Annotated in this window: 96 protein-coding genes, 1 pseudogene and 1 riboswitch (2 of these 98 running past the window's edge); of the genes and pseudogenes, 67 read left to right on the plus strand and 30 right to left on the minus strand. The window is 70.7% G+C overall.

Translation table 11 applies throughout. The annotated features are described in order from the left end of the window. From ACFYWX_RS10660 to ACFYWX_RS10690, 7 genes are all read left to right on the plus strand, one after another. Window positions 1-218, plus strand: the 3' portion of a protein-coding gene (locus ACFYWX_RS10660) for a hypothetical protein (protein WP_389423598.1). It extends 364 nt beyond the left edge of the window; 218 of the gene's 582 nt are visible here — the last part of the coding sequence; its start codon lies beyond the left edge, outside the window; it ends in the stop codon at window positions 216-218. Between the two features lie 589 nt (window positions 219-807). After that, on the plus strand, window positions 808-1,770 hold the full coding sequence (locus tag ACFYWX_RS10665) for a hypothetical protein (RefSeq protein WP_389423599.1): 963 nt from the start codon (window positions 808-810) through the stop codon (window positions 1,768-1,770). A gap of 8 nt (window positions 1,771-1,778) precedes the next feature. Next, on the plus strand, window positions 1,779-2,159 hold the full coding sequence (locus ACFYWX_RS10670; RefSeq protein ID WP_389423600.1) for a hypothetical protein: 381 nt from the start codon (window positions 1,779-1,781) through the stop codon (window positions 2,157-2,159). Window positions 2,160-2,162: 3 nt separating this feature from the next. After that, complete coding sequence (locus ACFYWX_RS10675; RefSeq protein WP_389423601.1) at window positions 2,163-2,405, plus strand: hypothetical protein; 243 nt, start codon at window positions 2,163-2,165, stop codon at window positions 2,403-2,405. Window positions 2,406-3,077: 672 nt separating this feature from the next. Next, window positions 3,078-3,416, plus strand: a complete 339-nt coding sequence (locus ACFYWX_RS10680; RefSeq protein ID WP_389423602.1) for a hypothetical protein — start codon at window positions 3,078-3,080, stop codon at window positions 3,414-3,416. A gap of 423 nt (window positions 3,417-3,839) precedes the next feature. Next, complete coding sequence (locus tag ACFYWX_RS10685) at window positions 3,840-3,989, plus strand: hypothetical protein (protein ID WP_389423603.1); 150 nt, start codon at window positions 3,840-3,842, stop codon at window positions 3,987-3,989. Window positions 3,990-4,355: 366 nt separating this feature from the next. After that, the gene (locus ACFYWX_RS10690) at window positions 4,356-8,450 is read left to right on the plus strand and encodes a transglycosylase SLT domain-containing protein (RefSeq protein WP_389423604.1); all 4,095 of its coding nucleotides are present in this window, start codon (window positions 4,356-4,358) and stop codon (window positions 8,448-8,450) included. A gap of 273 nt (window positions 8,451-8,723) precedes the next feature. Here ACFYWX_RS10690 and ACFYWX_RS10695 read toward each other — a convergent pair whose 3' ends face one another. Beyond that, a complete protein-coding gene (locus tag ACFYWX_RS10695; RefSeq protein WP_389423605.1) occupies window positions 8,724-9,389 on the minus strand; it encodes a hypothetical protein in 666 nt (221 codons plus the stop codon). Between the two features lie 227 nt (window positions 9,390-9,616). On the opposite strand from ACFYWX_RS10695, the gene ACFYWX_RS10700 reads away from it, so the two are divergent. From ACFYWX_RS10700 to ACFYWX_RS10730, 7 genes and pseudogenes are all read left to right on the plus strand, one after another. Then, a complete protein-coding gene (locus ACFYWX_RS10700; protein WP_389423606.1) occupies window positions 9,617-9,832 on the plus strand; it encodes a hypothetical protein in 216 nt (71 codons plus the stop codon). A 23-nt stretch (window positions 9,833-9,855) separates the two neighbouring features. Next, entirely contained in the window at window positions 9,856-10,107 is a 252-nt protein-coding gene (locus ACFYWX_RS10705; RefSeq protein ID WP_389423607.1) for a hypothetical protein, read from the plus strand. Then, the gene (locus ACFYWX_RS10710) at window positions 10,104-10,322 is read left to right on the plus strand and encodes a hypothetical protein (protein WP_389423608.1); all 219 of its coding nucleotides are present in this window, start codon (window positions 10,104-10,106) and stop codon (window positions 10,320-10,322) included. The genes ACFYWX_RS10705 and ACFYWX_RS10710 overlap by 4 nt, the downstream gene beginning before the upstream one ends. A 359-nt stretch (window positions 10,323-10,681) precedes the next feature. Then, window positions 10,682-11,578 (plus strand): annotated as a pseudogene (locus ACFYWX_RS10715) (ATP-binding protein); the annotation flags it as partial. After that, on the plus strand, window positions 11,575-12,735 hold the full coding sequence (gene dprA, locus ACFYWX_RS10720) for a DNA-processing protein DprA (protein WP_389423609.1): 1,161 nt from the start codon (window positions 11,575-11,577) through the stop codon (window positions 12,733-12,735). The pseudogene ACFYWX_RS10715 and the gene dprA, both read left to right, overlap by 4 nt. 261 nt (window positions 12,736-12,996) lie before the next feature. Next, on the plus strand, window positions 12,997-13,839 hold the full coding sequence (whiG, locus tag ACFYWX_RS10725; RefSeq protein ID WP_389423610.1) for an RNA polymerase sigma factor WhiG: 843 nt from the start codon (window positions 12,997-12,999) through the stop codon (window positions 13,837-13,839). Window positions 13,840-13,904: 65 nt separating this feature from the next. Continuing rightward, the gene (locus tag ACFYWX_RS10730; RefSeq protein WP_389423749.1) at window positions 13,905-14,462 is read left to right on the plus strand and encodes a TetR/AcrR family transcriptional regulator; all 558 of its coding nucleotides are present in this window, start codon (window positions 13,905-13,907) and stop codon (window positions 14,460-14,462) included. A gap of 22 nt (window positions 14,463-14,484) precedes the next feature. Here ACFYWX_RS10730 and ACFYWX_RS10735 read toward each other — a convergent pair whose 3' ends face one another. Beyond that, window positions 14,485-15,060, minus strand: coding sequence for a M23 family metallopeptidase (locus ACFYWX_RS10735; RefSeq protein WP_389423611.1), 576 nt, complete (start codon window positions 15,058-15,060; stop codon window positions 14,485-14,487). Window positions 15,061-15,337: 277 nt separating this feature from the next. Here ACFYWX_RS10735 and rpsB point away from each other — a divergent pair, with 277 nt between their 5' ends. From rpsB to ACFYWX_RS10790, 11 genes are all read left to right on the plus strand, one after another. Continuing rightward, window positions 15,338-16,279, plus strand: a complete 942-nt coding sequence (rpsB, locus tag ACFYWX_RS10740) for a 30S ribosomal protein S2 (protein WP_389423612.1) — start codon at window positions 15,338-15,340, stop codon at window positions 16,277-16,279. A gap of 184 nt (window positions 16,280-16,463) precedes the next feature. Then, the gene (gene tsf, locus ACFYWX_RS10745) at window positions 16,464-17,300 is read left to right on the plus strand and encodes a translation elongation factor Ts (protein WP_389423613.1); all 837 of its coding nucleotides are present in this window, start codon (window positions 16,464-16,466) and stop codon (window positions 17,298-17,300) included. Window positions 17,301-17,471: 171 nt separating this feature from the next. Continuing rightward, window positions 17,472-18,230: a UMP kinase gene (pyrH, locus tag ACFYWX_RS10750; RefSeq protein ID WP_389423614.1), complete on the plus strand. Its 759-nt coding sequence runs from the start codon at window positions 17,472-17,474 to the stop codon at window positions 18,228-18,230. A gap of 133 nt (window positions 18,231-18,363) precedes the next feature. Beyond that, entirely contained in the window at window positions 18,364-18,921 is a 558-nt protein-coding gene (gene frr / locus ACFYWX_RS10755; RefSeq protein ID WP_030168208.1) for a ribosome recycling factor, read from the plus strand. After that, window positions 18,921-20,090 (plus strand): phosphatidate cytidylyltransferase, encoded by a 1,170-nt coding sequence (locus ACFYWX_RS10760; protein ID WP_389423615.1) that lies wholly within the window; start codon window positions 18,921-18,923, stop codon window positions 20,088-20,090. Before frr ends, ACFYWX_RS10760 begins: the two co-directional genes overlap by 1 nt. 142 nt (window positions 20,091-20,232) lie before the next feature. Then, window positions 20,233-20,682 carry an SRPBCC family protein gene (locus ACFYWX_RS10765; RefSeq protein WP_389423616.1) on the plus strand — a complete coding sequence of 150 codons (450 nt, stop codon included), beginning with the start codon at window positions 20,233-20,235 and terminating at the stop codon, window positions 20,680-20,682. Window positions 20,683-20,773: 91 nt separating this feature from the next. Further along, entirely contained in the window at window positions 20,774-21,880 is a 1,107-nt protein-coding gene (rlmN, locus tag ACFYWX_RS10770; protein ID WP_389423617.1) for a 23S rRNA (adenine(2503)-C(2))-methyltransferase RlmN, read from the plus strand. Window positions 21,881-21,918: 38 nt separating this feature from the next. Next, window positions 21,919-22,024: riboswitch (TPP riboswitch) on the plus strand. An 89-nt stretch (window positions 22,025-22,113) separates the two neighbouring features. After that, complete coding sequence (locus ACFYWX_RS10775) at window positions 22,114-23,196, plus strand: thiamine ABC transporter substrate binding subunit (protein WP_389423618.1); 1,083 nt, start codon at window positions 22,114-22,116, stop codon at window positions 23,194-23,196. Window positions 23,197-23,234: 38 nt separating this feature from the next. Further along, entirely contained in the window at window positions 23,235-24,836 is a 1,602-nt protein-coding gene (locus tag ACFYWX_RS10780) for an ABC transporter permease (protein ID WP_389423619.1), read from the plus strand. Next, complete coding sequence (locus ACFYWX_RS10785; RefSeq protein WP_389423620.1) at window positions 24,836-25,855, plus strand: ABC transporter ATP-binding protein; 1,020 nt, start codon at window positions 24,836-24,838, stop codon at window positions 25,853-25,855. The genes ACFYWX_RS10780 and ACFYWX_RS10785 overlap by 1 nt, the downstream gene beginning before the upstream one ends. Window positions 25,856-25,880: 25 nt before the next feature. Further along, a complete protein-coding gene (locus ACFYWX_RS10790) occupies window positions 25,881-26,678 on the plus strand; it encodes a maleylpyruvate isomerase family mycothiol-dependent enzyme (protein ID WP_389423621.1) in 798 nt (265 codons plus the stop codon). A gap of 61 nt (window positions 26,679-26,739) precedes the next feature. On the opposite strand, the gene ACFYWX_RS10795 is transcribed toward ACFYWX_RS10790, so the two are convergent. From ACFYWX_RS10795 to ACFYWX_RS10825, 7 genes are all read right to left on the minus strand, one after another. After that, window positions 26,740-27,474, minus strand: coding sequence for an LAETG motif-containing sortase-dependent surface protein (locus ACFYWX_RS10795; RefSeq protein WP_389423622.1), 735 nt, complete (start codon window positions 27,472-27,474; stop codon window positions 26,740-26,742). Window positions 27,475-27,634: 160 nt separating this feature from the next. Then, window positions 27,635-28,759, minus strand: a complete 1,125-nt coding sequence (locus ACFYWX_RS10800) for an LOG family protein (RefSeq protein WP_389423623.1) — start codon at window positions 28,757-28,759, stop codon at window positions 27,635-27,637. A 33-nt stretch (window positions 28,760-28,792) separates the two neighbouring features. Further along, the gene (locus ACFYWX_RS10805; protein WP_389423624.1) at window positions 28,793-29,212 is read right to left on the minus strand and encodes a VOC family protein; all 420 of its coding nucleotides are present in this window, start codon (window positions 29,210-29,212) and stop codon (window positions 28,793-28,795) included. 122 nt (window positions 29,213-29,334) lie between these two features. Continuing rightward, window positions 29,335-30,825 carry a hypothetical protein gene (locus tag ACFYWX_RS10810; protein ID WP_389423625.1) on the minus strand — a complete coding sequence of 497 codons (1,491 nt, stop codon included), beginning with the start codon at window positions 30,823-30,825 and terminating at the stop codon, window positions 29,335-29,337. Then, complete coding sequence (locus tag ACFYWX_RS10815; RefSeq protein ID WP_389423626.1) at window positions 30,807-31,547, minus strand: ABC transporter ATP-binding protein; 741 nt, start codon at window positions 31,545-31,547, stop codon at window positions 30,807-30,809. Before ACFYWX_RS10815 ends, ACFYWX_RS10810 begins: the two co-directional genes overlap by 19 nt. Before the next feature lie 199 nt (window positions 31,548-31,746). Further along, window positions 31,747-33,111 carry an aspartate aminotransferase family protein gene (locus ACFYWX_RS10820; RefSeq protein ID WP_389423627.1) on the minus strand — a complete coding sequence of 455 codons (1,365 nt, stop codon included), beginning with the start codon at window positions 33,109-33,111 and terminating at the stop codon, window positions 31,747-31,749. Between the two features lie 19 nt (window positions 33,112-33,130). Further along, window positions 33,131-33,649, minus strand: a complete 519-nt coding sequence (locus ACFYWX_RS10825) for an Lrp/AsnC family transcriptional regulator (protein WP_389423750.1) — start codon at window positions 33,647-33,649, stop codon at window positions 33,131-33,133. Between the two features lie 168 nt (window positions 33,650-33,817). Between ACFYWX_RS10825 and ACFYWX_RS10830 the strand changes: the two genes are divergently transcribed. From ACFYWX_RS10830 to ACFYWX_RS10850, 5 genes are all read left to right on the plus strand, one after another. After that, the gene (locus ACFYWX_RS10830; protein WP_389423628.1) at window positions 33,818-35,257 is read left to right on the plus strand and encodes a gamma-aminobutyraldehyde dehydrogenase; all 1,440 of its coding nucleotides are present in this window, start codon (window positions 33,818-33,820) and stop codon (window positions 35,255-35,257) included. Between the two features lie 115 nt (window positions 35,258-35,372). Continuing rightward, window positions 35,373-36,551 (plus strand): extracellular solute-binding protein, encoded by a 1,179-nt coding sequence (locus ACFYWX_RS10835; protein WP_389423629.1) that lies wholly within the window; start codon window positions 35,373-35,375, stop codon window positions 36,549-36,551. A 320-nt stretch (window positions 36,552-36,871) separates the two neighbouring features. After that, window positions 36,872-38,335 (plus strand): streptophobe family protein, encoded by a 1,464-nt coding sequence (locus tag ACFYWX_RS10840; protein ID WP_389423630.1) that lies wholly within the window; start codon window positions 36,872-36,874, stop codon window positions 38,333-38,335. 90 nt (window positions 38,336-38,425) lie between these two features. Further along, window positions 38,426-39,157, plus strand: a complete 732-nt coding sequence (locus ACFYWX_RS10845) for a response regulator transcription factor (RefSeq protein ID WP_389423631.1) — start codon at window positions 38,426-38,428, stop codon at window positions 39,155-39,157. Beyond that, window positions 39,154-40,776: a sensor histidine kinase gene (locus ACFYWX_RS10850; RefSeq protein WP_389423632.1), complete on the plus strand. Its 1,623-nt coding sequence runs from the start codon at window positions 39,154-39,156 to the stop codon at window positions 40,774-40,776. The genes ACFYWX_RS10845 and ACFYWX_RS10850 overlap by 4 nt, the downstream gene beginning before the upstream one ends. 52 nt (window positions 40,777-40,828) lie before the next feature. On the opposite strand, the gene ACFYWX_RS10855 is transcribed toward ACFYWX_RS10850, so the two are convergent. The 5 genes from ACFYWX_RS10855 to ACFYWX_RS10875 form a co-directional block, all read right to left on the minus strand. After that, the gene (locus ACFYWX_RS10855) at window positions 40,829-41,542 is read right to left on the minus strand and encodes a LuxR C-terminal-related transcriptional regulator (protein ID WP_389423633.1); all 714 of its coding nucleotides are present in this window, start codon (window positions 41,540-41,542) and stop codon (window positions 40,829-40,831) included. Window positions 41,543-41,648: 106 nt separating this feature from the next. After that, the gene (locus tag ACFYWX_RS10860) at window positions 41,649-42,317 is read right to left on the minus strand and encodes a response regulator (RefSeq protein ID WP_389423634.1); all 669 of its coding nucleotides are present in this window, start codon (window positions 42,315-42,317) and stop codon (window positions 41,649-41,651) included. Further along, the gene (locus tag ACFYWX_RS10865) at window positions 42,314-43,678 is read right to left on the minus strand and encodes a sensor histidine kinase (protein WP_389423635.1); all 1,365 of its coding nucleotides are present in this window, start codon (window positions 43,676-43,678) and stop codon (window positions 42,314-42,316) included. The genes ACFYWX_RS10860 and ACFYWX_RS10865 overlap by 4 nt, the downstream gene beginning before the upstream one ends. A 34-nt stretch (window positions 43,679-43,712) precedes the next feature. Beyond that, a complete protein-coding gene (locus ACFYWX_RS10870; protein WP_389423636.1) occupies window positions 43,713-44,606 on the minus strand; it encodes an ABC transporter permease in 894 nt (297 codons plus the stop codon). Next, the gene (locus tag ACFYWX_RS10875; protein ID WP_389423637.1) at window positions 44,606-45,535 is read right to left on the minus strand and encodes an ABC transporter ATP-binding protein; all 930 of its coding nucleotides are present in this window, start codon (window positions 45,533-45,535) and stop codon (window positions 44,606-44,608) included. The genes ACFYWX_RS10870 and ACFYWX_RS10875 overlap by 1 nt, the downstream gene beginning before the upstream one ends. Before the next feature lie 513 nt (window positions 45,536-46,048). Here ACFYWX_RS10875 and ACFYWX_RS10880 point away from each other — a divergent pair. Genes ACFYWX_RS10880 through ACFYWX_RS10900 form a run of 5 tightly spaced genes read left to right on the plus strand, consistent with a single transcriptional unit; the run spans window position 46,049 to window position 52,521 of the window. Continuing rightward, window positions 46,049-47,326, plus strand: coding sequence for a glycosyltransferase (locus ACFYWX_RS10880; protein ID WP_389423638.1), 1,278 nt, complete (start codon window positions 46,049-46,051; stop codon window positions 47,324-47,326). Between the two features lie 34 nt (window positions 47,327-47,360). Then, window positions 47,361-49,661: an ArnT family glycosyltransferase gene (locus tag ACFYWX_RS10885; protein WP_389423639.1), complete on the plus strand. Its 2,301-nt coding sequence runs from the start codon at window positions 47,361-47,363 to the stop codon at window positions 49,659-49,661. Window positions 49,662-49,691: 30 nt separating this feature from the next. Further along, window positions 49,692-50,444, plus strand: coding sequence for a response regulator transcription factor (locus tag ACFYWX_RS10890; RefSeq protein ID WP_389423640.1), 753 nt, complete (start codon window positions 49,692-49,694; stop codon window positions 50,442-50,444). Then, window positions 50,441-51,955: a sensor histidine kinase gene (locus tag ACFYWX_RS10895; RefSeq protein ID WP_389423641.1), complete on the plus strand. Its 1,515-nt coding sequence runs from the start codon at window positions 50,441-50,443 to the stop codon at window positions 51,953-51,955. The genes ACFYWX_RS10890 and ACFYWX_RS10895 overlap by 4 nt, the downstream gene beginning before the upstream one ends. A 44-nt stretch (window positions 51,956-51,999) precedes the next feature. Further along, window positions 52,000-52,521 (plus strand): hypothetical protein, encoded by a 522-nt coding sequence (locus ACFYWX_RS10900; RefSeq protein WP_389423642.1) that lies wholly within the window; start codon window positions 52,000-52,002, stop codon window positions 52,519-52,521. Here ACFYWX_RS10900 and ACFYWX_RS10905 read toward each other — a convergent pair. After that, window positions 52,514-53,713, minus strand: a complete 1,200-nt coding sequence (locus tag ACFYWX_RS10905; RefSeq protein ID WP_389423643.1) for a serine hydrolase domain-containing protein — start codon at window positions 53,711-53,713, stop codon at window positions 52,514-52,516. The two genes, ACFYWX_RS10900 and ACFYWX_RS10905, sit on opposite strands and share 8 nt — an antisense overlap. Before the next feature lie 296 nt (window positions 53,714-54,009). Here ACFYWX_RS10905 and ACFYWX_RS10910 point away from each other — a divergent pair, with 296 nt between their 5' ends. Continuing rightward, window positions 54,010-55,692 carry a sigma-70 family RNA polymerase sigma factor gene (locus ACFYWX_RS10910; protein WP_389423644.1) on the plus strand — a complete coding sequence of 561 codons (1,683 nt, stop codon included), beginning with the start codon at window positions 54,010-54,012 and terminating at the stop codon, window positions 55,690-55,692. Here the strand turns inward: ACFYWX_RS10910 and ACFYWX_RS10915 are convergent. Further along, window positions 55,674-56,033: a winged helix-turn-helix transcriptional regulator gene (locus ACFYWX_RS10915; protein ID WP_389423645.1), complete on the minus strand. Its 360-nt coding sequence runs from the start codon at window positions 56,031-56,033 to the stop codon at window positions 55,674-55,676. The genes ACFYWX_RS10910 and ACFYWX_RS10915 overlap by 19 nt on opposite strands. Before the next feature lie 114 nt (window positions 56,034-56,147). On the opposite strand from ACFYWX_RS10915, the gene ACFYWX_RS10920 reads away from it, so the two are divergent. After that, the gene (locus tag ACFYWX_RS10920) at window positions 56,148-56,750 is read left to right on the plus strand and encodes an NADPH-dependent F420 reductase (protein WP_389423646.1); all 603 of its coding nucleotides are present in this window, start codon (window positions 56,148-56,150) and stop codon (window positions 56,748-56,750) included. A gap of 6 nt (window positions 56,751-56,756) precedes the next feature. Here ACFYWX_RS10920 and ACFYWX_RS10925 read toward each other — a convergent pair whose 3' ends face one another. Both ACFYWX_RS10925 and ACFYWX_RS10930 read right to left on the minus strand, forming a co-directional pair. Then, the gene (locus ACFYWX_RS10925) at window positions 56,757-57,440 is read right to left on the minus strand and encodes a glycerophosphodiester phosphodiesterase (RefSeq protein ID WP_389423647.1); all 684 of its coding nucleotides are present in this window, start codon (window positions 57,438-57,440) and stop codon (window positions 56,757-56,759) included. A gap of 20 nt (window positions 57,441-57,460) precedes the next feature. Next, window positions 57,461-58,522 (minus strand): adenosine deaminase, encoded by a 1,062-nt coding sequence (locus ACFYWX_RS10930; protein WP_389423648.1) that lies wholly within the window; start codon window positions 58,520-58,522, stop codon window positions 57,461-57,463. 319 nt (window positions 58,523-58,841) lie between these two features. Here ACFYWX_RS10930 and ACFYWX_RS10935 point away from each other — a divergent pair, with 319 nt between their 5' ends. Together ACFYWX_RS10935 and ACFYWX_RS10940 are read left to right on the plus strand one after the other, a co-directional pair. Next, on the plus strand, window positions 58,842-59,537 hold the full coding sequence (locus ACFYWX_RS10935; protein ID WP_389423649.1) for a DUF4190 domain-containing protein: 696 nt from the start codon (window positions 58,842-58,844) through the stop codon (window positions 59,535-59,537). Between the two features lie 76 nt (window positions 59,538-59,613). After that, window positions 59,614-60,075 (plus strand): DUF4190 domain-containing protein, encoded by a 462-nt coding sequence (locus ACFYWX_RS10940; RefSeq protein ID WP_389423650.1) that lies wholly within the window; start codon window positions 59,614-59,616, stop codon window positions 60,073-60,075. 147 nt (window positions 60,076-60,222) lie between these two features. On the opposite strand, the gene ACFYWX_RS10945 is transcribed toward ACFYWX_RS10940, so the two are convergent. After that, window positions 60,223-60,786, minus strand: a complete 564-nt coding sequence (locus tag ACFYWX_RS10945) for an NADAR family protein (protein WP_389423751.1) — start codon at window positions 60,784-60,786, stop codon at window positions 60,223-60,225. A 208-nt stretch (window positions 60,787-60,994) separates the two neighbouring features. Here ACFYWX_RS10945 and ACFYWX_RS10950 point away from each other — a divergent pair, with 208 nt between their 5' ends. The 7 genes from ACFYWX_RS10950 to ACFYWX_RS10980 all read left to right on the plus strand — a co-directional run bounded on the left by ACFYWX_RS10950 (window position 60,995) and on the right by ACFYWX_RS10980 (window position 68,798). After that, window positions 60,995-62,530, plus strand: coding sequence for a gamma-aminobutyraldehyde dehydrogenase (locus ACFYWX_RS10950; RefSeq protein WP_389423651.1), 1,536 nt, complete (start codon window positions 60,995-60,997; stop codon window positions 62,528-62,530). Between the two features lie 51 nt (window positions 62,531-62,581). After that, window positions 62,582-63,829 (plus strand): spermidine/putrescine ABC transporter substrate-binding protein, encoded by a 1,248-nt coding sequence (locus ACFYWX_RS10955; RefSeq protein ID WP_389423652.1) that lies wholly within the window; start codon window positions 62,582-62,584, stop codon window positions 63,827-63,829. Further along, complete coding sequence (locus ACFYWX_RS10960; protein WP_389423653.1) at window positions 63,826-64,983, plus strand: ABC transporter ATP-binding protein; 1,158 nt, start codon at window positions 63,826-63,828, stop codon at window positions 64,981-64,983. Before ACFYWX_RS10955 ends, ACFYWX_RS10960 begins: the two co-directional genes overlap by 4 nt. Beyond that, on the plus strand, window positions 64,983-65,912 hold the full coding sequence (locus ACFYWX_RS10965; protein ID WP_389423654.1) for an ABC transporter permease: 930 nt from the start codon (window positions 64,983-64,985) through the stop codon (window positions 65,910-65,912). The genes ACFYWX_RS10960 and ACFYWX_RS10965 overlap by 1 nt, the downstream gene beginning before the upstream one ends. After that, a complete protein-coding gene (locus ACFYWX_RS10970; RefSeq protein WP_389423655.1) occupies window positions 65,913-66,719 on the plus strand; it encodes an ABC transporter permease in 807 nt (268 codons plus the stop codon). A gap of 12 nt (window positions 66,720-66,731) precedes the next feature. Then, window positions 66,732-68,150, plus strand: a complete 1,419-nt coding sequence (locus ACFYWX_RS10975) for an NAD(P)/FAD-dependent oxidoreductase (protein ID WP_389423656.1) — start codon at window positions 66,732-66,734, stop codon at window positions 68,148-68,150. A gap of 153 nt (window positions 68,151-68,303) precedes the next feature. Further along, window positions 68,304-68,798, plus strand: coding sequence for a hypothetical protein (locus ACFYWX_RS10980; protein WP_389423657.1), 495 nt, complete (start codon window positions 68,304-68,306; stop codon window positions 68,796-68,798). On the opposite strand, the gene ACFYWX_RS10985 is transcribed toward ACFYWX_RS10980, so the two are convergent. Both ACFYWX_RS10985 and gabT read right to left on the minus strand, forming a co-directional pair. After that, a complete protein-coding gene (locus tag ACFYWX_RS10985; RefSeq protein WP_389423658.1) occupies window positions 68,737-69,414 on the minus strand; it encodes a phosphatase PAP2 family protein in 678 nt (225 codons plus the stop codon). The two genes, ACFYWX_RS10980 and ACFYWX_RS10985, sit on opposite strands and share 62 nt — an antisense overlap. Window positions 69,415-69,780: 366 nt before the next feature. Continuing rightward, the gene (gene gabT, locus ACFYWX_RS10990) at window positions 69,781-71,115 is read right to left on the minus strand and encodes a 4-aminobutyrate--2-oxoglutarate transaminase (protein WP_389423659.1); all 1,335 of its coding nucleotides are present in this window, start codon (window positions 71,113-71,115) and stop codon (window positions 69,781-69,783) included. 240 nt (window positions 71,116-71,355) lie between these two features. Here gabT and ACFYWX_RS10995 point away from each other — a divergent pair, with 240 nt between their 5' ends. From ACFYWX_RS10995 to ACFYWX_RS11005, 3 genes are all read left to right on the plus strand, one after another. Continuing rightward, entirely contained in the window at window positions 71,356-73,833 is a 2,478-nt protein-coding gene (locus ACFYWX_RS10995) for an ATP/GTP-binding protein (RefSeq protein ID WP_389423660.1), read from the plus strand. A 128-nt stretch (window positions 73,834-73,961) separates the two neighbouring features. Next, complete coding sequence (locus ACFYWX_RS11000; protein WP_389423661.1) at window positions 73,962-75,641, plus strand: PucR family transcriptional regulator; 1,680 nt, start codon at window positions 73,962-73,964, stop codon at window positions 75,639-75,641. A gap of 231 nt (window positions 75,642-75,872) precedes the next feature. Then, window positions 75,873-77,318 carry an aldehyde dehydrogenase family protein gene (locus tag ACFYWX_RS11005; RefSeq protein WP_389423662.1) on the plus strand — a complete coding sequence of 482 codons (1,446 nt, stop codon included), beginning with the start codon at window positions 75,873-75,875 and terminating at the stop codon, window positions 77,316-77,318. A gap of 118 nt (window positions 77,319-77,436) precedes the next feature. Here the strand turns inward: ACFYWX_RS11005 and ACFYWX_RS11010 are convergent, their stop codons facing one another. Further along, window positions 77,437-80,274, minus strand: coding sequence for a glycoside hydrolase family 3 C-terminal domain-containing protein (locus tag ACFYWX_RS11010; RefSeq protein WP_389423663.1), 2,838 nt, complete (start codon window positions 80,272-80,274; stop codon window positions 77,437-77,439). Window positions 80,275-80,658: 384 nt separating this feature from the next. Between ACFYWX_RS11010 and ACFYWX_RS11015 the strand changes: the two genes are divergently transcribed. From ACFYWX_RS11015 to ACFYWX_RS11050, 8 genes are all read left to right on the plus strand, one after another. After that, a complete protein-coding gene (locus tag ACFYWX_RS11015; RefSeq protein WP_389423664.1) occupies window positions 80,659-82,350 on the plus strand; it encodes an extracellular solute-binding protein in 1,692 nt (563 codons plus the stop codon). A gap of 27 nt (window positions 82,351-82,377) precedes the next feature. Continuing rightward, complete coding sequence (locus ACFYWX_RS11020; RefSeq protein ID WP_389423665.1) at window positions 82,378-83,412, plus strand: ABC transporter permease; 1,035 nt, start codon at window positions 82,378-82,380, stop codon at window positions 83,410-83,412. Further along, window positions 83,409-84,344: a carbohydrate ABC transporter permease gene (locus ACFYWX_RS11025; RefSeq protein ID WP_389423666.1), complete on the plus strand. Its 936-nt coding sequence runs from the start codon at window positions 83,409-83,411 to the stop codon at window positions 84,342-84,344. The genes ACFYWX_RS11020 and ACFYWX_RS11025 overlap by 4 nt, the downstream gene beginning before the upstream one ends. Window positions 84,345-84,493: 149 nt before the next feature. After that, window positions 84,494-86,713, plus strand: coding sequence for a 1,4-beta-glucanase (locus tag ACFYWX_RS11030; protein WP_389423667.1), 2,220 nt, complete (start codon window positions 84,494-84,496; stop codon window positions 86,711-86,713). Then, complete coding sequence (locus ACFYWX_RS11035; RefSeq protein ID WP_389423668.1) at window positions 86,713-88,677, plus strand: beta-galactosidase; 1,965 nt, start codon at window positions 86,713-86,715, stop codon at window positions 88,675-88,677. Before ACFYWX_RS11030 ends, ACFYWX_RS11035 begins: the two co-directional genes overlap by 1 nt. Continuing rightward, a complete protein-coding gene (locus ACFYWX_RS11040; RefSeq protein WP_389423669.1) occupies window positions 88,674-90,872 on the plus strand; it encodes a glycoside hydrolase N-terminal domain-containing protein in 2,199 nt (732 codons plus the stop codon). The genes ACFYWX_RS11035 and ACFYWX_RS11040 overlap by 4 nt, the downstream gene beginning before the upstream one ends. 36 nt (window positions 90,873-90,908) lie before the next feature. Next, entirely contained in the window at window positions 90,909-91,622 is a 714-nt protein-coding gene (locus ACFYWX_RS11045) for a hypothetical protein (RefSeq protein ID WP_389423670.1), read from the plus strand. Window positions 91,623-91,686: 64 nt separating this feature from the next. After that, entirely contained in the window at window positions 91,687-92,283 is a 597-nt protein-coding gene (locus ACFYWX_RS11050) for a chorismate mutase (protein WP_389423671.1), read from the plus strand. Between the two features lie 73 nt (window positions 92,284-92,356). On the opposite strand, the gene ACFYWX_RS11055 is transcribed toward ACFYWX_RS11050, so the two are convergent. After that, window positions 92,357-94,417 (minus strand): TIM-barrel domain-containing protein, encoded by a 2,061-nt coding sequence (locus ACFYWX_RS11055; RefSeq protein ID WP_389423672.1) that lies wholly within the window; start codon window positions 94,415-94,417, stop codon window positions 92,357-92,359. Window positions 94,418-94,476: 59 nt separating this feature from the next. After that, window positions 94,477-95,493 (minus strand): LacI family DNA-binding transcriptional regulator, encoded by a 1,017-nt coding sequence (locus ACFYWX_RS11060; RefSeq protein WP_389423673.1) that lies wholly within the window; start codon window positions 95,491-95,493, stop codon window positions 94,477-94,479. Between the two features lie 238 nt (window positions 95,494-95,731). Here ACFYWX_RS11060 and ACFYWX_RS11065 point away from each other — a divergent pair, with 238 nt between their 5' ends. Then, the gene (locus ACFYWX_RS11065; RefSeq protein WP_389423674.1) at window positions 95,732-96,541 is read left to right on the plus strand and encodes an endo-1,4-beta-glucanase; all 810 of its coding nucleotides are present in this window, start codon (window positions 95,732-95,734) and stop codon (window positions 96,539-96,541) included. 116 nt (window positions 96,542-96,657) lie between these two features. Then, window positions 96,658-97,377, plus strand: a complete 720-nt coding sequence (locus ACFYWX_RS11070) for a CDP-alcohol phosphatidyltransferase family protein (RefSeq protein WP_389423675.1) — start codon at window positions 96,658-96,660, stop codon at window positions 97,375-97,377. On the opposite strand, the gene ACFYWX_RS11075 is transcribed toward ACFYWX_RS11070, so the two are convergent. Next, entirely contained in the window at window positions 97,340-97,792 is a 453-nt protein-coding gene (locus tag ACFYWX_RS11075; protein ID WP_389423676.1) for an adenylyltransferase/cytidyltransferase family protein, read from the minus strand. The two genes, ACFYWX_RS11070 and ACFYWX_RS11075, sit on opposite strands and share 38 nt — an antisense overlap. A gap of 207 nt (window positions 97,793-97,999) precedes the next feature. Here ACFYWX_RS11075 and ACFYWX_RS11080 point away from each other — a divergent pair, with 207 nt between their 5' ends. From ACFYWX_RS11080 to ACFYWX_RS11090, 3 genes are read left to right on the plus strand one after another with little or no spacing between them, the layout of a single operon-like run. Then, the gene (locus ACFYWX_RS11080; RefSeq protein ID WP_389423752.1) at window positions 98,000-99,313 is read left to right on the plus strand and encodes a glycosyltransferase; all 1,314 of its coding nucleotides are present in this window, start codon (window positions 98,000-98,002) and stop codon (window positions 99,311-99,313) included. Further along, window positions 99,310-100,938 (plus strand): lipopolysaccharide biosynthesis protein, encoded by a 1,629-nt coding sequence (locus ACFYWX_RS11085; RefSeq protein ID WP_389423677.1) that lies wholly within the window; start codon window positions 99,310-99,312, stop codon window positions 100,936-100,938. The genes ACFYWX_RS11080 and ACFYWX_RS11085 overlap by 4 nt, the downstream gene beginning before the upstream one ends. Beyond that, a complete protein-coding gene (locus tag ACFYWX_RS11090) occupies window positions 100,935-102,158 on the plus strand; it encodes a hypothetical protein (protein WP_389423678.1) in 1,224 nt (407 codons plus the stop codon). Before ACFYWX_RS11085 ends, ACFYWX_RS11090 begins: the two co-directional genes overlap by 4 nt. A 13-nt stretch (window positions 102,159-102,171) precedes the next feature. Here ACFYWX_RS11090 and ACFYWX_RS11095 read toward each other — a convergent pair whose 3' ends face one another. After that, complete coding sequence (locus ACFYWX_RS11095; protein WP_389423679.1) at window positions 102,172-102,834, minus strand: HAD family hydrolase; 663 nt, start codon at window positions 102,832-102,834, stop codon at window positions 102,172-102,174. 168 nt (window positions 102,835-103,002) lie between these two features. Between ACFYWX_RS11095 and ACFYWX_RS11100 the strand changes: the two genes are divergently transcribed. The 3 genes from ACFYWX_RS11100 (at window position 103,003) to ACFYWX_RS11110 (ending at window position 106,167) form a co-directional block, all read left to right on the plus strand. Beyond that, window positions 103,003-103,572 (plus strand): hypothetical protein, encoded by a 570-nt coding sequence (locus tag ACFYWX_RS11100; protein WP_389423680.1) that lies wholly within the window; start codon window positions 103,003-103,005, stop codon window positions 103,570-103,572. Between the two features lie 506 nt (window positions 103,573-104,078). Continuing rightward, window positions 104,079-104,876 carry a hypothetical protein gene (locus ACFYWX_RS11105; RefSeq protein WP_389423681.1) on the plus strand — a complete coding sequence of 266 codons (798 nt, stop codon included), beginning with the start codon at window positions 104,079-104,081 and terminating at the stop codon, window positions 104,874-104,876. A 199-nt stretch (window positions 104,877-105,075) separates the two neighbouring features. Then, a complete protein-coding gene (locus ACFYWX_RS11110; protein WP_389423682.1) occupies window positions 105,076-106,167 on the plus strand; it encodes a hypothetical protein in 1,092 nt (363 codons plus the stop codon). A gap of 154 nt (window positions 106,168-106,321) precedes the next feature. Here the strand turns inward: ACFYWX_RS11110 and ACFYWX_RS11115 are convergent, their stop codons facing one another. Continuing rightward, a complete protein-coding gene (locus tag ACFYWX_RS11115; protein ID WP_389423683.1) occupies window positions 106,322-107,797 on the minus strand; it encodes a hypothetical protein in 1,476 nt (491 codons plus the stop codon). A 113-nt stretch (window positions 107,798-107,910) separates the two neighbouring features. Here ACFYWX_RS11115 and ACFYWX_RS11120 point away from each other — a divergent pair, with 113 nt between their 5' ends. Both ACFYWX_RS11120 and ACFYWX_RS11125 read left to right on the plus strand, forming a co-directional pair. Then, a complete protein-coding gene (locus tag ACFYWX_RS11120; RefSeq protein ID WP_389423684.1) occupies window positions 107,911-108,477 on the plus strand; it encodes a WcaF family extracellular polysaccharide biosynthesis acetyltransferase in 567 nt (188 codons plus the stop codon). Next, window positions 108,474-109,607 (plus strand): glycosyltransferase, encoded by a 1,134-nt coding sequence (locus tag ACFYWX_RS11125; protein WP_389423685.1) that lies wholly within the window; start codon window positions 108,474-108,476, stop codon window positions 109,605-109,607. Before ACFYWX_RS11120 ends, ACFYWX_RS11125 begins: the two co-directional genes overlap by 4 nt. On the opposite strand, the gene ACFYWX_RS11130 is transcribed toward ACFYWX_RS11125, so the two are convergent. The 3 genes from ACFYWX_RS11130 to ACFYWX_RS11140 all read right to left on the minus strand — a co-directional run. Then, window positions 109,586-110,260, minus strand: coding sequence for a hypothetical protein (locus ACFYWX_RS11130; RefSeq protein WP_389423686.1), 675 nt, complete (start codon window positions 110,258-110,260; stop codon window positions 109,586-109,588). The genes ACFYWX_RS11125 and ACFYWX_RS11130 overlap by 22 nt on opposite strands. Then, window positions 110,257-112,494, minus strand: coding sequence for a LamG-like jellyroll fold domain-containing protein (locus tag ACFYWX_RS11135; protein WP_389423687.1), 2,238 nt, complete (start codon window positions 112,492-112,494; stop codon window positions 110,257-110,259). The genes ACFYWX_RS11130 and ACFYWX_RS11135 overlap by 4 nt, the downstream gene beginning before the upstream one ends. A 100-nt stretch (window positions 112,495-112,594) precedes the next feature. Continuing rightward, window positions 112,595-115,343 carry the 3' portion of a LamG-like jellyroll fold domain-containing protein gene (locus tag ACFYWX_RS11140; protein WP_389423688.1) on the minus strand. The gene runs 8 nt beyond the window's last position, so 2,749 of the gene's 2,757 nt are visible here — the last part of the coding sequence; its start codon lies beyond the right edge, outside the window — the gene reads right to left on this strand; its stop codon occupies window positions 112,595-112,597.

Here is a 115,343-nt window from a genome sequence, read left to right on the forward strand (position 1 = left end):
CGTGGGACGTCGACAATTCCGCCCGTGTGACGATCGTCGGAGACTTCAAGGTGTGGCAGGGAGCGTGCGCGCAGTGCTGCAACGCGTTTGAGCAGCGTCGCCCGCGGAGTCAGCGCCGACGGTGGCAGAAGCTGTGTAGTGAAGAGTGCCGCGAGCTGTGGAACCGGGGGCGCGCGCGGGACCGCATGAGGCGGGTTCGCGGGTCCGACGCTGCCTGAGGTTCGCTTTACATCTAGATCTGGAGAAGGGGTGTCGCACAGCCACACCTTCTCCTCGTCGCATCGCAGAGTCTCCGGCCCCGGAATAGCCGTTGAAGGCTCTTGCGCTGCGTGACGTTGACCTCTCCTCCGACGTCACGCCTGAAGGGCTCCCGTCCGTGTCCCGCAGGGAGCGCGTTGAGCACCGACCTCCCCCTCTGTGGGTCGCGCTGCTCCGCGCCGCCACTCCGCGGATGGGAGCCCTTTTTCATGCCCGACTTTCGAACGATATGACCGAACGCCAACGGACGGAGGACCGAATGAGCACGCTCGACGTGCCTAGCCGTGGGTCACGGCCGTGCCTGACCTGCGGCGAGTGGCTCCCGCACACGCTGGAGCACTTCCCTTTCGATGCCATGGGACGAGGCGGTACACGGCCCCACTGCATCCCGTGTTGGAACCGAAAGCGACGTGAGGCGTACGCACAGAACCCCGAGCCCACGCGCCAACGAATGAGGCAACGCCGTGCGGAACGTACGGCGCACTTCCGAAGGACCCTGAGCCCACGTGGACAGGGTCCTTCGTCATTTCCAGAGACAGAGGACTGATCATGACGACGACCAACATCGAGTTGGCTGCCGCACTCGCGACCGTGCCTGAGATCGAGCGCATGGAGAAGCTGCTCGACGACGCGAAGAAGCGCCTTCGCGACCACCCGCAGGGCACTTCTCCCGATGTCGCCCGTGACGAGGTCATCAACGCTGCCGTGGCCGGCTTCCAGGCTGACGGCACGTGGCCGACGGACATCGGCAAGCAAGCGGCGAAGGCGCACGCTGACGCTGCCGCGTGGGAGGCGGAGAGGCTGGCCAGGAAGCGCGCGGTCGACTCGACGGAGCTACTGGCCTACGACACCCGTCAGGCACTTGCCAGTGACGCACTGGAGCACCTCGGGACGAGGCTGGACGAGGTGCTGAGCGACGCCAGGACGGCCGCTGAGACCCTCGGGGACGTCCAGTCGGCGGACGCTGCCATCAAGGCCGGAGGCGCCGTCGTAGAGGCATGGGGCCGGCTTCAGGGGCTCGTCGGACACCTGGCCAACATCCGTGCGGCTCAGTGGGCGTTGCTGGACCCTGGGCCTCGTCCGCGATCCGCCGTGAGCGACCGCGACACCGACGAGCGTCGGAGCCTTCGCAAGTGGAGGCGCGAGGGGTACGGCGAAGTCCGCGGGCGCCTGGACGACGTCCCCACCTTCGTGCAGGACGCCACCCGATCCGGCGAGTACTCCGAGACGGTTCTCCTGTGGCTTACGGGCGTCGAAACGGCCTACGTCCCGACGTCGTTCGAGGATCTCCGCGATGACGCCAACGTGGGTGCGCTGATCGACGTCACCACTGGCGCTGACGGACCGATCGACCTTTCGCCGACGGTCCTCCCACCGCTGACGCCGAAGCCGGCGGAGGTCTACGCGCACTCCCGCACGCCGCACATGGATCACTCACAGCCGACACCGGCCCGTCCGACGCCGAACGCCACCGCACCGGACCGTGAGCGGTCCACGACTGACTACTTCTAGGAGCAACTATGGAACCCACTCAGACTCCAGAGCCGCCGCATCCCGCGGTGCTCGAACTTGCCCGACTCCGTGCCGGCCTGACGGTGGGGCTCACCGTCGAGCAGAGCGCCCGACTCCAGGGCAGCACCGACGAGGAGCTGACGGCCGACGCTCAGTCGTTCGCTGCGGAACTTGGCCTCGTCAGTCCGCCTGCGCCTCCTGCGCCCCGCTCCGGCGGGAACCGTGGCCCCGACGTCGGCAACGGCGCCGGGACTGTCAGCGGAGGCGCTGAGCGCTACCGACAGCGTCACGGCCTCGACGAGGACGGGCGACGACCTGAGCGACGACAGGACAACAGCGACGGGCGCAACCCGTTCCAGGAACGCACCTACACCATGAACGGGCGGTGACCTGTGTCCCTGAGTACCTTCAACGAGTACATCGACGCCGTCAAGGCCAGCGCGCGCGAACTTGACGGGCAGGAAGTGGCGGTCGGCCTCGTCGGCGGACAGACGTTGACGGGGACGCTGACATACGAGTCGACCCCCGGGGGCTACCCGGTTGTGGATCAGTGGCCAAACGTCCTGACGGTCACCGTCTCGACGAAGGTGCACACGGTCCGCCTGGACCACGTCAGCAGCATCGGTCAGGGCTGAACCGTACAGTTGACCGCATGACTGAACACGCCACGGAGTTGGCGGAGTTGCTGCGGACTCGCGGAGCGGCAGCAGCCCGTGCAAGGCTCCTCGTCGAGTTGGCTGCGGCGCCCGCCAGCACGGTGGAGACTCGGAATGACGGAGTGATGCACGCGTGCGGCACTGGGCCGTGCCTGGAGATCGTCGACGATGCGCCGGGAAGCTAGTAGCTGATCAAGGAAGTCATCAAAGACCCCCCGCGAAGATTCGCTGCGGGTCTTTTTTCGTAGGAGGCAGCATGCCATCCCGAGGAAGACCCGGGCCGAAGCCCAATCCCGCCGCACGGAACTCGCGCCACCGTGCCGACGAACGCTCCGTCCGCTACCTCCCGCCCGACGGGTGCACCGACGATCCACCCCCGCTCCCTCCAGGGCGGGAGTGGACGAAGGCGGAAGAGCACCACTGGAACGAACTGTGGTCCAGCCCTGCGGCTGACGCGTGGGAGGACAGCGCCTTTCCTGCCGTCGCTTCCCTCGTCGTCGCGACGTCAACGATCCTCAGCTCACCCCGCGTCAGTGCACAGCTCATTGGCGAACAGCGCGCGCTACTCAACGACTTGGGCCTGACGCCCTCAGCGATGGAGCGAATGCGCTGGATTGTGGGTGAGCCCCCGCAGGCTGTGAGGCCCGACTGATGGGGCGACGTGAGCAGCGCGCACAGCGCATGCGCGACGAGGCGCGGGGCGTGGACACCCGGACCGGTGAGATACCCGAGTACGCGTGTCCGCCCCGTCTCCTCGCGCCGGCCGTGGTCGAGGAGTGGCTCACGGTGGAGGAGCTGGACGCCCTGAGCGAGGCAGAGGCGATGATCCGTGCTCGTCGACGTTGGGTCGATGCTCGCGACGACTTCACCCGCGAGCAGACAAGCGACGATCACGGGCTTCGCGCTCGCGTCGCGCAGCTCTGCGGCCCCGTCAGCCGGCCCGTGTGGCGCGACGAGCTAGGCGAGCCCTGGCACGTGCGACAGCCGTGACAACGCTCTGACCTGCGGAGATACCAGGGGGGTGATCCCCTTCGGGCACCCTTCCGGACCGTACAGGTGCTCTCCGCCTCCCCGTAATTGCGGTGCAATTGGTCCGCGAGGGGCCGTCAGAGTGCCTTCCAGGCGCCCCCTGACGGCCCGTTGGAGTCCCTCGCGCACGGCGGACGAGGCGGATCGTGCGCAAAGAAGGATCAAGCGTCAGGCGAGAAAACCCGAGAAAGTGTGACGCTAACCGTTACACGCCGAAGAGCCCCGGAGGATTCATCCCCGGGGCTCTTCTCGTATCCACCCCACGGAGGAGTCATGGAATTCAGCAACAGATGTAAGCGCGCGGGGTGCCGGTTCGACCGGCGCACTCGACGCCGGCCCGACGGCTCTCAGGTCCGGGACCGAATGTGCAGTGCACAGTGCTCCGTGTGGCACACCCGAGCACACCGCGCGCTGAAAGAAAACGACGTCGACGAGGCCGCGGAATTGATGCGGCTGTCGGCTCTCCTCGACGCGCGTAAGAACCCCCGGGACCGCGTCCCGGGAATCTTCCAGGACGAGGCGGAGGCCGCCTGACGTCGACGAGCGACCCAACCTAACAGACCACTTTCCAGGCCCTTAGCGGACGCGCTAGGGGCCTTTTCTATGCCCCGGGAATCCCGATGACAACACCTGTTCCTGCGCGTTGCGCGCGCCCAACATGCCCGTTCTCGCCGTTGCCTGCGTTGACGGAAGCTGACGCCCTGGAGGTCTCTGCGTTTTGTAGTGAAGCCTGCCGGGAATGGACGATCGAGGTTGCGATAATCGCCCGTTGCGAGGAGTCGCCGGCGATAGAACGCCAAGCGCACCGACTTCACCTAATCGGCGAACTTCTCGGCCTGCGCGACCACCCCGATGACGTCACCTTCTGCACGGCTCCTACGGAGCCGCTGGGGGTGAAGCATGGCCGGTGACCTGGACATCGTCGGGACAGCGGCGGTCGACATCGTCCCGATTGCCCCGACGTTCCACGCGAAGCTACAGGCGATTGCCCTCCCTGCGGCGGATCGTGTGGGAGAGGAAGCGGGACGACGTTTCGGTGAGGCAATGTCTCGCCATATCGTCCCGGTTATTCCGCGAGCCATCACAACGGGCGGCAACGCCGCGAGAACGGCGTCAACGCGTGCTGGCGACGACAACGCGGGCGCCTTTGGCCGCGCCTTCAAAAGCCGCCTGGAAGTCGCTTTCCGGTCCCTGCCTCGTCCCGACGTTCGTCTCAGTACAACGGGGTTCGACAGTGACCTAGCGCGCGTTCGAGCACGCATGCAGACGCTCAGCGGAAAGCGAATAGGCGTTGACATCGACGCCGAAACCGCTTTTGCGGAGCTGGAAGCTATCGACGCCAAGTTGGCGGAACTCGGCTCCCGTAGTCCGAATATCCAGGTGCGCTCAGACATTGCGACCGCGCGGGCCGAACTCGCGGAGATGCAGCGCCTCATAAACGACGTCGACCGTGACGACGTCAAGGTGAAGGTACGTGCCGACACGGGGCAGGCTAACGCGGCCCTCATGCAACTTGCCGTGTCGCTGGGTGCCGTGGCTGCACTACCCGTCATCCCGATCGCTGCCGCCGGTATCGGCGCCATAGCCTCCGCAGCCGTGGCGGCCGGCGCTGGAGTAGGCGCCCTGGCGCTCGCAGCCATTCCCGCGATCAAGGGCGTGACGAGCGCTATCCAGGCGAAGTCTGCGGCGGAGAAGGAGTCGGCGAACGCCACCGACAACTCAGCAGCCGCCAACAAGCGCGCGTCACAGAGCGCCCTACAGATGGCCTCCGCACAAGCCTCCCTGCGCAGCGCCCACCGTCAGGCTGCACAGCAGATAGAGCAGGCCAACCGCCAGGTTGAGAACGCTGAGCGTGCTCTCGGCCAGGCTGCGGCCCGTGCCATGGAGCAGCGCCGTCAGGCAGCAGAGTCCGTCGAGCGCGCGGAGCGTTCCCTCTCCGATGCCAAGCGCCAGGCGCGCGACGCTGAGGAGTCCCTGACGCAGGCGCGTAGGGACGCCACGCAGCAACTCGCCGATCTGAACGACAAGCTGACGCAAGGCAAGCTGGACGAGCGGGAGGCAACCCTCCGCGTCCAGGAGGCGGAGCAGGAACTCAACCGCGTCCGGGAGGCTAACGCCGCCGGCACGGCGACTGACCTCCAGCTCGAACGCGCGCAACTCGCTTACGACCAGGCGACGGAGGCTGCGAAGCAACAGAAGAAGGACTACTCACAGCTCCAGAAGGACGCCGACGCCGCAACGAAGGCAGGCGTCGACGGCAACGCCGACGTCAAGCGCGCCACGGAGCAGCTCTCCGACGCTCAGCGCAACGTGCAGGATCAGACGGAGGCCCTGGCCGACGCGCACCGCGAGGCAGCGAAGGCTCAGGTAGACGCTGCTCAGACTGTTGCCGACGCACAGCGGGCCGTGTCCGACGCAGTGCAGAACGCGGCCGACACTCAGGTTCAGGCAGCAGAGCAGATAGCGTCCGCGGAACGTGGCGTCGAGGCCGCGCGCCTGTCGTCGGTCAACACCACCGCGCAGGCCGTCAGCAAGTCGGACGAGTACCGGAAGGCTCTCGACAAGCTGACGCCGTCCCAACGCGCCCTCTACGACTCCATAGCCGGTCCGAAGGGGCTGAAGTCCGCATTCGACGCGTGGCAGACGTCGGTACAGCCTGACGTCCTCCCGCTTTTCACGCGTGCCGTCGACGGAGTGAAGAACGCCCTCCCGGGACTGACCCCGCTCGTCAAGAACGCCGCTGACGGCGTGAGCGAACTCCAGGACGCTGCGTCAGAGGAACTGAAGTCGCCGTTCTGGCAGCAGTTCAAAAGGGGAATCCAGGAGAGCGCAGAGCCCGCAATCGTGGGCTTCGGTAAGTCATTCGGGAACATCCTGAAGGGCTCAGCCGGCGTAATCTCTGCCTTCCTGTCGCACATCGATTCCATTGCTCAGCATATGATCGATGCTACGGGGACGTTTGCAGACTGGGGCTCGAACCTGAAGGGCTCCCCAGCGTTCGAGGGATTCCTAGACTACGTCAAGGAGCGCGGACCGCTAGTCGCTGAGACGCTCGGCAAGATAGGCGGGGCGTTCCTCGACGTAGCCACTGCACTGGAGCCTTTCGCAGGCGTCATCCTCGAACTCCTCGGGAACGCTGCTGAGATCATCGGTTGGGTAGCGGAAAACGCTCCGTGGGCAATCCAGCTCCTCTATGGACTTTGGATCGCGACGCGGCTAGTCAACCTGGCAATGGCGAGCAACCCGATCGGCCTCGTAGTCCTAGCGCTCGTTGCGCTGGCCGTGGCCCTGAAGTACGCATGGGATCACAGCGAGACGTTCCGTGACATCGTCAAGGGGACGTGGGACGTAGTCTCAACATCGGTGTCATGGGCCTGGACCACGATTATCCAACCCATGCTGATAGCCCTCTGGGAAGGGCTGAAGTGGGTCGGGGACAAGTTTTCGTGGCTCTACGTTCATGCCGTGAAGCCGTCGTTCGACTGGATTTCTGAAAAGGCTACGTGGCTGTGGGAGAACGCTCTCGGACCTGCGCTCATCAACGTGTGGGACGGCCTGAAGTGGGTCGGGGATAAGTTCAAGTGGCTGTACGACCACGGCGTTAAGGAGCCGTTCGAAGATATATCCGACATGGCGACGTGGCTGTACGACGTGGCGCTGAAGCCGGCGTTCGACAACATCAGGACGGCTGTCGGCCTCGTCGGCGATGCCTTCGAGGACGCGCGAAAAGCCATCAAAGTGGCCTGGGATCAGGTCGCCGGAATCGCCGCGCGCCCTGTGAACTTCTTGATTGAATGGGCGTACACGAAGGGAATCAAGGCGCTCTGGGATCACGTCGCTGACTTCGTCGGTCTGGACCCACTTCCGAACGCGCCTAAGCTCCTCGAAGCGCCGGAGAAGTTCGCCAACGGCGGACGGACGCACGGGGGGATTCCCGGCAAGGACTCCATCCCGATCCTCGCCATGGCCGACGAGTTCATAATTCGGCGTGACAGCGCGCGGAAGATCGGATTCGACAACCTCGCCTATATGAACGCGACGGGAGAGCTTCCCCGCTTCAAGGATGGAGGCATCGTCGGCGCCCTGAGCGACGCGTGGGACTGGACGAAGGACACCATCGGCGGAGCCGTCTCCCAGGGCGTCGACTGGGCGAAGACCGGCGCGGATCTGCTCGCCCACCCGTCGAAGGTGTGGGCCAGGCTGATGAAGCCCATCCTCGACAGTGTCCGGGAGCGTCTCAACGTCGGCGGACTGGGCGCGACGCTCGCAAAGTTCCCGGCGAAGATGGCCTCTGGCCTGCTAGACAAGATCGTCGGAGCCGTGACGCCTTCCGGAGGCGGAGGCAGCAACATCGGGAGCGGCAACGGCGGTTCCGGCGTGGCCAGGTGGCGGCCGACGGTCCTCCAGGCGCTGAGCATGACTGGCAACCCGGCCTCGTATGCGGACCTGACGCTACGACGGATGAATCAGGAGTCCGGCGGCAACCCCACGATCGTCAACAAGTGGGACAGCAACTGGACCGCGGGTCACCCCTCCGTCGGCCTCATGCAGGTCATCGGCCCGACGTTCCGGGCCTACGCCGGCAAGATGCGGAACGTCGGACCGTTCTCCTACGGCGTCTCGACGAACCCCCTGGCCAACATCTACGCATCCATGCGCTACGCCATGTCGGCGTACGGTTCGCTGCCGACCGCCTACAACCGCCCTGGCGGATACGCGAAGGGCGGGCGGGTGGTCCCCAACCTGTACGACGACGGCGGGTATCTCCCGCCCGGCCTCTCCCTCGTCGCCAATGGCACTGGCAGTCCAGAGCCGGTGATGACGTCGCAGCAGTTCGCAGATATGCGTGCAGCCAAGAGTGGCGGGACGCCGAACATCACCGTCCACAGTCACACCTACCTCGGCACGCACGAGATCACCGACATCGTGGACCGACGCGTCGAGATCTTCGCCGACGAGTCCGCTACGGCCCTCAGCAACGGCCGCAGGATCTGACGCACACCACCACGCACACACCCGGGCCGTCGCCGACATGGTGACGGCCATAGCTACGTCCCGCGGGTCGACAGGATCCGCGGGGCTTTCGACTGAGAGGACCGACATGGACTACACGAAGAGCGCCAAGAGCCAGACGAACCACGGGTGCGGGAACTGCGGCGCTGCTCTTGAGCAGACTCCCGGCGCCGGTCGTGTACGGCTGTACTGCGACGGCGAGTGCGGGAAGGCGTACCGGCGCCGCATGCGTGCGCTGGGATTCCCTGTCTGACGTCAGCCTGTAACGGGCCGTCCCTCGTCCCACAGTGCCTCAACGTGACTGGAGAACCGGTCGTAAAGGCCATCGTCCCCGAGGCGGCGCAGGTGGAGCATGGGCGATTCGTGCCCCAGCAAGCTGGAGAGGTGCGGCGTCACGAGCATCTCGTCATCGAACGTGAAGACGGAGAGTGCGATGTGACCGTCAGAGAACCGCGCTTCGACTCCGCTACCTTCAATCTTGCTCAGGGCGTCGAGCGTGATCCTGATACGGGTCCCGACGGTGAGCGGAACCCCTTCGATCTCCTCCCGTCGACGGGTGATCTCCGACTCCGGGTCGCCGACGAGGAAACGCACGACGCAGCCGGCCGACGCCTTCGCAGAGAGCCGTTGGGCTAGGCGCGGATGTTCCTGCCAGATGAAGTAGTTCGTGTACCCAGCGAAAGTGATCGACCTTGACGCACCGTCGATGAGACGCGCCCACACTGACGTAGAGCACGCGTTGCGGTAGGGGTACGCGGCGATGATCTCCCGATCGGCCCCCGTCTTCACGGTGCTACGGATTGCCCTAGGCCACAGCACGTCTGTACTCACTCCCAACGCCTTCGCGACGTCTTCCCGCGTTCGGGGGTGCGGAACGCGGGTCGGATCGGCTAGCCATCGTTCGACCGTCTTGCTGGTCACACCGACTGTACGGGCGAGACGACTGCGCGAAGTCTGCGCCTCGTCCATAGCGCGCTGTAGATCCGAATTCAAGGCTTCCCCCGAGGACGTTTGGGCCTCTTAGGACGATATCGCGCGTCCGGCCTAGGTGTCCGCAAGTCGGCCGTTCAAACGTCTCCTGTGGCGGGTGAGCATCTCCGAGTCATGGAGACGTGTCGTACGTCCGAAGCTGAGAGGGAGGTGCAGGAATGGCGTTACACGGAGTCCAGGAGGCAGCAGTAGTGCTTCCTGATCCGGGACTGAGTGACCCGGCACCCACGCCGGGGTGCGGTGTGTGCGCGGCCCTCTATCGGCAGGGCACGGACGCCAGGAACCCGAAGAGTCCGAACTATGACCTCTCGAAGGCGTCGGACTACTTCGTCGAGTTGCGGCGCCATCACAGCAACCCGGAGGGCATGAAGTGAAGCCGGTAGAGATCCACACCCAGGTGAGCACGACCGAGGAACTGGAAGCCATTCCGCTGACGCGCTGGGTGGCCTGCGAGGGCTGCACTGATCGGCAGGGGCCGGACGACAGGGACCCGGTGAAGTGGGCCAGGGAGCACACCGAACGCACCCCCTGGCACACGAAGTTCCAGGCCGTCACGATCACCAACTTCTCCGTCCCGCCGGCGTCGCACCTGTTCCGGTCGGCCGCCGCGAAGCAGCCGGAGGATGAGCCGGAGGCGGTCACGTCATGAGCGACGAGGGTGACGCCATCTGCGGCGCCACGACGCCGCTTCCGTCGGAATTCATCGAGACGGAACTCCGCGTCACCAAGGCTGACTGGTCGGGCGTCACGGTGACGTGTAACGAGGAGCCCCACTCAGACGACAGGCATGCCGGGGCGCTGATGCGCGACGGCGAGTATCACGGCGTCCACTACTGGACGTCGACCCCCAGGCCCGCGAGCTAGCTGCCTGTGCAGCCGGCCCGCGGAGGGCGCGGCGGGGGCGGTTGGGTCGAGCCGTTTGAGGTCGGCACGCTCCCCAGCCCCCGCCAGCGTCCTGAACTCTCGTCCCCTCTTCGCGCCTTTCGGGGGACGAGCACCCGCCCAATGGCGGCACCTCGCCAGGTGCTTGGGCGGTGTGAAGTCCTCGTCCTCATTCGGCTCCCCACACCGGGGACGAGGTAGCCCGCCCGACGGCAGCGTCCAACCGTGTGGACGTTGGGAGGCGGGTACGGCCCTGTTCACCACGGACCCCCGTCCGCGGTGAACGGGGCTCTCTCCTTATGTACACGCGGCGTTGGTGACTCTGTATCCTTCAGTGAGTCCCCCCCGGGGCCGGCAAGACGATGCTCGCGGAGCGGCTGCCTGCCGTCCTGCCCCGGCTCGGCCGGCAGGAGTCACTGGAGGTCACGGCGGTACACTCGGTGGCGGGGCTGCTGCCGCCGGGCAAGCCCATGATCGACGTGGCGCCGTACTGCGCCCCGCACCACTCGGCCACGATGCAGGCGCTCGTCGGCGGCGGTCCGGGCGTCGCCCGGCCCGGGGCCGTGTCGCTCGCTCACCGTGGAGTGCTCTTCCTCGACGAGACGCCGGAGTTCAGCAGCCGGGTCCTCGACGCCCTGCGGCAGCCCCTGGAAGCGGGCCATGTCGTGATCGCGCGCAGTGCGGGGGTGGTGCGGTTCCCGGCGCAGTTCCTGATGGTGCTCGCGGCGAACCCTTGCCCCTGCGGGCGGTTCTCGCTCACGGACAACCTCTGCGAGTGCCCACCCTCGGCGATCCGCCGCTATCAGTCCCGCCTCTCCGGACCGCTGCTCGACCGGGTCGACCTCAGGGTCGAGGTCGACCCCGTCGGCAGGGCCGAGCTCACCCGGCGCGGCGCCTCGGGCGAGTCCACCGCGACGGTCGCCGCACGGGTGCGGGCCGCCCGGGACCGGGCGGCCCTTCGGCTGGCGGGTACACCGTGGCGGACCAACAGCGAGGTTCCGGGCCGGGAGCTGCGCAGCCGCTGGCATGCCGCACCCGGGGCGATGGACGAGGCCGAGCGAAGCCTGGAACGGGGCGTGCTGACCGCTCGCGGCCTCGATCGCGTCCTGCGTGTCGCCTGGACCGTCGCCGACCTCGTCGGTCACGACCGGCCCGACGCCACGGACGTCGCTCTGGCGCTGCAACTGCGTACGGGAGTGCCGCGCGGCGTGCCGATGGCCATCGGGGCGCTGACGTGAGCGGCGGTGACGATCCGGACCACGAGCTGCTCGCGCGCGTTTTCCTCACCCGTGTCATCGAGCCCGGCGACGAGGTCGCCGGGCGGTGGGTGCGGGAGCTCGGGGCCGTGGGGGTGGCGCGGCGGTTGCGGAGCGGTGGGGACGCTCTGCCCGGGAGGAGCGGCACGCGGTGGGCGGGGCTCGTCGCGCGGGCCGGGCGGGCGGAGCCCGAGCGGGATCTCGCCGTCGCGCGGGAGGCCGGGGTGCGGTTCGTGTGGCCCGGCGCGGTCGAGTGGCCGGGGGTGCTCGACGATCTGGGGGATGCCCGGCCCCTGGGACTGTGGGTGCGCGGGCGGCCCAGCCTGCGGATGTGGGCGCTGCGGTCGGTCGCCGTGGTGGGCGCGCGGGCCTGCACCGAGTACGGCGCCCACATGGCCGCCACGCTCGCCGCCGGTCTCGCCGAGCGCGGCTGGGTCGTGGTCTCCGGCGGCGCCTACGGGGTCGACGGCGCCGCCCACCGGGGCGCCCTCGGCGCGGGCGGCGCCACCGTCGCGGTCCTCGCCTGCGGCGTCGACCGGCCCTACCCCCGCGGGCACACCCAGTTGATCACCAGGATCGCGGATCAGGGGCTCGTCATCGGCGAGCTGGCACCCGGTGATCATCCGACGCCCAGCCGGTTCATCCTGCGCAACCGGGTGATCGCCGCGCTCACCCGGGGCACGGTCGTCGTCGAGGCGGCGTACCGCAGCGGCTCGCTCGTGACGGCACGGGCGGCGCAGCGCCTCGGCCGGCACACCATGGGCGTGCCGGGGCCCGCCACCAGTGGGCTCTCCGCGGGGGTGCACGAACTGCTGCGCGGGGAGGCGGTGCTCGTCACCGACGCCGCGGAAGTCGTCGAACAGGTCGGAGACATCGGGGAGCTCGCTCCGGACCGGCGCGGGCCCGTGCTGCCCCGTGACCTGCTGGAACCCGGCGCCCGGCGCGTCCTGGCCGCGCTGCCGGCCCGGAGAGCGGCGACGGCCGGTGAGATCGCGCGGGGCGCTCAGACGGCGGAGGACGACGCGATCGCGAGACTGTACGAACTTAGAGCACTTGGTTACGTCGAACGACACGGCGATGGCTGGAAGTTGACACGCCAGGCGATGATCTCCGCCCACGGCGGTCGCGGTGAGTGCTGACCGAGCGTGTTCGGCCGTCCGGGGGAACCCCGATGCCCTTTGGGTTTCCCGGAGTTGGGATCCCCCGGCCGTCACCGAGCGCGATGGTCGCGTCACCGCAAGGTGCCTGGCGCAAGTGTGCCGCTTACGGGTAGCGCCTCGCTCTTCGCGCACCGCAACACTTCAGTCACGCTACGCTCACGAGAATCCAGGCGCAGTCCGGCAACTCGACATCAGACCGACACCTCACGTACTTCACGGCAGAACGGCACAAGGCGACGAATGCCCCAGCACACCTCCGGGTCCGACCGGGCGGCTGTCCCCCCAGCCGCCCGCGACGGTGGCAGCGTGCGGCCGCCCGCTCCCTCGACGCTCGACGAGCTGTGGCGGTCCTACAAGGCGACGGGGGACGACAGGCTGCGGGAGCAGCTGATCCTGCACTACTCACCGCTCGTGAAATACGTGGCGGGACGGGTGAGTGTCGGTCTGCCGCCGAACGTGGAGCAGGCCGACTTCGTTTCCTCGGGGGTCTTCGGGCTCATCGACGCGATCGAGAAGTTCGACATCGACCGGGAGATCAAGTTCGAGACGTACGCGATCACCCGGATCCGGGGCGCCATGATCGACGAGCTGCGCGCGCTGGACTGGATCCCTCGGTCCGTGCGGCAGAAGGCGCGGAACGTGGAGCGGGCGTACGCGACGCTGGAGGCGCGGCTGAGACGCACGCCCACGGAGGGCGAGGTCGCCGCCGAGCTCGGCATCGCGGTGGACGAGCTGCACGCCGTGTTCAGCCAGTTGTCGCTGGCGAACGTGGTGGCCCTGGAGGAGCTGCTGCACGTCGGGGGCGAGGGCGGGGACGGCCTGAGCGTCATGGACACGCTGGAAGACACCGCCGCGGACAACCCGGTGGAGGTGGCCGAGGACCGGGAGCTGCGGCGATTCCTGGCGCGGGCGATCAACACGCTGCCCGAGCGGGAGAAGACCGTGGTCACGCTCTACTACTACGAGGGGCTGACACTGGCCGAGATCGGCAACGTGCTGGGCGTGACCGAGAGCCGGGTCAGTCAGATCCACACCAAATCGGTGCTGCAGTTGCGCGCGAAACTGGCGAGCTTCGGTCGTTGAACCGGCCGTGTCGGGGGTGGTGCGTCCGTAAAGTGGTTGACGTGCCAAGGATTCGAGCGGCCTCCGTGGCCGAGCACCGGTCGATGCAGCGTGCCGCCCTGCTGAATGCGGCGCGTTCTTTGTTGTCCGAGGGTGGGACGGAGGCGCTGACCTTCCCGGCCCTCGCGGAGCGGACGGGGCTGGCGCGGTCGTCCGTCTACGAGTACTTCCGGTCCCGGGCGGCCGTCGTCGAGGAACTGTGCGAGGTCGACTTCCCGGTCTGGGCGGCGGAGGTCTCGGCGGCGATGGAGCGGGCCCGGACGCCTGAGGGCAAGGTCGAGGCGTATGTGCGGCAGCAGCTGGCGCTGGTGGGGGACCGGCGGCACCGGGCTGTCGTGGCGATCTCGGCGAGCGAGCTGGATGCGGGGGCCCGGGAGAAGATCCGGGCCGCGCACGGGGGGCTCGTGGCGATGATCGTGGAGGCGTTGGGGGAGATGGGGCACGCGGAGCCCCGGCTGGCGGCGATGCTGTTGCAGGGGGTCGTGGACGCGGCGGTACGCAGGATTGAGCTGGGGGCGGCGGAGGATCCCGCGGCGATCACCGATGCGGCCGTCGGGATGGCTCTGCGGGGGGTTCAGGGCTGAGCTCGAATGCCCGCGACCGCGGTCATGGCAGGGGTACGTCGAGTACCGGCAGCAGTCTCGACGGGCCCCTGTGCAGGAGCCACGGGGGTAGCAGGGTGAGCGGGTCCAGGTAGGTCTCGCCCCTCAGCAAGCCCCAGTGCACGCACGTCGCCGAGCAGTGCGAACCCGTCGCCTCCACCGTGCCGATCGTCTCGCCCGCCTCCACCTCGTCCCCCTTCGTCACCGACGGGTGTACCGGTTCGTACGTCGTGCGCAGGGGCGGGTCGCCCGTACCCGGGAGTTCCACCGAGACGACCGGCCTCCCCGCCACCCGGCCGGCGAAGGACACCTTGCCCGCCGCCACCGCCCGAACCCGAGCCCCCGGCGGGGCCGCCAGGTCCACGCCTCGGTGGCCGCGGCCGTACACCGTCGCAGGGGGCTGCCAGCCGCGCAGGACCGCGGGGCGGGTCCCCACCGGCCAGGTGCGGCCGATGGCCGGTACCGGGGGTGTCGGATCGGGGGTGAGTGGTGGGGACGGGGCACCCGCCCGGGCCGTCGGGGCCAGGAAGGTGAAGGTCAGGGCCGGCAGCAACGCCCATGTCGCTCGCGCATGTCGCATGGGAGGAGCGTGGCGCAGTCCGGTCGATCATGGCGGGATCTGTGGACTACCGCCCGGTTGTGGACATCGGCGTCACCCGGCGCCTTCCGGGTCCCGTACACTTCTTCTGGCGATCCGGGTCACCGGGTCGACTTCGCACGCCCCGGTACGAGGCGGTCGGCAACGGCCCGTACGTATCAAGCGCCCCTCGGTCCTTCGTGGCACGGCGCGTCGCGGGCGTCAGGCGCGGGAGCCGTCCGGCATCCGCGACAACCGAGAAACTCAAGGAGATACGGCCATGGCCGTCGTCACGATGCGGGAGCTGCTGGAGAGCGGCGTCCACTTCGGTCACCAGACCCGTCGCTGGAACCCGAAGATGAAGCGCTTCATCTTCACCGAGCGCAACGGCATCTACATCATCGACCTGCTCCAGTCGCTGTCGTACATCGACCGCGCCTTCGAGTTCGTCAAGGAGACCGTCGCCCACGGCGGCACGGTCATGTTCGTCGGCACGAAGAAGCAGGCGCAGGAGGCCATCGCCGAGCAGGCCACCCGCGTCGGCATGCCCTACGTCAACCAGCGCTGGCTGGGCGGCATGCTCACCAACTTCTCGACCGTCTACAAGCGTCTGCAGCGCCTCAAGGAGCTCGAGCAGATCGACTTCGAGGACGTCGCCGCGTCCGGTCTGACCAAGAAGGAGCTTCTCGTGCTCTCGCGCGAGAAGGCCAAGCTGGAGAAGACCCTCGGTGGTATCCGCGAGATGTCCAAGGTTCCCAGCGCCGTCTGGATCGTGGACACCAAGAAGGAGCACATCGCGGTTGGTGAGGCCCGGAAGCTCAACATTCCGGTCGTCGCGATCCTCGACACCAACTGCGACCCCGACGAGGTCGACTACAAGATCCCGGGCAACGACGACGCGATCCGCTCCGTCACCCTGCTCACCCGTGTGATCGCCGACGCGGTCGCCGAGGGCCTCATCTCCCGCTCCGGTGTCGCCACCGAGGGCAAGGGCGACAAGGCCGCGGGCGAGCCGCTGGCCGCGTGGGAGCGCGACCTGCTCGAGGGCGAGAAGAAGGCCGACGAGGCCGAGGCCCCTGCCGCCGAGGGTGAGAAGCCGGCCGAGGCCGCTGCTGAGGCCCCCGCTGCCGAGGCCCCCGCCGAGGAGGCTCCGGCTGCTGAGGCCCCCGCCACGGAGGCTCCGGCCACCGAGGCCCCGGCTGCCGAGGCCGAGCAGGCCTGACCCGTCAGCGTCCGTGGTGACGGCGGGAGCGGTACTGCACCCACTAGCGCCTCCGGCGCGGTGAAAACCGCTCCCGCCGTTCACCCGTAGGTCAGCGGAGAGTCGGCGGCCCCCGTTACTCCATGGGGGTTGTAGACCCCGTAGATCTTCGATCTTCCAGACTTCGAGAGAGATTCACAGACTCATGGCGAACTACACCGCCGCCGACGTCAAGACGCTCCGTGAGCTCACGGGCGCCGGCATGATGGACTGCAAGAAGGCGCTGGACGAGGCCGAGGGCAACGTCGACAAGGCCGTCGAGGCGCTCCGTATCAAGGGCCAGAAGGGCGTCGCCAAGCGCGAAGGCCGCTCCGCCGAGAACGGCGCCGTGGTCTCGATCATCGCCGACGACAACTCCTCCGGTGTCCTCGTCGAGCTGAAGTGCGAGACGGACTTCGTCGCCAAGGGCGACAAGTTCCAGGCCGTGGCCAACACCATCGCCGAGCACGTCGCCAAGACCTCCCCGGCCGACCTCGAGGCCCTGCTCGCCTCCGAGATCGAGCCCGGCAAGACGGTCCAGGCGTTCGTGGACGAGGCCAACGCCAACCTGGGCGAGAAGATCGTCCTGGACCGCTTCGCGCAGTTCGCCGACGGCTTCGTGACCGCGTACATGCACCGCACGATGCCCGACCTGCCCCCGCAGATCGGTGTCCTCGTCGAGCTGGACAAGCCGAACGCCGACGTCGCCAAGGGCATCGCCCAGCACATCGCCGCCTTCGCGCCGAAGTACCTCTCCAAGGAGGAGGTGCCGGCCGACGTCGTCGAGTCCGAGCGTCGCATCGCCGAGGAGACCACCCGCGCCGAGGGCAAGCCCGAGGCCGCGATCGCCAAGATCGTCGATGGTCGTCTCAACGGCTTCTTCAAGGACGCCACGCTGCTCGGTCAGCCGTACGCGCTCGACAACAAGAAGTCGGTCCAGAAGGTCCTGGACGAGGCCGGTGTCACCCTGAAGCGCTTCTCGCGCATCAAGGTCGGCATCTGAGTCCGTACCGCGATCGACGCGCGACCCCGATAGGGTCGTATGCAGTTGTCAGCGGGTGACGGACGACAGCAGATCTGACGAGGAGGCCATTGCCGAGCATGGGTTGCGAACGACACCCCACCGGCAATGGCCTTCTTCGTATGTGCGACAGGTGAAAGAGGCGGGATCCCCATGACCACCAAGGCCCAGAAGAGCGACGACGGCAAAGTACGCGGCCGGTACATGCTGAAGCTGTCCGGAGAGGCCTTCTCCGGTGGTGGGGGCCTGGGCGTGGACCCCGACGTGGTGCACAAGATCGCCCGCGAGATCGCGGCCGTCGTACGGGACGGCGCACAGGTCGCCGTCGTCATCGGCGGCGGCAACTTCTTCCGTGGCGCCGAACTCCAGCAGCGCGGCATGGACCGCGCCCGCTCGGACTACATGGGCATGCTCGGCACCGTGATGAACTGCCTCGCCCTCCAGGACTTCCTGGAGAAGGAGGGCATCGACAGCCGGGTCCAGACCGCCATCACCATGGGCCAGGTCGCCGAGCCGTACATCCCGCTGCGCGCCGTGCGCCACCTGGAGAAGGGCCGCGTGGTCATCTTCGGCGCCGGTATGGGCATGCCGTACTTCTCCACCGACACCACCGCCGCCCAGCGCGCCCTGGAGATCGACGCCGAGGCGCTGCTGATGGGCAAGAACGGCGTGGACGGGGTCTACGACTCCGACCCGAAGACCAACCCGGACGCCGTCAAGTTCGACTCCCTCGGCTACGGCGAGGTCATCACCCGCGAACTCAAGGTCGCCGACGCCACCGCCGTCACCCTGTGCCGCGACAACAAGCTCCCGATCCTCGTCTTCGAGCTTCTGGCGGAGGGCAATATCGCGCGCGCCGTCAGGGGTGAGAAGATCGGCACGCTTGTGGGTGACCAGGGCAGCCGGGACTGACCACGGACCCTGACCGGGGGTGGACAATGTCCTGCCGGTCGGGAACCGTGCAGAAAGAAGACGCGACGCAGCCGGCCGCCGCCACCGCCAAGGAACCGCAGCCGGGCCTACTCAAGACACGCAGGAGCAAGTGGTGATCGAAGAGACCCTCCTCGAGGCCGAGGAGAAGATGGAGAAGGCCGTCGTGGTCGCCAAGGAGGACTTCGCCGCGATCCGTACCGGCCGTGCGCACCCGGCGATGTTCAACAAGATCGTGGCCGACTACTACGGCGCGCCGACGCCGATCAACCAGCTGGCTTCGTTCTCCGTGCCGGAGCCGCGCATGGCGGTCGTGACCCCGTTCGACAAGAGCGCGCTGCGCAACATCGAGCAGGCGATCCGCGACTCCGACCTCGGCGTCAACCCGAGCAACGACGGCAACATCATCCGTGTGGTGTTCCCCGAGCTGACCGAGGAACGCCGCCGCGAGTACATCAAGGTCGCCAAGGGCAAGGGCGAGGACGCCAAGGTGTCGATCCGCTCCGTCCGCCGCAAGGCCAAGGACGCCATCGACAAGCTGATCAAGGACGGCGAGGTCGGCGAGGACGAGGGCCGTCGTGCGGAGAAGGAGCTCGACGACACCACGGCGAAGTACGTCGCCCAGGTGGACGAGCTCCTGAAGCACAAGGAGTCGGAGCTGCTCGAGGTCTGATGAACGACTCTTCCTGGGGCGCTCCGCCACAAGCCGGGTCACACACCGGGTACTGGGGACCGTCCGACCAGGGGCCTGTCCAGGGCGCTGCCCCGGCGGGTCCCGCATACGATGCGCCTGAGGCGCAGCAGACTCGCCCCATGCCCATCGTGCCCGACGTGCCCGCATACGGCGGAAACCAGGATGACGATCGGGGGGCCGCTCGGCTGAGCGGCCCCTTGTTCCGCAACGAGACGCCGCAGGCCCAGCCCTACGGGTCGTACGACACGCCGCAGGCACAACCCTACGGGGCGGTGCCGCAGAATCCGGAGCCCATGCCCGACGCCCCTCAGCCGGCGCCCGCACCGCAGAAGAAGAGTGCGGGCCGCGACCTGAGCGCGGCCATAGGGGTCGGGGTCGGCCTCGGTGCGGTGATCGTCGCGTCGCTGTTCATCGTCAAGGCCGTGTTCGTCGGCGTGGTCGCCGTCGCCGTCGTGGTGGGTCTGTGGGAGCTGACGAGTCGGCTCGCGGAGCGCAAGGGCATCAAGGCGCCCGTGGTGCCGCTCGCGATCGGTGGCGCGGCCATGGTCGTCTCCGGTTATGCGCGGGGAGCCGAGGGCGCGTGGGTCGCCATGGCGCTCACAGCGTTGGCGGTACTCGTATGGCGTATGACGGAGCCGCCCGAGGGCTACCTCAAGGACGTCACGGCGGGCGTCTTCGCCGCGTTCTACGTCCCGTTCCTCGCCACGTTCGTCGCGATGATGCTGACGGCCGACGACGGCCCGTGGCGCGTCCTGACGTTCCTGGTCCTCACGGTCGTCAGCGACACCGGCGCGTACGCCGTCGGCTGGCGCTTCGGCAAGCACAAGCTCGCGCCGCGCATCAGCCCCGGCAAGACCCGCGAGGGCCTGCTCGGCGCGGTCACCTTCGCCATGGTCGCCGGGGCACTGTGCGCGGAGTTCCTGATCGACGACGGCACGTGGTGGCAGGGCCTGCTCCTGGGCCTGGCCGTCGCGGTCAGCGCGACACTGGGCGACCTCGGCGAGTCGATGATCAAGCGGGACCTCGGCATCAAGGACATGGGCACCCTGCTGCCGGGGCACGGCGGCATCATGGACCGGCTGGACTCGCTGCTTCCGACGGCTCCCGTGGTCTGGCTGCTGCTTGTGATCTTCGTGGGGTCCGGGTGACCCGCAGCATGTATGCGGCTTGAGCGAGCCCCCGTCCTTCGGCAGGACGGGGGCTCGCTCTTTCGCAGGGGGACGGCCGAGTGGGACTATTCCGGTATAAGCCCCCAAAGGGAGCATGATCGCCTGGAAGGAGGCGGGCATCATGTCCGACTTCCGAGAAGTGGTCGACGTCGACCGCAGCCCCGAGGACGTCTGGGAGTACATCATCGACCCCGCCCACCTGCCGGAATGGCAGGAGAGCGCCGTCGCCGTGGAGCAGTTGGGTGAGGGCCCGATCCACGTCGGCTCCCGCCTGCGCATCACCCGGCACGTCGGTCGCCGCGACATGCCGTTCCTGATGGAGTTCACCGAGTGCGACCCGCCGCACGCCTGGGGTCTGCGCGCAGTGGAGGGCCCCGTCCGGCCGCGCGTCCACGGCGAGATCACCCCGCTCGACGACGGCCGCCGCTCCCGCGTGACGATGGAGATCGACCTCGAAGGGCGCGGCGTCGGCAAGATCCTCCTCCCCCTCGTCGTCCGCCCGCAGGTCCGCAAGGAACTCCCGCGCGACGAGCAACTGCTCAAGCAACGCCTGGAGCACACCACCGCGTAATTCACGTCACCGGCGCCGCGATGCCACTGCCGCGGATCCCGCCATGGGACGGCCCGGGTCACCCAAGTGGATCTGCGACACTGGTACAGCCATGCCTAAGCCCGGAGAACTCACATTCGTCGCCCCCCGCGGAGCCCAGAAGCCGCCGCGGCATCTAGCTGATCTCACGCCTGCCGAGCGCAAGGAGGCGGTGGCCGAGATCGGGGAGAAGCCGTTTCGTGCCAAGCAGCTCGCGCAGCACTACTTCGCGCGGTACGCGCACGACCCGGAGCAGTGGACCGACATCCCGGCGGCCGCGCGTCCCAAGCTGCAGGAGGCGCTGCTTCCCGAGCTGATGACGGTCGTGCGGCATCTGTCGACCGACCAGGGCACCACGCGCAAGACGCTGTGGCGGCTGTTCGACGGGACGCTGGTCGAGTCGGTGCTGATGCGGTACCCGGACCGGGTGACCATGTGCATCAGCTCGCAGGCGGGGTGCGGGATGAACTGCCCGTTCTGTGCGACCGGGCAGGCGGGTCTGGACCGGAATCTGTCCACCGCCGAGATCGTCCACCAGATCGTGGACGGGATGCGGGCGCTCAGGGACGGCGAGGTGCCCGGTGGGCCGGCCCGGCTGTCCAACATCGTCTTCATGGGCATGGGTGAGCCCCTCGCCAACTACAAGCGGGTCGTGCAGTCCATTCGCGCCCTCACCGACCCCGCGCCGGACGGGCTCGGGCTCTCGCAGCGGGGCATCACCGTCTCGACGGTCGGGCTGGTCCCTGCGATCCACCGGTTCGCCGACGAGGGCTTCAAGTGCCGCCTCGCCATCTCGCTGCACGCGCCCGACGACGAGCTGCGTGACACCCTCGTCCCCGTGAACACGCGGTGGAAGGTGCGCGAGGTCCTCGACGCCGGCTTCGACTACGTCGAGAAGTCCGGGCGCCGGCTGTCCATCGAGTACGCGCTGATCCGGGACATCAACGACCAGGCCTGGCGCGGTGACCGGCTCGGCCGACTGCTCAAGGGCAGGCCCGTGCACGTCAACCTGATCCCGCTGAACCCGACGCCGGGGTCCAAGTGGACGGCCTCGCGGCCGGAGGACGAGAAGGCGTTCGTCGAGGCGATCGCTGCCCATGGTGTGCCTGTCACGATCCGGGACACCCGTGGACAGGAGATCGACGGGGCATGTGGTCAGCTCGCGGCCACCGAGCGGTAGTCTGAGCCGGCACAACTTCATATCAGCCATACATCTGCATATTCCGACAGGGGAGCGCCACAGCGCTGAGAGTGCGGCACCGGCCGCAGACCCTCTGAACCTCGCCCAGGTCATTCTGGGTAGGAAGTTCGGTCTCCACTCAAGCTGTTGCGCCCTGCCCGGGCACCGGTGAAACGTTCCGCCGTTGCCCGGGCAGGGCCGCGTCTCTTCCTGGTCACCCCAGGAGGAATCCAGTGAGCATCACCAAGAAGGCCACGGCCCTGGCCGTCGGACTCGGCCTGGTCACGCTGTCCGCGTGCGGGTCGTCCGACGATCAGGGGTCCGGCGACTCCGGCTCCAAGACCGTCACCCTGGTCAGCCACAACTCGTGGGCCGTCTCCAAAAGCGTCCTCGCGGACTTCGAGAAGCAGTCCGGCTACAAGGTCAAGGTCCTTGAGGACGGCGACGCCGGCCAGGCCGTCAACAAGGCGATCCTGACCAAGGACAACCCGCAGGGCGACGTCTTCTTCGGCGTCGACAACACCCTGCTGTCCCGGGCCCTGGACAACGGGCTGTTCCAGTCGTACGAGGCCAAGGGGCTCGACCAGGTCGACGAGCAGTACCAGCTCGACAAGGACAAGCACCGGGTCACCCCGGTCGACTACGGCGACATCTGCGTCAACTACGACAAGAAGTACTTCGCGGACCACAAGCTGACCCCGCCGGCCTCCTTCGACGACCTGGCCAAGCCCGCGTACAAGAACCTCCTCGTCACCGAGAACGCCTCCACCTCCTCGCCCGGCCTCGGCTTCCTGCTCGCCACCGCCGCGAAGTACGGCGACGAAGGCTGGCAGGACTACTGGAAGAAGCTCAAGGCCAACGGCGTGAAGGTCGTCGACGGCTGGGAGCAGGCGTACAACGAGGAGTTCTCCGGGTCCGCCGGCGGCAAGAAGGCCAAGGCCGACCGGCCGCTCGTCGTCTCCTACGCCTCCTCGCCGCCCGCCGAGGTGATCTACGCCGACCCCAAGCCGACGACCGCGCCCACCGGCGTGGCGACCGGCACCTGCTTCCGCCAGACCGAGTTTGCGGGGCTGCTGAGCAACGCCAAGAACACCAAGGGCGGCAAGGCGCTCGTCGACTTCCTGGTGTCGAAGGAGTTCCAGGAGGACATGCCGCTGAACATGTTCGTCTACCCGGTCCTCGCCGGGGCGAAGGTGCCCGCCGAGTTCACCGAGTTCGGGCCCGCCGCCAAGGATCCCGAGACCATGGACCCGTCGAAGATCGCCGACAACCGTGACCAGTGGGTCAAGTCGTGGACCTCGCTCGTACTCAAGTAAAGGCCAACGCTCGCGGGAGCGCGGCGCGGCTCGGGCTCATGGCCCTGCCCGTCGTGTTCTTCGGGCTCTTCTTCGCCTACCCCGTCGCCGCGATCGTCGCCCGGGGGCTAGACACCGACGGCGGCTGGCAGTTCGGGCGGCTGGCGGACGTGCTGGGGCGGTCGGACATCCGGCACGTCCTGTGGTTCACCACCTGGCAGGCCGTCGCCTCCACCGCGCTCACCCTGCTGATCGCGCTGCCGGGCGCGTATGTCTTCGCCCGCTTCGACTTCCCCGGCAAGCAACTCCTGCGGGCGGTCGTCACCGTGCCCTTCGTGCTGCCGACGGTCGTCGTCGGTACGGCCTTCCTGGCGCTGGTCGGGCGCGGCGGGCTGCTCGACGAGCTGTGGGGCGTACGCCTCGACACCACCGTGTGGGCGATCCTGCTCGCGCACGTCTTCTTCAACTACGCGGTCGTCGTACGCACCGTCGGCGGACTGTGGGCACAGCTCGACCCGCGGCAGGAGGACGCGGCGCGGATGCTGGGCGCGTCGTCCGTGAAGGCCTGGCGAAGCGTCACCCTGCCGGCGCTCGCGCCCGCCGTGGCCGCCGCCGCGCTGATGGTCTTCCTGTTCACGTTCACCTCCTTCGGTGTGGTGCAGATCCTCGGTGGGCCCACCTTCTCCACGCTGGAGGTGGAGATCTACCGGCAGACCTCGGAGATCTTCGACCTGTCCACCGCCGCCGTCCTCACCCTCGTGCAGTTCGTGGCGGTGGGCGCGATCCTCGCCGTGCACGCCTGGACCGTACGGCGGCGGGAGACCGCGCTGCGGCTGGTGGACGCGTCGGTGACGGCGCGGCGGCCGCGTGGGGCGGGGCAGTGGGCGCTGCTGGCCGGCGTCCTGGCCACGATCCTCGTGCTGCTGGTGCTGCCGCTCGCCGTGCTCGTGCAGCGGTCGCTGGACGCGCCCGACTTCGGCTACTACCGGGCGTTGACGTCGGCGGACGGGGGAGTGTTCCTGGTTCCGCCGATCGACGCGATCGGCAACTCGCTGGAGTACGCCGTCGCCGCCACCGCCATCGCCGTGGTGATCGGCGGACTCGCCGCCGCCGCGCTGACCCGGCGGGACGCGGGCCGCTTCGTACGCGGCTTCGACGCGCTGCTGATGCTGCCCCTCGGCGTCTCCGCGGTGACCGTCGGCTTCGGTTTCCTGATCGCCCTCGACGAGCCCCCGCTGAATCTGCGTGCCTCCTGGATCCTGGTGCCGCTCGCGCAGGCACTCGTGGGCGTGCCGTTCGTCGTACGGACCATGCTGCCGGTGCTGCGGGCGGTGGACGTACGGCTGCGGGAGGCGGCGGCCGTGCTCGGGGCGTCGCCGTGGCGGGTGTGGCGGGAGGTCGACCTGCCGATGGTGCGGCGGGCGCTGCTCGTCGCGGCCGGGTTCGCCTTCGCGGTGTCGCTGGGGGAGTTCGGGGCGACGGTGTTCATCGCACGGCCCGACAATCCGACGCTGCCGGTCGCCGTGGCGCGGCTGCTGGGGCGGGCCGGCGACCTCAACTACGGGCAGGCGATGGCCCTGTCGACGATGCTGATGCTGGTGTGCGCGGTGGCGCTGCTGATCCTGGAGAGGCTGCGCACCGACCGGACCGGGGAGTTCTGATGCTGCTGAACCTTGAGGGCGCGACCGTGCGGTTCGGTGGGCGGGCCGTGCTCGACGCCGTCGATCTCGGGGTCGCCGAGCACGAGGTCGTCTGTGTGCTCGGGCCGAGCGGCAGCGGCAAGTCGACGCTGCTGCGGGCGGTGGCCGGGCTGCAACCCCTGGACGCCGGGCGGGTGCTGCTCGACGGGCGCGACCAGGCGGCGGTGCCCGCGCACCGGCGCGGGGTGGGCCTGATGTTCCAGGACCATCAGCTGTTCCCGCAGCGGGACGTGGGCGGCAACGTGGCGTTCGGGCTGCGGATGCGCAAGAGCCCCAAGCAGCAACAGGGCGAGCGTGTACGGGAGTTGCTGGACCTCGTCGGACTGCCGGGCGCGGCGGGCCGGGCCGTGGCGGCGCTCTCCGGCGGTGAGCAGCAGCGTGTCGCGCTGGCCCGGGCCCTCGCGCCCCGCCCGCGGCTGCTGATGCTGGACGAGCCGCTCGGGCAGCTCGACCGGTCGCTGCGGGAGCGGCTCGTCGTCGAACTGCGGGAGCTGTTCGGGCGGTTGGGCACCACCGTGCTCGCCGTCACCCACGACCAGGGCGAGGCCTTCGCGCTGGCGGACCGGGTCGTGGTGATGCGGGACGGGCGGATCGCCCAGTCCGGTACGCCTCTTGAGGTGTGGCAGCGGCCGGCCGACGCGTTCGTGGCCCGTTTCCTCGGCTTCGACAACGTGGTCCCGGCGACGGTCGCCGGGGAGGCCGCCGATACGCCGTGGGGCAAGGTGCCGGTCCCGGGCGACGCCCCGCAGGGGACGCGCACGCTGCTCGTACGGCCCGCCGGGGTCCGGCTGGTGCCCGTGGACGCGGGGCTGCGCTGCACGGTGACCGCCCGTACCTTCAAGGGCACCCATGTCACCGTGCGCCTCCAGCCGGAGGCGGCGCCGCCACTGGAGGCGGCGTGCGCGCTGCGGGCGGCGCCCGGGGTGGGGGACGAGGTCGGAGTGGAGTTCGACGCGGCCGAAATCGTCGTGCTGGACTGACCGGGGCACCCCTAGGGTGTTACGTATGACCCTTCTCACGCATGACCGCTACTGCGACGAAGTCGCCCACCAGGTGGGCCGGTTGAGGGCCGTGGTGACCTCCGGTGCCGATCTGTCCGCCACCGTGCCGACCTGCCCCGACTGGTCGCTGGAGCAGCTCGTACGGCACACGGGTGGCGCCCTGCGCTGGGTGGAGTTCATCGTGCGCACCCGGGCGCAGGAGGAGATCCCCGAGGAGAAGGTCCCGCTGCGCGAGGGACCGGAGGCCGTGGGTGATCCCGCCGCCCTGGACGCCTGGCTCGCGGAGACCGGCGAGATGCTCGTCGGTGCGCTGCGCGAGGCCGGGCCCGACACGCAGGTGTGGGGGTGGGCCGGGGCCCTCAACGCCGGGTTCTGGGCCCGCCGTATGACGCACGAGCTCGTCGTGCACGGCGTGGACGCCACGCTGGCCGCGAAGCTGCCGTACGAGGTCGCGCCGGACGTGGCCGCCGACGCGCTCGACGAGTGGCTGGAGCTCGTGGAGTTCGTGCAGCGGACCGGGGCCCACCCGACGGCGCAGGACCTGCCGAGGGACGGGCGCAGCATCCACCTCCACGCGACGGACACGCCGCCGGAGCTGAACGCCGAGTGGGTCGTCGAACTCGCCGAGGACGGGGTCACCTGGCGGCGTGGGCACGAGAAGGCGACGGTCGCGTTGCGCGGGCCGCTGGCCGACGTGCTGCTCGCCTTCTACCGCCGGCAACCCCTGGACGCCCCGGGCTTGGAGGTACTCGGGGAGCGGGAGCTGCTGGAGTTCTGGCTGGAGCGGGTCACGTTCGGCTGAGTGCACGACGTGGCTGTGGCCCGTCCCCGGTGCGCGGGGACGGGCCACAGAGCTGTGCGGGTCAGCGCGTGCTGGCTCCGCGACGGCGTATGCCGAAGAAGATCGCGCCGCCGCCGATCACGACGAGGGCGGCCGCGATGCCGGCGATCAGACCGGTCTGGGAGCTCGCACCGGTCTCGGCGAGGTTCGACTCACCGGCCGCCGGCGAGGGGGCGCTGCTCACGGTGCCCGCGGGGGCGGAGCCGCCGGCCTCCGGAGCCGCCGGGGACGGGGGGACCGTCGACTGGGCCGGGGTCGAGGCGGCGTCCGACGGCGACGGGCTGGTGGCCGACGGCGTCGGGGTCGGCGTCGGAGTCGGGGTGGGAGTGGGGGTGGCGGTCGGCGTCGGGCTGTCCTCGGCCTTGCAGGCCGTGGACGACGTGGTCAGGTTGGGGGTGATGTCCGCGTCGACGTCCTTGGCCTTGACGTGGATGCGGTAGATGGCGTTGGGCTCCCAGTCCTCCTCGAAGGTGACGGTGACGCCCTTGCTCGAGCCCTTGACCTGCTGCTGGCCGACCTTCTTCACGTCGGCGCCGTTGTTCTCCAGGAAGACCGACACGATGGCCGGGGTGCCCGTCGGGTCCACGTCGGTGACCGTGATGATGCCCTTCGCGCCGTCGCACTTGGCTTCGGCGGAGAAGTCCTTGATTTCGCAGGCGAGCGCGCTGCCGGCGGCGCTGAGCGCGAGCACGGACGAGGCGGTGGCGACACCGAGGATGCGCACGGAACGTGCGACGGTACGGCGGGATAGGGACACGTTTGTCCTTTACAGATGCGCAACTGCGGGGGGTTGAGGGGGAGATGACGCCCCGACTGGATGGAACAACACCGCCCCCACGAATCTCACAGGTCTATAAGCGTTCCATAAGAAGTGTCAATCCGCGAGCCCCCTCAGTGCCCCCGGCTTTGCCAGCTTATTAACCACCCAGGCGTTTCAGTGCCGCCGGAGCCTCCTCGATCCGGTCGACCAACGCGATGCGCGCCTCCATCGAACGCTCCCGCGCGAGCGCCCGCAACAACGGCCAGGTGGGCAGCCGTTCCGTCCAGTGCGCCCGGTCCACGAGCACCATGGGCGTGGGCTCGCCCCGCGACTCGTAGTAGTTGGGCGTCGCGTTGTCGAAGATCTCCTGTACGGTGCCGGCGGCGCCCGGCAGGAACACCACACCCGCGTTGGAGCGGGCCAACAGGCCGTCCTCGCGGGTCGCGTTGGCGAAGTACTTGGCGATGTGCGCGGCGAACGGGTTCGGCGGCTCGTGGCCGTAGAACCAGGTGGGGATGCCGACCGAGGCACCGCCGCCCGGCCAGCGCCCGCGCACCTCGAACGCGGCGCGCGCCCAGTCGGTGATCGACGGCGTGAACGACGGGGACTTGGCGAGGAGTCGGAGCGCCTCGTCGAGCATCCCGTTCTCGAACGGGGCCGCGTACGCGCCGAGGTTCGCCGCCTCCATCGCGCCCGGGCCGCCGCCGGTGGCCACCGTGAAGCCGGTGCGGGCCAGTTCGCGGCCGAGACGGGCCGCACCGGCGTACGCCTCCGTGCCGCGCGCCATGGCGTGGCCGCCCATGACGCCCACCACCCGCGCGCCGACGAGGAGTTCGTCGAGGGCGTCGGAGACCGCGTCGTCGTGGATCGAGCGCAGCATCGACGAGAAGATGTCGCCGTCGGCCTTGGTCCGCTGGAACCAGGCGTAGGCGAGGGCGTCCGGGGTCGCCTCGTAGCCCTCGGCGAGGGAGTCGAACAACTCGTCCGGGGCGTAGACGAAACCGCGGTACGGGTCGAACGGCAGGCCCGGGACGGGCGGGAAGACCAGGGCGCCGGCGGCGCGCACCGCGGCGGCCGCCTCCGGGGCCATCGGGCAGCCGAGGAAGACGGCGCCCGTGGAGTCCACGGTGAGCAGGGCGTCCGTACGGTCCGTCAGATCGACGGCCTGGACGCGGTGGTGGGCCAGGGTGCCGTGCCGGGAGACGACCTCGTCGAACTCGGCGAGGGACTCGATCTCGCGGTCGTGGGAGCCGTCGTACGGCTGGGCGGGTGTCTGATGCACCCGCCCATGCTAGGGGGCGTCGTGGAGCCGGGGTCAGCTCTCGACGGCCTCCGGGTTCATCCAGACGACCTCCCAGGTGTGGCCGTCCGGGTCGTCGAAGGCGCGGCCGTACATGAAGCCGTGGTCCTGGGTCTCGCCGGTGGGCGTGCCGCCCACGGAGAGCGCCTTGTCGACCAGCTCGTCCACCTTCGCGCGGCTCTCGGCGCTCAGGCAGATCAGCACCTCGCTGGTCTTCGTCGCGTCCGCGATCTCCTTCTTGGTGAAGGTCGCGTAGAACGACTTGGTGAGCAGCATCGCCACGATGGTGTCGCTGATCACGACGGAGGCCGCGTTCTCGTCGCTGAACTGGGGGTTGATCGTGTAGCCCAGGTCCGTGAAGAACTTCTTCGAGGCGTCGAGGTCGTTCACGGGCAGGTTGACGAAGATCATCTGCTGGTACGCCGAGGTCGTCATCGGAGTCTCTCCCATCGGGTGTGTGCCGTTCGGTGGGGTAGACCGGGGGGTGCGGCGGGACTCATCGGTGGGCGGGCACTTTTTTCGCGGGGATTTCGGGAGGCCGTCCGTCAGCCGGTCTGTCAGCCGGTCAGGGGGAGTGCCGACAGCTCGGCCACGAGCACGGTGAGTGGGGCGAAGAGGGCCAGGAGGGTGCCGGCGCGGAGGGCGGCGGCGCTGCGGAGCATCGTGGCGGGGGCGCCGAGGCGGAGCAGGGCGGCGGTGGTGTCGGCGCGGGCCTGGCGGGCCTCGACGGCGGTGGTGAGCAGCGTCGCGACCGTGCAGCCCGTGACGAGCAGCGTGCCGAGGGTGGTCAGGGGGCCGAAGGCGGGGCCGTCCGGGGTGGAGAGGGCGGCCATGGTGTAGGTGCCGGATGCGACCGCGCAGACCACGCCGAGGGGGCGGCCGATGCGGCCGGCTTCCTCCATGAGGACGCGTCCGGCGAGAAGGCGGAGCGCGCCGGGGCGGGCGGTCTGCAGGAGGCGGCCGCAGAGGTGGGTGAGGCCGGGGCCGGCGAGGGCGAGACCCAGGGCGGTCAGGGCCCAGCCGATGAGGATGCTGAGGGGGCCAGGGGGCAGGCTGCCGGGGAGGGTGAGCTGGGCGGTGGCCCTGGTGTGGTTTCCGTACGCCTCCACGGCGAGGCCTGTGGCGAGGGCGGCCATGCCCCAGGGGAGGCCGGTGGGGGCGGGGCGAGGGGGTGGGGGGCGGTGAGGGTCGGGGTCCTGGGCCGGTGCCTGCGGGGTGCTGTCGGGCGGGGCCGGGGTGGGGTGGGCCGCGCTGCCCGGCGCTTGCCGGGTGCCGTCCTTCTGTGGGATGGGTGCCGCCCCAGCGGCACGACGGCCCGCGGGACGGCGGGATGGTGCGGGAACGTCGTCGGCTGAGGGATGGCGGGGTGGCGGCGTGCCGGCCTCGCCGTCATCTCCCGCGGCGCGGCTGTCCGCGGGCTTGACTGTGGCCCGCAGCGACAGGCGGGCACCGAAGCGGCCGTACGCGCCGAACGTCTCGCGTCTTGCTGTGTGGCCCCGGGCGCCGAAGCGGCCGAAGGCACGGGGGGTGGGGGGCAGCTCTCGGGGGCGTAGGGAGAGGGCGACCGTCGTTGAGGCCATGGTGGGGAGGAGGGTCAGGAGGGTGAGGGCGGCGGGGAGGGGGAGGGGGTGGTCGGCGGCCAGGAACTCCGAGGCGGCGCCGTCGAAGGGCATGCCCGTGAGGTCGCCTCTCAGGTGGAGGAAGAAGAGCAGCGCCAGCATGGAGCCGAGGGTGCAGGACAGGGCCGTCGTCGTTGCCGCGATCGCCATCAGGCGGGCCGGGCCGAGGCCGATCGCCGCGAGGCCGGGGCGGGGACGGGTGCCGGGGTCGGTGCGGGCCACGGCGAGGGCGAAGTAGACCGTGGCGGCCAGGGGGACCAGGCACCAGGCCAGCCGGAGCACGGCTCCGCCCGGATCGTCGGGGTGGCTCATCGCGTAGCCGAGGGTGCACAGCAGGAGGAAGCCCGTGCCCGCCGACGCCGCGGCCACCAGCAGGCGGCGGAGCTGGACGACGGGACGGGAGCCGCGGGTCAGACGGAGAGCGAGCACGAGGCCCGGCCTTCCATCTCCTTGACCGGCGGCAGATGCACCGTCCTGACGCGCCGCCCGTCGAGCAGGGACACCGTGCGGTCGGCGAGGGCCGCGGTCTCCGGGTCGTGGGTCGCGAGCACCACCGTGATGCCGTGCGAGCGGGCCGCCGTCGTCAGGGTGCGCAGCACGTGCGCGCGGTCCGCGCGGTGCAGCGGCGCCGTCGGCTCGTCGGCGAACAGCACCGACGGCGCGGGGGCCAGCGCGCGGGCGATGCAGGCCCGCTGCCGCTCGGCCTGCGTCAGCTCGTGCGGGCGCTTGCGGGCCTTGTCGCCGATGTCGAGGCGCTCCAGCCACTCCAGGGCGGCGACCTTGGCGCGCCGGCGGCTGGTGCCGCGCAACATGACGGGGAGCGCGGCGTTCTCCCAGACGTTCAGCTCGGGGACCAGCACCGGCGCCGTGTCGACCCAGCCGAAGCGGTCGCGGCGCAGCCGCTCACGGGTGAGGGGGCCCATGGTGTGCACGGGGACGCTGTTGAACCAGACCTCGCCGCGCCGGGCCGGCACCAGGCCCGACAGGCACCGCAGCAGCGTCGTCTTGCCGCTGCCGCGCGGGCCGCTGACGGCGAGGATCTCACCGTCGCGGACGCCGAGCGAGACGCCGCTGAGCGCGGGTGAGCCGTCGTTGTGGGTGAAGTGCAGCGACCGTGCCCAGAGCACGTCGTTGTCCGGCGGGGCCACCATGGGCAAACACCTCGTTCAGATCAGAAATGCCGTGCGCGATGCGCGAAATCCCCCGTGCGGGGGAACGAAGGCAGGGCCGATCGGTCACTGGCACGCTAGGCAGCCCAGGACGGGCATCCGGACAGCACACGGCCCCGGGTCGCCGTTTCTCACTCGTACGGTCGACACCAGGGCCGGTACTGATCACAGATTCAGTTGATCACAGCTTCGTCCACGCCTCCGTCAGCGTCGCGCGCAGGATCTGTTCGATCTCGTCGAACGTCTCCTGGTTGGAGATCAGCGGCGGGGCGAGCTGGACGACCGGGTCGCCGCGGTCGTCGGCACGGCAGTACAGGCCGTTGTCGAAGAGGGCCTTGGACAGGAAGCCGTACAGGATCCGCTCGGTCTCCTCGGCGTTGAAGGACTCCTTCGTCGCCTTGTCCTTGACGAGCTCGATGCCGTAGAAGAAGCCGTTGCCGCGGACGTCGCCGACGATCGGCAGGTCGTGCAGCTTCTGGAGGGTGGAGAGGAAGGCGGACTCGTTGTCGAGGACGTGCTGGTTCAGGCCCTCGCGCTCGAAGAGGTCCAGGTTGGAGAGGCCCACGGCCGCGGAGACCGGGTGGCCGCCGAAGGTGTAGCCGTGCAGGAAGGTGTTGTCGCCCTTGTAGAAGGGCTCGGCCAGCCGGTCGGAGATGATGCAGGCGCCTATGGGGGAGTAGCCCGAGGTCATGCCCTTGGCGCAGGTGATCATGTCCGGGACGTAGCCGAACTTGTCGCAGGCGAACATCGTGCCCAGGCGGCCGAAGGCGCAGATGACCTCGTCCGACACGAGCAGCACGTCGTACTGGTCGCAGATCTCGCGCACCCGCTGGAAGTAGCCGGGCGGGGGCGGGAAGCAGCCGCCCGCGTTCTGGACGGGCTCCAGGAAGACCGCGGCGACGGTGTCCGGGCCCTCGAAGAGGATCTGCTGCTCGATCTGGTCGGCGGCCCAGCGGCCGAAGGCCTCCGGGTCGTCGCCGAAGAGCGGCGCGCGGTAGATGTTGGTGTTCGGGACCTTGTGCGCACCCGGGACCAGCGGCTCGAACGGGGCCTTCAGGCCCGGCAGACCGGTGATGGACAGGGCGCCCTGCGGGGTGCCGTGGTAGGCGACCGCGCGGGATATGACCTTGTACTTGGTGGGCTTGCCGACGAGCTTGAAGTACTGCTTGGCGAGCTTCCAGGCCGTCTCGACCGCCTCGCCGCCGCCGGTGGTGAAGAAGACCTTGTTCAGGTCGCCCGGCGCGTAGTCGGCGAGCCGCTCCGCGAGCTCCACGGCCTTGGGGTGGGCGTAGGACCACACCGGGAAGAACGCCAGCTCCTGCGCCTGCTTGAAGGCGGTTTCCGCGAGTTCCGTGCGGCCGTGCCCTGCCTGGACCACGAACAGGCCCGCGAGACCGTCCAGGTAGCGCTTGCCCTTGTCGTCGTAGATGTACGTGCCTTCGCCCCGGACGATGGTGGGGACGGGGGCGTTCTCGTACGAGGACATGCGGGTGAAGTGCATCCACAGGTGGTCGTACGCGGTGCGGCTGAGGTCCTTGGAGCTCACGGTTATCGGGTCCTCACGGTTATCGGGTTCCCCACATGTAGGTCTGCTTCTTGAGCTTGAGGTAGACGAAGCTCTCGGTGGAGCGCACGCCGGGCAGGGCCCGGATGCGTTTGTTGATGACGTCCAGCAGGTGGTCGTCGTCCTCGCAGACGATCTCGGCGAGGATGTCGAACGAGCCCGCGGTCATCACCACGTACTCGACCTCCGCCATGTCGGTCAGCGCGTCCGCGATGGACTCCACGTCGCCCTCGACGTTGATCCCGACCATCGCCTGCCGGCGGAAGCCCACGGTGAGCGGATCCGTGACGGCGACGATCTGCATCACGCCCTGGTCGAGCAGCTTCTGGACGCGCTGGCGCACGGCGGCTTCGGAGAGGCCGACGGCCTTGCCGATGGCGGCGTACGGCCGGCGGCCGTCCTCCTGGAGCTGTTCGATGATCGCGAGGGAGACGGCGTCCAGGTGGGGGCTGCCGTTCCTCGACTCGCGCCCGGAGTCCCTCTGGTCTGCGCTTCGACTGGCCACGACCTCACTGTGCACGAGGTCTCGTCGGTTCCGCAAGGTGTGAACGATGAAATTCGTTGTTACGGGCGCGTATCTCTACGGAATTCGTAGGTCTGGCGTGATCGGGGGTGTTGAAAACGTGGAGGCACGGACTAGGCTGGTGTCTCAGTAACTGGACACATCCCCGACCTTGGAGGGCCGGCAGTGAGCACCGAGCTGCGTCGTCTGCGCAATTACATCGACGGTGAGTTCCGGGACGCCGCCGACGGACGGACCACCGACGTGGTCAACCCCGCGACGGGCGAGGCGTACGCGACCGCGCCGCTGTCCGGGCAGGCGGACGTCGACGCCGCGATGGCGGCCGCCGCCGTTGCCTTCCCCGGCTGGCGCGACACGACTCCGGCGGAGCGGCAGAAGGCGCTGCTGAAGATCGCGGACGCCTTCGAGGAACGCGCCGAGGAGCTCATCGCGGCGGAGGTGGAGAACACGGGCAAGCCGATCGGCCTGACCCGCTCCGAGGAGATCCCGCCGATGGTCGACCAGATCCGCTTCTTCGCGGGTGCGGCCCGGATGCTCGAGGGCCGGTCGGCCGGCGAGTACATGGACGGGATGACCTCGATCGTCCGCCGTGAGCCGGTCGGCGTCTGCGCGCAGGTCGCGCCGTGGAACTACCCGATGATGATGGCCGTGTGGAAGTTCGCCCCGGCGATCGCCGCGGGCAACACGGTCGTCCTCAAGCCGTCGGACACGACCCCCGCGTCCACCGTGCTGATCGCCGACATCGTCGGCTCGATCCTGCCCAAGGGTGTCTTCAACGTCATCACCGGCGACCGCGACACCGGCCGTCTCATGGTCGAGCACCCGACTCCGGCGATGGCGTCCATCACCGGTTCCGTGCGCGCGGGCATGTCCGTCGCGGAGTCCGCGTCGAGGGACCTCAAGCGGGTCCACCTGGAGCTGGGCGGCAAGGCGCCGGTCGTCGTCTTCGACGACACCGACATCGCCAAGGCCGTCGAGGACATCTCCGTGGCGGGCTTCTTCAACGCGGGCCAGGACTGTACGGCGGCGACGCGTGTCCTCGTCCAGGAAGCCATCCACGACGAGTTCGTCGCGGCGCTGGCGAAGGCCGCCGCCGAGACGAAGACCGGGCAGCCGGACGACGAGGATGTGCTCTTCGGCCCGCTGAACAACCCCAACCAGCTCAAGCAGGTCTCCGGCTTCATCGAGCGCCTCCCCGCCCACGCCAAGGTCGAGGCGGGCGGCCACCAGGTCGGCGAGCGCGGCTACTTCTACGCCCCGACCGTCGTCTCCGGCCTCAAGCAGGACGACGAGATCATCCAGAAGGAGGTCTTCGGGCCGGTCATCACCGTTCAGTCCTTCTCGGACGAGGAGCAGGCGGTGACCTGGGCCAACGGCGTCGAGTACGCCCTCGCGTCGTCGGTGTGGACCAGGGACCACGGTCGTGCGATGCGGATGTCGAAGAAGCTCGACTTCGGCTGTGTGTGGATCAACACGCACATTCCGCTGGTCGCGGAGATGCCGCACGGTGGGTTCAAGAAGTCCGGGTACGGCAAGGATCTTTCGGCGTACGGGTTCGACGACTACACGCGGATCAAGCATGTGATGACGTCCTTGGACGTGTAGTTCGGCTGCGGGTTCGTTGTGGCTGGTCGCGCCCACGCGGCGGAGCCGCCTATCGACACTGCCCCGCGCCCCTTTGGGGCGCGGGAGTGTGCGGCATGCTTTCAAGGTGCGCCACTTGCCGAAGAGCCCTCTGTCCCGCCGGTCCGTTCTGCGCGCGTTCGGTGGCACCGCCGCTCTCGGTGGTCTCGCCGGCTGTGGCGTGCCCGCCGCCTATGTGAAGCCCGGTGACCGGGTCGCTGTTGATCACTCCGGTGACGAGAAGCGGCTCAACTGGGCCAACTGGCCTCTCTACATCGACACCGACGACGAGGACCCCGACTCGCGGCCCACGCTGGAGGGCTTCGAGAAGCGGAGCGGGGTGTCCGTCGACTATGTCGAGGAGATCAACGACAACGACGAGTTCTTCGGCAAGGTCAGCCCCGCGCTGATGAACCATCAGTCGACGGGCCACGACCTGATCGTCATCAGCGACTGGATGTGCGCGCGGTTCGTGCGGCTGGGCTGGGTGCAGGAGATGGACCGGGCACGGCAGCCGAACGTCACCGAGTACCTCGACCCGTTGTTGCGTTCGCCCGCCTTCGACCCCGGTCGGCGGTTCACGGTGCCGTGGCAGTCCGGGATCACCGGGATCGCGTACAACCGTCGCAGGCTGGGCCGTGAGATACGCGGCGTCTCGGATTTGTGGGCGAGCGACCTCAAGGGGCGTGTCACTCTCCTCTCCGGCCTGGACGAGGCGTTCGCGCTGCTGATGCAGGGCAACGGCGTCGACATCACCAGGTGGACGGCCGACGATTTCCACACGGTGTGCGACCAGGTGGAGAAGCAGGTCGAGGCGGGTCAGGTACGCCGCTTCACCGGCAACGACTACACCAAGGACCTGGTCAGTGGTGACGTACTGGCCTGTCAGGCGTACTCGGGGGACGTGATCCAGCTCCAGGCGGACAACCCCGACATCCGCTTCGTCGTGCCCGAGGAGGGCGCGGAGCTGTGGTCGGACTCGCTGATGATCCCCAACCTGGCCCGCCACAAGGCGAACGCCGAGCGGCTGATCGACTACTACTACGAGCCCGAGGTCGCGGCCGAACTCGCGGCCTGGGTGAACTACGTCTGTCCTGTCCCGGCGGCCCGCGAGGTCCTGGCCGCCTCCGACGACGAGGACACGGCGGCCCTCGCCGACAACTCGCTGATCTTCCCCGACGCCACCCTGCGCGAACGCCTCGTGATCGCACGGGACATCACGGGTGCGGAGCGGGTGGAGTTCGCGCGGCGGTGGAACGCGATCGTGGGGTTGTGAGCCCGACCCCGTGAGCGCGACCCGGCCAGTGCGGTTCTGGGAACTTCCTGAGAAACGGGCCGTCACCGGCATCGTGCGCGTGCCGTGACCTGGGGTGTTCTGCCGTCGGCTCTCAGAAACCTCCCAGGACCTCTCGGGAATGTCGTACCCGCGACCGCCACTGTGTGCGGGTCCCCCGGCACGCGGCGCCGCAGTCTCCCCCGTTCGGCGCCGCGTGCTTCCCCGCGAGCGAAGCGGAGTTGTCCTGTATGGCTGCCACCACGCCCCTTCCCCGGACCAGGCCCAGTTCTGGTTTGCGTCCCCAACGCCGTACCGTGCCCGTGCAGTTGATCGGTCCGTGGCAGAACGCGCTGGAAGGGGCGGCGGCCGCGCTGTGCGCGGTGGTCGCCATGGCGGCCGTGTCCCTGCTGGCGCTGATGCTGCTCGACGCGGGGTCCTTCGGGTCGGTCTGGTCGCTGGCCATGGCCCTGACGGCCATGGCCGTCGGCGGATCGGTCAGTGCGGGTTCGGACGCCTCCGGGGACACCGGGGCGATAGGCGGCCTGGCCTCCCTGTTCGGCGGTGGCGGCGGCATGAGCCCGTCGATGAGCGGTGCGGCCGATGTCGTACCGCTCAGCGTCACGCTCGTCGGTGCCGTCGTGCTGTGGATCGCGTTCTCCCGGCGGTTGCGCCAGGGGCAGCAGCGGCGGTTCACCGCCGGTGAACTGGCCGTTCGGGCGGCTGGAGCGGCGAGTGCGGCGCTGTTCACGCTCATGGTCGTGGCCGGTCTCGCGAAGGGATCGGCCACCATGCCCGCGTCGGCGATGAGCGGCATGGGAGGAGCCGGCGGCGGCCAGGCTGCCGAGGGCTTCGGAGGAGGGAACGGCGGCCTTGGTGAGCTGATGGGCGGTGGCAGCGGTGGTCTCAGCGGTCTCATGGGCGGTGGTTCGGGGACCCGCATGGCTGCGACGTACCACGTGAGCGCCGGGTCGACGGGCTTCGGTGCGGTGTTGTGGGTGGCCGTCGTGCTCGGTGTGGGATGCCTCATCAGCCGGCGGGCGCGGCTGCCGCTGGGCGGGGCACTGGACGGACTGCGCGCCGGCTGGGGCCGGAGTCTGTCGGCTGTCGTGCGTACGGTGCTCGTCCTGGCGGCCGTGCCGCTGGTGGCGTTGGCGGTCGTCGGGTCGGTGGTCGGCGGCAGGGCGGGCTCGGCGGCGGGTGCCGCCCTGTTGCTTGCCCCGAACGCCTTGGCGGTGTTCCTGACGCTGGGCGTCGGTTCCTCGTGGACGGCCGAGGTGCATCCGGTGCAGAGCGACAGCAGCAGCAATCCGCTCGCCGCTCTGATGGCCGGCATGGGTGGGAGTAAAGGGGCCATGGGCGGCGGCCGGCAGACCGACCGTACCGAACACCTGAGTTCCCTGTCGGCGGGCGGCTGGCCGCTGTGGCTCGCGGCCCTCACGGTGACCGCACTCATCCTGGTCTGCTGTGCCTACCGGGCGGCCCGTGCCACGAACCCGGTCCACCTGGTTCCGTTGCACCCCTACCGAGGGCCGCTGGCCGGGCACCTCGGCATGGCGCAGCGGTTCGGTGTCGTCACGGCGGTCGTGATGGGTGCGGCGGCCTGGCTGGTGGCGGCATCCGGCAACTTCGGCGTCAGCATGTTCGGCAGCGAGATGGGAGGAATGCGGGCCGAGCTGAGCGGCAGCGTGCTGCTTACGGCCGCCTTCGGGCTGCTCGTCGGCGGGCTGGCCGGGTTCGGCGGGAGTCTGCTGGCAACTGTGCGCGGTGGGTTCGGGGCGCGGTGACAACGGACTTTATGCGGCGAAGACAGGACGGTTTCGTATCCTGCCTTGCAGGATCCCGGCTGCCGTGGGCGGAGGCTTCCTTTGAAAGCAATGGAGCGTTCTGCCTTGCCTGGCACCGGTGATGTGAATCTGTTGGTCGTGGACGACGAATCCACTGTCCGGGAGCTGTTGTGCGCGGCCCTGAGGCACGCCGGCTTCACCGTTGCGGCGGCCGGGACGGGGCAGGAAGCGCTGGACCGGGCGCGGGAGGTCTCACCGGATCTGGTGCTGCTCGACGTCATGCTGCCCGACCTGGACGGCTTCGAGGTGATCCGGCGGCTGCGCGGGCAGCACCGCGCCACCTCGGCGTCCCGGACCGGGCACGTCCCCGTCGTGTTCCTCACCGCTCGCGACGGCACCCAGGACAAGATCGAGGGGCTGGTCCTGGGCGGCGACGACTACGTGACCAAACCCTTCGACCTGGAGGAGCTGATCGCGCGGATCCGCGCGGTGCTGCGCCGCACCAGCGGCGACCCCACCGCACTGCTGCGGGTCGCCGACCTGGAACTCGACCCCGAGGGAGTGCAGGCGGCACGTTCGGGAGAGCCGCTGCGGCTGTCGCCCACCGAGTTCCGGCTGCTGCACTACCTGATGACCAACGCCGGACGCACGGTCTCCAAGGCGCAGATCCTCCAGCGCGTGTGGGACTACGACTTCAACGGCGACACCGGCATCGTCGACACCTACATCAGCTATCTGCGCCGCAAGATCGACAACGGCGGTCCCAAGCTCATCCACACCGTGCACGGCGTCGGGTACGTGCTGCGGGGGCCGAAGTCGTGACCAGCTCCCGTATGCCTGGGGTGTGGACGAGGGCGTCGCTGCGCAGCCGGGTGCTGTTGCTGGCTGTCGCGCTCCTGACGGTCGGCTTCACGGCGTTCAGCCTGGTCACCGGCAACGCCCTGCGTGGTTACATGGCGGACCGCGTCGACGCGCAACTGCGCGCCGCCGCACAGGTGTTCGCCCTAATTCCGCCCACGGCAGTGGAGAACGGCGCCGCACGAAAGCCGCCATCCGGCCTCGGTGACTTCAGCACGGACGTCCTCGGCAACCCTGTCATCACCTACGTCACGAAGGACGGCACGGTCGAGACCAGTGTCGACTCCCTCGCCGGGACCAACCGGACGGAGCAGGCGAGAGGCCCGGCACTGCCCCGGATGAACACCGCCGCGGTCATCGCCCGCGACGGCCGTCCCTTCACCGTCGCCGGCACGAAGGGCGACACGCGCTGGCGGGTGATCGCCGTCCCCAGGATCACCGGCGCCCGTCTGCCGGGCACCGCGACGACGAACTCCTCCAAGTCCGGCAGCGTCCTCGTGGCGACGACGATGACCCAGGTGGACAGCACGGTGAACCGCATGTGGCGGATCTACCAGAGCACGGGACTGGGCCTGCTCGCGGTCCTGGCCGTGGCCGGCTGGTTCGCGGTCCGCTCCGGGCTGCGTCCGCTGTCCCGTATCGAAGAGACAGCAGCCGAGATCGCCGGCGGCGACCTCTCCCGTCGTGTGCCCGAACTGGCCGGATCAAAGACGGAATTGGGTCGTCTGGCGGCGGCACTGAACGGCATGCTCGGGCAGCTCGAGTCCGCCTTCGCCGCCCGCTCCGAGTCCGAGGCGCGGATGAGCCGGTTCGTCGCCGACGCCAGCCACGAGCTGCGCACCCCGCTCGCCGGCATCAAGGGCCTGACCGATCTGCACCGCATGGGCGCCCTGCCCGAGCGTGAGGACGTCGACGCCACGATGGACCGCATCGCCCGCGAGTCCGAACGTCTCACCCGGCTCGTCGAGGACATGCTCCTGCTGGCCCGCCTCGACGAACACGCGCTGAAGACCACGGGCAAGCCCACCGGTTCCCGCGTGCCCGGGGGCCCGCCGGATCTCGATCTCGCCCCCGCCGACCTGCGCACCCTGGCCGCCGACGCCCTTCACGACGTACGCGCTCTGGACCCGTCCCGCGCCGTCACGCTCACCGGTCCGGGCGGCGAGGGCCCACCCGCCCTCGCGCCGGCCCTCGCCGACGAGGCCCGGCTGCGTCAGGTCGTCACCAACCTGGTCGGCAACGCCGTCGCCCACACCCCGTCCGGCACGCCTGTGCGGATCGGCGTCGGGACGGTCGGCGGCCACGCCGTCCTGGAGGTGGCCGACGAGGGCCCGGGGCTCATGCCGGAGCAGAGCGACCGTATTTTCGAGCGCTTCTACCGTGCCGACACCTCCCGCAACCGCGCCACCGGCGGGGCGGGCCTCGGCCTGTCCATCGTCCAATCCCTGGTCACCGCCCATGCGGGACACGTCGTGGTCGACTCGACCCCCGGCCAGGGCGCCACGTTCCGGATCCTGCTCCCAAGACTCGTCGATCAGCCGACGCCGACCGGCCCGCCGGGACCGGCAGTGCTCAAGGGATGACCGGCGCACGAGGGTTCCGGCTTCGGCCGGCCCGGTGGATACAAACCCTGCATCAGGCCGCGGGCCGTATGAGGCCGGACTCGTAGGCGAAGGCCACCGCCTGGACACGGGCGCGGGCGCCGATCTTGGCGAGGATGTTGCTGACGTGGGTTTTGACGGTGGTCGGGGCGATGGTCAGCCGCTCGGCGATCTCGGCGTTGGACCAGCCGGAGGCGACGGCGATGAGGACGTCGTGTTCCCGTCCGGTGAGGGTGTCGAGCCCGGAGGCCCGATGGCGGCGGTCGGTGGTGCGGCGGTCGGTGGTGCGCTGTTGCCGGACGGTGTCTATGAGCGCACGGGTCAGGCCGGGCGTGATGACGGCGTCCCCGGCGGCCACGATGCGGATGGCCGCGGTCAGCTCTTCCGGTGTGGCGTCGTTGTCGAGGTATCCGCCGGCTCCTGCGCGCAGGGCGGCGTAGGCGTATCCCTCCCGGCCGGCTGCGGTCAGAACCAGTACACGCGGGGTGCGGCCCTCCGCTCGGGCGGGTTCGGGGGTGCCGGGAAGCGTTGAGGGTCGTGCGACGCGCCGGATGGTGTCAAGGCTGTCCGTCCTGGACAGATGGCTGTCCATGAGGACGACGTCGGGGCGGAGGACTGTGCAGGCCCGGACCGCCTCGTTCCCACCCGTCGCTTCCCCGACGACGGTCAGGTCGGGCTCGGCTGTCAGGAGCAGGCGCAGGGCGTGGCGCTGGAGGGATTGGTCGTTGACGACGAGTACGGAGACCATGCCTGTCTTCTCCATGAGCTGAGGCGGATGGTGGCGTCGTGCGTGGGGGAAAGGAGCAGGAAGGCGCGGGACCGGGTGCGCCAGGCGTGGGCCGGGCGCACCCGGGCTACGACTTCGCCTTGACCAGCCCGGCGTCGTAGGCCGTGATCACGGCCTGGATGCGGTCGCGGGCGCCGATCTTGGCGAGGACGCGGCCGACGTGTTTCTTGACGGTGGACTCGGTGAGGACGAGGCGTTCGGCGATCTCGGTGTTGGTCCAGCCCTGGCCGATGGCGATCAGGACCTCGCGTTCGCGGTCGCTGAGGGTCCGTAGCCGGGGGTCTTCGGCTGTGGGGGCGTCGGCCGGCGCGAGGACCTGGTGGGCGTAGGCGTCCAGGAGGCGGCGGGTGAGGCGGGGGGCGACGACGGCGTCGCCGGTGGCGACGGCGTGGATGCCGGCGACGAGTTCCTCGGGGCGGGCGTCCTTGAGCAGAAAGCCGCTGGCGCCGGCTCGCAGGCCTTCGTAGGCGTACTCGTCGAGGTCGAAGGTGGTGACGATGAGGACGCGGGTGCGGCCGCCGGCGGCGATGATGCGGCGGGTGGCCTCAAGGCCGTCCATGCCTGGCATGCGGATGTCCATGAGGACGACATCGGGGCGCAGTTGCGCGGTCAGGCGGACCGCTTCAGTGCCGTGCTCGGCCTCGCCGACCGGTTCCAGGCCGGGGGTGCCCTCGAGGAGCATGCGGACGCCCATGCGCTGGAGGGGCTGGTCGTCCGCGATCAGCACGGTGGTCATGACGGTTGGTCTCCTGGTGCCGGCGGGGTCGGTGCGGAGGGTACGTCGAGCGCGACGTCCACCGTCCAGCCGTGGCCGGTGTCGCGCGGTCCGATGATGGCGGTGCCGCCGTACATGGCGGCCCGCTGGCGGATGCCGACGAGACCGTGCCCGGGGTCGTCGTTCCGGGTTCCCGGCTTGGCTCGCGGAGGCGCCCCTGGTGGTACGCCGGTGTCGGTGACCTGGATCCGCACCTCTCCTGCCTCGACGGCGATGGTGACGTCGGCGGATGCGCCGGCACCCGCGTGCTTGAGCGTGTTGGTAAGCGATTCCTGGACGATGCGGTACACGGTGAGCTGGACTCCGCTGCTCAGGGGGTCGAGGTCGCCCACGGTCCGGTAGGTGACGGCCAGTCCCGCCGCGCGTACCCGCGTCAGCAGCGGGTCCAGATCTCCGATGCCGGGCTGCGGGCTCAGCAGCTGTTCGCCGTCCCGCTCCTCGCGCAGGACGCCCAGTACGCGACGGAGTTCGCTCATGGCCTGGCGGCCGGTGTCGCCGAGGATGCGCAGGGCGTCGGTGGACTGCTCGCCCCGGTTGGCGGCGAGGGTTGCGGCGCCGGCGGCGAGACTGACCATGACGGAGAGGTTGTGGCCGACGATGTCGTGCATCTCGCGGGCGACCCGGGAGCGTTCGGCGGCGGCGGTGAGCCGGAGGCGTTGGTCCTGCTCGATCTCCAGGCGCTTGGCGCGGTCCTCCAGCGCCGCAAGGTACATCTGACGGATCCGGAGGGTCAGGCCGACGGCGATGGCCGCAGTCACCGTGCCGAGCAGGAAGAAGCTGCCGAGCACCGGATGTTCGATCGGTACCAGGACGAAGACGGCCAGCAGCAGCTCGACGACGGTCAGCGCCGCGGCCCAGCCCAATACCCGCAGGAAACCGTTCCGGGCCAGGGTGTACAGGGCGATGAGCGCCCCGAGGCCCGCCGGCAGCCAGAGGCCCAGTGACCACTGGACAAGAGAAACCGACGCGATCACGAAGAACGTGGCGGCGGGGGCCCTGCGGCGCCACCACAGCGGGATGGCGAGCGCGGCGACAACGACGAACGGGACGGCGGAGGGCAGCTCATCCCGTGCGTCCACGTCCCCGAAGGGCGAGGCGCCGTTGCCCCAGAACAGGTCGGGCAGACTCACCGCCACGACGATCAGCACCACGGCGGTGTCGAGCAGCCACGGGTGCCGGCGGTCCAGCCGCTGCCGGCGGCTCTGGTCGCGCAGCAGCCGGCCAAGCAGCGGGTGCGCCCAGGCGGCGTCGAAGCCGGGGGACGGCGGGGCCGCCGCCCCCCGGGCGGTGTCCGCGGCGGCTGCCGGACGGTGCGCCCTCATGGACACCATTGTCCTCATTGTTCTCGTGCCCTGGTCAGACGTCGGTCTTGACGAGCCGGTAGGCGGCCCCGGCGAGTGTCAGCGCCACCCAGCCGGCGAACACCGCGAGTCCCACCCCGGGTGAGAGGGCGTCGGAGGACTCGTGCAGGGCGTAGACGGCCGATCCCGCGTTGCTGGGGAAGTAGGGACTGAGCGTGTCGTACCAGGAGTCGGGCAGCAGCGAGGCCAGGCCGGGCAGGATCAGCAGGATCCCCACCAGGGCGGCGATGGCACCGGCGGAGTTGCGCAGCAGCACACCCAGGGCCACGCCGAAGATGGCGACCAGGCCGAGGTAGACGCCGGCGCCGGCCAGGCTGCGCAGTACGCCGTCGTCGCTCAGGGAGAGTGCGATCTTCTCGCCGTCCAGGCCTGGTGTGCCCAGCTGGAAGGCGGCCAGTGCGCCGAGGGTGGTGAGGACCAGGGCCATGGGCCCGATCACGGCCGCCTTCGACCACAGGACGGGCAGCCGGCGCGGCACCGCGGCGAGTGTGGAGCGGATCATGCCGGTGCTGTACTCGCCCGCGGCCAGCAGCACGCCGAGGACGCCGATAGCCAGCTGTGCGAAGGACACACCGGTCAGGGCCAGACTGACCGCGTTGCTGTCGCCGCTGGAGCTACCCGGTCCGGGCGGCCCGCTGGTCGCGACGGCGTCGGGGCTGTAGGTGTAGGACGCGATCGCCCCGAAAAGGACCAGCAGGAACACCGCGACACCCAGGGTGATCAAGGTCGAGCGCAGCGTCCAGAACTTGGACCACTCCGAGCGCAGAACGCGGATGCCGGTCACCTTGTACTTCGTCGTGGGGGTGGTGGGCGTCTTTGGACCGGGTGCCGCGGACAGGTTCTGGTGCTTGCCGGGGCGCCGGCTGCGGCGGAGTGCGGTGGCGGGCATCAGGCGGCCTTTCGTTCGGTGTCGGCCGGAGCACTCTGGTACTCGACGACGTCGCGGGTGAGGTCCATGAAAGCCGCCTCCAGGGAGACGGCCTGCGGGGTGAGTTCGTACAGGGCCACCCCGTGCTGGGCGGCGATCGCTCCGATCTCCCGGGCGTCGCGTCCGGTGACCAGCAGCTCCTCGGCGGAGGAGGAGCTGATCGTGATGTCCGGGCCGGCCAGCAGCGAGCGCAGCTTCCTGGCCTCGGTGGTGGCGACCCGCACGCCTCCGCCGCTGGCCTCCCGGGTGAAGTCGTCGACCGTGGTGTCGGCGAGCAGCCGGCCCCGGCCGATGATCACCAGGTGGTCGGCGATCAGGGCGGTCTCGCTCATCAGGTGCGAGGAGAGCATCACGGCCCGCCCCTCGTCGGCGAGACCGCGCAGCAGGTTGCGCACCCACAGCACGCCCTCGGGGTCGAGGCCGTTGACCGGTTCGTCGAGCATCACGATCGCCGGGTCGCCCAGGAGCGCCGAGGCGATGCCGAGCCGCTGGCCCATGCCGAGCGAGAAGGCGCCCACCCGCTTACCGGCCACGCTGGTCAGCCCGGCCAGCTCGATGACCTCGTCCACCCGGCGGCGCGGGATGCCGTGGGTGTGCGCGAGTGCCATCAGGTGGTTGACCGCGCTGCGCCCCGGGTGGACGGACTTGGCCTCCAGGAGAGAGCCGATTTCGTGCAGCGGTGCGGCGTGCTTGGCGTAGGAGCGGCCGTTGACGGTGACCGAGCCCCTGGTGGGGGAGTCCAGCCCGATGATCATGCGCATGGTGGTGGACTTGCCCGCGCCGTTGGGGCCGAGGAAGCCGGTCACCTCACCGGCCTTCACGGTGAAGCTCAGGTTGTCGACGACCGTCTTGTCGCCGTACCGCTTCGTCAGCTCACGCGCTTCGATCATGGGAGGGGGCCTTTCCTGCCTCGAACTGGGCCGCGGATGCACCGCGGTGTCTGCATTCGAAGTTAGGAGCGCGGCAGGCCCGATCTCTGGGACCCCGGGGGAATCTTCGGAGGGTGAGTGGTACCGGGGTACCACCGGTCTCCCACCCTTGTCGTCCCGGGTACCAGGGCCTGCGGTCCACGCGTCCCCAGCGTGAAAGGCGCCACCGGCGTTCTGTGAGGAGGGCCTGAGCGGATGATCTCAGCGGGCCGGCCACCGCACGGTATGGCCGGAGCACAGCGTTCTCTCGGCTGATTCCCGGGCGGCTGACCTCGGCTTCCCAGGTCGTACGGCGAGGATCGGCGACGTCCGCCGCCGCCTGCCGACGGGCGGATCGACAGCGGACTCCCTGTCAGTTCCCAGCTTCCTCCCCGCGTTTTTCCTGCTGCGCCGGTCAGAGTCGACCCCGCGCACCGCCAGGACGCGGGCGTGAAAGGGAGCCGCCCCCACCGACCCCCACCGCCCGAGGAACCCATGACGCACACAAGCAGTGGCCTGCGTACGGCTCGGCGATTTCAGCTGCCCTCGCCGGCGCACGCCCATGGTTCGACCGCCACGCGCCCGCCGACCGTCGAGATCGTCATTCCCGTCCACAACGAGGAACGGGCCCTGCCCGGCTGCATCCGCACCCTGCACGCCCGGCTGCGCGAAGAGTTGCCGTATCCCTGGCACATCACCGTGGCGGACAACGCCAGCGTCGACCGCACCCTCGCCGTGGCCCGGGAACTCGCCGGGGAACTGCCCGGTGTCGGTGTCGTCCATCTGGAGCGCAAGGGCCGCGGTCTGGCGCTGCGCACCGTGTGGGGTACGAGCGACGCCGACATCGTCGTCTACATGGACGTCGATCTGTCCACCGGTCTGGACGGGCTGCTGCCGCTGATCGCCCCGCTCGCCAGCGGCCACTCCGACCTCGCCATCGGCAGCCGTCTCGCCCCCGGTGCCCGCACCGTGCGCGGCCCGCGCCGCGAGCTGATCTCCCGCTGCTACAACGCGCTGATCCGGCGCACCCACGGCGCCCACTTCAGTGACGCCCAGTGCGGATTCAAGGCCGCCCGCACCGAGGTGCTCCGCCCGCTGCTGGCCAAGACCCAGGACGACGCCTGGTTCTTCGACACCGAACTGCTGCTGCTCGCCGAGCACAACGGACTGCGCATCCACGAGGTCCCCGTCGACTGGGTGGAGGACGTCGACACCCGCGTGGACGTCGTCGGCACCGCCACGGACGACCTCAAGGGTCTGTGGCGCCTGGCCCGGCTCAAGGCGTCGGGGGCCGCCCGCGTCCCGGTGCCGCGTCGCCCGGAGCCCGCCGCCGAGCACCCCGACGCCGTCCTCGCCTCGGACGCCGCACGCTCCCAACTCACCTGGCAGGTCGGCTGCTTCGTCCTCATCGGCATCGCCTCGACCGCCGGACAGGCTCTCCTTTACTGGTTGTTGCGCGGCTGGTGGCAGCCCGCCGTCGCCAACTTCGTCTCGCTCCTCGTCCTCACCCTCCTCAACACCGAGGCCAACCGCCGCCTCACCTTCCGCCACTCCGCGGACGACGTCGGCGCGCGGCGGGCGCACCTGGGCGCCGGGGCGCTGTTCGTCCTCGGCTACCTGGTCACCTCGGGCGCGGTGCTGCTGTTCCGCAACGCCGTCCCCGACGCCTCGGCCGCCGCCGAGACGCTCGTCCTCGCCGCCTCCTCGGTCCTGGTGACCGGCATCCGCTTCCTGGTGCTGCGGCTGGCCGTGTTCCGCCGCCGTGCGTCCTGACCCTTCGGCCCCCTCCCCGAGAGCGAATCTCCCCATGACCACCCACACCTCCGAGGCGCGGCCGAGCACCGACACGCGCCTCCCCGTAACGAGCCGCCCCCTGCCGGGCTGGGCGGCCCCCGCCGCCCTCGGATCGATCCTGCTGCTGGCCGCGCTGCTGTACGGCTGGGCCCTCGGCTCCCTCGGCTGGGGCAACAGCTACTACTCGGCCGCCGTGAAGTCGATGGGCCAGGACTGGACGAACTTCCTGTTCGGCTCCTTCGACCCGGCCGGAGTCGTCACCGTCGACAAGCCCCCGGCCGCTCTGTGGCCGCAGGTCCTCAGCAGCAAGATCTTCGGCCTGCACGGGTGGGCGCTGATCCTGCCCCAGGTGCTGGAGGGTGTGGCCGCCGTCCTCGTGCTGCACCGCACGGTGCGGCGCTGGGCGGGCGAGGGCGCGGCGCTGCTCGCGGCCCTGGTGATGACCCTGACCCCGATCACCGTGGCCATCAACCGCGACAACAACCCCGACACGCTGCTGGTGCTGTTCCTGGTGGCCGCGGCCTACGCGCTCACCCGCGCCCTGCAGGCCGACCCGGGCCGGCCCGGCACATGGTGGCTGTGCGCGAGCGGGTTCCTGATCGGATGTGGCTTCCTCACGAAGATGATGGCGGCCTGGATGGTGCTCCCGGCTCTCGCGGCGGCCTGGCTGGTCGGCGCGGCCGGGACCTGGCTCGCGCGGGTCGGACGGCTGCTGATCGCCGGGGCCGTGTGTGCCGTCTCCTCGCTGTGGTGGGTGGCGATGGTCGCCTGGTGGCCGGGTGACCAGCCGTACATCGGCGGCAGCACCGACGGTGGCGCCTGGGACCTGGTGACCGGCTACAACGGGCTCGGCCGGATCTTCGGCGAGAGCGCGGGCTCGAGCGGCGGCATGGGCAACATCGGCGGTGCCTTCGGCGGCGAGGCCGGGCTGTTGCGGTTGTTCAACGACCAGGTGGCCGGGCAGATCAGCTGGCTGCTGCCGGTGAGCGCCGTGGCGCTGGTCGTCGCGGTGGCCGGGGCGGTGCTGCGCCGGCGCGGCAGCGGCTCGGCGGGCGAGCCTCTGGCGGGCTCCGGGTGGGTGCTGTGGGGGACCTGGCTGGTGGTGTGCGGCCTGGTGTACTCCACCCAGGAAGGCACCTTTCACCCGTACTACACCACCCAACTCGCCCCCGCTGTCGCCGCGTCGACCGCCGCTCTGGTGACGGCGCTGATGCGGGCGCACCGGGCCGGGGCGCGCTGGGCGCTGCCCGTCGGCGCCGGGACCGTGCTGGTGACGGTGGTGTGGGCCGCCGTCGTGATCCGCCGGGTGCCGTCCTGGCACGGGTGGCTGGCCTGGGTGGTGCTGCTGCTGGGACTCGTCGCCGTCGGACTGCTGATCGCCGCGCTGTGGACGGTACGGCTCGTTCCGGCCGCCCTGGGAGGTGCGCTGCTGGCGGTCCTGCTCGCGCCGGGTGCGTGGGCGGTCAGTGTGCCCGGCGGGTCCGGATCGGCGATGGGCGGGGCCAATCCGACGGCCGGGCCGCTCACGATGTCCTTCGGGGCGGGGCGCTCGTCCGGCGGCAGTGGCGGCGGCTTCGAGCTGCCCGAGGGCTTCCGGATGCCGGGGGGCGCAGGCGGTTCGGGAACGCCCGGCGGCTCTTCGGGCGAACTGCCCGAGGGCATGCCCACCGACATGCCCGGGTTCCCCGGCGGGGGCGGCGGCTCGGGATCGGGCTCCGGCGGCACGATGCCCTCGTTCCCCGGAACCGGCGGCGGGTCCGCAGGGGGCGGCTCCGGAGCCCCTGGCGGCTTCGGCGGCCTGGGCGGCGGCACCACCCTCACCTCCGACCAGCGCAAGATCCTCGACTACGCCGGCAAGCACTCCGGCGACGCCCGCATCACCCTCGCGGTCGAGGGCGGAGCCACGAGCGCGGCCACGTTCATCCTGAACAGCGACGCCACCGTCATCGGCATGGGCGGCTTCATCGGCACCGACGACGCACCCTCCGTACGACAGCTGCGGAAGTGGACGAAGAGCGGCGAGCTGCGCTACGTCCTCGGCTCCGGCTCCTCCGGCGGCATGGGCGCCCTGATGGGCGGCGCGGACAGCGCGGCTTCCCAGCGGTCGACGTGGATCGGCGAGAACTGCACCGAGGTCCCTGCCAAGGCGTACGGCGGCGGCACCGGCGGCACCGGCAGCACTGGCAGCACCGGCAGCACCGGCAGCACCGGCAGCACCGGCAGCACCGGCGGCACCGGCTCGGCAGCGGGCGGCATGATGGGCCGTACGGCCACGACCTTGTACGACTGCGCCGCCAAGAGCGCCACCAAGTAGCAGCAGCGGCAGAACGGACGACACCGCACCATGCCCGAACCGCCCGGCGCCCCCACTCCGCACCGCCTTCTGGTGGTCGAGGACGACCCCGGCATCCGCATGCTGCTGGAGTCGGCGCTGCGCCTGTCGGGCTACGAGGTCGCCGGCGCCGCCACCGGGCGGGAAGCCCTGCGGGACGTCGAGGCCCTGCGCCCCGACCTGGTCCTGCTGGACGTGATGCTGCCCGACCTGGACGGCCTCGCGGTCACCCGCGGCCTGCGGGCGGCGGGTGTGCGCACACCGGTGCTGTTCCTGACGGCCCGCGGTGAGGTCGCCGACCGCATCGCGGGCCTGACCGCGGGTGGCGACGACTACGTGACCAAGCCGTTCAGCATCGAGGAGTTGCTGCTGCGCATCCGCGCCATCCTGCGCCGGACCGACCCCGACCGCCTGTCCGACGGGGAGGGCGCCGACAGCGGGATCCTGCGCTTCGCCGACCTGGAGCTGGACGAGAACGCCCACGAGGTGCACCGGGCCGGCCAGTACATCCCGCTGTCACCGACCGAGTTCAACCTGCTCACCTACCTGATGGAGAACGCCAACCGGGTGATGAGCAAGACCAAGATCCTCAACCATGTGTGGGGGTTCGACTTCGCCGGCGACGGCCGCATCGTGGAGACGTACGTCAAGTACCTGCGTCGCAAGATCGACCGCTTCGACCCGCCCCTGCTGCACACCGTGCGCGGGGTCGGCTACTGCCTGCGGCTTCCCCGGGGCCACCACGCCACCGGGGCCGACCAGTGACCAGCCCTTCGCGCACTCGGCGGCCCGGTTCGCTGCGCGGCCGCCTGGTGTGGGGCGTGACCCTGCTCGCCGCGGCCGCCGTCCTCACCGCTCAGACCATCGGGGTTCTGGTCCTGCACTCCTGGCTGCTGAACCGGGTCGACCAGCAGCTGACGGAGTTCATCCTCCCGGACCGGGCCTTCGTCGGCGCGGTCCCGCCGCCCAGCGGACCCGCCCCGGAATCCCTCACCCTGCCCTCGGACTTCCGGGTCACCTTCTACGACGCCTCGGGTCAGAAACGGGGAAACCTGGGCGGTGGGCGGAAACCGGGGCCGAGGCTGCCGCGTTCCACGAGCGGACTCCAGCTGTCCAAGGGACACCAGGCCATCGTCCCCGCCGTGTCCGGCGACGGCCACTGGCGGGTGCTGTGGAAGAACGGAGCCGTCGAGGGCACCACGTTCGTGGTCGCCCTGCCGCTCGACACCGTCGAGGGGGCCCTGTCCAAACTCCTGGCCCTCAATGTGGCCGTCTTCGCCGCGGCCGTGGTCGGGCTGATCGCCGTCGGCCGGTGGGTGGTCCGCCTCGGCCTCCTTCCGCTGACCAGGATGGAGCACACGGCTCAGGACATCACCGCCGGGGATCTGAGCCTGCGGCTGCCCGACACCGACCCGCGCACCGAGACCGGTCGCCTGGGCACCGTACTGAACGACATGCTCGACCGCCTCCAACAGGCCCTGCGACAGCGGGAGTTCTCCGAGGCCCGACTGCGCCGCTTCGTCGCCGACGCCGGACATGAACTCCGTACGCCCCTCACCTCCATCCAGGGCTTCGCCCAGCTGGCCCTGCGTCACCCGGACCGCCCCGCTGCACAGCGCCGGGAGGCCGACGAACAGGTCGCCAAAAACGCCGAGCGCATGACCCTTCTCGTCGACGACCTGCTCCTGCTCGCGAAACTGGATCACGAGCCCGCGTACCGGACCGACCCCGTCGACCTGCTGTCCCTCGCGGCCGACGCGGTGAGCGCGGCGGCGGTACGCGGTGGCGGCGAGCACCGGGTGACGCTCAGCCCTCTCGACGCGACGGCCGCGGACTCCGAACTCGAGGTGGTGGAAACGGTGGGTGATCCCCACCGCCTGCTCCAGGTCGTCACCAACCTCCTGTCCAACGCGCTCGTCCACACGCCCCCCGGCACCCCGGTCGACGTGCGCGTGGGCACCGCCCGCGCCGGGCGGACGACGGGAGGCACCGACCGCCCCGGCCGCACCAGCGCCTCCGTACCCCTGGCCGAGGGCACGCCGATCTGTGTGATCGCTGTCGTCGATCAGGGGCCCGGACTGCCGCCGGAGGAGTCCGAGCGGGTCTTCGAGCGCTTCTACCGCGTCGACCCCTCCCGCTCCCGCGACCACGGCGGCAGCGGCCTCGGCCTCGCCATCGCCACGGCGATCGCCCAGGGCCACGGCGGCAGACTCGAACTCGACACAGGAGCCGGCACCGGATGCACGTTCCGCCTGGTTCTTCCCGCCCGCGCATGAGAATGGTTTTTGAACGTGTTCAATTCTCGGCGTACGCTTCCCCCATGAGCGACAGAGCCGCCCTTCTCAAGGGCATCCGCGCATGGTTGGTTCTCTTCGTCGTCTGCCTGGTGCTCAGCGGCGCCACGGCCTTCCCCCTGGTGCACGAGCTGAGCTGGACCGAGGACCTGCTGCGGGCCCTGTCCGTGCCGGAGCACCTGCCGGCGCTGACGGACTGGATCTCGTATGTGCGGCGCGGGCTCGACGACACCGACGCCGCGTACCCGTTCGTCCTGTACGGCACGGACTGGCTGGCCTTCGCGCACCTCGTCATCGCGGTCGCGTTCTACGGCCCGTACCGCGACCCGGTACGCAACGTCTGGGTCGTCGAGTTCGCGATGATCGCCTGTGCCGGGATCATTCCGCTGGCCCTGGTCTGCGGACCGATGCGCGGGATTCCGTTCTGGTGGAGCGTGATCGACATGTCGTTCGGGGTGTTCGGGGTGGTGCCGCTGTACATCGTGCGGAGGAAGATCAAGCGGCTGGAGGCGCTCACCCCGAACACCGCGCCGGCGCTCGCTACTTGAGCGCGGCCTGCGCGATCCGCGCCGCCACCGGGTTCATGCCCTCGCCCTTCGCGTCCGTCGAGTTGACCGAGTAGACCAGGGTGCGGCTCAGGTCGCAGGTGGCGCCGATCATGGTGCTGTAGCCGTAACGGGCGCCGGTCTTCAGCCAGTAGACCGTGCCCTCGTACTCGTAGCGCATGAGGCCGGCGGTCATCACCGCGCCGGTGATCTTCGGGGGGAGGGTGAACATCTCCCTCAGTTGGGGCTCGGGGACGAGGTCGCCGTGGAAGAGGTGCGTGACCAGCCGCTCCAGGTCGGCGGTTGTGGAGATCATGCCGCCCGCCGCCTCGTCGGCGGGGATCCAGTCGGTCACGTCGACGAGCTCGGTCGTGCCGTCGGGGCGTTGCACGGCCTGGTACCCGCGGTTGTGCGGGCCGTGGATGCGGGCGTCGGTGCCGGGGAAGTAGGTGTGGTGCATTCCGGCGGGGCGGAAGACACGTCGGGCGGTCTCCGAGGCGTACGAGTGTCCGGTCACCTTCTCGATCAGCAGGCCCAGGATCGTGTAGTTGATGTTCAGGTAGTGCTGCTGGTCCCCGGGGTCGAACTCCGGGCCCTTCGCCGCCGCGGAGGCCACGACCTCCCTCGGGGCCTGGTGTTCGAAGCGGTGCTCGTACAGCTCCTCGAAGGAGTCCCCGAGGCCGTCCCCGGGCTGGATGCCGCTGGTGTGGTTCAGCAGCTGCCGGACGGTGATCGGCAGGAAGTCCTCGCCGAGCAGCCCGGGGAGATAGCGCTGAACCGGCGCGTTCAGGTCGACCCGGCGCTCCGCGGCGAGCTGCAGGACGACGGCCGCCGTCACCACCTTCGTCGTCGAGCCGGCCCGGAAGCGGGCATCGGGGTCGGCCGGGCGGCCGCTCTCCAGATCGCGCACGCCCGCACTGCCGCGCCAGCTGCCGCCGGTGCCGCCGACCCGCACCAGGGCCGCGGTCGCGTCCTTGTCCGGGAGTCCCTTGAGTGCGGCTCTCAGGGCCTCGCGGTCCGGTGCGTCCGTGCCCTGTGCGTCCGTGCCCTGTGCGTCCGTGCACTGTGTATCCGTGCCCTGGGCGGCGGCCCGGTGCGGCGCGGGCGCGGCGAACGCGGGCGCGGCGAGTGGGCCCGCCGCGAGGGCGAGGACGAGGGAGGCGGCGAGGACGGTGGTGCGGCTGCGTGCGCTCATCAACTGCTCCTGAGGAGGTCGGTGAAGGATTCGTGATCATCCTCGGGCCGTACGCCGCCGTGCGGATCGTCGCCGAGTAGGGTGCCCGACCCTGGGAGAGCCCCGACCAAATGCCGTGCGTGCCAGGGGTGTTGTAGGGGAGGGCCCCTACGGGTGCGAAAAAGTGTTATCGGCCCGTCCTTCACCCCGTCTCCTCACTGTGATGCCGGACATAGCCAACATCCCAGGTCGGCCTGAGAGGGTGCGTGCAGAAAAGTAGGGACATCAGGCACCGGATCAGCCACCGAGAGGGCACCGTGGACACGCAGCACTGGCGCTCGACCATCGCCGCCGCGCAGGCCGGCGACCGGCAGGCGCTGGACGAGCTGGTCGAGGGCTGGCTCCCGCTCGTCTACAACATCGTCGGACGCGCCCTGAACGGCCACGCGGACGTCGACGACGTCGTCCAGGAGACGATGCTGCGTGCCGTCGACAACCTCGGTTCGCTGCGCGACCCGGACAGCTTCCGGTCCTGGCTGGTCGCGATCGCCATGCGGCAGATCCGGGACCGGGCCCGCCGCAGGACGCCGCAGCGGCTGTCCGACGACGAGCGGGCCTTGCCGCACGACGCCGCCGACTTCGCCGAACTCACCGTTCTGCGGCTCCAGTTGGAGGGTCAGCGGCGCGAGGTCGCGGAGGCGGTGCGCTGGCTGGACGACGAGGACCGGCAGCTGCTGTCGCTGTGGTGGCTGGAGGTCGCGGGCGAACTGACCCGGCGCGAGCTGGCGGCGGCCGTCGGGATCAGCCGACAGCACGCCGCCGTGCGCGTCCAGCGGATGAAGGAGCGCCTGGAGACCTCCCGCGGCATCGTGCGCGCCCTGGACGGCGCCTGCCCGGACCTGCGCGAACTGACCGGCCGCTGGAACGGGCGCCCCGACTCGGTGTGGCGCAAGCGGCTGGCCCGGCACATCCGGGGCTGCGGCTACTGCGGAGACACCCGCGAGTCGGTCGTACCGGCGGAGCGCCTGCTCGTCGGTATCGCGCTCGTCCCGATCCCGGTCGGCTTCACCCTCTCGCTGGCCTTCGGCGGCAAGACGGCGGTGGCCGCCACCGCCGCCGGCACGTCGGTCGGCTGGTCCGCCAAGGTGCTGAGCGCGCTCACCAAACCGGCCGTGGCGATGACCGCGGGCGCGACCATCGTGGCGGGCGGCGCCTACGTCGTCGTACAGACCCCGGACGATCCGCCGCCGCGTGCGGCCGTCTCGCCCACGGCTTCCCCGGCCGGCCCGACCGCCTCGTCGCCCGCCGCGCCGCCCACACGGTCGGCGTCACCCTCGCCCTCGCCGTCCGCGTCGCCGACGAAGAAGGCGGAGGCCTACGGCAGCGTCGTCGACGCCGTCGACCGGGCACCCGACCCGACCGCCAAGCCCGCGGCCCTGCCGCGCCGGCCCGAGACCGGCGTCACCAGCACCGGCGGCGCGCACGCCACCATGAACCACCGGGGCGACAGCGTCACGCTCAGCGGCAAGGGTTATGTGCTCGTGCGCTGGCAGATATCGCCGCAGTACCGGGCCGGCGGCCTGGTCATGCCGAGCTGGACCGGCCTGAAGGGCAAGCTCTTCCACGTCGCCTCGGGCGGCGGCCGCCGCATGGACGACCCCTTCAGCACCACCGACACCACCGCCACCGGCATGGGCAACGCGACCACCGGCTACGCCGTCCTGCCGTCCGGCACCCAGCAGATGTGGCAGAACGAGTACTTCTACGTCGACGGCAGCGTCACCCTCACCGTGAACGAGCGGGGCGCCGACTACGGCCTGAACGTCTTCCCGACGACCTGGGACAAGGTGGAGGAGGACGTGCTGAGCGGTCCCCCCGAGGGCGCGAGGCGCTACGGCCTCGTCCGCGACACCGGCGACGACGACACCCCCGTGCCGCAGTACGTCACCCGAGCGACCCCGGCCGATCCGGCGACGGTGCCTCAGCGCTCGCGCGTGTAGCGGTCCTGGGCGGCCATCACCTCGTCCCCGTGGTCGTGCGCCCAGGCGCCGAAGGCTTCGATCGGTGCGATCAACGTCCGCCCCAAGCCGGTGAGTTCGTACTCCACGCGCGGCGGCGACCCCCCGTACGCCCGCCGCGCGACGAGCCCGTTGAACTCCAGCCTGCGCAGCGTCTCCGTCAGCACCTTCTGACTGATCCCGCCGATGTGTGTCTGCAGCTCGCCGGGGCGCCTGGGGCCGTCCTTGAGGGCCCAGACCACCACAGGGTTCCAGGTGTTGGAGACGAGGTCGAAGGCGAGCCGGGTCCGGCAGTCGGCGAGGAACGCGTGGTCGATGGTCACGTACCGAATGGTGCCCGAGCGACTTCCTAGTGTCGTGCGTGTCGTGCGAAACGGACTCGCGCGAAACGCACTCGCGCGAAACGCACTCGCGCGAAACGGACTTGGGAGGGACGCATGCGCATCGGGATTCTCGGCACCGGCGGGATGGCGGACGCGCTCGGCACACAGTGGCGGCGGGCGGGACACGAGGTCGTCGTCGGAGGCCGCCGCTCGGGCGGGCTGCGGGAGGCGGCCCGGTCCGGGACGGACGCGGTGCTGCTGGCGGTGCCGTACGAGGCCGTGGTCGAGGTGGTCGCCGACCTCGCGGACGTGCTGCGTGGGCGGGTGCTGATCGACTGCACCAACCCCGTGGGCCCCGGCTTCCGCCTGCTCACCACCGGCGGGCCCGCCGCGGCCGAACGCATCGCCGCCGCGGCGCCCACCGCGCACGTGGTCAAGGCCTTCAACCTCTGCCACGAGGACGTCTGGCGGCTGACCCCACCGGTCTTCGACGGCCGCCCGCTGGCGGTCCCGCTGTGCGGCGACGACCCGGACGCGCTGTCCGTCGTACGACACCTCGTCCGCGACCTGGGCTGCGAACCGCTGGACGCGGGCGGCCTGGACCGGGCAGCCCTGGTGGAGGCCACGGCCGCGCTGCTGATCGGGTTGTGGGTGGGGGAAGGCGCGGACGCACAGGCGATCACACCGCCGCTCGCGTTCGCGGGGCCGCGCGCCTAGGGGGTGCTAGTCGACCCGCAGCCCCAGCAGTACGTCGACGCGGTTGGTCGTGATCGAGTCGACGCCCGCTTCCAGCAGGCGGCGCATGGAGCGGCGGGTGTCCGGGGTCCAGACGGAGAGCAGGCGGCCGTCGCGGTGGACGCGTTCGGCGAGGGCGCGGTCGACCAGGGTGAACCGGTAGTTGAGCCAGCGCGGCCGTATCGCGTCGAGCAGCGCGGGCCGCGGTGGCGCCAGGGTCGTCCAGGTGAGGGCGATCTCGGCGGACGGGTCGGCGGCGCGGACGGCGAGCATGGCGGGGGCGCCCGCGCAGTAGTACACGCGGTCCTGCGCGCCGCTCTCGCGTACGACGTCCACCATCCGGCGGGCCGCCCGCACGTCCGGCGTGCCGGGCAGGTCGAGCATCACCCGGCTGCCGTCGGTCGCCGCCAGCGCCTCGGCCAGGGTCGGCACCCCGCCCTCCGTCAGCTCGCGCACCTCGGCCGCCGACAGCGACAGCAGCGGACGGTCCCGCTCCCACAGCCGCTTCAGCGTCTGGTCGTGCAGCAGCACGGGGACGCCGTCCCGGGTGAGCCGTACGTCGATCTCCACCGCGTCCGCGCCCAGTTCGAGCGCGGAACGCAGTGAGTCGAGGGTGTTCTCACGGACGCGGTAGGGGTCGCCGCGGTGGGCCACGGCGGTCACGTTCTGCATGGGCCCCATTGTGATGGTGGTCAGGAGGCGAGCCACCCGGAGGTGTGGGTGTCGATCTCGTCCGCGATACGGGCTTTGCCGGCCGCGTCGAGGAAGGACGCCTCCACCGCGTTGCGGGCCAGGTCCGCCAGACCCCGCTCGTCGAGGTCGAGGAGGCGGGCGGCGACCGCGTACTCGTTGTTGAGGTCGGTGCCGAACATCGGCGGGTCGTCGGAGTTGATGGTGACCAGGACCCCGGCGCGTGTGAACTCCTTGATCGGGTGCTCGTCGAGGGTGCGGACCGCGCGCGTGGCGATGTTGGACGTCGGGCACACCTCCAGCGCGATGCGGTGCTCGGCGAGGTGCGCGAGGAGCTTCTCGTCCTGGGCGGAGCTGGTGCCGTGCCCGATCCGCTCGGCGCGCAGGTGGGTGAGCGCGTCCCACACCGTCTCCGGACCCGTGGTCTCGCCGGCGTGCGGCACCGAGCGCAGCCCGGCCGCGATCGCGCGGTCGAAGTACGGCTTGAACTGCGGGCGCGGTACGCCGACCTCGGGCCCGCCGAGCCCGAAGGAGACCAGGCCCTCCGGGCGCAGGCGGTCGTCGGTGGCGAGCCGGGTCGTCTCCTCGGCGGCCTCGAGACCGGCCTCGCCGGGGATGTCGAAGCACCAGCGCAGCACGGTCCCGAGCTCCGCCTCGGCCGCCTTGCGCGCGTCCTCGATCGCGTCCATGAAGGCCGCCTCGTCGATGCCGCGCCGGGTGGAGGAGAACGGGGTGATGGTCAGCTCCGCGTACCGCACCTGCTGGCGGGCCAGGTCCCGGGCCACCTCGTAGGTCAGCAGCCGCACGTCCTCCGGGGTGCGGATCAGGTCGACGACGGACAGGTACACCTCGATGAAGTGGGCGAAGTCCGTGAAGGTGAAGTAGTCGACCAGGGCCTCGGGGTCGGTGGGGACCTTGGAGTCGGGGTGGCGGGCGGCGAGTTCGGCGACGATGCGGGGGGAGGCGGAGCCCACGTGGTGGACGTGCAGTTCGGCCTTCGGCAGTCCGGCGATGAAGGCGTTCAGGTCACGAGTGGTCTGAGGGTCGACGAGGTGGTTGGTCAAGGGTGCCTCCCCGGGCAGGGCGCCAGGCACGTGTGCGGTGCGGCGCGGGTGATCGGCTGATCGAGTGCAGGGCCATCGTAGGCCGGGGGTACGGCCGTGGCGGGAGGGCGGTGGGGTACCGCGGGGTGTGCTCGGCGCAAGGGTGCCGGGGCGGGGCCCGGCGCCCGGGGTGCCGCTGCGCCCACCCGTGCCGCCCCAGGCGGCACGCATGCCCGCAGCTGGGCCGGGGTGCCGAGTGGCGGGGTGCGGTGGGACCGGGCCGTCAGGCGGGTGGGGCCAGGCCGTAGCATGGCGGGACGATCGACCTAGGGGGACGGACATGTCAGACGCAGCGCGGCCGGGCGGGGACGCCGGAGGCGGACACGACCCCTGGGCGCCGCCCGACAGCAGGCCCTCGCTGAGCAAGGACGAGACGCCCGGCGCTCCCCCGCCGTCCGCCCCGCAGCCGCCCTCCGTGCACGACCAGGCGACGATCGCCTCCCTGCCGGCCGACGGCTTCGCCGCCCCCGGCCCCGCCGGCTACGCCCCGCCGGGCTACGCGTCGCCCGGTGCGACCCCTCCCGTCGGCGGCCCCGGCGTGCCGCCCCCGCCCGTCGCGCCCACCGGTCCCGCCGCCGGTGGATACGGCTACCCCGGCTACCCGCAGGGCTACGGCTGGTCCGGGATGCCGATGGCTCCGCAGAACGGCATGGGCCTCGCCGCGATGGTGCTGGGCATCCTGTCCTGCTGCCTGTTCTGCCTGTACGGCGTGGTCTCGCTCGTGCTCGGCATCCTCGCCGTGGTCTTCGGGGTCAAGGGCCGCCGCAAGGCCGAGCGCGGCGAGGCCAACAACCACGGCCAGGCCCAGGCGGGCCTCATCATGGGCGTCATCGGCATCGTCCTCGGCGTCGCCGTGATCGTCCTGCTGGCGATCGGGATCACGGCCGCCTTCAACGAGGAATCGAACTACGGCGACGACGACTACTACGGCGCCCTCAGCTCCGTCGTGACGGTGTCCGCTCCGGTCGACCGCTGACAGCTCCCAAACGCTTTCCCCCGCGATGAGCTGGGCCACTACGATGCCTTGACTGTCAACGAGGGGAGAGCAGTTCATGTCTGACGCCAATCCCGGTCCCGGGGGATTCGGGCCACCGACACCACCGTCACAGCCGCCGTCGGGGGGATACGCCTATCCGCAGGCCGGCCAGCAGTCCGGCCCCGGTTACGGCTACCCGAACCCGGGTCCGTCCTACCCGGCCGCGCCTCCGGTGGGCTATCCGCAGGCGCACGGTTACGGGATGCCGCCGCAGCCGAGCAACGGCCTGGGCACCACCGGACTGGTGCTGGGCATCATCGGCGTGGTGTGCAGCGTGACCTTCTTCCTGTGGTTCTTCGGAGTCATCCTCGGAATCCTGGCGATCATCTTCGGCGCGATCGGCCGGGGTAAGGCCAACCGCGGGGAGGCGACCAACAAGGGCGCGGCGACCGCGGGGCTCGTGTGCGGCATCGTGGCCACCGTGATCCTGCCGTTGCTGGGGCTGCTGCTCTTCGCAAGCGTCATGAGCATGGCCTGACGCTGAGCGTCACGTGAAGGGCCGGCCCCCGGGCCGGCCCTTCGTCATGTCGCCCAGGCCCTCACGCTGCCCAGGCCCTCACGCTGCCCAGGCCCTCACGCTGCCCAGGCCCTCACGCTGCCCAGGCCCTCACGCTGCCTGCGGCCGTCATGCCGCTCCGGCCCGCAGCCGCTCCCGTGCCTCCACCAGCGCGAACCCCAGCAGGTTGGGACCCCGCCACCGCTCGGGGTCGGCGGCCCGCTCGTCGTCCGCGGCCAGCCCGATGCCCCACACCCGGTCCAGGGGACTGGCCTCCACCAGCACCCGGCCCCCGGTCCCCAGCAGGTACCCCCGCAGATCCGTGTGCGCGGCGAACTTGTGGACGCTGCCCTCGACGACGATCCCGAACCGCTCCCGCTCCCATATCGACTCGTCGAAGCCCCGCACCAGCCGCCCGGCCTTCTTCGCGACCGCGGGGTTCGCGGCCGTGACGGCCTTCTTCTCCGCCTCGGCGTCGCCGAACAGCCGGGCCTTCGACGCCATCATCCAGTGCTCCGCCGTCGCGTACCGCACCCCGTCCACCGTGAACGGCGACGGCCACCACTGGCTCAGGCAGCTCGCGCCCACCTGCCCGTCGGGCCGTGGCCGGTGCCCCCAGAAGTGGAGGTACTTGACCCTCGCCCCCGCGCGGACCTCCTTGACCAGGACGTCCCAAGAATCGATCTTCCCCATGCCGACGAGTCTGGCACGCACCACTGACACTCCGTCCCTTCTTTTCCATGCCGACTCGACACCTGGTCGACAGATTTCGTCGCGTAACCAAAAGGCAACAACGGAATCACTTGTTGCGGTGGCACGCCTCTGTCAGGATCGGCACTCAAATCGAGCTGGAGCTACGCCGCCCGTCCCCCGGGACGGGGCGCCGGCGGAGGAGAGCGACATGCAGAAACCGGGCACCGCCACCCCGGACCGATTTCCCGCCCAGGAGCATTTCGCGGACGGCGCGCAGTACATCGCGGGCCGCCTGACGAAGGGCACCTCCGGCCACACCCACGCCGTGGTCGATCCGGCCACCGGTGAGGAGGTGTACACGTACGAGCTCGCGGGCGCCGACGACGTCGACGCGGCCGTCGCCGCCGCGCGCAAGGCCTTCCCGGGCTGGGCTGGCGCCACGCCGGGCGAGCGCTCCGACGCCCTGCACCGCTTCGCCGCCGTCCTCGCCGACCGTGCCGAGGACTTCGCCCGGGCCGAGTCGCTCCAGTGCGGCAAGCCGCTGAAGCTGACGCGCGAGTTCGACGTCCCCGGCACGATCGACAACACCGCGTTCTTCGCAGGGGCGGCCCGCCACCTCTCCGGCCAGTCCGGCGGGGAGTACTCCCCTGACCACACCTCCTACGTGCGCCGCGAGCCCATCGGTGTCGTGGGCTCCATCGCGCCCTGGAACTACCCCCTTCAGATGGCCGCCTGGAAGATCCTCCCGGCGATCGCCGCGGGCAACACGATCGTGCTGAAGCCCGCCGAACTCACCCCGCTCACCTCGCTGCTGTTCGCGCGGGCCGCCACCGACGCCGGCATCCCGGACGGTGTGGTCAACATCGTCAGCGGCACCGGCAGGGAGGCCGGGGAGCGCCTGGTCGGCCACCCCGACGTGGCGATGACGTCCTTCACCGGCTCCACCGCCGTGGGCAAGCGGGTCGCGGAGATCGCCACCGCCACCGTCAAGCGCCTCCACCTGGAGCTGGGCGGCAAGGCGCCCTTCGTCGTCTTCGACGACGCCGATCTCGACGCCGCCGTCCACGGCGCGGTCGCGGGGGCGCTCATCAACACCGGCCAGGACTGCACGGCCGCCACGCGCGCGTATGTGCAGCGGCCCCTCTACGAGGCGTTCGTCGAGAAGACGGCGGCCCTCATGGAGACCGTCCGGCTCGGCGACCCCTTCGCCCCCGGCACCGACCTCGGCCCGCTGGTCTCGCACGCCCAGCGCGACCGGGTCGCCGCCTTCGTCGACCGTGCGCGTGCCTACGCGCGCGTGGTCACCGGCGGCGAGGTGCCGGGAGGAGACCTCGCGAACGGCGCGTACTACCGGCCGACGCTCATCGCCGACGCGCCCCAGGACGGCGAGGTCGTGCAGTCCGAGATCTTCGGCCCGGTCCTGGTCGTGCTGCCCTTCGACACCGACGACGAGGGCATCCGGCTCGCCAACGACACCCCCTACGGCCTCGCGGCCTCCGCGTGGAGCCGGGACGTCTACCGGGCGAACCGCGCCACACGTGAGATCAAGGCGGGGTGCGTGTGGGTCAACGACCACATCCCGATCATCAGCGAGATGCCGCACGGCGGATACCAGGCGTCCGGCTTCGGCAAGGACATGTCCACGTACTCGTTCGAGGAGTACACCCAGATCAAGCACGTCATGTTCGACAACACCGCGGTGGTCCGCAAGGACTGGCACCGCACTGTCTTCGGGGACCGATAGCAGCGACAGGCCGCCGACCACGGCCGCACCCGCGAAAGGGCAACCACGCGCATGGAGCAGTACGAGCCCGACCGCCTGTCTCCGGCCCAGGTGGCCGCCATCAGGCGCAGCTTCCGAGGCGGCCGGGCCGCCATGACCCGCCGTTCGCTGCTGCGCGCCTCCACGGGCGGAGCGCTGGCGCTGGGCGGCCTGGGGACGCTGAGCGCCTGCGGGATCCCCGCGGCCGGCAAGACCGCGGGGGGCACGTCCGCCGAGGACCGCTCGGCCAAGGAGAAGACGATCAACTTCTCCAACTGGACCGAGTACATGGACGTCGACGACAGCGGCAAGCACCACCCCACGCTGGACGCCTTCACCAAGCGCACCGGGATCAAGGTCAAGTACACCGAGGACATCAACGACAACAACGAGTTCTTCGGCAAGGTCAAGCCGCAGCTCGCCGCGGGCCAGGACACCGGCCGCGACATCATCGTCCTCACCGACTGGCTGGCCGCCCGGCTGATCCGCCTGGGGTGGGTCCAGAAACTGGACCCGTCCCTGCTGCCGCACGCCTTCGCCAACCTGTCCCAGCAGTTCCGCAGCCCCGACTGGGACCCGGGCCGCGCCTACTCGTACCCCTGGCAGGGCATCTCGACCGTCATCGCGTTCAACAAGAAGGCCCTCGACGGCGTCGAGGTGAAGTCGGTCTCCGACCTGCTCGACAACCCCAAGCTGAAGGGCCGCGTCGGCTTCCTGACCGAGATGCGCGACACCATCGGCATGACCCTGCTCGACATGGGCAGGGCCCCGGAGAAGTTCACCGACGACGACTACGACGCCGCGATCGCACGCCTGCAGAAGGGCGTCGACAACGGCCAGATACGTCGCTTCACCGGCAACGACTACACCTCCGACCTCACCAAGGGCGACCTGGCGGCCTGTATCGCCTGGGCCGGTGACGTCGTACAGCTCAAGGCGGACAGCCCCGACGTCGACTTCGTCGTCCCCGACAGCGGCTACCTGACGTCCAGCGACAACATGCTGATCCCCAACAGGGCCCGTCACAAGACGAACGCCGAACGGCTCATGGACTACTACTACGAGCCCGAGCCGGCAGCGGAGCTCGCCGCCTACATCAACTACGTCTGTCCCGTCGACGGAGTGAAGGACGAGCTTGCGAAGATCGACGAGGATGCGGCGAACAACCCGCTGATCATCCCCGACAAGGCCATGCAGGCGAAGTCCCACGCCTTCCGCTCCCTGAGCGCGGAGGAAGAGACCGCCTACGAAGCGAAGTTCGCGAAGCTCACTGGGGCGTGACGACGATGAAGACCACAGACAGCGGCAGCGGCGACGTCCGCCTCTCCGGGATCAGCAAGACCTACGGCTCCTTCACCGCCGTGCACCCGCTCGAACTGACCGTGCCGCAGGGCTCCTTCTTCGCCCTGCTCGGCGCCTCCGGCTGCGGCAAGACCACCACGCTGCGCATGATCGCGGGACTGGAGGAACCTTCCTCCGGCACCGTGCACCTCGGCGACCAGGACGTCACCGCCCTCCCGCCCTACAAGCGCCCGGTGAACACCGTCTTCCAGTCCTACGCCCTCTTCCCGCACCTCGACATCTTCGAGAACGTCGCCTTCGGCCTGCGCCGACGCGGCATCAGGAGCGTGAAGAAGCAGGTCGAGGACATGCTGGAGCTCGTCCAGCTCGGTGAGCAGGCCCGCAAGAAGCCGCACCAGCTCTCCGGCGGCCAGCAGCAGCGCGTCGCCGTGGCCCGGGCGCTGATCAACCACCCCAAGGTGCTCCTCCTCGACGAGCCCCTCGGCGCCCTCGACCTGAAGCTGCGCCGCCAGATGCAGCTGGAGCTCAAGCGCATCCAGACCGAGGTCGGCATCACCTTCGTCCACGTCACGCACGACCAGGAGGAGGCCATGACGATGGCCGACACGGTCGCCGTGATGAACGCGGGCCGCGTCGAACAGCTCGGCTCGCCCGCCGACCTGTACGAGAACCCGCAGACCACGTTCGTCGCCAACTTCCTCGGCACGTCCAACCTGATAGAGGCCGAGGTCGACACCAGGAGCGGCGACGACATCGTCCTGAAGGCGGGCGGCGGCAAGCTGGTGCTGCCGAAGGCGCGCTGTTCCGCGCCGACGACGACCGGCGGCAAGGTGCTCGTCGGCATCCGCCCGGAGAAGATCACCCTCACCCACGCCGACGACGCGGGCGGGATACCGGAGGGCCGCAACCGGATCACGGGGAAGATCGCCGACTCCAGCTTCATCGGCGTCTCCACGCAGTACGTCGTCGACAGCCCGGTCTGCCCCGAGTTCGAGGTCTACGCCCAGAACATCGACCGCGACGCCCGGCTCACCCCCGGCGCGGAGGTCGTCCTGCACTGGAACCCGCTCCACACCTTCGGCCTGGACGCCGCACAGGACATCGACGCCGGCATCGACGAAGAGGCGGCCTGATGTCCACGCTCACCGAGGCGCCACCGCCTCTCTCACCGACCGCAGCGGAGAAGAAGCCACCGCGCAGGTCAGGCCGCTGGACGCCGTACTGGCTGCTGCTGCCCGGCATCCTCTGGCTGCTCGTCTTCTTCGCGCTGCCGATGATCTACCAGGCCTCCACGTCCGTGCAGACGGGCTCCCTGGAGGAGGGCTACAAGGTCACCTGGCACGTCGCGACCTACTGGGACGCGCTGAGCGAGTACTGGCCGCAGTTCCTGCGCTCGGTCGCCTACGCGGCCGCCGCGACCGTCCTGTGCCTGGTGCTCGGCTACCCGCTCGCCTACCTGATCGCCTTCCGCGCGAGGCGCTGGCGCAACCTGATCCTGATCCTGGTGATCGCGCCGTTCTTCACCAGCTTCCTGATCCGCACCCTGGCCTGGAAGACGATCCTCGCCGACGGCGGCCCGGTGGTCGGCGCGCTCAACACGCTGCACGTCCTGGACGTCACCGACTGGCTCGGCTGGACGGCAGGCGACCGCGTCCTGGCCACGCCGCTCGCTGTCGTGTGCGGTCTGACGTACAACTTCCTGCCGTTCATGATCCTGCCGCTGTACACCTCGCTGGAGCGGATCGACGGGCGGCTGCACGAGGCGGCGGGCGACCTGTACGCCAGGCCGATCACCACCTTCCGCAAGGTCACCTTCCCGCTGTCGATGCCGGGCGTGGTCTCCGGCACGCTGCTGACCTTCATCCCGGCGGCCGGCGACTACGTCAACGCCGAACTCCTCGGCTCCACCGACACCCGCATGATCGGCAACGTCATCCAGACGCAGTTCCTGCGGATTCTGGACTATCCGACGGCGGCGGCCCTCTCGTTCCTTCTCATGGCCGCGATCCTTTTCATGGTCACCTTCTACATCCGCAGGTCCGGGACGGAGGATCTGGTCTAAATGCCCTTCGTCAACTGGCTCAGGAGAAATCTCGTCGTCCTCGCGGGACTCCTCACGCTCGCCTATCTCCTGCTGCCCAACGTCGTCGTCACGGTGTTCTCCTTCAACAAACCGAAGGGGCGCTTCAACTACGAGTGGCAGCAGTTCTCCACGGACGCCTGGAAGGACCCGTGCGGGGTCGCCGACCTGTGCGGCTCGCTGTCGATCAGCCTCCAGATCGCGTTCTGGGCGACGCTCGGCGCCACCCTCCTCGGCACGATGATCGCCTTCGCGCTGGTCCGCTACCGCTTCCGCGCGCGGGGCGCCGTCAACTCGCTGATCTTCCTGCCGATGGCGATGCCCGAGGTCGTCATGGCGGCCTCGCTGCTCACCCTGTTCCTCAACCTGGGTGCTCAGTTGGGATTCTGGACGATCCTGATCGCGCACATCATGTTCTGCCTCAGCTTCGTCGTGACGGCCGTCAAGGCGCGCGTGATGTCGATGGACCCACGTCTGGAGCAGGCGGCCCAGGACCTCTACGCCGGACCGGTGCAGACGTTCCTGCGGGTCACGCTGCCCATCGCGGCGCCCGGAATCGCGGCGGGCGCGCTGCTGGCCTTCGCGCTCTCCTTCGACGATTTCATCATCACCAATTTCAACGCGGGCTCGACCGTCACCTTCCCCATGTTCGTCTGGGGCTCGGCACAGCGCGGAACGCCCGTCCAGATCAATGTCATCGGCACAGCCATGTTCCTCGTCGCCGTGCTGTTCGTCCTGGCCTCCATGGTCATCGGAAACCGCCGCAACAAAAGAGCATCGCACTTGTAGGGAGTTGAAATCATGGCCCCAAGCGCCATGAGTCATTGGACAAAAGCGCTCTCCGACGCACAGCCGGTCCCGTACTGGCTGGAAGACCCCGGCAAGCCCCACCCCGAGCCCGCGCTCACCGGCGCCGAGACCTGCGACCTGCTGGTCGTCGGCGGCGGCTACAGCGGACTGTGGACCGCGCTCATCGCCAAGGAGCGCGACCCGCGACGGGACGTCGTCCTGCTGGAAGGCCGCGAGGTGGGCTGGGCCGCCTCGGGCCGCAACGGCGGCTTCTGTGCCGCCTCCCTCACCCACGGCCTGCCCAACGGCCTCGCCCGCTGGCCCGACGAGATCCGCCGGCTCCAGGAGCTGGGCGCCCGCAACCTCGACGAGATCGAGAAGGCGGTCGCCCGGCACGGCATCGACTGCGACTTCGAGCGCACCGGCGAGATCGACGTCGCGACCGAGACCTACCAGGCGTGGGAACTGCGCGACTGGTACGAGGAGATGCAGCGCCGGGGCCTCGCCGACGGCGTGGAGTTCCTGGACGCCGACGCGGTCCGCGAACAGGTCGACTCACCGACCTTCGAGGCGGGCCTGTGGGACCGCCGGGGCGTGGCCATGCTGCACCCGGCCAAGCTCGCCTGGGGCCTGAAACGGGCCTGCGTGCGCCTCGGCGTCCGCATCCACGAGCACACGCCCGCCCTCACCCTGAAGCCGTACGGCGCCGGCATGACCGTACGCACCCCGTACGGCTCGGTCCGCGCCCGCAAGGTCGCGCTCGGCACCAACATCTTCCCGAACCTGGTCCGGCGCGTACGGGCGTACACCGTCCCGGTCTACGACTACGCGTTGATGACCGAGCCACTGAGCGGGGACCAGCTGGCGTCGATCGGCTGGAAGAACCGCCAGGGGCTGGGCGACTCGGCGAATCAGTTCCACTACTTCCGGCTGTCCGCGGACAACCGGATCCTGTGGGGCGGCTACGACGCCGTCTACTCCTACGGCGGCCGGGTGCGCGCCGAGTACGACGACCGGCCGGAGACGTACGCCAAGCTCGCCGGGCACTTCTTCACCTGTTTCCCGCAGCTGGAGGGCGTCCGCTTCACGCACGCGTGGGGCGGGGCGATCGACACCTGCTCCCGCTTCTCGGCGTTCTTCGGCACCGCCCACCAGGGCAAGGTCGCGTACGCGGCGGGCTACACGGGCCTGGGCGTCGGCGCGACCCGCTTCGGCGCGGACGTGATGCTCGACCTGCTTGCGGGGGAGCGCACGGAGCGCACCGAGACGGCGATGGTGCGCAGGAAGCCGCTGCCCTTCCCGCCCGAGCCGTTCGCCTGGACCGGCATCGCGCTCACCAAATGGTCGCTGGCCCGGGCGGACGCGCACGGCGGGCGGCGCAACCTGTGGCTGAAGACCATGGACCGGCTGGGACTGGGCTTCGACAGCTGACTGTGATCCAGGTCACTTAATCGCGTGGGGTGAACCCGCGTAATGCCCGCCGGGGACCTTTCTCTTCCCTCGTGACGCCTCGTGATGCCGCGTGACGATTTCGCCGTCCACGAGAACCACGGAAGAACACGGAAGAACAGGGAGGTCCCCGCCATGACAGGGGCGAAGACGGCGGTCGCGTGGCTCGCATCCGTCGCACCGGATCCCGAGGCCTGCCGCTGGGAGTGGGAGCGCAGCCGCCACGGGGTCGCGTTGCTGCCCGCGGGCAGGGCCTGGGACGTGCTCATCCTGCCCGGTGAGCTCGGCTACCCCACCCTCGACGTGCTCACCCGCATCCTCGACCGGCCCGGCCCGGTGCTCGTCGACTTCGGTGACGCGCGCATGGGGTTCTTCGTGCCGCCGGGCACCGCGGCCCGCTGGCTCGGCACGGGCATCCGTACGGCCGGGGCCGGAACCTGGATCGTCGTGCCGTACCCGGGCCGGTCGACCGGCGGAGTGCGCTGGCTGGTGGCACCGGACGGCTCCGGCACCCTCACCGACCCGTCACTCCTCGAACTGGCCCTGCACGAGGCGGCGGCGGGGCTGGTCAGGAGGGGGCCGAGGCAGGAGCGGGAGGAGAGGGCTCAGTGGGCGGAGCGGGAGGAGTGAGGCGGCGGGGGTGCGCACCTGCCGTGAGCAGCAGCCACAGGGCGGCGAGCAGCACCGCGCACAGGCACCAACTGCCCACGACGTCCAGGGGCCAGTGATAGCCCCGCCTCACCAACCCGAAGGACACGCCCGACACCAGGGCGGCGCAGGCGACGACGAGCGCGCGACGGACGAGGGCCGAGCGCAGCCAGGGAAGCAGGAGCAGGGTCGCGCCGCCGTACGCGACGGCGGCCGTGGCCGTGTGTCCCGAGGGGTAGTAGCCGATGCCCGGAGGCATGACGGAGGTGCCGTGCCGGGCGGTCCACTCCTTCAGGGGCACCACCAGCGCCGGCACCAGGGCCATCAGGACGGCCGCCGCGACGGGCGGCAGCCACCAGCGGTCCGTCCCCGCACCACGCCCGCGCCAGGCCACGTAGCCGATCGCGGCCGCCAGGACCGGGACCGCGACCTCGATCCTGCCGAGGTCGGAGAGGAACTCGGAGAGCCGGTCCGGGTGGAGGAGGAAGCGGCTCGCGTGCGCGTCGGCGCGCAGCAGCGGCCCGTCGGCGAGGACCTGCCAGGTGATCAGGGCGAAGACAAGGGCCGGAAGGCCGAGCAGGAGGACGGCGAGGCACATGGGCCCCAGCCTGTCAGGCGAAGCGGAGAAGGAGGTCGGCCACCCCGGAACAGGGGGGGTGGTTCCGGGGTGGCCGTCCGGATCGGGTCGTCGCGCGCCCCGGGGGGTTTGGGGCGGGCGACTGTCCGATCGGTGAGGAGATCCGGAGCCGTCAGGTCCCGGTTGTGTGCGCGAGGGCACGACCAGGTCGAAGCTGGGGAGGCCCCAACCTGGGGTTCGCCCACAGTCCCCTGTGAGCGGGTGTATCTCTCATCTCGGTAGAACCTACGGCAGCCAATGGCCCCGCGACAGACGCATCGGCCTTACGCCATCCACCTCGCACACCTTCTTCACACGCTCTGCCTCTGGCCCCACCCGGCCCGGCGATCAGATGCGCGCGAAGGCCTGCTCGATGATGTCGAGACCCTCGTTCAGCAGGTCCTCGCCGATCACCAGCGGGGGCAGGAAACGCAGCACGTTGCCGTAGGTGCCACAGGTCAGGACCAGCAGGCCCTCCTGGTGGCAGGCCTTGGCGAGCGCGGCCGTCGCCTCCGGGTTCGGCTCCTTCGTCGTACGGTCCTTCACCAGCTCGATCGCGATCATCGCGCCACGACCGCGCACGTCGCCGATCACGTCGAACTTCTCGGCGATGGCGGTCAGACGTGCCTTCATGATCGCCTCGATGTTCTTCGCCCGGGCGTTGAGGTCGAGCTCCTTCATGGTCTCGATCGAGCCGAGGGCACCCGCGCAGGCGACGGGGTTGCCGCCGTAGGTGCCGCCGAGGCCACCTGCGTGCGCGGCGTCCATGATCTCGGCGCGGCCGGTGACGGCGGCGAGCGGCAGACCGCCCGCGATGCCCTTCGCCGTGGTGATCAGGTCCGGGACGATGCCCTCGTCCTCGCAGGCGAACCACTGGCCGGTGCGGCAGAAGCCGGACTGGATCTCGTCGGCGACGAAGACGATGCCGTTGTCCTTCGCGAACTGGCTGATCGCGGGCAGGAAGCCCTTGGCCGGCTCGATGAAGCCGCCCTCGCCGAGCACCGGCTCGATGATGATCGCGGCCACGTTCTCCGGGCCGACCTGCTTGGTGATCTGGTCGATGGCCTGCGCGGCGGCCTCCGGGCCCGCGTTCTCCGGCCCGGTCGGCCAGCGGTAGCCGTAGGCGACCGGCACGCGGTACACCTCGGGCGCGAACGGGCCGAAGCCGTGCTTGTACGGCATGTTCTTCGCCGTCAGCGCCATGGTGAGGTTCGTACGGCCGTGGTAGCCGTGGTCGAACACGACGACCGCCTGCCGCTTGGTGTAGGAGCGGGCGATCTTGACGGCGTTCTCGACGGCCTCGGCGCCGCTGTTGAACAGCGCGGACTTCTTGGCGTGGTCGCCCGGAGTCAGCTCGGCGAGGGCCTCGGCGACCTCCACGTAGCCCTCGTACGGCGTGACCATGAAACAGGTGTGGGTGAAGTCGGCGAGCTGCGCCGACGCACGGCGTACGACCGCCTCGGCGGAGGCACCGACACTGGTGACCGCGATGCCGGAGCCGAAGTCGATGAGCCGGTTGCCGTCGACGTCCTCGATGATGCCGCCGCCCGCGCGCGCGGTGAACACGGGCAGCACCGAGCCCACGCCCTGCGCGACCGCGGCGAGGCGGCGGGCCTGCAACTCCTGCGACTTGGGGCCGGGGATGGCGGTGACGACGCGGCGCTCCTGCGGAAGTGCGCTCATGAGGGGCTCCAGGGGGATTTGCGGATGCTTGCCTTCTTTTCTCGCAGGCTAGAACCGGGTGAGAGAGGTGGGCATGCTCCATGTGGGCGTTGTCGGCGCCTTGGCTTGTCCGTGGTGGACATGGCGCCGCCGGGGCGCTTACCCGTCGCACCGGCCGCGTAAGCGGTGAACTCCCCGGGGGACCACGTTAGATTGACTCGCTGACGGTTGTACGGAACGGCAGGTCAGGGGGCAAGCCCGATGGAGAGCGACGGGACGCAGGACGCGCGGGGTACGCATGCGAATCCTGTGCCGCGCCCGGCGGCACCGCCGAACCCGCCCGCGGTGCCACCGCGGCCGGCCCGCGCGCCGCACGTGGTGGAACAGGGCGGGCAGCAGGCCGGGCAGCATCCGCACGGCGCGCAGCCCCGCACGGCCGTCGCCGACTGGCTCGACGCACCCCGCCCGGCCGTCAAGCCGGGCATCTGGCGTTACGGATACCGCCTGCCCAAGGCCGCGCAGTCGGCGGAGCGGATCGCCCCGGTCACGATCGTCGGCCTGCTGATCCCGCTGGTCGTGGCGCTCCTGCTGTGGTCGCTGTGGCGTGACGGCAGCATGCCCTACCAGTGGGTGCTGCTGAAGCTGTTCACCCCGGACGACTGGTGGTGGACCGGCACCGTCTCGCCCAAGGGGCTCGAGGGGTCGGAGGCCCGCGTGGTCTACGACGGCGTCTTCTTCGCCGTCCTCGTCTACGCCGCCGGCCGCCTGGGCAGCTGGCCCGACGTCCTGCGCCACTTCATCGGGCGCCGGCCGCAACCCGCGCGGGCACTGCTCGCCGCCCTGGCCGCGCTCGTCGCCCTGAGCCTCGTCTTCCCGGGCGCCTTCCCCGGCGTCGGCTGGGACGCCCTGCCCGTCGTCGACCCCGTCTTCTCCCTCGTCGTGCTGATCGCCGGCGGCTACGAGCTGTTCCAGTCGCAGCTGTACACCAACCTCCTCTACACGCTCATCACCCTGCTCGTGGTGTGGCCGTTCGCCCGGATCGGCGGCTGGTGGGGGTACGCGAAGGCCCGGCTCGCCGCCCGGCGCTCCCACCGCGACCCCACCGCGCCGCCCGCCCCGGACCTGCCGCGCGCGCAGTGGCCCGAGCTGCGGGAGGCCGGCCAGTACGAGGCGGCGGAACTGCTGACCGCCGAGGTGGCGGGCGGCCGGATGAACGACGTGGACTGCGCCCGGGTGGAGCACGCCTGGACCGTGGCCCGGCGGGGCGCGAACCTCGCGGCCTTCCGGGACACCGTGCTCCGGCAGGGCGGCGCGGCCTGGACCCACCCGTCCGGCGCCCGCGACCTGCCCCACCGCGCCGCCCGGCACGACCTGCTCGCCGGCCAGGTCCGCGTCGGGCGGTGGGTGCCCGCCGAGCGGACCCCGCGCGCCTATCACGACGCGGGCGCGGCACTGGGCCCCGAGGCGCTGGGCACCTCGCTCCTCGCCGTCGGACCCTCCGGCTCCGGCAAGACCCGCAACCTGATCGAGCCCCTGACCGAGGCGCTGGCCCTCCAGGCCCTCACCGGACAGTGCGCTGTCGTCGTGGTCTCCGCCGCGGGCACCCCGCTCGTCTCCGACTCCGCCTTCGACGTGATCGTGCGGATCGGCGACCGCGCCTCCCTCCACGACCTGGACCTCTACGCGGACAGCGACGACCCGGACGAGGCGGCCGCCTTCCTCGCCGAAGGACTCGTGGGCGACCTCGACACCGTCACCGGCCAGGGCGCCGCCACCGCCCTCGCCCAGGTGCTCGCCCCCTACCGCGCCGTCCACGGCCGCTTCCCGGAACTGCCCGTGCTGCGCGAGCTCCTGGAGGGCGAGCCGGCCGCGCTGTCCGCCCTGCGGGACGCCCTCGCGGGCGACGAACACACCGTGCTGCGCCGCGAACTCGACGCCCGGATCCGGCAGTCGGGCACCCCCGGCGACGCGGGCCGCGCCCTCGCCGACCGGCTCGCCCTGCTGAACCGGCCCGCCTTCGAGGGCTTCTTCGGCGGGAGCGGCAGGGGCAGCGGGAGCGGGGGAGGGAACGAGGGCCGGGCCGGGGGAGAAGAGGACGGGCCCCGCCTGTTCTCGCTGCGCTCGATGGCCCACCATCCGCTGCGGGTCCGCATCGACCTGCCCGACCAGGGCCACGAGGAGGCCGCCCGGCTGATCACCCGGCTCGTCCTCGCCCAGTTCACCGCCGTCGTACGGGACGGGCGGCGCCCCCACTTCGCCTGTCTGCTCCTCGACGACGCCACCGGCACCGTCACCACCGACTCGGTACGCCGCATCCAGCGCATGCGCTCCCAGAACGCGGGCGTCGTCCTCGCCCTGCGCAGCATCGCCGACGTTCCCGAGGCGCTGCACGGCCCGCTGTACGGGGCCGTCGGCTGCCGGATGGCGTTCTCCGGTGTGACGACGTGGGACGGCGGCCGGTTCGCCCAGGCCTGGGGCACCGAGTGGGTGGAGACACGGGACGTTGCCAAGCACACCGTCTTCGCCGACCAGCCGATGACCCGCGCCATCCACGCCCTGCGCAAGCTCGTCACCGGCAAGGCCGTGACCACGGACGCGGTGACCGTACGACAGGTCGAGCGGGAGCGCTGGTCGGCGTCCGAACTGGCCCACCAGGTGCCGCCGGGCCACGCCGTGCTGTCGCTGACGACGGTCCAGGGCGAGCACGCGCCGCCGCTGCTGCTGGACCTGCGTGGCTGAGCGTCACGTTCCGGCCATGAGGTCGGCCGTCGGGGCACGGGGGGACCGTACGGTGAGGCAGAATCGACACAGGTCGTTCATACGCGGCGGCCAAAAGGTCACAGAGATCTCACCGATATGAAGGCCCGATGCCTCCCACGCTCGCCTCGCTCGTTCACCACTCCGCGCTCAAGCTGACCGTCCGCGCGGGAGAGGACCGCCTGGACGTGCCCGTCCGCTGGGCGCACGTCAGCGAGCTCGCCGACCCCGTGCCGTACATGGAGGGCGGGGAGCTGCTGCTCATCACCGCGCTCACGCTGGACGCGGAGGACCCCGAGGCGATGCGGCGCTATGTGAAGCGCCTGGTCGCGGCGGGCGTCGTCGGACTCGGCTTCGCCGTCGGGGTCAACTACGAGGAGATCCCGAAGGCGCTCGTCGACGCGGCCAGGGAGGAGGGCCTGCCCCTCCTCGAGGTGCCGCGCCGCACCCCCTTCCTGGCGATCAGCAAGGCGGTGTCCGCGGCGATCGCCGCCGACCAGTACCGGGCCGTCACGGCGGGCTTCGCGGCCCAGCGCGACCTGACAAGGCAAGCGCTCACCGACGGCCCCGAGGGGCTGCTCGCCGGTCTCGCCGCCCAGGTCGACGGATGGGCCGCGCTCTACGACGCCTCGGGCGCCGTCGTCGCGGCCGCACCCGAGTGGGCGGGGCGGCGGGCCGCACGTCTCACGACGGACGTCGAACGGCTGCGGGAGCGGCCCGCACCGGCCTCTTCGGTGGTCGGCGGACCCGAGAACGACGACCGCGTCGAACTCCACTCTCTCGGCACCGGACGCCGTCCGCGCGCCGCGCTCGCCGTCGGCACGGCGGCCGCCCTCGGCACCGCCGAGCGGTACGCCGTCCACTCGGCCATCGCCTTGCTGACGCTCACGACGGAACGGTCGCGGTCGCTCCAGGAGGCGGAACAGCGGGTGGGTGCGGCAGTGCTGCGCATGCTGCTCGCGGGCGAGCCGGACCACGCGCGGGCGGTGGCCGGGAGCCTCTACGGCGGTCTGCTGGACGCGCCGTTCCGGGTGATCGTCGCCGAGTCGGCGTCCGGGTCGGCCGCCCGGGCCCATGCCGAGGCGCAGACGCACGCGCGCGTGCCGGCGGCCAAGCCGTCTGCCGCGGTTCTGGCTGTCGCGGACGCCGGGGGTGATCCGCTGGGCGGGCTCGGCGAGATCGTCGAGGCCGCGGCGGCGCGCGCGGGGGAGGCCGTGCTCGTCGTGCCGGACGGGGAGCGGTTGGTGATGCTCGCCGTGGACGGGGGTGCCGCCGTGGCGGCCTGCGGGGACTTCGCGGCGGCGCTGGAGGCCGCGCGGGCTGCGGGGGCTGTCGTGCGGGAACCGGTCGGGGGCGGGGAGGAGGACGAACTGGTCGTGGGGCTGTCCGCGCCGGCCGGTCCGATCGCCGCGGCGGCCGCGTACAAGCAGGCCGAGCAGGCGTTGTCGGTGGCTCGGCGGCGGGGGCGGGTGCTGGTGGAGCACGAGCAGTTGGCGGCGGGGTCCGTGGTGCCGTTGCTCGCCGACGATGCGGTGAAGGCGTTCGCGGACGGGCTGTTGCGGCCGCTGTACGAGCATGACGCGACGGGGCGGGGGGATCTGGTCGCGTCCCTGAGGGCGTGGCTGTCGCGGCACGGGCAGTGGGACGCGGCGGCGGCGGATCTGGGAGTGCACCGGCACACCTTGCGGTACCGCATGCGGCGGGTGGAGGAGATCCTCGGGCGGTCGCTGGACGAGGCGGACGCGCGGATGGAGTTGTGGCTGGCACTGAAGGCCACGTCCGCGGAGTAGGCACCGTGGGCTGGTGAGGGCGCTTCCGGGGGCTCCGCCCCGAGGCCCCCGGCCTCTGCCCACCCACTACCCGACTCGCTTGGATGATGACCGGCCCCCAGCGGTACCCCGCCAATTCGGCGCGCCCCAACTCCCCACCACTCCATCCCGGACAAACGACCCCCCGCTTCCCCACCCCTACCGTGGACCCCGTAACACCGCACACCCCCAACGGAAGGGCCGGATCCGACGATGACTTCCCCCACCGCCTTCTGGCTCGCCGGCCGCCAGGTCACCGGCGAGGACACCTTCGACGTCACATCCCCGTGGGACGGCCGGCTCGTCGCCAAGGTGAGCGTGCCGACCGACGCCCAGGTCGAGGAGGCCGTCTCCGCCGCCCACGCCGTCCGCGAGGACTTCGCCGCCACGCCGGCCCACGTCCGCGCCGCCGCCCTCGACCACGTGAGCCGTAGCCTCGTCGAGCGCACCGAGGAGATCGCGCGGCTCATCTCCGCCGAGAACGGCAAGCCGATCAAGTGGGCCCGCGGGGAGGTCGGCCGGGCCGTGTCCGTGTTCCGGTTCGCCGCCGAAGAGGCCCGCCGGTTCAACGGCGGCGAGGCCCAGCGGCTCGACACCGACCCCGGCGGTCAGGGCCGACTCGCCCTCACCCGCCGCTTCCCGAAGGGTGTCGTCCTCGGCATCGCGCCCTTCAACTTCCCGCTCAACCTGTGTGCCCACAAGATCGCCCCGGCGATCGCCGCGGGTGCGCCGATCATCCTGAAGCCCGCGCCCGCCACCCCGCTCTCCGGCCTGGTCATCGGCGAACTCCTCGCGGAGACCGACCTCCCGGCCGGCTCGTGGAGCGTCCTGCCGGTGTCCAACGAGCGCATGCCCGCCCTCGTCCAGGACGAGCGGCTTCCGGTCATCTCCTTCACGGGTTCCGAGAAGGTCGGCTACGCGATCATGGACTCGGTGCCGCGCAAGCACTGCACCCTGGAGCTGGGCGGCAACGGCGCGGCCGTCGTCCTCGGCGACTACGCGAGCGACGCCGACCTCGACTGGGCGGCCACCCGCATCGCCACCTTCTCCAACTACCAGGGCGGCCAGTCCTGCATCTCCGTGCAGCGCGTGATCGCCGACGCCTCCGTGTACGACCGGTTGCTGCCGCGCATCGTCGCCGCGGTCGAGGCCCAGGTCACCGGCGACCCCGCCGACGACAAGACCGATGTCGGCCCGCTGGTCAGCGAGGACGCCGCCAAGCGCGTGGAGGCATGGGTGCAGGAGGCCGTCGACGCCGGGGCGAGCCTGCTCACCGGCGGCAAGCGCGACGGCGCCTCCTACGCGCCGACCGTCCTCACCGACGTACCGGCGACCACCACGATCTCCTGCGAGGAGGTCTTCGGGCCCGTCCTCACCGTGCGGAAGGCGGACGGGGAGGCGGAGGCGTTCGCCGCCGTCAACGACTCCAAGTACGGCCTCCAGGCGGGCGTGTTCACCCACGACCTCCAGGCGGCCTTCCGTGCCCACCGTGCCCTGGAGGTCGGCGGTGTCGTCATCGGCGACGTGCCGTCCTACCGCGCCGACCAGATGCCGTACGGCGGCGCCAAGCAGTCCGGGGTGGGCCGCGAGGGCGTGAGGTTCGCGATGGACGACTACACCTACGAGCGGGTGCTGGTCCTCACCGGGCTCGCCCTGTAGCCCACCGCTGACCCACCTCTAGCTAATGGGAACCATTTTCAGCTAGGGTTCCCGAAGGGGCCCGGCACCGATGCCTTCCGGTGCCGGGCCCCTTCTTGTGTCAGCCTGTTCCGGACCCTCAACCGGAGAAGCCGACACGCGCGAGCCGCAGCGGGCCGCGCAGTCTGAGGTGGATGTCGTGCACGCCCTCGGCGGTGAACGCACCGGCCGGCCTGACGTAGTCGTACGGCCCCGAGGTGGGCGCGTCCGGTGACAGCGTGGCCAGGGCCGGGCCGCCGTCGACGGACACCTCGACCGTGCCCTCGCCGGACACCTCCACCGTCACCTCCGTCGCACCGGAGCCGAAGTCGCAGGCCCGGTAGACCAGTTCGCCCAAGCCGCCCGCCACGGGCGTCACCGCGTCGCCGGACACCTTCGTGCGGTCGACGATCTCCGTGCCGCTCTGCTCGTCGAAGTCGGCCGCGGCCAGGCCGCGTTCCAGCACACGGCGGGGTGCGCCGGGCTCACCGTCCAGGAGCACGGTCGTGCGCAGCCGGACGTCCTCGCTGGAGGCGCCGGCCAGCAGCTCGTACGGGCCCGGCTCCACGCGCCACCGGTCCTGGGCCACGTCCCAGAAGCCGAGGGCGGTCAGCGGGAGTTCGAAGGACAGCTCCTCCTTCGCGCCGGGGGCGAGCGCCACGCGGCGGTGGGCCGCCAGCTCGCGGCGCGGGCGCACGACCGACGGGTCGACGGCGCGCGTGTAGAGCTGGGCCACCTCGTCGGCGGTCGTGTCACCGGTGTTGGTGACCGTGAAGGAGACGTGCACCGCGTCGCCGTCGACCCGCGCCGACAGGTCCCCGTACGCGAAGGACGCGTACGACAGGCCGTGCCCGAAGGGGAAGAGCGGGGTGCCCTCGAAGTAGAGGTACGTCTGCCGGGCGCCGATCACGTCGTAGTCGAGCAGGCCGGGCAGGTCGGAGTCGTCGGCGTACCAGGTCTGCGGGAGACGGCCCGCGGGCGAGACGTCGCCGGCCAGGACGCGGGCCAGGGCGGTGCCGGCCGCCTGGCCGCCGTGCGCGGTCCACAGCACCGCGGGCAGCGGGCCGGTATTCACCGCGTACGGGTAGGCGGACACCAGCGCCAGCACGGTGTTCGGGTTCGCGGCGCGGGCGGCGCGCAGCAGCCGTTCCTGGTGGGCGGGCAGGCGCAGCGTCGTACGGTCCTCGGTCTCGCGTCCGTTGATGTGCGGGTCGTTGCCCGCCACCACGACGACCACGTCGGCCTGCGCAGTGACCCGGGTCACTGCGCTTTCTCCGCTTTCGGTGACTATGAGCTCGAAGACCTGCGGATTCTCCTCGGCAACCTTGACGCCGTCGGGGGCGACAGACACATGACGACCCGTGCCGACATGCCGGAGGAGGTGACCGTTGTCGTGAGGTTCGAGCCGGAACGTCTCCTGGACGATCCAGCCGCCGGGCTGGTCCGCGGAGGCGCGGACGTAGCCGTCGTCGGCGACCGAGAGATAGCGGCCGTCCGGCGCGCGCAGGGTGAGGACGCCCTCGCCCCAGTCGACGAGCGCGAGCTCGGTGCCGGTGGCGTCGGTGGTCAGCGGCGGCAGGTCGGTGCGGCCGGCCAGCAGGGCAGGGTCCAGGGCGCCCTCGGCGCCGCGTGCCTCGTCGGCGGCGCCCGCCGCCTCGGGCACCTTCACGAACGTGCCCTCTGCAGTCTTCAGCAGTACCCGGTCCACGCCCTCCGCGAACTCGACGCGGTCGGCGCCGAACCGCTCGTAGAGGCCCTCCAGCGGGGTGGAGCGGTGGATGAGGGTGCCGCTGTACCAGTCGAGCTTGCACTCGTCGGCGAGCAGGCCGACCACGGCGATCCGGGCGGCCGGGGCGAGCGGCAGCAGGCCGTCGTTCTTGAGCAGCACGATCGCCTGCTCGGCCGCCTCCTGCGCGAGCGCGCGGTGGGCCGGGGTGTCGAACTCGCCGGTGCCCGAGTGCGGGTCGTAGTGCGGGTCGAACTCGCCGAGGCGGAAGCGGACCGAGAGCTGGCGGCGGACCGCGAGGTCGATGTCGGCCTCGGTGAGGAGCTTCTGGTCGTAGGCGCCGCGGACGCGCGCGACGATCTGCGAGCCGTCCGTGCCGTGGTCGGTGAAGCTGTCGACGCCCGCCTTGAGGGAGGCGGCGGTCGCCTCCTCGTGGGTGTCGAAGTAGTGCTCGAAGTCGACCAGGTTGCTGGGGGCGCCGGCGTCCGAGCAGACCAGCAGGTCCTCGTCGGTCCAGGCGCGCAGGTGCTCGCCCAGGTACGGGGAGACGTGGTTCGGGCGGCCGTTGACCAGGTTGTACGCCGGCATCACCCCGGCGACCGCGCCCGCCTCGACGGTCTCGCGGAAGGCCCGCAGGTCGTACTCGTGCAGCACACGAGGGCGTACCGAGCTCGACGACGTGGCCCGGTCCGTCTCGTTGTTGTGGGCCAGCCAGTGCTTGAGGACCGGCGCCGTGCGCCAGTACGTCGGGTGCTCGCCGCGCAGGCCGTGGGTGTAGGCGGTGGCGATGGCCGAGGTCAGCTTGGGGTCCTCGGAGTAGCCCTCCTCGTTGCGGCCCCACAGAGGGTGACGCAGCAGGTTCACCGTGGGGGACCAGACGTTGAGGCCGACGCGGTCGTCGCGGGCGCGCATCGCGCGGGTCTCCTTCGACACCGCCTCGCCGACCCGGCGTACGAGGTCGGTGTTCCAGGTCGCGCCGAGGCCGACGGCCTGCGGGAACACCGTCGCGGGGCCCATCCAGGCGACGCCGTGCAGCGCCTCCTGGCCGGTGCGGAACCCGGCGACGCCCAGCCGCTCGACGGCGGGCGCGAACTGGTGCAGGAAGGAGATCTTCTCGTCGAGGCTGAGCCGCCCCAGCAGGTCGTCGACGCGCTTCGCGAACGGCAGCTGCGGATCGCGGAACGGTTCGGTGGGCGGCGTGTGTGCGGTCACGTGGGGATCCCCTTGCGATGGATCGGCGAGGCGCTTTCGAAGCGCTTCGATGCTCATTCGACCACGGGTCGGGTGTCAAGACACTTCAAGGCAACAACTCCGACTCCCGCCTGTCACGTCAAGCGCCATATAAGGAGGATCGAATCCCCAAGAGGTCGGGAACGGCTCGGGAGAATTCTGGAAGCGGCTCTTGTGCGCCCCCATGCCTTCACTTAACCTCGCAGCAACATCGAAGCGCTTCGACTACGAGGCCGGCCGCCCCGGAGGCAGCCCAGACCTCGTCAGTGGTCGGAGGATCGCTTCAGCTCAGCCAGTTCCACTCAAGACACCGCAGCCGACGGCTCCACCGCCGGGTGTCCTGGTGCGCCATGAAGGGTTGACGCAATGACGCCGAACGCCGCTTCCGGGTCCTCCCCGAGTCGGAGAAGCTTCCTCGCCTCCACGGCGGTCGCCGCCGCAGCGGTGGCGGGTGGAATGCCGCTGCTCGCCGCGTGCGGAGGGTCGGACAGCGGCTCGCGCGACGGCACCACGTCGGGCAAGGACGCCAAGAAGATCCTGCCGACGTTCGTGGCCAGCAACGTGGTGACGCCGGACATCCCCTCCAAGAACGGCTCCGCGGCCGGCTTCACCAGCAAGCTCGACCTCGCGACCCTGAAGACGTCGGTCCCGAAGAAGCTCGGCAAGGGCGGCAAGGTCACCATCATGTCGCCGTTCTGGGGCTCACCGCCGAAGGGCGACAACCCCTACTACACGGCGATGAACGACGTGATCGGCGTCGACGTCCAGTGGCAGAACCAGGACGGCAACACCTACGACCAGAAGCTCGGCGCGGTCCTCGCCTCCAGCGACGTCCCGGACGTGGTGGTCGTACCCGGCTGGAACATGGGCGGCAAGATACCCAGCGCCATCCTCAGCAAGTTCGCCGACCTCGGCCCCTACCTGTCCGGCGACAAGGTCAAGGAGTACCCGAACCTCGCGGCGATCCCGACGGACGCCTGGCAGCGCTCCATCTTCGGCGGCAAGCTGCGCGCCCTGCCGATGCCGGCGCCCTACGTCACGAACATCGTGCCCTTCTACCGCAAGGATCTCTTCGACAAGCACGGCTACGAGGTCCCGAAGACGACGGACGAGTTCACGGCCCTGGCCAAGGAGATCACCAACGCCAAGGCCAAGGTGTGGGCCTGCGGCGACATGAAGTGGACCGCGTGGAACAGCTTCGGTGTGCCGTCCGGCCAGGAGAAGCCGCTCGGCTGGATCCAACAGGACGGCAAGCTGGTCTACCGCGTCGAGCTGGACGCCTACCTCGAAGCGCTGGAGTGGACCCGCAAGCTGTTCGCCGCGGGATACGTGCACCCCGACTTCAAACTGGGCAAGAGCCAGGCCGTCGACCCGAGCACCAAGTTCGCGGCCGGCGAGTTCCTGATCTACAACAACGACATCTCCAGCTGGTACGGGCAGCAGGCCTCGCAGGCCACCCAGAACCCGGACTTCCAGATCTGGGGCATGGACATCTTCGGCCACGGCGGCGCCGACCCTCTCATCTACGCCACCCAGCCGGCCAACATCTTCGCCTTCGTCAACAAGAAGGCCTCCGAGTCGGTCATCCGTGACGTGCTGGCCGTCGCCAACGTCACCGCTGCCCCGTACGGCACCAAGGAGTACATGCTCACCAACTACGGGGTCGAGGGCACGCACTACACCGTCAAGGACGGGGTGCCCGTCAAGAACGACAAGGGCAACCAGGAAGTGTCCAACGCCTTTGTGATGGTCGCCAGCCCGGCCCCGACCATCGCCCACCCCGACTTCCCGGACATCGCCAAGGGCCAGGTCGAGTGGCAGCAGCGGATGGGCGCCTTCACCAAGAAGTCGGCCTTCTACGGCATGCAGATCGTCGAACCCGCCCGCTACACCAACCTCTCCAACGACTTCGAGCAGCTCGAGGACGACATCGTCCGCGGCCGCAAGAAGATCAGCGACATGCAGGCGGCCGTCTCCGACTGGAAGAAGAAGGGCGGCGACCAGCTGCGCGACTGGTACCAGAAGCTGCTCGACGACAACGGCTCGGCGGCGAGCTGATCCGGCGCTGAGGCAAGGAGAACGGCCGTGTCCCACAGCACGGTGCCTCGGAGCAGGGCCGAGGCCGACGAGACGAGAAAGACCCCGGTGGCGCCCGGCGGCGCCACCGGTCCGGGGGAGGAACAAGCCTCCGGGAAGCTGAGTCTGCGCGTCAGGTTCAGACGCGACCGAGTCCTGCTCCTGATGACCTTGCCGGCCGTCGTGCTGGTCCTGCTCTTCAACTACGTGCCGATCCTCGGCAACGTGGTCGCCTTCCAGGACTACGACCCCTACATCAGTGACAACGGAGTCGTCTCCATCCTCCACAGCCCCTGGGTGGGGCTGGAGAACTTTCAGAGGCTCTTCGAGGACTCGGCCTTCTGGGGCGCCGTCCAGAACACCCTCGTGCTGTTCTTCCTCCAGCTCGTGCTGTACTTCCCGATCCCGATCCTGCTCGCGCTGCTCATCAACAGCGTGGTCAGGCCCCGGGTACGAGCGGTCTCGCAGGCGATCCTCTACTTGCCGCACTTCTTCTCGTGGGTGCTGGTCATCGCGGTGTTCCAGCAGCTGTTCGGAGGGGCCGGAATCCTCTCCCAGCTGCTGAGGCAGCACGGGTATGACGGCATCGACATCATGACCGACCCGGACACCTTCAAGTTCCTGATCACCGCGCAGAGCGTGTGGAAGGACGCCGGCTGGGGCATCATCGTCTTCCTCGCCGCGCTGGCCTCGGTGAACCCGGACCTGTACGAGGCCGCCGCGATGGACGGCGCCAACCGGTGGCGCCGCATGTGGCACGTGACCCTGCCCGCTCTGCGGCCGGTGATCGCCCTGCTGCTGGTGCTCCGCGTCGGTGACGCCCTCACCGTCGGGTTCGAACAGATCCTGTTGCAACGCGACGCGGTGGGGCCAGGGGCGTCGGAGGTCCTCGACACCTTCGTGTGGTGGAACGGTGTCCGCAACCAGGACTTCGGCTACGCGGCCGCCGCCGGCCTGATCAAGGGTGTCATCAGCCTGGGCCTGGTGCTCATCGCGAACAAGGTGGCCCATCTCATGGGCGAGCAGGGGGTGTACAAGAAGTGAGCGCCGTGACCGAAGAACCCGTGCGTACACCCGGCCGCTGGGCCGCACCACCGCGGCCCGTGTGGGAGGAGGAGCCCAGCAGGGCCGGCCTCGCGGGCAAGGGACTCGCCCTGGGGTTCGCCTGCCTCGCGATCCTCTTCCCGTTGTGGATCGTCGTCGTCACCAGCCTCTCCTCGAAGAAGACCATCGACGAGGCCGGCGGGCTGGTGATGGTCCCCAAGGGGATCACCTTCATCGCCTACCGGGAGCTGCTCAGCGGTGGACAGGTCACCCGGGCCACCGTCATCAGCGTCCTGATCACCCTCGTCGGAACGCTCTTCTCGATGGGCGTGTCCGTTCTATGCGCCTACGGTCTCTCCCGTACGGGGTCGCTCGGCCACCGCTGGATCCTGATGACCCTGTTGGCGACGATGTTCTTCAGCGCGGGCCTGATCCCGACGTATCTGCTGGTGCAGTCGCTCGGGCTGACGGACACGTATCTCGCGCTGATCCTGCCGAGCGCGATCAGTGTGTTCAACATCCTGGTCCTGCGCGGGTTCTTCATGGGGATCTCGCAGGAACTCATCGACAGTGCGCGGATCGACGGGGCGGGTGACTTCCGCATCCTGTGGCAGATCGTGATGCCGCTGTCCCGGGCGGTGCTCGCGGTGATCACTCTGTTCTACGCGGTCGGGTACTGGAGTGCGTGGTTCAACGCGTCTCTGTACCTCAACGACCAGGACATGATGCCGTTGCAGAACGTCATGATCCAGCTGGTGCAGAAGCAGGAGGCGCCGGTGGGGCTGGGGCAGGCGATCAAGACCGGTGAGTTGTCCGGGTTGGCCGTGCAGATGGCCGTCATGGTGATGGCTCTGCTGCCGGTGGCCGTGTTGTCTCCCTTCGTGCAGAAGCACTTCAAGAAGGGGATGTTGACGGGGGCGGTCAAGGGCTGAGGCCCTCCACGGGGGAACGCCGGTTGTCCTTTGTCTGCTGGTTGCTCGTGGCTGGTCGCGCCCACGCGGCGGAGCCGCGTGTGCGATACAGCCCCGCGCCCCTGAGGGGCGCGACCCTTCCCTTTCTCAGAAGTAGAACGAGGTATGTCATGTACGCGTCCCGACTGAGTCGCCGTGCCGTTCTGGCCGGGACCGCCGCCGCGGCGGCCCTCACCGCCGTTCCCGTGCTCCAAGGGCGTGCGCATGCCGCCGAAACCGCCGCCGCTCCCACCTATCGCTGGCGCAACGCCGCCATCGGGGGGACCGGGTTCGTCACCGGCGTGCTGTTCCACCCCTCCGTGCGCGGGCTCGCCTACGCCCGGACCGACATCGGGGGCGCCTACCGGTGGGACGACCCGGCCGCTCGCTGGATACCGCTCATCGACCACATCGGCTGGGACGACTGGAACCTCCTCGGTGTCGAGGCCATGGCCGTGGACCCCGCCAACCCTGACCGCCTGTACCTCTCCGTCGGCACCTACAGCCAGTCCTGGGCCGGCAACGGTGCCGTCCTGCGCTCCGAGGACCGCGGCGCCACCTGGAAGCGCTCCGACCTCAGTGTGAAGCTCGGCGCCAACGAGGACGGCCGGGGTGCGGGGGAGCGGCTGCTGGTCGACCCGCGCGACAGTGACACCCTCTGGCTGGGCACCCGGCACGACGGGCTCCTCAAGTCGGCGGACCGGGGGGCCACGTGGGCGGCCGTGACCGGCTTCCCGCCCTCGCCCTCCGCCTCCGGCCAGGGCGTGATCCTCCTCGTCGCCGCAGGCCGCACCGTCTACGCCGGCTGGGGCGACTCCGACGGCACGGCCGGCAAACCGAACCTGTACCGCACGGCCGACGGCACCACCTGGGAGGCCGTCCCCGGGCAGCCCACCGGCACCTCCGCCAAGGTGCCGATCCGGGCCGCCTACGACTGCCTCACCCGCGAGCTGTACGTGACGTATGCCAACGCGCCCGGGCCCAACGGGCAGTCCGACGGCAGTGTGCACAAGCTGGCGACCGTGAGCGGCAAGTGGACCGACGTCACCCCGGTGAAGCCGGGTGGGACCACGAGTGACGGGTCCACCGACTCCTTCGGGTACGGCGGGGTCGCCGTCGACGCCCGGCGGCCCGGCACCGTCGTCGTCTCCACCAACAACCGGTGGGCGGCGGTCGACACCCTGTACCGGACCACTGACGGCGGCCGTCACTGGACGTCGCTGAAGGACAAGGCGGTCCTCGACGTCTCCGAGACCCCTTTCCTCACGTTCGGCGCGGACCAGCCGAAGTTCGGCTGGTGGATCCAGGCCGTCGCCGTCGACCCGTACGACTCCAAGCACGTCGTCTACGGCACCGGCGCCACCCTCTACGGCACCCGCGACCTCAAGAACTGGGCCCCGCAGATCCGCGGCCTGGAGGAGACGTCCGTGCGCCAGTTGATCTCGCCCCCGGCCGGTACGGCGCACCTGATCAGCGGGTCGGGGGACATCGGCGTGCTGTACCACGAGCGGCTCACGGCGTCGCCATCGCGGGGCATGGCGACGAACCCCGTGTTCGGGACGGCGACCGGACTCGCACTGGCCGCGCAGAAGCCGTCGTACGTCGTCCGCTCGGGCTGGGGCGACCACGGCAACGGCGCCTACTCGGGTGACGGCGGGCAGACCTGGGACCCCTTCAAGACCCAGCCCGCCATCGCCAAGGACGCTCCGGGACCGATCGCCACCAACGCCGACGGCAGCGTGCTGCTGTGGACCTTCGTGCACTGGGACGGCACCCGGTATCCGGCGCAGCGCTCGACGGACAACGGCGCCACCTGGTCCGAGGTGTCCTCCTGCCCGAAGGGCGCGACACCGGTCGCCGACCCGGCCGACCCCACGCGCTTCTACGTGTTCGACAGCGACACGGGAACGGTCCTCTTCAGCAAGGACGGCGGCCTGACCTTCACCAAGGGCGCGACCGGCCTGCCGTCCGGCGACACCCAGTTCAAGCTGGTCGCCGCCCCCGGGCGCTCCGGTGACCTGTGGCTGAGCACCAAGTGGAACGGTCTGTACCGGTCCACCGACGGCGGTGCCACCTTCACGAAGGTCAGCAGCTGCTGGGCCTCGTACACCCTCGGCTTCGGCAAGGCCGCCGACGGCGCCGACTACCCGGCGATCTACCAGGTCGGCGCGACCGGCAGCATCACCGCGGTCCTGCGCTCCGACGACGGGGCCAAGACGTGGGTGCGGATCAACGACGACGCCCACCAGTGGGGCTTCATCGGCGATGCCATCACCGGTGACCCGCGCATCTACGGCCGTGTCTACCTGGCCACGAACGGGCGCGGCGTCCAGTACGGGGAGCCCGCCTGATGCCGGACCTCAGTGTCGCCACCGAAGGACGGATCCTCTTCGGTGGCGACTACAACCCCGAGCAGTGGCCCGAGGAGACCTGGCACGACGACGTCCGGCTGATGAAGGACGCCGGCGTCAACTCCGTCACCCTCGGGGTCTTCTCCTGGTCCATGCTCGAACCCCGTCCGGGCGCACGGGAGTTCGGTTGGCTGGACACGCTGATGGACCTGATGCACGACAACGGCATCGGCGTCGTCCTGGCCACCCCCACCTCCTCGCCGCCGCCCTGGATGGGCCGGCTGCACCCCGACACCCTGCCCGTCACCGACGACGGCCGCACCGAATGGTGGGGCGGCCGTCAGCACTTCTCGCACTCCAGCGCCACCTACCGGCGCTACGCCGCCGCCATCACCGAGGACCTGGCCGCCCGCTACGGCGGCCATCCCGCCCTCACGATGTGGCACATCAACAACGAGTACTGCACCTTCGACTACGGAGACGAGGCGGCGGCGGCGTTCCGCCGCTGGCTCCGGGAGAAGTACGGCACGCTCGACGCCCTCAACACGGCCTGGGGCACGGCTTTCTGGAGCCAGGGCTACGACAGCTGGGACGGCATCCTGCCGCCCCGGCAGCCCCACTACATGAAGAACCCGACCCAGGTCCTGGACTTCCGGCGCTTCACCTCCGACATGCTCCTGGAGTGTTACGTCGCCGAGCGTGACATCGTCCGCCGGGCCACTGCGCACATCCCGGTCACCACCAACTTCATGCCGCTGTGGTTCGGCCAGGACGCCTGGCGCTGGGCCGAGGAGGAGGACGTCGTCTCCGTCGACCTCTACCCCGACCCGCGCGACCCCCTCGGCGCCCAGAACGGCGCCCTGGTCCAGGACATGACCCGATCGCAGGCCCGCGGCCCCTGGATGCTCATGGAGCAGGCGGCCGGCCCGGTCAACTGGCGAGGCGTGAACCACCCCAAGCCACGCGGCCTCAACCGCCTGTGGTCCCTCCAGGCCGTGGCCCGCGGCGCGGACGCCGTCTGCTACTTCCAGTGGCGCCAGTCCCGGCAGGGCGCGGAGAAGTTCCACTCCGGGATGGTCAGCCACGCGGGGGAGCAGGGCCGTACGTACCAGGAGGTCAAGCAGCTCGGCGCCGATCTCGAACGGCTCGCTCCCCATGTGGCGGACCGCCACATCACCGCGAACGTCGCCGTCCTGCACGACTGGCACTCCTGGTGGGCCGGCGCCCAGGACGGCCGCCTGTCCACCCGGGTGGACTACCCGGACGTCCTGCGCGCCTGGCACCGTGCCCTCTGGGAGGCGCAGCTCACCACCGACTTCGCCCACCCCGAGCACGACCTGACGCCGTACACGATGGTCGTCGTCCCCCAGCTGTACGCGCTCACCGACGCGGCCATCGACAACCTCCTCGCCTACGTGCGCGGCGGCGGCACCCTCGTCAGCGGCTTCCTCACCGGCGTCGCCGACGAGGACGACCGGGTACGGCCCGGCGGCATGGACGCCCGCCTGCGCGAGCTGTTCGGCATCCGCACGCTGCACGAGTGGTGGCCGCTGGACGCGGGGGAGAGCGTCGAGTGCGACGGCTTCCGCGGAACGCTGTGGTCGGAGGAGATCGAGGCCGACAACCCGGACCACACCGTCCCCTACAAGGGCGGGGAGCTCGACGGACTGCCCGCCGTCCTGCGCAGGGGCCGCGCCTGGTACGTCTCGACGCTCCCGGAGCCGGAGGCACTGCGCGAGCTGCTCGCCCGCGTGGCCGCCGACGCCGGAGTCCGGCCGGTGCTCGACGGCCTCCCGGCCGGGGTCGAGGCCGTGCGCCGAGGTGAGCTGCTGTTCGTGCTCAACCACGGGCGCGAGCCGGTCACCGTCGCCGTGCCCGGCACCCACACCGACCTGCTGACCGGGGCGGCCCACGAGGACCGGCTCACCCTCGGCCGCTACGGCGTCGCGGTGCTCGCGTCATGACCGGCGGCCCCGCCCACGGCACCTGGGAGCCGCAGCCGGCCGCCCGCTGGGAGGACGGCTTCCTCAGCGGCAACGGCCACCACGGCGCCCTCGTGTACGGCGATCCGGACGACGACCGTGTCATCGTCACGCACCACACCCTCGTCCGCCCCAACGGCAGCCAGAACGCCCGCGCGCCGCGGCTCGCCGACGGCCTCCCCGAACTCCAGGACCGGCTGCTCGCCGGTGACCTCACCGCCGCCGAGGGCTTCACGGACGGACGGCCGTTGCAGTGGGTGCAGCCCTTCCACCCCGCCTTCCAGACCCGGCTGCGCCGACCCGCCGGGTCCCGGCAGCGCTACCGCCGCTCCGTCGACTTCGCCACGGGCGAGACCACGGCCGAGTGCGCGGGCTGGACCAGCCGCGTCTTCGTCTCCCGCGCCGACGACGTGATCGTCCAGCACGTCACCGCCCCCGGTCTCACCCTCGACATCGCGCTGGACCACCGACTCCCCGGCGCCCCGGCGAAACTGGGCGTCGGCAACGGCGCGCTCCTCACCCCCGAGGGGGCGCTGCTCAGCCTGCGTGCCCGCTACCCCGACAGCGACCGCGCGTACACCGGGGTCACGCTGATCGCCGTCACCGGCGGCAGCACCACCCTCGCCCCGTCCGGGGCCCACGTCGCCGACGCCTCCTCGATCCTGCTGCTCACTCGCGTGCGACGGCACACCGGCGAGCTGGACGTCACCGAGGAGGGGCGGGCCCTCAGGACACTGCTCGGGGAGTCCTCGTACGAAGACCTCCTCGACCGCCACCTCGCACTCCACCACACCGCCTACCACCGCGTCACCCTCGACCTGCGCGCCGACGGCACCGAACGCGCCCTCGCCGGATCCGAGCTGCTCAAGCGGCCCGGCACTACGGCCCTCCTGGAGCGGCTCTTCGCGGCCGGCCGCTACCACCTGCTCTCCTCCAGCGGCCTCAACCCGCCCCGCCTGCCCGGCCTGTGGACCGGCGACTGGGACACCGCGTGGGCCGGCGCGTTCACCAACGACGCCAACGTCAACCTCCAGACCGCCTCCGCCACGGCCGCCGCCCTCCCCGAAGTCACCCACGCCCTCGCCTCCCTGATCCACCGTCAGCTGGACGACTGGCGCGCGAACGCCCGCGCCGTGTTCGGCGCCCGGGGCGTGGTCGCGCCCGCGCACACCGACGGTGAGTCCGGGCACGCGTACCACTTCAGCCGCGAGTACCCGCTGCACCTGTGGACCGCCGGTGCCGACTGGCTGATCAAGCCGCTCGTCGACCACGACGAGACCCGCGGCGAACGCGACCCGCGCACCGCCGCCGCCCTCGCCGAAGTCGCCCGCTTCTACGAGGACTTCCTCACCCGCACCAACGAGGAAGAGCATGTCGCCGTCGTCCCCTCCTACTCGCCCGAGAACCGGCCCGCGAACGCGAGCTGGGGCGCGATCAACGCGGCCATGGACCTGTCGGCCGCCCGGCACGCCCTGCTCACCGCAGCCGCGTACCACCCGGACACAGTGGAGGCCGGCCGCTGGCGCGCCCTCGCCGACCGGCTCCCGCCGCACCGGATCAACACCGACGGCGCCCTCGCCGAATGGGCCTGGCCCGGCCTCGACGACACCTACGACCACCGCCACCTCAGCCACCTCTACGGCGTCTGGCCGCTCGACGAGATCACCCCCTACGACACCCCCCACCTCGCGGCCGCCGCCCACCGCGCGCTCCAACTGCGCGGCGCCGAGAACGACTCCGCACACGGCCACCTCCACCACGCCCTCATCGCGGCCCGCCTCCGGGACGGCCACCGGGTCGCGCACGCGCTCGCCAACGTGCTGGAGGGCGACTTCTTCCACGCCTCCCTGATGAGCGCCCACTACCCCAAGCGGGACGTCTACAACGCGGACGCCGCCCACACCCTGCCCGCCGTCCTCATCGAGACACTCGTGCAGTCCACCCCCGACCGCCTGGTCCTGCTGCCCGCACTCCCCGCCGCCTATCCCCAGGGCGAACTGCGGGGCGTACGCACGAGGTTCGGCGCCACGCTCGACCTCCACTGGACCCCGGACGGCCTGCGAGCCGTCCTGAAACCGACGCGCACCCACCGCGTCGAACTGCGCACTTCCTCCGGCGCCCGGCCGCTCGACCTCGTTGCCGGAGAAGACCACGTCCTCACGCTGGGGGCGTGGTAATCCCCCCATTTCCCCCCACCCATGGAAAGGGACACCATGGCATCACGCACGCTGAGCAGAGTCACCAAGGCCCTGCTGGCCCCCGCGCTCGCGCTCGGCGCCACCATCGGCCTCGCCTCCGCCCCCGCCTCGGCCGCCGTCTGGAACTCCTGCGACCAGTGGGGCAACACCAGCCTCAACGGCTACACCCTCTACAACAACATCTGGGGCTCCGGCGCCGGCAGCCAGTGCATCTGGGCCAACTCCGGCACCAACTGGGGCGTCTGGGCCAACCACCCCAACACCGGCGGCATCAAGTCCTACCCCAACGCCAAGAAGGTGATCAACAAGCCGATCACCTCCCTCGGCTCCCTCTCCAGCAGCTACAACGTCACAGTCCCGTCGTCCGGCGCGTACAACACGTCGTACGACATCTGGGACACCGACTACGACTACGAGATCATGCTCTGGGTCAACAAGACCGGAGCCGTCGGGCCCCTCGGCACCTCGCAGGGCAACGTGACGCTGGGCGGTCACACCTGGACCGTCTACAAGGGCAACAACGGCGCGAACGAGGTCTTCTCGTTCGTCCGCACCTCCAACTCCAGCTCCGGCACCGTGAACATCCTGCCGATCCTCAAATGGATCAAGGACACCAAGGGCTGGTTCGGCAACGAGACCATCGGTGACGTGCAGTTCGGCTACGAGGTCACCTCGTCGAACGGCGGACTGGACTTCACCACCAACAACCTGACGGTAAGCAGTAGTTGAGAAAACGGGGAGCCGTCCATGGGGCGGCTCCCCACCCGCCTGCGGGTGCGGTTTCATGGGCGCCATGCGTATCGCAGCCCCCCTCCGTCACACGCTCCTCGCCGCCGCCGCGACGGCCGCCCTGCTCTCCGCCCCGGGCACCGCGACCGCGGCCCCCGCCTTGAAGGCCACCCAGGCAACGGCGTCCGCCCTGCACCCCGTGGCCGCCCTCGCCGCCGAACGCCTCGCCACCGCCGACCTGGTCGCGGCCGCCAAGTGGGGCACCGACAGCCCCATCGACGACCCCGCCCGTGAGCAGCAGGTCCTCGACACCGTGGCCGCCCAGGCCGCGCAGGTCGGCGCCGATCCGGACGAGGTCCGGCGGATCTTCCGGGACCAGATCGAGGCGAACAAGATCGTCCAGCGCGGCCTGTACCAGCGGTGGACCGCCCACCCGGAGCAGGCCCCGACCACCAGGCCGGACCTCGCCGTGGTCCGCCAGACGATCAACCGCATCAACACCGACCTCGTCCAGGCCCTGGCCGACTCGACCCCCGAGCGCACCGTGCCCACCTGCCGGCCGGAGCTCGCCCTGGCGGCCCTCCAGGTCCACCACGAGCAGCACCCGGACGCTCTGCACACCCGCGCCCTCGTCCGCTCCCTGGCCTCCGTCTGCCGCTGACCGCACGCACACCGAAACGACGTGCGGCCGGTCCCTCCCCTACGGGGACCGGCCGCACGCCCGAACGACGCGGCTACTCCGCTACAGGCAGCCGCGCCCCGTCCCGCAGGAACAGCGGGATCCGGTCCAGCGGGGCGTCGACCGTCACGGCCTGACCGCCCTCGTACGTCTCACCCGTCCACGCGTCGGTCCAGCGGGCACCGGCCGGGAGATAGATCCTCCAGGTCGTCGCGCCCGGTTCCAGCACCGGGGCGACCAGCAGATCCGACCCGAACATGTAGTGCTCGGAGACCTGCCAGGCGATCTTGTCCTCCGGGAACTCCAGGAACAGCGGCCGCATCGGCGGCAGCCCCTCCTCGTGGGCCTCGCGCATCACCTTCAGGACGTACGGCTTCAGGCGCTCGCGCAGCCGCAGGTACTTCGCCAGGATCGCGCCGGCCTCCTCCCCGTACGACCAGACCTCGTTCGGGCCGCCGGTCATGTCGGGGCCGAGCGGCATGCCCGGGTCGCGGAAGCCGTGCAGACGCATCAGCGGGGACAGCGCGCCGAACTGGAACCAGCGGACCATGACCTCGCGGTACGCGGGGTCGTCCGGGTCGCCGCCGTGGAAGCCGCCGATGTCGGTGTTCCACCAGGGGATGCCCGAGAGTGCGGTGTTGAGACCGGCCGCGATCTGGCGGCGCAGGGTCGGGAAGTCGGTGCCGATGTCACCGGACCACAGGGCGGCGCCGTAGCGCTGGCTGCCCGCCCACGCCGAGCGGTTGAGGGTGATCACCTCGTCCTCGCCGGAGTCGCGCAGGCCCTCGTAGAAGGTGCGGGCGTTCTCGGCGGGGTAGATGTTGCCGACCTCCAGGCCGGGGCCCGCCCAGTAGCGCAGGTTCTCCTGGAAGCCCGGCTTGAGTTCCGGCTCGCAGGCGTCCAGCCAGAACGCGGTGATGCCGTACCGGGTCAGGTAGTTCTCGCGGACGCGCGACCACACGAACTCGCGGGCGTCCGGGTTGGTGGCGTCGTAGAAGGCGACCTGGACGGTGGAGGCGACCTCCTTGTCGGGCCAGTCGGCGTGCGCCATCGGACCGTACTGGGTGCCGATGAAGTAGCCGCGCTGCTCCATGACCGGGTGGTTCTCACTGAGGGGAGACACGGACGGCCACACGCTCACCACCAGCTTGATGCCGAGCTCCTCCAGCTCGCGCACCATCGCCGCCGGGTCGGGCCACTCGTTCAGGTCGAACTTCCACTCGCCCAGGTGCGTCCAGTGGAAGAAGTCGCAGACGATGGCGGTGATGGGCAGGCCCCGCCGCTTGTACTCGCGGGCCACGGACATCAGCTCGTCCTGGGTGCGGTAGCGCAGCTTGCACTGCCAGAAGCCCGCCGCCCACTCCGGCAGCATCGGCGTACGCCCCGTCACCGCGCTGTAGCGGCGCTGGCCGTCGGCCGGGGTGCCCGCGGTGATCCAGTAGTCGATCTGGCGGGCGGAGTCCGCCACCCAGCGGGTGCCGTTGTACGCCAGCTCCACGCGGCCGATCGCCGGGTTGTTCCACAGCAGGGTGTAGCCGCGGCTGGAGGAGAGCACCGGGATGCCGACCTCGGCGTTGCGCTGGACCAGATCGAGGACCAGGCCCTTCTGGTCGAACCGGCCGTGCTGATGCTGGCCGAGGCCGAACAGCTTCTCGTCGTCGTAGGCGGCGAAGCGCTGCTCCAGACGGTGGTGGCCGTTGCCGACGGCCGTGTAGAGGCGGGGGCCGGGCCACCAGAAGTGGGCGCGCTCCTCGGCGAGGAGCTCGCCGCCGTCCTCGCTGCGCAGGAAGCGGACCATGCCCTCGGCGTCGACCGTGACGGTCAGCGCGCCGACGGTCAGCGTGCCAAGGCCGTCCTCGATCTTGACACTGCTCTCGGTCGCCGGAGCGTCCTCCAGCAGCGCGCCCGGCAGGCCCTGCAGGACCGGTCCGCCGAGCCGGGCACGGACCCGGACCGCGTCCGGCCCCCACGGCTCGACACGCACGGTCTCTTGGCGGCCGCTCCACTCCAGCGCGCCGTCCCGCTCGCGGAACGTGCCGACGGTGGGGGACGACTGCGCGAGGCTGACCTGGGGCTGCGCCTCGGCCTTGGGCTGGTTTTCGGCAGGCTGATTCACGTGGGGTGCTCCTGGAGGAGTGCAGACAGGGGGTGCCCCAAAGGGCAGCGTAAGCCGGATCAGGAAGCGGTGTACGGGGCCGGACCCGTGCTCGCCCGGACCGTCAGTTCGGGGGCGATCAGCACGACGTCGTCGCTGCCCCGCCCGTCGAGTTTCGCGACCAGGCGTTCCAGGGCGTGCCGCCCCATCTCCTGGGCGGGGATGGCGACGGACGTGAGCCGCACGGAGGCCTGGGTGGCGACCTGGTCGGGGCAGATGGCGACCACCGACACGTCCTCGGGCACGGCCCGGCCCTGCTGGCGCAGCAGGGCGAGCAGCGGCTCCACCGCCGACTCGTTCTGCACGACGAAGCCCGAGGTGCCGGGGCGCTCGTCGAGGACCCGGGCGAGGGTCGCGGCCATCGTGTCGTACCCGCCCTCGCAGGGGCGGTGCAGCACCCGCACGTCGAGCTCCCGGGCGCGGGAGCGCAGGCCGTCGAGGGTGCGCTCGGCGAAGCCGGTGTGCCGTTCGTAGACCGCGGGGGCCTCGCCGATGACGGCGATTTCGCGGTGGCCGAGCTTCGCCAGGTGTTCCACGCACAGCGCGCCGGTCGCGTTCCAGTCCAGATCGACGCAGGTCAGGCCGCTGGTGTCGGCGGGGAGGCCGATGAGGACCGACGGCTGGTCGGTGCCGCGCAACAGCGGAAGCCGCTCGTCGTCGAGCTGGACGTCCATCAGGATCATCGCGTCGGCGAGCCCGCTGCCGGTGACGCGGCGCACCGCGTCGGGGCCCTCCTCGCCGGTGAGCAGCAGGACGTCGTAGCCGTGGGCGCGGGCCGTCGTGGCAACCGCGATGGCGATCTCCATCATCACCGGCACGTACATGTCCGTGCGCAGCGGGATCATGAGCGCGACGATGTTCGACCTGCTGCTCGCCAGGGCGCGGGCGCCCGCGTTCGGGTGGTAGCCGAGCTCGCGGATGCTCTGCTCGACCCGCGTTCGGGTGGTCGCGGAGATCGACCGCTTGCCGCTGAGGACATAGCTCACCGTGCTCGCCGAGACTCCGGCGTGCTGGGCGACCTCGGCGAGGGTGACCATCCAGCTCTCCAAGCTTTGTGAAGCGCTTCGACAGTGCGCAGTATGGACTGGGGCGAGTGAGGGTGGTTCGACAGTAGCTCTAGCGGGAGTGGGTGTCCATAGGTTGTCGAAGCGCTTCGACAGCAATCTCCGGGAGCGGTTTTCCGTGGCGACTTTCCGCGGAGAGTACGGCAACCGTTCGGGGCGCCGGCGGCCACTGAGGAGCGGTAACACGAACCGTCCCCCGGAAGGACCCCCGATGCAACACCGTCGTCCCCGCCTGACGAAGAAGACGAAGGCCCTCACCGCCGCCGCGGTCGCCCTCGCGGCCGCTGCCGGGGTCACCGTCGCCCAGGCGGGCGAGTCGAGCAAGAAGTGCACGGCCTTCGACACGATCACGCTCGGCAAGTACTACGTGAACAACAACCTCTGGGGTCAGGACAAGGCCACCGGCAGCCAGTGCGTCTGGGACAACTCCGCCTCCGGCTCCACCATCTCCTGGGGGACGGACTACTCCTGGGCCAACAACAGCAAGGGCAAGGACTCCGACGTGAAGTCCTACGCCAGTACGGTCCTGGGCTGGCACTGGGGCTGGAAGGTCGACAAGGCGAAGACCGGGCTGCCGATCCGGGTCGGCGACCGCAAGCCCGTGAAGACCACCTGGGAGTTCTCGGTCAGCTCCGACCCGGGCACCATGAACGTCGCGTACGACCTGTGGCTGCACACCAAGAACACCGCCGACTGGCAGGACCAGCCCACCGACGAGATCATGATCTGGCTCAACCGCCAGGGCGGCGCGGGCCCCCTCGGCACCAAGTACGGCAGCGTCAGCCTCGGCGGCGCGATGTGGGACATCTACCAGGGCGACATCGGCTGGAAGGTCTTCTCCTTCGTCCGCCGCGCCAACACCACCAAGGCCACGCTCGACCTCGACGACTTCACCCAGGCCCTCGTCCGCCGCAAGCTCCTGAGCAACGACAAGTACGTCTCCGGCATCGAGTCCGGCACCGAGGTCTTCAAGGGTGCGGGGCGGCTGGACACCAAGGCGTACTCCGTCGGCGTCGGCTGAGCACGAGCTGCTGCGAGTGGCCCCTCGAACACCCGCCCGCCCCCGTACACCGCGTGTCATCATTGCGTTCACTGTGGCGCCGGGGGCGGTGCCGCACGGGGACACGAGGGGGGCTCGTGAGTACAACCGTGTTGGGGGCGCTGCGGGGGGCACAGAAGTCGGCGAAGGGGGTGTCGCTGTACTCGCGGTACGTCAACCGGCCGGCCGGGCGGGTACTGGCGGCGGGCGCGTACCGGATCGGACTGACGCCCAATCAAGTCACGTTGATCAGCGCCGCGTTCACCTTCGCCGCCATCGCGTCCGTCGCGCTGGTACGGCCCTCCTGGCCGCTCGCGTTCGCGGTGTACGCCGCCCTGGTGGTCGGCTTCGCCTTCGACTCCGCCGACGGACAGCTCGCCCGGCTCACCGGCAAGGGCGGACCGGCGGGGGAGTGGCTCGACCATGTCGTGGACTGCGCCAAGATGGTCGCGCTGCACACCGCCGTACTGATCGCCTTCTACCGTTTCTTCGACCTCCCCGGCGACGGCTGGCTGCTGCTGCCGCTCGGCTTCCAGCTCGCCGCGGTGCTCACCTTCTGCGCCGGCCTGCTGACCGAACAGCTCAAGCGGGGGCGCGCCACAGGGGCCACCCCGGCGGCTCCGCCGTCCCGGCTGCGGGCGATCGCCCTGCTGCCGGTGGACTACGGGGTGTTCTGCCTGGTCTTCCTCACGCTGGGCGCGCCGCAGGTGTTCCGGGCGGCCTACGCCGTCCTCGCCGTCGTCCACGGCCTGTTCCTGCTGGCGTTCCTCACGAAGTGGTTCAGGGAGCTGTCCGCGCTTCCCCGGAACCCGGCGTGACCAGCGCGTCCAGCGCCCTGCCCAGCAGGGTGCTGGACGTGTGGACGGTGTACGGGAAGTAGACGACCTCGACGCCGACGCCCGCGAAGTCCCGCTCGAGCCGCTCGCCCTTCTCGGTGCCCCGCCAGTCGTCACCCTTGAAGATCACGTCGAAGCGGACCTGCTTCCACGTCTCAAGCTTGTCGGGGACGGTCTCCACGAACGCGGCGTCCACGTGGCGGACGCTGCGCACGATCTCCAGGCGCTCCGGCAGCGGGATCACCGGCCTGCGCCCCTTGGCGAGTTCGGCCATCTCGTCCGAGACGACCCCGGCGACCAGGTACTCGCACTGACTGCGCGCGTGTCTGAGGATGTTGAGGTGCCCGATGTGGAACAAGTCGTACACACCGGGCGCATAACCGACACGATGAACCATGCGTTCTCCCCCCACGGATGAACGTCAACCGCCGCTGACGGCAGTCGATGGTCCACCGAACCTTACTGTGAAGCCCACCTGGAGATCCGGTGAACGGTTAAGGTGGGCAAGGATCACTTTCTGGGGGGAAGGGGACCGGCTTTGACCGGATTCGAGCCCGCGCATGCCCTGACGTCGCACAGCAGCCTCGCCGGACGCTGCCTGCTGCTGGTGTCCACCAACTACGCGCCCGAGCACACGGGTATCGGCCCCTACGCCACCCAGCTCGCCGAGCACTGGGCGGCCCGCGGCGCCGACACACACGTCCTCGCGGGCATGCCGCACTACCCGGCCTGGCGGCTCGAGCCGGAGTACGCGCGGCGCTGGCGGGTCACCGAGCAGCGCGGCGGGGTCACCGTGCACCGCCGCAGACACACCGTGCCGCCCCGGCAGACCGCCCTGCGCCGCGCCCTCTTCGAGGCCTCGCTGCTCGCCCACCAGCTCGCCGCCCCGCCCCGCATGCCCCGCCCGCACGCGGTCGTCGCCCAGATGCCGAGCCTCGCGGGCGCGGTCGTGGCGGCCCGGATCGCCGCCTGGCACCGGGTCCCGTTCGTGCCCGTCGTCCAGGACCTCATGGGCGCCGCGGCCGCGCAGAGCGGCATCAGCGGCGGCGACAAGGCGGCGGCGGTGGCCACGCGGGCCGAACGGTACGTGCTCGGCCGGGCCACCCTCGTCGGCGTCATCCACGACACCTTCCGGCCGCGCGTCGAGGCGATGGGCGTCGACCCCGGGCGCATCCGGCTCGTCCCCAACTGGTCCCACGTGGCCCGACCGACGCGCCCACGCGCCGAGACCCGGGCCCGGCTGGGGTGGTCTCCGGACCGCCAAGTCATCCTCCACTCCGGCAACATGGGCCTGAAGCAGGGCCTGGAGGTGCTCGTGGACGCGGCCCGGCTCGACCCGGCCGTCGACTTCGTCCTCATGGGCGACGGCAACCAGCGCACGGAGTTGCAGAAACGTGCCTCCTCGCTGCCCAACCTGCACTTCCTGCCGCCCGCCGACGAGGCCGACTTCCCTGACGTGCTGGCCGCCGCCGACGTCCTCGCGGTCACCCAGCGGGCCTCCGTCCTCGACATGAGCGTCCCGTCCAAGCTCACCTCCTACTTCGCCGCCGGGCGCCCCGTCATCGCCTCCGTCGCGGCCGAGGGCGGCACCGCCGACGAGGTGCGCGCCTCGGGCGCCGGGGTCCTGGTCCCACCGGAGGACCCGGCCGCGCTGCTGACGGCGGTGCGGGACCTGGCGGCCGACCCGGCGGGGGCCGGCCGGCTGGGGGCCCGCGGGCCCGCGCACGTGGACGAGCGCCTCAGCCGCGCGGCCGGACTCGGCCGCCTGGACGACCTGCTCGCCGAGGCACTGGAACGGGGCACCACCGGGAACGGTCGGGGCGCTTTCGGGAACGGCCGGGGCGCCATCGGGAAGGGCCCGGGCACCACCGGGAACGGCCGGGGCACCCCCGGGCAAGAAGGAGCGGGACGCGCATGAACGAAGAGGCACGCGGGCAGCAGGACGAGCCCGAACTCCTGCGCGACCAGGTCCAGCAGATCCTGCGCCATCGCGTCCTTGTCGCGGGCGGCCTGCTCGTCGGCCTGCTCGGCGGGGCCTGGTTCGCCTTCGGCTCGACGCCGACGTACGCGGCCTCCAGCGAGGTGCTGGTCCGGGCGGCCACCATCAACCCCTACGCGACCAGCGGCGTCTCCGCCGACAAGCAGATCAACATCGGCAGCGAACGGCAGACCGCCGCCGGCAACGCGGTCGCCGAACGCGCCGCCGAGAAGCTCGGCCGCGCCGACGACGACGCCGGAGCCCTCCAGAGCCACCTCCAGGTGACCAACCCACCGGACACGCTGGTGCTGAAGTTCAACTACGTCGCCGGTACCCCGACGGAGGCCGCCCGGGGCGCCGGGGCCTTCGCGCAGGCCTACCTCGACTACCGCGAGAAGATCACCTCCGGCACGGTCAACAGCATGATCGCGGGCTACAAGAAGCAGCTCGACCCGCTCGCCAAGCAGCGCGAGGACCTCCTCGACCAGATCGACCGGCTGTCGACCGACACCGAGAAGAGCACCGCGCTGGCCGCACAGGCCAACCTGCTCAGCCAGATCACCGAACTCACCAACGACATCAGCGAGCTGAAGGCCCTGGACACCACCCCGGGCTACATGACCGTCAAGGCCGAACCGCCCACCAAGGCAGAGGGCCTCGGCACCCCGATGCTGATCGCGCTCGGCGGTCTGGTCGGCCTGGCGATCGGCCTGCTCGGCGCCTGGCTGCGGATGCTGTTCGACCCCGCGGCCCGCTCCGCCGAGACCGTCGCCCGGGCCCTGCGCGCCCCCGTGCTCGGCAGCCTGCCGCGCGTGCCCGAGGAGTCGCTGCTCACCACGGACGGCGCGCTCGCCGAGCAGTACCGCTCGGCGGCCTTCCGACTCGCCTACGACCGGCACTTCGCCGACCGCCGCCGCCTGCTCGTCGTCGAACCGAACGGCGAGGGCACCACGGCCGCGGCCGTAGCCGTCAACCTCACCGCCTGCTTCGCCGAAACCGGCACCTCGGCCCTGCTGGTAGAGGCCGACCTGCGCCACCCGCACCTCGCCCACCGACTGCCCGAGGCGCCGGGACCGCGCCCCGGCTGGGCGGACCGCGCCCTCTTCGACGGCGGCTCCACCTGGCCCGGCGGCCGGATCGTCGTCGACGCGGGGGAGTCCGGCACCTTCGACCTCGTCCCCGGCACCCGCGTCCCACACGTCGCCCGCGCCCTCACCGCCGCCGCCACCACCCGTCTCATCGAGCAGTCCAACGCCCCCGGCACCACGGTCGTGGTCCTCGCCCCGCCCGTCCTGTCCTACGCCGACGCGCTCGCCCTCGTCGACCGCGTCGACGGCGTCGTCGTGGTCTGCGACCCGCGCCGTGTGACCCGTACGGCCCTGGAGCGCATCCGGGAACTCATCGACGGCGCCGGCGGCCAGGTCCTCGGCGCGGTCCTGCACCCGACGGCCCGGCCGCGCAGGGGGCGCCGCAAGGGCCGTCCGAGCACGCCCGCGCCCGTGAAGGAGTCGGTGCTGCCGGTGGACAGGGTGACTCCGGACACCCTCTCCTCGGGCACCCGGTGAGAGGCCGCACGGCCGCCCTGTGCTCCGTCCTCGACCAGGCGGTGAGCGCGCTCACCAACATCGCCGTCCTGGTCCTGGTCGCCCGGCACAGCGAGGCCGACACGTTCGCCCTGTTCGCCACGGCGTACGTCGTCTTCAGCGTGCTGCTGGGTGGCTTCGGGGCGTACGTCGGGCAGGAGCTGGTCCTGCACCGCGGCGAAGGGCAGGAGGTGCGCGGGGCCTGCCGTGGCGCGACCGCGTTCACGGCCGGCGCGTCGGCGATCCTGGGCGCGCTGCTCGCGGGCGGCGCGGTGCTGGTGACGGACGACGCGGCGGTGTTCGCGGCGCTGGGTCTGGTCCTTCCGGTGACGCTGACGCAGGACACCCTGCGCTACTGCTTCTCCGTCCTGCGCAAGCCGCACCTGGCCCTGGCGGCGGACGTGTTGCGCCTGGCGGCCGCGCTGCCTCTGCTGCTGTTCCAGCCGAACGGCGCGTCCGCCGCCCGTACGACGCTGGTGTGGGGCCTGTCGGCGCTGCCGGCCCTGCTGCTGTCGCTGGCGCTGCTGCGGCCGCACGTGCGAGGCGCACGGACGTCCGTGAAGCGTTACGTCTCCCGGGGCCACCTGGGCCGCCGCTTCCTCGTCGAGTTCGGCGTCGGCAACGCCACCAGCCAGCTCGCCGTCCTCGCCCTCGGCCTCTTCGCGACCCCGCTCGCGGTCGGCGCCCTGCGCGGCGCCACCACCCTCTTCGGCCCGCTCAACGTCACCTTCAACGCGGCGACGGGCTTCGGCCCACCCCTGCTCACCCGGCACCCGGCACCCCGCCGGGCCGCCCTGCTCGCAGGCACGACACTGGCCGCGGTGGCGGCGGCCTGGGGAGCGGTCCTGTACGCCCTCCCGGTCTCCTGGGGCCGCCAACTCCTCGGCGACACGTGGGAGTCGGCGGCTGAGGTGCTCCCCGCGACAGGCGCCCAGTACGCGGCGATGGCCTTCGGGGTGTGCGGCCTCCTGGCGCTGCGTGTCCTGACCCCGCGAGCCACTCTGCCCGTGCAGCTGGTCTTCTCCCCGGTCTCGGCGGGCCTGCTGCTCGCGGGTTACGCGTGGACCGGGGTCGAGGGGGCGGCGTGGGGGCTGTGCGTGGGGTCGGTGTTGAAGGGGGCGGCGGTTTGGGCGCGGGTGGCGCGGGCGGGGGCGACGCCGGTCGGCACGAGCGCGGCTACGGCTTCGGGTGTGGTGTCGTAAGGTGTCGCGGCCGTCAACGAGTGGCTGTGACCAAGCGGCTCAAGACCGGAAGCACGCCCCGCAGGTCGTCGTCGTCCACGGTGAAGGTCGCCGCCTCGCGCGCTCCTGCTGAGGCATTGAACGCCACGCTCAACCCGACGGATGCGAACAGAGGCAGGTCGGAGCGGCTGTCCCCGACGGCCCCACACGAGCCGAGAGCCAGCCCCAGCTCTCGCGCCTGCCCGAGGGCGAAATCTCGTTTGTCGTACTCGTCGAAGTGACGAGCGACCCGGCCCGTGAACCGGCCGTCCGAAGTCTCCAGCCGAGGCCCGCTGAACGCGTGGAAGCCGAAGCGGTCAGTCAGGTAGCTGCCGACTGGCGACCAGGCGAGGGTTGCCAGCACGGGCACCAACCCGTTCTGCCAACACCAGGTCAGGGTCTCCGTTATGCCCGAGACCAAGGGAAGCCCGTCGAGCCGGCCAGAGACCTGGTCTTCGGGAAACCCCGCCCAGCCCGCGGCATCGAGCTCGGAGACCTGCCGATTGTCCAGGGCACCGGAGGCGTAGGCGTCCTCGGCTTTGGCCAACTCATCCCGATGGCCAAGGAAGCCAGCCAGAAAGACCGACGAACTCGTACCGGGGACGAGGGTGCCATCGACATCGAAGAACACGGCGCCCGCGTGATCGGATGAGAACACCGGCCAAGGATGCCACTACCCGCCGGCTGAGCGAGCGCGCCGGCCCGCGCTCCCGCACCTCCGGGAAATCCCGGTGGTTGAGCCGCCCAGCCCCTAGGGCGGCTGTCCGGGTGCGCTGGGGGATCGTCCCGATAGCCCGTACTCGGACCGGACAGCGACCGTATGGGCATGACATCGACGGCACACACAACTCGACTGTTCTCCGTCCTCATCCCCCTCCTGCTTCTGTCGTACGGCGTGCTTCGCCTGATCGACGGCATGGACGGCGATCACGGCCCGGGGGTGGCCTGGAACCTTGGCCACACGTTCTTCCTCGCCGCCTTCCTCCTGTTCGGCGCCTTCGTCGTGGTGCTGCGCAGCCTCGTTCCCGCGGTCACCATCCGGATGAGAGCCGCTGCCAGTGCCGCCATGGTTGCCGGAGTGTTCGGCGCAGGCTGCTTCGTCTGGGTGATACTCGGCGATCTGTTCTCCGGCCTCGCCGACTCCGCCCCTCTGCCCGGCCCTCTCGAGTTCGCAGGCCCGATGGCCTTCCAGCTCGGCATGCTGACCCTGCTGATCATGCTGGTGGCCGTACGGCCCAGGCAGCTGCCCGTGTGGAGCCCGGCGCTCGTGCTCGTGGCCTTCATCCTGATCGCGGTCAGCCTCGACCTGATCCCGCTCGCGGCCGTCGTCCTCATGGCCGGCCTCACACCGCTGGCCCGCAACCGCACACCGGGCACAGAGTTGGGCTCATCCTGACCTGCGCATTTGAGAGACGCCAGCGCCGTATGCGTGGCCGTCGCCTGCTCGACCCGAGCGCGGATCAACCACGGCCGCACCGCCGTCCGCGCGGACACCGTCGCCGACTGACTGACTGACTGACTGACTGCCCGCCACGGCCTGGCAGCGGCACAGCGCCGGCAACGGCGCGAAGGGGCCGCGTGCCGCTCCTCTGGCATCAGGTGGCTGATTGCTCTGAGCGCGGCACGGGCGCCGGGCCGGGCTGGAGCGCAGGCCCGGCCCCGGCCGGGCCTGCGCTCGGGGGCCGTGGAGAACCGGCGCTCGTTGTCAGTACGTCTCGTACTGGGCCGTATTCGGCTGTTTGGCCACGAAAAGCGATGCCGTGCCGGGCGTCGCGAGCGTCAAGGCCTTCGACCTGTGATCATGAAGCGCTCATTGAAAGTGATCGACGAGGAGCTCCAGGTCACGCGGGCCGATGTGCCGCCGCCGTGGGGCGCTCGCGGGAACGCGCTGTAGGTGATGTGGTGAACTGGTTGACCTCGCTGCCGGCGGTGGTGCTGATTGTGGGCGGACTCTCACTCGCCTTACTGGTCGCGGCCGTGGCGCGGGTCGGCGTCAGGGCACTCGTGCCGGTCGGCGAGCGGGATCGGGTGCCGCAGATCGCCACGCCCCTGATGCCGACACTCGGCGCTGCCTTCGCGATCTTTGCGGCACTCTCACTGGCCAGCGAGGCCGGCTACCTGCGCGCAGCCGAGGGGTTGGTGAGCGACGAGGCGGCCGCGGCCTCCCGCCTGGCATGGGCGGCGACGAGTCCGCGAGTCCAGTCGGAGCCGATCCATGCGGCACTGCTGGACTACTTGCAGACCACGCGTGCCAGGGAGTGGGAGGGTGCAGCTGCGGCGTCCGGTGACGACCCGGGCACTGCTCGCGCCATCGCACGGCTGGAGCGGAGTGTGCGCGCCGAGGCGGCTCGGCCCGATGTGGGAACCCCGACAGGCGCGGAGCTGGTGCTTTCTCTGGACAGTGTCACCAGTAGTCGTCGCGCCCGCGTTGCGGCCGCCTCGCGCGACGTTCCCGCGCTCTACGTCGTCACGCTCGTGGTCAGCGGACTGGCCTTGATCGTGAACTCCGGCGCACTGGTCTTCCGCAGCAGCCTGCGAACGTCGCTGCTCATCGTAGGTGTTGCGAGTGTGGTCGGGCTGAGCCTTGCGCTGCTCTTCGCCCTCAGCGCGCCCTGGAGCGGACCGTTCATCGTCAGTGGGCATCCACTCGACGCCACCATCGGGGACCTGAAGTCCGGCTTCTTCCACAGCGGGCCGTAGGCGGCGGGCGCGATCAGTACGCCGACACTGATCATCGGTCCGACGGGAGAACAACTCAACCACTTCCCCCAGGCCTTCACGCACCTGGCGCTGATCAGCGCCGCCTACAACCTCGACCGCCGGCTCGGGTGAGCCTCGACGCTCGCTGTCCTGGGCAGCGTGGTCGCCGGCTTCGCCGGGGGGACACGGTCCCGGCAGAATGCCCATCGTGCACGAGGACGAGAACCATCGCCGGCGAACGCGGTACACGCTGGCCGAGACGGAGCACGGGCATGCCTGGGGCGTCTGCGCCGAGGTGGAAGGGCTGTTCGGGGAACCCGAGCGCGGGACCTACGAGTTGTTCGGCTGGATTCCACAAGCAGAAGTGCGCGGCTGGGTCGGCAAGCGAGTGTGGTTGGTGCCGGACGACGAGACACTCGACCCCTGGCTGCTGGAGGACGCGGAGAGCCTGGGGCAGTTCCTTGGGACAGGCGGTCTCGTGCTCACCGGCCTTGACCACTACGAAGGTCCGCCCGAGGGACACAGGGGACGCGTTCGGGTGCACGACGGGCACCGGTGGCTGGGCTCCTGCCGGGAATTCGCCCGCGTCCTGCCGCCCAAGCGGGTAGCGCCCCCGCTCGTCCTGCGGGGGCTCGAACAGGGTGATCAGTTGCGGGCGGCACTGACGAAGGGCACCCGGCGGGCGCTGGACCTGGAGCAGGCCGCCCTGGAGATACAGGACGATCAGGGCGAGCCGCTCACCGAACGATTGCTGTGGGCCCGAGTCAGGGCCTGGCGGCCGTCCTCCTGTGGGTCGGACCTGATCGACCTGGAGCTCGACGGAGAGTTCTTCCGGCCCGTTCCCGAATACACCCGGCCCGTCTGGGAGCGGTGGCTGGCCGGGCCGCCGGCCGCCCTGGGTGCCTGGGCCGACCTCGATACCCGGCGCCGCGGGGCCTGGCTCGATCTCGTCCGAGAGCGGGCTGGATACCGCGCCCTCGGTGATCGGCCGACCGGTCACGCCTACGAACTCGACGGCCGGCACATCACCGACGAACCGAGCCTCTACCTGGCGCTCGGCGAGGCGGTGAACGGGCCGGGTGGCTATTTCGGCGGCTGCCTGGCCGCCCTCGACGACTGCCTGGGCGGCACCTTCGGCTACACCGCCCCCGCGACACTGCTCTGGCGGGAGGCCGTGATCGCACGGGAGTACCTGTCCCAGGCGCTGACAGAGGACGGCCAGCCCTACGACCTGTTCGGCGTGGTCCTCGAAGTCCTGTCCCAGGGCGGCATGCACGTCACCTTGGCGTGAGTTGCGCCCGCAGCCTCTCGTACGTCGGGCCCCATCACGTGGCAGGCCCGGTATGGATCTGCACAGCAACGGTGACCGCCGCTTGGGGTCCGATGCGAACGCCGCGGCACCGCAACCGGCTCCGGGCGACCTGCCCTGAGCACCGCGGGCGCCCTCACCGCAGTTGCCGCCACTTCGCCGGCCGCAAGGTCGTGATCAGCGCCAGGCACATGATCCCGATGGCCACCCGGCCGGAAGCCTGAAGGAGGGGCCCGCGCAGGAGAATGAAGGAGTAGCCGGCGACCAAGGGGACGGCGAGGGTGAGGATGCTCGCCGGGCCCGGACGGGCCACCGCCTGGGCGTAGCGGCGGTCCACTCGGGCCGCGACCCAGCCGAGGAGGCCGAAGCCGGCCGTCATGCCGAGGGGGCCGAAGTCGATCCACAGCTCGGCCCACAGCGGGGAGGAGCGGTTGGTGTTGGTGGCCGCCATCCACTCGCTCACCATCACGCCGGTGTCCTTGGGCTTGTCGGTCCACACCGAGCGGGGGACGAAGAACAGGGCCGAACCGGCGAGCTGGCGGCCGAGGGTGTGGCCGTTGCCCGCGTCGGCGTACGTGATGGTGTTGGCGAACATCGCCATCTGGTCGTAGTCCTTCAGGACCAGCGGGTCCAGGACCGAGGTCGTCTGCGTGGTGCGCGTGTTGGCCGCGTCGTAGCGGAACTTGTCGGCGAAGGGGAAGATCAGCACCGCCGCCGCCACGCCCATGGTCAGCGCCGCCCGGTACATCGTCGGGCTCTGCGGGAACACCGTGAACAGCAGGGCCAGCAGGACGGTCAGGAACCAGTAACGGGGGTTCGAGATCGGGTTGTTGACCACGCCGTTCAGGGCGACCAGCGCGACCAGCGTCAGCCACGGCAGTGGGCGGCGGCGCACCCGGGGCGAGGTGATCAGCCAGCGGGTCACCACCATCAGCGCGAGCAGCGCCGGCACCGTGCCGAAGCCGCGCAGGATCGCCGTACCGGCCTGCGAACCGGCGCTGGAGACCCCGCTGTTTGCGATCGACGCGGTGATCTCCATCCGGCTGGCGAAGAACACCCCGAGCCCGCCGAGCTTCAGCACGAACAGGCCGCTGCCGAGGAACGCCAGACCCACGAGTACCGCCGTGCGTCGCCGTGCGACCATCGCGGGCCGGAACACCGTACGGGCCGTCGACCGTGCCCCCGGCCGCACCAGTAGCGCCCCCGCGTCGAAGGCCACGCACGCCACCAGGACCAGCGCCACCGCCGACGCGAGGTCGGAGCGTGAGCCCGCCACCGGCACCGGTGTCTTGCCCACGACGACCTGCGCGAGCGCGGCGATACCCATCGCCATGTAGACGAACAGCCAGAACGTGCCCTGGAGCAACTTGCGGTGCCGGCCCAGGATCATCGCGGACAGCCGGGCCCCCGAGTACACCGTGAGCACCAGCTGGAGCCAGAACACCTGGTCGCGCAGGCCCGCGCCGGGCTGGAGCGCGACGAACGCGGGCAGCACGACGGTCAGCCCGAGGACCAGTGGCGGCGCCAGCACCCGGCGCAGCGCGCCCCGCCCGCGGGTGTCGGCCGGCTCGGCGCGCAACGGCCGTACGAGAGCCGGAGTTCCCGCCGCCATAAGCCCCCCTCTGACCCCCGTGCACTTTTCGTTCACAGAGTCTACGGATTTGTGTGCGAAATGGGGCCGTGAATCCCTAGGGTGAGCAGAGAGGGGCAAGAGGGGGGTAACCCATGCGCGACCTTCGAACGTTCACCCTGTCCGGATACGACAAGGGGCGCGGGATCGCGGTCCAGGCGCTCTGGTTCTGCGTGATGAACACGCTGTTCATGGCGTGGTTCTGCCCGGCCCGGCTGCGCGTTGCGCTGCTGCGGGCCTTCGGGGCGCGGATCGGCGAGGGCGTGCTGATCCGGCACCGGGTGCGGATCCTGTGGCCGTGGAAACTCAGCGTCGGCGACCACACCTGGATCGGCGAGGGCGCCTGGCTGCTCAACCTCGAACCGGTCATCCTCGGCTCCCACGTCTGCGTCTCCCAGGAGGCGCTGCTGTGCACCGGCAGCCACGACCACCGCACCACCGACTTCCGGTACCGCAACGCGCCCATCCGCGTCGAGGACGGGGCGTGGATCGCGGCCCGGGCGACCGTGCTCGCGGGTGTGACGGTCGGACGGCACGCCGTCGTCTCCGCGGGGACCGTCCTCAAGCAGGACCTGCCGGAACTCACCCTGTACACCGACGACGGCACCCGCACGCTCAAGGAGCCGGTGACGGAACCCGCCGCGAAGGAGCGCACCTCGTGAAAGCCCTCCACGCCGTCACTCTCCACACCCCCACCCAGGCGTTCGGCGGCCCCGTCCGGGTCGCCGTCAACCTCACCGGCGGCCTGGCCAAGCATGGCGTCGACAGCAGGATCGTCGCCCTCGGCTCCGGCTTCGACGGACCGCTCCCGGCCGACGTCGACGGCCGCCCCGCCCGCCTCTACCCGGCCCGCCGCGTCCTGCCCGGCGCCGGCTTCAGCGGCATCACCTCGCCCGCCCTGCTCGCCGACGCCCGCCGCCTGGTCCGCGACGCCGACGTGGTCCACGTCCACCTCGCCCGCGACCTGGTCACCCTGCCCGTCGCCCTCGCCGCGCTCAGTGCGCGACGCCCGCTGGTCGTGCAGACGCACGGCATGGTCGACCCCAGTGACAAGGCGCTCGCCAAGCTGCTCGACGCCGTCGCCGTACGCCGGGTGCTGCGCCGCGCGGACGCGGTCCTGCACCTCACGGCGTACGAACGCAAGGGCCTCGACGCCGTCCTCGGCGGTGCCGACCCCGGCAACGGCGTCCGCCTTGTCAACGGCGTGCCCGCGCAGGAGCGCAGGCCGCGCCCCGAAGGGCCGCCCCGGCTGCTCTTCCTGGCCCGGATGCAGGCCCGCAAGCGTCCCGCCGACTTCGTCGCGGCCGTCCCCGAGGTGCTGCGGCACCACCCGGACGCCCGCTTCGTGCTGGCCGGGGCCGACGAGGGCGAACTCGGCGGCGCGCTGCGGCTCGCCGAGTCGCTGGGCGTGTCCGACTCCGTCCATTACATCGGCAGCCTGGCCCCCGGGGACGTACTCGGCGAACTGCGCCGTACCCACGTGCACGTGCTGCCCTCCGTGGACGAGCCGTTCCCGATGTCGGTCCTGGAGGCCCTCTCCGTGGGCGTCCCGTCGGTCGTGACCCCGACCAACGGTCTCGCGGACGACCTCGCCCGGTCGGGCGCGGGCCGGGTGGCCAGGACCCCGGGGGCCCTGGCCGCCGAGATCCTCGCCCTCCTCGATCCCGCCGCCGACGACACCGCCTCTCGGGCGGCCTGGCAGCTGTCTCGTACGTCGTTCTCGCTGGAGGCGGTCGCCGACCGCCTCCACGCGCTGTACGACTCGGTGGTTCAGACCCGCGCCCAGGCGTAGCAGCCGTTGGACGAGAAGGTCTTCGTGCCCTTCTTGACGGTGATCTTGTGCTCGGTGCCCGAGGCGCTGTCGAGGGACCACGAGCAGTCCTTCGTCGGCGTCAGGGCCCGGTAGGTGCCGGGCTCGGGATCGGCGTACGTGCCGTCGGCGTACCCGCCCTCGGCCTCGTCGGTGAGCGGCTTCAGATCCAGGCACAGGCCCTTCACCGCTTCCTCGGCGCCCTTGATCTCGCCCGCGATGATCGCGCCCACGGTGGCGTCCCGGTCGATCTTCGCCGTGGCGGCGAGCTTGTCGCAGGTCTCCTGACCGGCCTGCAGGATCGCCGCCGGATCGGCACCCTTGGGCACGCGCCCGGACAGGTACTTCCTCTCCTTCTTGGTGAACGACCCGGTGGCCGGGGTGAGTTCGGAGTCGGGCACGGTGTTCTTCGGGCCCTGGGAAGTGGTCCCACCGGTCTTCGACGGACGCGCGCTGGACGGCGACGGGGACGACGGGGACGGTGATGACTCAGGCTGCGACGACGGCTCCGCCGAGGCGGCCGCGCGCGGAGTGCTCGCGGCCGCCTCGGTGCGCTCGCCGCCGCCCCCGCCCCCGCTGCCGCACGCGGCGAGCAGGGGCAGGAGCAGCAGCGCCGCCAGGGTGTGGCGCCTCACGGAGCCGTCCCGATCGAGTAGTGCTGGGAAACCTGGCCCGACGTCAGGACCTTGTTGTAGACCGCGACCTCGTCGATCTGGCCGGTCAGGAACCGGCTGGAGGGACGGTTCGGCCAGTTGTCGAGGTTGTCGCCGCCGACCCGCCAGAAGCCGCTGTAGTTCTCACTGCTGGTGATCAGCAGGTTGGACGCCCGCAGCGCCCCGTCGACGTACAGCTTCATGCCGTCGGCGCCCTGGGTGGCGACCACGTGGTGCCACTGGCCGTTGTTGTAGGACTGCGTGGTGTTGATGGTCCGGGTGCCGCCGGTGTAGACGCCGAAGGAGAGCCGCCCGTTGTTCTGCAGATAGATCTGCTTGTCGTACTGGGTGGACACCAGTTGCACCTTGTTGGCGAAGCCGATGAGCTTGCCGCCCGAGGTGCTGGTCGTCTTGAACCACAGCTCCAGGGAGTACGCCGACGGGGTGGGGTGCCGCTTGTCGGTGTACGTCCACTCGCTCTGGGAGCCGGTGTAGCCGACGGAGGAGTCCGAACCGGCGGCCCCGTCCGAAACGGCCAGCGTCGGCGCGTTCCAGTGCACGCCGCTGTCGTCGCCCGCGGAGCTGTCGGCCGCGTACGCGTTGGCCGTCTCGTTGAAGCGCCAGTACAGGCCCGCGCCGTCCGAGCGCACCTTCGCCGCGTAGGCGTCCGCCGTGCCCGCCACGGTCACCGACTGCGCGGCCGTCTTGGACGTGGTGTTGGTGCCGTCGGAGGCGGTGATCCGGTAGGAGTGCGTCTCACCCGCGGCCACGGCCGTGTCGGTCCAGGTCAGCTGGGGCCGCGACCAGGGCAGCGAGTCCGCGGACACCTCGTGGACCGGGGTGGTCCCGCCGTCCCGGTAGACGCGGTAGGTGAGGTGGCTGTCGTCGGTGTCGTAGCTGGAGCGCCAGTGCACGGCGACCTTGCCGGCCTCGATGCTCTCCACCCGCACCTGCGGCAGCGTCGGCGCGCCGGTGTCGGGGCCGGAGGAGACCCTGGTCAGGGACTGCTGGGCGGTGCCGTCGACGGTGGTGAACTCGCCGCCCACCCACAGGTAGTCGGTGCCGCCCTTGGGCGCGAGGGTGAACACGCGCGGGCCGATGCCCTCGCCGATGCCGTCGTTGGTGTCCGGGGCCCAGCCGACCAGCGCCGGGTTGGACGTGCCCTCGGCGAGCAGATGGCGGCGCTGGCCGTCCGGGTACTCACCCATCGAGGAGCAGTCGTGGGCGTGCGAGGCGCTGTAGACGAGCCCCTTGTACAGCTGGAGGGCCTGGGTGGCGCCCAGGCAGGTGTCGCGCCAGCGCTGGTTGAAGGTGTCCGGCTCGAAGGCGGTACGCCCGTCGAACACGCCGCCGCCGGTGCCCTCGTTGCCGGTGTAGACGCCCGAGGCGTCGGCGGTGATGTCCTTGACGACGGAGGTGTCCGGGAAGAAGCCCCGCGGGTAGGCCCGGGTCACGGCGCCGGTGGTGGCGTCGGTGATGGCGAGCGCGTGCGAGTTGGTGCCGTTGACGGTGAAGAAGTCGCCGCCCACCGCGACGTGCTGCCCGTCCGCGGTGACCTCGACCGCCCGCCCCGGCTCGTCCGCGTTCACGGTCCAGCCGGTCAGCGCACCGTCCGTGTCCACGGCGGCGAACCGGTCCCGGTTCTGCCCGCCCACGGTGCCGAAGTCACCGCCGAGGTAGATCGTGGAGCCGGTGACGTCCAGCGCCCGCACGGTCGCCGAAACGGCCGGGTGGAAGTCGGCGCGGGGCGTGCAGGTGGCGATGTCGATCGCGGCCAGGCTGCTCACGCCGACCCCGTTCACCGCCCCGAAGTAGCCGCCCGCGTACAGGGTCTGCCCGTCCGGCGAGACCGCCAGCGCGCGCACGGTCGCGGTGCCGCTGCCGACCGTGAAGGACAGCGAGCAGCCGGTGGGCGCGCCGGTCGCCGCGTCGAAGGCGGCGAAGTTCAGGGCCGGCCGCTCGGACGCGTCCCCCGCGGCCGTTCCCGCCGGCCGGATCTCCGAGAAGGTACCGCCGGCGAACACCGTGCCGCCGGCCTGGGCGAGCGTGTACACGACGCCGTTGGTCTGCCAGGTCGACAGGTCGTCGGCGGTCAGGGCGACGGGCGGGGTGAGTGCGGAGGCGTCCGGTGCCGCGAGCGGGACGCCCAGCAGGGGAGCGGCGAGCGCGAGCGCCACGGCGGCGGCTCTGCGTCGGGGTCTGGATTGGTGGTGCATCGGTTCTCCTAGGTGTACGGGCAGGTGAGGCGTGGGGGGTACGACGGGGGCCGGGCGGCCCGGGGAGGGGGAACCGGGCCGCCCGGCGGTGGGGAGTGGCTCAGGACGGGCCGAAGGTGAGGACGAGTTCGGGCCGGAAGTCCTCGGTGGCGACCTCGCTCGACCACAGCCACAGCGCGTCCGTGCCGCCGTCGTCGGTCAGGGCCAGGGACGCCGTCGAACCGAGCAGGCCGCTCAGCCCGGTGGGGCTGAGGCCGACCTCGTAGTCGGTCGACACCGCGCCGGGTGCGGCCAGCGTGCCGAGCACGGTCGAGGACAGGGCCGGACGGTTCGCGTAGGTGACGCCCGCCTCGGTCCAGGCCCCGGTCACCGGCACCACGTCGAACGAGTCCGCCGAGCCGGCCGTGGACATCGAGGTCGTGCGGAGCCGCAGTGCCGCGCTCGTCAGCTGCGTGCCGCTGGGCGCGGCCGGCAGCGGGAAGCGCAGGTAGCTGACGTAGGCGCTGGTGCCGCGCACCGCCAGCGAGGTGGACGTGCCGTAGTTCGTGGCCGTCGCCGCGCCGTTGACGTACGTGTCCTCGGTCGCGGTGACCGTCACCGTGGACCCCTCGCCACCGCCCGAGCCGGTGCCGAGCGCGTGGTGCGCGGCGACCCGGGCGGCGGTGAGCGCCGTCGGGTAGACGGCCGTCTCGTCCACCGTGCCCGCGAAGAACGCGCTCGTCGGGTTCGACGGCCATCCGCTGAGGGTGTCCGCGCCGACCCGCCAGAACCCGGTGGTGTTCAGCGCGGTGGTCACCGTGTTGGAACCGGCCTGCACTCCGTCGACGTACAGCCGCATGCCCTGCGGGCCCTGCGTGGCGGCCACGTGGTGCCAGGCTCCGTCGTTGTACGCGGCGCTCGTCAGCAGCGTCGCCTGGTTCCCGGTGCGCACGCTGCCCGTGCCGAAGCCGAGCCGCCCCGCGTTCGTCATGTAGACGAGCCGGTCGGAGTTGCGGCTGAAGTACCCCGGTCCGGAACCGAAGTTGTCGCCGAAGCCGAGGATCCGCCCGCCGCGGGTGGTCGTGGTCCTGAACCAGGTCTCGGCGGTGTACGTGCCCGGCCTGCTGTGCCGCTTCTCGCTGTACACGTACTCCGAGCTGCCGTTGAGCCCCAGCGCCGTGCCGGCCCCCGGTACCGCGGCCGGGGTCTGCCGGTACGACGGCGCGCTCACGTAGCCGCCCCCGTCGTCGTGGCCGCCGCTGTCGGAGGCGAAGGTCCCGGAGGACTCGTCGTAGCGCCAGTACAGCGACGCGCCGTCGCCCTTCACCGCGGCCGCGTAGGCGTCGGCCGAGCCCGCCGCCGTCGCCGTACGGGCCGTGGACAGCGCGCTGGTGTTGGTGCCGTCGCTCGCCGTGATCCGGTACGAGTACGTCGTCCCGGCGGTCACCGAGGTGTCCGTCCACGACAGCTGGGGCCGCTCCCACGGGAGGGAGTAGGCGGTGGTCGTGTGGATGGGCGTGCTCGACCCGTTGCGGTAGACGCGGTAGGTGAGGTTGCCGTCGTCGAGGTCCTGGCTCGCCTGCCAGCGCACCTCTACGCGTCCCGGGGTGTCGCTCGACACCCACACCGCCGGGGTTCTCGGCGCACCGGTGTCCGGGCCGGTGCCGAACCGGGTCAGGCTCTGCTGGGCGGACCCGTTGACGGTGGTGAACTCGCCCGCCGCCCACAGGAACTCGGCCCCGCCGTCGTCCGCGAGGGTCAGCGCGCGCGGGCCGAGCTGCTCGCCCGTGCCCTCGTTGGTGTCCGGCGCCCAGGACAGCAGCGTCGGGTCGTCCACGCCCTGCGCGAGGAAGTGCTTGCGCTCGACGTTGGGGAACCAGCCGTTCGCCGAGCAGTCGTGGGAGTGGTTGCCGCTGTAGAGCACCTTCTCGTACACCGCGAGCGCCTGGTTGGCGCCCGCGCAGTTGTCCCGCCAGCGCTGGTCGAAGTCGTCGGTGTCCAGGGCGAGCCGCCCGTCGAAGGAGCCGCCGCCCATGCCCTCGCCGGCCGCGTAGACACCGGTGCCGTCCGTCACCAGGTCCTTGACGACGGCCGTGGCGGGGATGAACCCGGTCGGGTACGCGCGCTCCAGGGCGCCCGTGCCGCTGTCGACCACGGCCAGGGCGTGCGAGCCGTTGCCCCCGAGAGTGGTGAAGTCTCCGGCCAGTACGACGTGTTCGCCGTCACGGGTGACCTGGACCGCCCGCCCGGACAGGTCGGCGTTGGCCGTCCACGGGGTGAGCGCCCCGCCCGGCGTGAGTGCGGCGAACCGCTGCCGGGACGTGCCGCGCACGGTCGTGAAGTCGCCGCCGGTGTACAGGGTGCCGTCGCCGGCCACGTCGATGGCGCGGACGGTGGCGTTGAAGGCCGGGTTGAAGGAGGCCACGGGCGTGCACGTGTCGACGTCGATCGCGGCGAGCCCGCCCACGGCGACCCCGCTCACCGCGGTGAAGTAGCCGCCCGCGTACAGGGTTTCACCGTCCGGTGAGACCGCCAGGGCGCGCACGGTCGCCGTCCCGCTGGTCCGGGTGAACGACAGGGAGCAGTCCGTCGGCGCCCCGGTCGAGGCGTCGAAGGCGGCGAAGTTCACCGCCGACCGCGTGCCGGTTCCGCCCGAGGCCGCCCCCGGCGGCCGGACGGTGGAGAAGGTGCCGCCCGCGAAGACGACGCCGTCGCTCTCGGCGAGCGCCCACACGATCCCGTTGGTCTGCCAGGTGTCCAGGTCGTCCGCGGTGAACGCGACCGGGGAGGTGACCGCGGACGCCGAGGGCGTCGTGGCCGCGGCACTGCCCAGCAGGCCCGCCGTCACGGCGAGCACACAGGTCAGCGCC

Origin of the sequence: Streptomyces sp. NPDC002888, from assembly GCF_042888465.1 — a bacterium.
Classification (GTDB): domain Bacteria; phylum Actinomycetota; class Actinomycetes; order Streptomycetales; family Streptomycetaceae; genus Streptomyces.

What these genes read in the sequence shown, in the direction of transcription:
- ACFYWX_RS10665 (WP_389423599.1), top strand. Translation starts at nt 808, where the DNA reads ATGACGACGACCAACATCGAGTTGGCTGCCGCACTCGCGACCGTGCCT.
- ACFYWX_RS10670 (WP_389423600.1), top strand. Translation starts at nt 1,779, where the DNA reads ATGGAACCCACTCAGACTCCAGAGCCGCCGCATCCCGCGGTGCTCGAA.
- ACFYWX_RS10680 (WP_389423602.1), top strand. Translation starts at nt 3,078, where the DNA reads ATGGGGCGACGTGAGCAGCGCGCACAGCGCATGCGCGACGAGGCGCGG.
- ACFYWX_RS10690 (WP_389423604.1), top strand. Translation starts at nt 4,356, where the DNA reads ATGGCCGGTGACCTGGACATCGTCGGGACAGCGGCGGTCGACATCGTC.
- ACFYWX_RS10700 (WP_389423606.1), top strand. Translation starts at nt 9,617, where the DNA reads ATGGCGTTACACGGAGTCCAGGAGGCAGCAGTAGTGCTTCCTGATCCG.
- ACFYWX_RS10710 (WP_389423608.1), top strand. Translation starts at nt 10,104, where the DNA reads ATGAGCGACGAGGGTGACGCCATCTGCGGCGCCACGACGCCGCTTCCG.
- whiG (WP_389423610.1), top strand. Translation starts at nt 12,997, where the DNA reads ATGCCCCAGCACACCTCCGGGTCCGACCGGGCGGCTGTCCCCCCAGCC.
- ACFYWX_RS10735 (WP_389423611.1), bottom strand. Translation starts at nt 15,060, where the DNA reads ATGCGACATGCGCGAGCGACATGGGCGTTGCTGCCGGCCCTGACCTTC.
- rpsB (WP_389423612.1), top strand. Translation starts at nt 15,338, where the DNA reads ATGGCCGTCGTCACGATGCGGGAGCTGCTGGAGAGCGGCGTCCACTTC.
- tsf (WP_389423613.1), top strand. Translation starts at nt 16,464, where the DNA reads ATGGCGAACTACACCGCCGCCGACGTCAAGACGCTCCGTGAGCTCACG.
- pyrH (WP_389423614.1), top strand. Translation starts at nt 17,472, where the DNA reads ATGACCACCAAGGCCCAGAAGAGCGACGACGGCAAAGTACGCGGCCGG.
- ACFYWX_RS10760 (WP_389423615.1), top strand. Translation starts at nt 18,921, where the DNA reads ATGAACGACTCTTCCTGGGGCGCTCCGCCACAAGCCGGGTCACACACC.
- ACFYWX_RS10765 (WP_389423616.1), top strand. Translation starts at nt 20,233, where the DNA reads ATGTCCGACTTCCGAGAAGTGGTCGACGTCGACCGCAGCCCCGAGGAC.
- rlmN (WP_389423617.1), top strand. Translation starts at nt 20,774, where the DNA reads ATGCCTAAGCCCGGAGAACTCACATTCGTCGCCCCCCGCGGAGCCCAG.
- ACFYWX_RS10780 (WP_389423619.1), top strand. Translation starts at nt 23,235, where the DNA reads ATGGCCCTGCCCGTCGTGTTCTTCGGGCTCTTCTTCGCCTACCCCGTC.
- ACFYWX_RS10785 (WP_389423620.1), top strand. Translation starts at nt 24,836, where the DNA reads ATGCTGCTGAACCTTGAGGGCGCGACCGTGCGGTTCGGTGGGCGGGCC.
- ACFYWX_RS10790 (WP_389423621.1), top strand. Translation starts at nt 25,881, where the DNA reads ATGACCCTTCTCACGCATGACCGCTACTGCGACGAAGTCGCCCACCAG.
- ACFYWX_RS10805 (WP_389423624.1), bottom strand. Translation starts at nt 29,212, where the DNA reads ATGACGACCTCGGCGTACCAGCAGATGATCTTCGTCAACCTGCCCGTG.
- ACFYWX_RS10815 (WP_389423626.1), bottom strand. Translation starts at nt 31,547, where the DNA reads ATGGTGGCCCCGCCGGACAACGACGTGCTCTGGGCACGGTCGCTGCAC.
- ACFYWX_RS10845 (WP_389423631.1), top strand. Translation starts at nt 38,426, where the DNA reads ATGGAGCGTTCTGCCTTGCCTGGCACCGGTGATGTGAATCTGTTGGTC.
- ACFYWX_RS10855 (WP_389423633.1), bottom strand. Translation starts at nt 41,542, where the DNA reads ATGGTCTCCGTACTCGTCGTCAACGACCAATCCCTCCAGCGCCACGCC.
- ACFYWX_RS10860 (WP_389423634.1), bottom strand. Translation starts at nt 42,317, where the DNA reads ATGACCACCGTGCTGATCGCGGACGACCAGCCCCTCCAGCGCATGGGC.
- ACFYWX_RS10865 (WP_389423635.1), bottom strand. Translation starts at nt 43,678, where the DNA reads ATGAGGGCGCACCGTCCGGCAGCCGCCGCGGACACCGCCCGGGGGGCG.
- ACFYWX_RS10870 (WP_389423636.1), bottom strand. Translation starts at nt 44,606, where the DNA reads ATGCCCGCCACCGCACTCCGCCGCAGCCGGCGCCCCGGCAAGCACCAG.
- ACFYWX_RS10875 (WP_389423637.1), bottom strand. Translation starts at nt 45,535, where the DNA reads ATGATCGAAGCGCGTGAGCTGACGAAGCGGTACGGCGACAAGACGGTC.
- ACFYWX_RS10880 (WP_389423638.1), top strand. Translation starts at nt 46,049, where the DNA reads ATGACGCACACAAGCAGTGGCCTGCGTACGGCTCGGCGATTTCAGCTG.
- ACFYWX_RS10885 (WP_389423639.1), top strand. Translation starts at nt 47,361, where the DNA reads ATGACCACCCACACCTCCGAGGCGCGGCCGAGCACCGACACGCGCCTC.
- ACFYWX_RS10890 (WP_389423640.1), top strand. Translation starts at nt 49,692, where the DNA reads ATGCCCGAACCGCCCGGCGCCCCCACTCCGCACCGCCTTCTGGTGGTC.
- ACFYWX_RS10900 (WP_389423642.1), top strand. Translation starts at nt 52,000, where the DNA reads ATGAGCGACAGAGCCGCCCTTCTCAAGGGCATCCGCGCATGGTTGGTT.
- ACFYWX_RS10905 (WP_389423643.1), bottom strand. Translation starts at nt 53,713, where the DNA reads ATGAGCGCACGCAGCCGCACCACCGTCCTCGCCGCCTCCCTCGTCCTC.
- ACFYWX_RS10920 (WP_389423646.1), top strand. Translation starts at nt 56,148, where the DNA reads ATGCGCATCGGGATTCTCGGCACCGGCGGGATGGCGGACGCGCTCGGC.
- ACFYWX_RS10925 (WP_389423647.1), bottom strand. Translation starts at nt 57,440, where the DNA reads ATGCAGAACGTGACCGCCGTGGCCCACCGCGGCGACCCCTACCGCGTC.
- ACFYWX_RS10935 (WP_389423649.1), top strand. Translation starts at nt 58,842, where the DNA reads ATGTCAGACGCAGCGCGGCCGGGCGGGGACGCCGGAGGCGGACACGAC.
- ACFYWX_RS10940 (WP_389423650.1), top strand. Translation starts at nt 59,614, where the DNA reads ATGTCTGACGCCAATCCCGGTCCCGGGGGATTCGGGCCACCGACACCA.
- ACFYWX_RS10945 (WP_389423751.1), bottom strand. Translation starts at nt 60,786, where the DNA reads ATGGGGAAGATCGATTCTTGGGACGTCCTGGTCAAGGAGGTCCGCGCG.
- ACFYWX_RS10950 (WP_389423651.1), top strand. Translation starts at nt 60,995, where the DNA reads ATGCAGAAACCGGGCACCGCCACCCCGGACCGATTTCCCGCCCAGGAG.
- ACFYWX_RS10955 (WP_389423652.1), top strand. Translation starts at nt 62,582, where the DNA reads ATGGAGCAGTACGAGCCCGACCGCCTGTCTCCGGCCCAGGTGGCCGCC.
- ACFYWX_RS10965 (WP_389423654.1), top strand. Translation starts at nt 64,983, where the DNA reads ATGTCCACGCTCACCGAGGCGCCACCGCCTCTCTCACCGACCGCAGCG.
- ACFYWX_RS10970 (WP_389423655.1), top strand. Translation starts at nt 65,913, where the DNA reads ATGCCCTTCGTCAACTGGCTCAGGAGAAATCTCGTCGTCCTCGCGGGA.
- ACFYWX_RS10975 (WP_389423656.1), top strand. Translation starts at nt 66,732, where the DNA reads ATGGCCCCAAGCGCCATGAGTCATTGGACAAAAGCGCTCTCCGACGCA.
- ACFYWX_RS10980 (WP_389423657.1), top strand. Translation starts at nt 68,304, where the DNA reads ATGACAGGGGCGAAGACGGCGGTCGCGTGGCTCGCATCCGTCGCACCG.
- ACFYWX_RS10985 (WP_389423658.1), bottom strand. Translation starts at nt 69,414, where the DNA reads ATGTGCCTCGCCGTCCTCCTGCTCGGCCTTCCGGCCCTTGTCTTCGCC.
- gabT (WP_389423659.1), bottom strand. Translation starts at nt 71,115, where the DNA reads ATGAGCGCACTTCCGCAGGAGCGCCGCGTCGTCACCGCCATCCCCGGC.
- ACFYWX_RS10995 (WP_389423660.1), top strand. Translation starts at nt 71,356, where the DNA reads ATGGAGAGCGACGGGACGCAGGACGCGCGGGGTACGCATGCGAATCCT.
- ACFYWX_RS11000 (WP_389423661.1), top strand. Translation starts at nt 73,962, where the DNA reads ATGCCTCCCACGCTCGCCTCGCTCGTTCACCACTCCGCGCTCAAGCTG.
- ACFYWX_RS11005 (WP_389423662.1), top strand. Translation starts at nt 75,873, where the DNA reads ATGACTTCCCCCACCGCCTTCTGGCTCGCCGGCCGCCAGGTCACCGGC.
- ACFYWX_RS11015 (WP_389423664.1), top strand. Translation starts at nt 80,659, where the DNA reads ATGACGCCGAACGCCGCTTCCGGGTCCTCCCCGAGTCGGAGAAGCTTC.
- ACFYWX_RS11030 (WP_389423667.1), top strand. Translation starts at nt 84,494, where the DNA reads ATGTACGCGTCCCGACTGAGTCGCCGTGCCGTTCTGGCCGGGACCGCC.
- ACFYWX_RS11035 (WP_389423668.1), top strand. Translation starts at nt 86,713, where the DNA reads ATGCCGGACCTCAGTGTCGCCACCGAAGGACGGATCCTCTTCGGTGGC.
- ACFYWX_RS11040 (WP_389423669.1), top strand. Translation starts at nt 88,674, where the DNA reads ATGACCGGCGGCCCCGCCCACGGCACCTGGGAGCCGCAGCCGGCCGCC.
- ACFYWX_RS11045 (WP_389423670.1), top strand. Translation starts at nt 90,909, where the DNA reads ATGGCATCACGCACGCTGAGCAGAGTCACCAAGGCCCTGCTGGCCCCC.
- ACFYWX_RS11050 (WP_389423671.1), top strand. Translation starts at nt 91,687, where the DNA reads ATGCGTATCGCAGCCCCCCTCCGTCACACGCTCCTCGCCGCCGCCGCG.
- ACFYWX_RS11060 (WP_389423673.1), bottom strand. Translation starts at nt 95,493, where the DNA reads ATGGTCACCCTCGCCGAGGTCGCCCAGCACGCCGGAGTCTCGGCGAGC.
- ACFYWX_RS11065 (WP_389423674.1), top strand. Translation starts at nt 95,732, where the DNA reads ATGCAACACCGTCGTCCCCGCCTGACGAAGAAGACGAAGGCCCTCACC.
- ACFYWX_RS11075 (WP_389423676.1), bottom strand. Translation starts at nt 97,792, where the DNA reads ATGGTTCATCGTGTCGGTTATGCGCCCGGTGTGTACGACTTGTTCCAC.
- ACFYWX_RS11085 (WP_389423677.1), top strand. Translation starts at nt 99,310, where the DNA reads ATGAACGAAGAGGCACGCGGGCAGCAGGACGAGCCCGAACTCCTGCGC.
- ACFYWX_RS11100 (WP_389423680.1), top strand. Translation starts at nt 103,003, where the DNA reads ATGACATCGACGGCACACACAACTCGACTGTTCTCCGTCCTCATCCCC.
- ACFYWX_RS11110 (WP_389423682.1), top strand. Translation starts at nt 105,076, where the DNA reads ATGCCCATCGTGCACGAGGACGAGAACCATCGCCGGCGAACGCGGTAC.
- ACFYWX_RS11115 (WP_389423683.1), bottom strand. Translation starts at nt 107,797, where the DNA reads ATGGCGGCGGGAACTCCGGCTCTCGTACGGCCGTTGCGCGCCGAGCCG.
- ACFYWX_RS11120 (WP_389423684.1), top strand. Translation starts at nt 107,911, where the DNA reads ATGCGCGACCTTCGAACGTTCACCCTGTCCGGATACGACAAGGGGCGC.
- ACFYWX_RS11135 (WP_389423687.1), bottom strand. Translation starts at nt 112,494, where the DNA reads ATGCACCACCAATCCAGACCCCGACGCAGAGCCGCCGCCGTGGCGCTC.